The sequence below is a fragment of the Marinobacter salsuginis genome, from assembly GCF_009617755.1.
GTDB lineage: Bacteria > Pseudomonadota > Gammaproteobacteria > Pseudomonadales > Oleiphilaceae > Marinobacter > Marinobacter salsuginis.
Genome location: NZ_BGZH01000001.1, coordinates 1,711,323 through 1,826,665, shown reverse-complemented (window position 1 = coordinate 1,826,665; position 115,343 = coordinate 1,711,323). Strand labels below are relative to the sequence as shown.

The window sequence follows — 115,343 nt, the reverse complement described above, 5'->3', positions numbered from 1 at the left end:
CTGTACTCAGATCATTATAAGTGCTGCTCACTTCGACCTCGCCCTCGGGATGTCTTAGTGATTGCTCAGGCCGCCCCCCAAAATTGACGGAAATCTGAGCAATCGGGTCAATTCAGGCGCGCTATTATGCCAGAGACGCCGGTAAAAAACGACTGCCCTGAACCCCTTGCTATCAGCGGTTTCCCGGCCAATCGAACGTGCTTCTAGTGTAGCGTATGACCGGTGAAAAGATGATCAATATCATTTCTATCGAAGCGATAGTGAGCGTGGCAAAACTGGCAGTCCATCTCGATGGATCCCTGTTCTTCCAGAATGCTGTAGCATTCTTCGCGGCCAATGGCCTCCAGGGCGCCGAGGGTGCGCTCCCTTGAGCAGCTGCAGCGGAAGGCGACCGGTTCGGCGTCGAACAATCGAACGGTTTCCTCGTGAAACAGTCGATGGAGCAGGGTTTCACTATCCAGTTCCAGCAACTCGGCGGCTTCCACGGTCCGCGCCAGGTGGTTAACCCGATCCCAGAGATCTTCGTCTTCCTCGGAGGCGCCCGGCAGGCGCTGGAGCATCAGGCCAGCGGCGCCGTTTTCATCGGCAAAAAGGAACAGGCTGGTGGGAATCTGTTCCGAGCGTTCGAAGTATTCCTCCAGGCAGCCGCCAAGTGTCTCTTGATCCCGGGGCACGACGCCCTGGTAGCGATTACCCCGGTTCGGCGTAATGGTAATGGCCATCCGGCCTTCACCGAGCAGATTATGAAAACTGTCTTCGCTGACGGCGTGCTCGTCAAAACGGGCCAGACCACGGATGTGCCGGTCGTGGCTGCATTCTGCCATCAGAGTGCGTAACGGGCCTTCTCCCTGCGCCTGAACGGACAGCGTGCCCTCAAATTTCAGGGTGCTGCTCATTAGGATGCTCGCCACCAGGGCTTCGCCGAGGAGCTCGCGGACCGTGTCCGGATAGGGCGCCTGGCTGCCGATTTCCTGGTAGCTGTCGGCCAGCCGCACCCAGGCTCCCCGCACCTGGCTGTGTTCAAAAATAAAGCGCTGGAACTGGTCGCGGGATGCCATGTTGTCTCTCCTGAATGCTGAATGCCGGTCGTTGCAAGTTGACTGAGGGCGGGGGTGTTAAAAAGTGTTCAGAGGCCGTTCTGTTCGCGGAAGCGCTGGATATCCCTTCGGTCTTTCTTTGAAGGGCGTCTGGCCGGAGGGAGTTGCGCTGCCTGCATAGTTTTTCGTTGCCAGGCCATTTCTTCGCGTTTCTTGGCGCTCTCTTCCGTCTCGTGGTAGAGCTTCTGGGCTTCGGGCGCGCCACGGCGGCGGTCGCTGATGTCATCGACAATAACAACCTTCTCCTGCCAACCCAGACGCAGCGTGAGTTTCGCGCCGGCTTCCACCAGCTTGCCGGGTTTGCAGCGCTGGCTGTTGTAGTGGACCTTGCCTCCTTCGATCGCTTCCTTGGCCAGGGAGCGGGTTTTGTAGAAGCGGGCAGCCCAGAGCCATTTATCCAGTCTTACCCTTTGTTCGTCAGCAGTTGATGCCGTCATGTCTCCTCACCTGATGGGCTTATACGCCAATTATAACCCTGTCATCGGCCGGATGGCAGGGGTGACCGCTGGCGAAGGGCCGGGAGAACTTCGTCGAAGTGATGGATGCAGGGGATTTCCGGGTGCCGTTGGCGGGCCTCCTGCTGACTGTCCGGCGCCAGTACCGCAAGGCACTGGGCAATGCCGGCTGCCAGGGCACTTTCCAATACCGGGAAACTGTCGTCGACCATCAGGGTGCTGTCGGCCTCATAGGGCGTTACCTTCTGGAGATCCTGCCAGAATGATGGGTCTTCCTTGGGCTTGCCTAGCTGATGGCTGGAGACTATGGCATCCACCCGTGTGTCCAGGCCGGTTCGTTTCAGCTTCAGGGCCAGAGGGTCGGGGTGACAGTTGGTGACAATCACCGAGTGAAGCCCGGATTGACTCAGGGCATCGAGAAAATCCGTTACGTGAGGGCGGTATCCGATCCGGTCGCCCACCTCTGCTTTCAGCCCGGTAATGTCCAGGGACAGGCGCTCGCTCCAGTAATCGGTGCAATACCAGTTCAGTGAGCCGCGCTCGGCCATGATCATCGGGATCAGTCTGTCTTTCGCTTCCTGGGGATGAAGGTCATAGTGCTGGGCGTACCTGGCCGGCAGGTGCTCGAGCCAGAAGTGGTTATCGAAATGCAGATCCAGCAGCGTTCCGTCCATATCCAGGAACACGGTGTCGAGAGAGGACCAGTCAACCATAAAGCAAAACAGCCTGAAGAATTTACTTCAGGCTGCCGGAGTTCGCTTGTCGGGGCAAGCCGTGATAATACGGAGTCGCGCCCGTTGAAACAGGATCAGTTGCTGGTTTGAACGGTCTCGGACTTCTTGCCAGTACGGGTGCAGCCAAGACAGCGCACGAAGGTCGCCTTCGCGGGGCCCATCACCAGAACCTCACCCGCTTCATCGGCGTTGCCGCCCAGTAGGGAGAAGGGCAGGGATACGAGGTACACAGCACTACCCACAATGGTGGTTGCCAGCAGGGCCGGGCGAACAAAAATGGCATCGCCGGTCATGGCCAGTGCTGAAGGGGTTTCATCCACGGCCTGGGCATGTCCGATTGAAGAGAATGCCATCAGGCAGGCCGCCACAGTGGCCACCAGAGTGCGGGAAATCTTGCGGGTCATCGTACTGTCTCCTGAGCTTTTTGCCCCTAATAGGTACTGTCTTTCAACACGACAGCGCCGGAATCGCATCAAGTGAATACCGTCCCATTATAAACATCGGGCGTTAATCCTCTGTTAACTATGAATCATATTTGCGCATTTTCAAACGATTTTTCGTTGCTGAATGTGCCATCTCGTAAGCATTCAGCGCTGGCAGCGGGGGCAGTAAACCGTTGAGCGGTTGTTCATCCGGATTTCTTTCAGCGGAGTTCCGCATTCCTTGCAGGGCTGGCCGCCACGACCGTATACCAGCAGCGACTGGGCAAAGTAGCCTGGCTTGCCATCACTGTTCACAAAATCCCGCAGGGTGGTTCCGCCCATCAGGATAGCGGCACTGAGCGTTTCCCGGATAGCTTCGGCCAGCCTGTGATAGCGGTCGAGGCTGATTCTTCCTGCTTTTCTGCGGGGATGGATGCCGGATTTGAACAGGGCTTCATTGGCGTAGATGTTGCCTGCGCCAACCACGACCTGATTATCCATGATGAACGACTTGACTGGCGTGTTCTTGCCGCGGGAGAGGCGGAACAGGTGCGCACCATTGAATTCGGGAGCCAGGGGTTCGGGGCCGAGATGGCTTATCAGCGGGTGCTCTTCGGCAGAGTCGGCCCAGAGCCAGCAGCCAAACCTTCGGGGATCATTGAATCGCAGGATTACCCCGGATTGTAACGCCAGATCGATATGATCATGGGTCAGCGGTGGTGTGTTGTCGGTGATGATGCGCAGACTGCCGGACATGCCGAGGTGAACAATGACCGTGCCCTGCATCATATTAAGGAACAAATATTTGGCACGCCGATCAACATTCTCTATGCGCTGGCCTTCCAGGCGTTCTGCCAGATCGGCAGGAACAGGCCAACGCAGGCTGCCATTGCGCACGGTAACCCGGGTGATGGTCTCGCCCTCGCAATAGGGTGCAATGCCGCGACGGGTGGTTTCTACTTCTGGCAATTCTGGCACGGACGGGAATCTCCGGTGGAAAACGCATAAGTGTAATCAGTAACAATTTTGCATCCAAATGCTGTTGTTGTGGCTTACAGCTGTAAGCTAAAGTGGCTGAGTTGGCCATGGGCCAAAGATAATGATTTTGAGGATTAGCTATGTGGTTTAATGGTCTTCTTGACCTGTCGGTGATGCAGCTCATTCTGGTCACCCTCGGAATGACACACGTCACGATTGTCAGTGTAACGCTCTATCTGCATCGCCATTCGGCGCATAACTCGCTGGACCTGCACCCGGTATTGAAGCACTTCTTCCGGTTCTGGCTGTGGTTGACCACCGCCCAGAACACCAAGGAGTGGACGGCTATCCACCGCAAACACCACGCCAAATGCGAAACCGAAGAAGATCCCCATAGCCCGGTGGTGTTGGGTATTCGCAAGGTTCTGTTCCAGGGCGCCGAGCTCTACGCCGAATCCGCGACCCCGGAAACGCTCGAACGCTACGGCCAGCGCACCCCGGAAGACTGGGTGGAGCGGAACGTGTACAGCCGCCATAAAATGCTGGGCATCGCTTTGATGGCGGTCATCAACCTTGCGCTGTTCGGTGTACACGGCATCTGGATCTGGGCAGTACAGATGATGTGGATCCCGGTTTGGGCGGCCGGCGTTGTGAACGGAATTGGTCACTGGATGGGTTACCGGAACTACGAGTGCGCCGACAACGCCCGCAACATCAGTCCGCTGGGCCTGCTGATTGGCGGCGAAGAGCTGCACAACAACCACCACACCTACCCGAACTCTTCCAAGCTGTCCCGTCGCTGGTTCGAGGTGGATATTGGCTGGGGTTACATCCGTCTGTTCCAGTTGTTCGGCATGGCCAAGCCCAAGGGCTATCGTCCCATTGCTCATCATGTGCCGGGTAAACTCGAGGTTGACGTAGAAACCGTTCAGGCGATTGCCAACAACCGGTTCGACATCATGCGCCAGTACCGCAAGCGCGTCATGGAGCCGGTGTTGCGTCAGCAGAAGTCTCTGATGGACGACGAGATTCGGCCGCGGTATCGGAAGCTCAAGCAGTTGCTTTCTCGTGAGATTACGCTGATCCACCCCAAGGAAAAAGAAACCCTTGAATCGGTACTGGAGCGCAACGCGGTGCTGCGCCAGATCTACGAGAAGAGCCATGAACTGCAGGCGCTCTGGCGTCAGCGTGGGCTCAAGCCCCAGGACAAGCTCAACGCGTTGATGGAGTGGTGCCGGGAGGCGGAAGCCAGCGGTATCCGGTATCTTGAGGAGTTCGCCGAGCACCTTCGGGCCTACTCGCTGCGCCCTGCTGTCTGAGACAGTCAGGTCGCTGAACAAGGGGCTGGGTGAGCGCGTTCACCTGGCCCTTTTTTCTTTCAGGCCCCTTGCTATTCCGGGTCTATGGCTTTTCGGAAAAGGCAGTAGGTGACCTGCCCCGCGCTTTTTTGCCGATGCAGATGCCATGACCCAGGCACTGCCGGTGTTGGCAATTCGCTCTCGTGTTCCACGTAAACCCAGCCGCCGGATTTGATCCAGCCCTGCTCATCCAGTAATGGAAACAGTTTCTCCAGCCAGCCCTGTCGGAACGGTGGGTCCATGAAAACGATGTCGAACGGCGGCCGGTTTCTCTGACGCAGGTAGCTCTCGACATCTGCGCACACCACGTCTCCGGTGTCAGACTTCAATAACCTGAGGTTGTCCCTGAGTGCCTTGGCCAGGGCAGGCGTATGATCCACGAGGGTGGCACCTGCGGCACCTCTGGACAGTGCTTCCAGGCCAAGCGCGCCGGAGCCGGCGAACAGGTCGAGACAATCACTGCCTGCCAGGTGAAAGTTAAGCCAGTTGAACAGGGTTTCCCGGGTGCGGGCGGGGGTTGGTCGCACACCACCGGCATCCGGAAAACGCAGTTTCCGGCTGCGCCAGTCACCGCCGATAATGCGCAGTTCGCCGGTGCTGTTATTAGCGGGTGCGGCCCCGGTACCGCGACCGGTCGGGTTTCTTTTCGAAATGCTGTGGCTGGTGGATTTTCGGCGCGCCATCGTCGCAGCTCCGGGACTGTGCGGGGTTCTGGGTATCTGCGCGCATCTTACCGGAAACCGGGCCCCGCGCGATAATCCGGGTGGCCCTCACTTCATCGGGACAGTCTGCTAGAATGTCGGCTTTCTTTGTCCCGCCCATTCAGACTGATGGATTGACTTTTATGACGGCAGAGTGGATTTCAATCGGCCTTCTGGCCCTTCTTGTGCTTGTATTTGTTCTGGATATCGCCGGAAACCGCAGCCGGGCACCGCGCCCGAAGCCGGTGCCGCAGCGCAAGCCAGAGGTTGCCAGAGGGGCGGCACCGGAGCCGGAAAAAGCCGAGAGCGAAACGCCTGCCACTCCCGAGCCGCAACCAGAGTCGGTGGCTGAACCAGAGCCGGCCCTGGAGCCTCAGCCCGCAGAAGAGCCCCAGAAAGCACCGGAACCCGAGCCTCAGGTCAGCGTTTTCGAACGCATCAAAAAGGGATTGGGTAAGACCCGGGCGAGCCTGACCGGTGGTCTGTCAGACCTGTTCTCCCTGAGCAAGAAAATTGATGAGGACCTGCTCGAGGAAATCGAAACCACGCTGTTAATGGCGGATGTTGGCGTTACCGCCACTTCTGAGATCATTGAATCGCTCACCGAAAAGCTTGAGCGCAATCAGCTCAAGGACGGTGAGGCCCTGCGACAGGCGTTACGGGATGAATTGCACGGGCTGCTGAAGGATGTGACCAAGCCCCTGGAAATCGATTCCGGCAAGACCCCCTACGTCATCCTCATGGTGGGCGTGAACGGCGTGGGCAAGACCACCACCATCGGCAAGCTCACCAAGAAATTCCAGAACGAAGGCAAATCGGTCATGCTGGCCGCCGGCGATACCTTCCGTGCTGCGGCGGTCGAGCAGTTGCAGGTCTGGGGTGAGCGCAACAATGTGCCGGTGGTGGCACAACACACCGGTGCTGACAGCGCCTCGGTGATTTTCGATGCCATCCAGTCAGCCAAATCCCGTGGCGTTGATGTCGTGATCGCCGATACCGCCGGTCGTCTGCAGAACAAGGATAACCTGATGCAGGAGCTGGAGAAGGTGGTCCGTGTGATGAAGAAACTGGACGAATCTGCGCCCCACGAAGTCATGCTGGTGCTGGATGCGGGCACCGGCCAGAACGCCCTGAGCCAGGCGCAGGTGTTCCAGCAGGCTGTGGGTGTGAGTGGCATTACATTGACGAAACTGGACGGCACGGCCAAAGGCGGTATTGTGTTTGCCATTGCCCGTCAGTTGCAGTTGCCGATCAGGTTTATCGGTGTTGGTGAGCAGGTGGATGATCTGCGCAGCTTCGATGCCGAAACCTTTGTGCATGCCCTGTTTGACGAATAGCCCGGAATCCAGCCGCGCGGAAACCGCCCATGATTGAGTTTCGCCAGGTCACCAAGCGTTACGACAGTGATCATACCGCCCTGCGTCAGGTCAACTTTGGCCTGGAGCGCGGCGAGCTGGCGTTTCTGACCGGCCATTCCGGTGCGGGTAAGAGTACCCTGCTGAAACTGATCATGGTGATGGAGCGCCCCAGCGCCGGTGAGGTGGTGGTAGGTGGACAGGTTCTGAACCGCTTGCCCCGTCGCCAGATCCCCTACATTCGCCGCCACATTGGTGTGGTCTTCCAGAACCACCAGCTGCTCTTTGACCGTACCGTGTTCGACAACGTTGCCATGCCGTTGGAAGTCATGGGTGCCTCGCCGAGAGACACGGGCCGGCGTGTACGTGCTGCCCTGGACAAGGTGGGGCTTCTCCAGAAGGAAAAAATGAACCCGATGCAGCTCTCCGGCGGTGAGCAGCAGCGCGTCGGTATTGCCCGGGCGGTGGTCAACAAACCCCCGGTACTGCTGGCGGATGAGCCGACGGGTAACCTGGACCCGGCGCTGTCCGCCGACATCATGAATCTGTTCGGGCAGTTCAGCCAGGTGGGCGTTACCGTGTTGATCGCAACCCACGATATTGCCCTGATCAATGAGATGGGGCGGCGAACATTGAAGCTGGATCATGGTCGCCTGGTTGCTGGCGGCACCTCGGTTATTGGCGGAGGTGTCAGTGGCCGCTGATCCGCGTAAAAAGCCGCAACCTGCACGAGGCGCCAACAAGGCCCGGTCGCCCTGGCGTGAGCAGGCTGAGAGCTATTTCACCCATCATCGCAAGGTTGCCGAGGATAGTGCCCGCCGTCTCTGGCGCAATCCGGTGGCCAGTTTGATGACCTGGACCGTGATGGGCGTTGCCCTGGCCTTGCCGGTGGCGCTGCTGTTGCTGCTCACCAGTCTCCAGGGCGTAAGTGCGGGCTGGGAAAGCAGTGCCCGGGTGACCGCTTACATTGAGCTGACTGTGCCGCTTGAGCGGGCACGGGGGTTGAGCAGTGACATTGCCAGCGACGGCCGGGTGGCCGGTGTCGAGCTGGTTGATCGGGACCAGGCCCTGGAAGAATTTCGGGCCTCATCGGGCCTGGAAGATGCCCTGGATTATCTCGAAGACAACCCTCTGCCACATACCCTGCTGATTACCCCTGAGGAAGGCGCCCGTTCCACCGAGGGGGTGGAAGGCCTTGTTCGGTTTATTGAAGGCATGGAAGGCGTCGAGCGGGTTCAGGTGGACCTCGGCTGGTTGCAGCGTCTGAACGCCATGACGGATCTTCTGGCCCGTGCGGTCTGGGCACTGGCGATTCTGCTGGCTGCTGCGGTTGTGCTGGTGATCGGCAACACGGTCCGTCTTTCGATTGAGAGTCGCCGGGACGAAATTCTGGTTGCGAAACTGGTGGGCGGAACGGACAGCTTTGTCCGCAGGCCCTTTCTGTACACCGGCGCATGGTTTGGGCTCGGTGGCGGGATTGTGGCGCTGATTCTGTTGCAGTTGTCTCTGTGGTGGCTCAGCGGGCCCATAGAGCGGCTGGCAGGGCTGTATCGGAGTGATTTTTCCCTCGACGGTTTGCAGTTTGATGGGGCACTGGCGTTGATAATTGTTGCGATGCTGCTAGGCTGGCTGGGCGCCTGGGTCGCTGTGAAACGTCATCTGGATGACATGGAGCCGGGTGATATTGCCGGAGGCGGATGATCCGGATAGCGGGATAACCGTATTGAAGAAACAGCTTCTGCTGGCGTAATTTCGAAGCCAGCAAAGCCAAGGTGAAATTTTCAGGTAGTTGATTTAGAACGTTTTACTGGAGATTTCGGGAACTTTCAGAGTTCTTGGCGGTCTAAAAAGTAGTTGGTATATTTAAGGGCCGTCGGGTTCGGAGGTTAGAGCATGGGTACGAGTTTACAACTGGTTGACAGACTGGTTCCGGGTCAGAATCTCGAGTCTTACATTCAGGCTGCGAGCCGCATCCCGGTGCTCACAGTGGACGAAGAACGGGAGCTGGCTGAAAGGCTCCATTATGAGGGCGACGTAGAGGCCGCCCGTCAGCTGGTTATGTCTCACCTGCGCTTTGTGATTCACATTGCCCGGAGCTATTCGGGTTATGGTCTGGCTCAGGCGGATCTGATTCAGGAAGGTAACGTTGGCCTGATGAAGGCGGTCAAACGGTTCAATCCGGAATACGGTGTGCGCCTGGTGTCCTTTGCCGTTCACTGGATCAAGGCAGAGATTCACGAGTTTATTCTGCGCAACTGGCGGATTGTGAAAGTGGCCACTACAAAGGCCCAGCGCAAGTTGTTCTTCAATCTGCGCAGCCAGAAGAAGAAGCTTGCCTGGCTCAGCCATGATGAGCTGAACGCGGTTGCCGAAGATCTGGGTGTCGAGCCACGGGTGGTCCGTGAAATGGAAGGCCGACTGGCTTCCCAGGATACGGCGTTCGATGGTCCGCAGGACGACGATGACGATAACGCTTATCAGGCACCGGCGTATTATCTGGAAGATGCTCGCAGCAATCCGGCCACTCAACTGGAAAACGCCGATTGGTCCGACGATTCCAACGGCAGGCTGATGCAGGCTCTGGAGCAGCTGGATGAGCGCAGCCAGGATATTCTTCGGGAGCGCTGGTTGTCCGAAAGCAAGTCGACGTTGCATGAGTTGGCGGACAAATACGGCGTGTCGGCGGAGCGCATCCGGCAGCTTGAGAAGAATGCGATGAAGAAGATTCGCATGCAGATGGTTGAGGCGGCCTGACCAGGCGGCCCAATCCCGCGACTGAGTCGTTAAAACGCCACCACCGGTTCCGGTTGGTGGCGTTTTTGTTTGTATAATCGAAAACTTTACCTTGGGGGCAGAAGCGATTGGGTAGGCCTTTCCAAAACACGCTGTGAATACGTCCATGTACGCTCGGCTCCGCCATCCATGGCTCCGCACGGTTTTGGAAAGGCCCACCCAATCCCTTCTCAAACCTTTGTGCAAAGGCCTGAAATATGACTGATAAACACCTTCATATCGCATTTCTCGGTATCGGCCTCATGGGCGCGCCCATGACCCGTAACCTCCTGAACGCGGGTTTCCCGATGACCTTGTGGAACCGCACGTCTAGCAAGTGCGAGCCCTTTGCTTCTGAAGCAACCATTGCCAAATCTCCGGCGAAGGCGGTTGCCAATGCGGACGTGGTGATCACCATGTTGGAGAACAGCGATGTGGTGGAGCAGGTGCTGGTTAAGCAGGGGGCTCTTGAGGACCTGAAGCCGGGGGCGCTGGTGATTGATATGAGCTCGATCCAGCCTTCTGTGGCCCGGCGGCATGCTGAGCTGGCGGCGGAGCGGAGTGCTGGGTATGTCGATGCGCCGGTGTCCGGAGGAACGGTGGGTGCGGCGGAAGCTCGTCTGAGTATTATGGCGGGTGGTTCCGAAGCCGATGTCGATCGTGCTAGGCCGGTGTTTGAGGCGCTCGGCAAATGCACCCGTATCGGGCCTGTGGGCTCAGGGCAATTGGCGAAGTTGGCCAATCAGGCTATTGTTGGAATCACCATTGGTGCCGTGTCCGAGGCGCTGCTGCTTGCGGCGAAAGGCGGTGCGGATCCTGCGGCCGTGCGGGAGGCCTTGCTGGGCGGGTTCGCTGGTAGCCGGATTCTGGAGCTGCATGGGCAGCGCATGATTGACCGTGACTTTGCCCCCGGTGCGCCAGCACGGATTCAGCTCAAGGACATGCGGATGATCCTGGATGAGGCCCGGGCGGAAGGGCTGACCCTGCCCCTGGCCCAGCAGACTCACAACGAGTACCTGTCGCTGGTGGCGAATGGCCACAGTGATGTCGACCATAGCGGCCTGTTGCTGGAGCTGGAGCATCTGAACGGTGCGCTGCTTGGCTCCCTTGGCCGCGGCCCGAAGGAGTAACCACGCCATGCCCCGTTTTGCTGCCAACCTGTCGATGCTGTTCACGGAAGTGGATTTCCCCGAGCGCTTTGCCATGGCCCGGGCCGCCGGTTTTGAGGGGGTGGAGTATCTGTTCCCTTACGCCTACCCCAAAGACCTGCTCAGGGATCTTTTGAACGATAACAAACTGTCCCAGGTGCTGTTCAACCTGCCGCCCGGCGACTGGGATGCTGGGGAGAGGGGTATCGCCTGCTTGCCGGACCGGGTTGAGGAGTTCCAGGCCGGCGTGGATCAGGCGATCGACTATGCCAAAGCCCTGGGCTGTCGGCGGCTAAACTGCCTGGCGGGCCTGAAACCCGATCATGTCTCAGATGAGATTGCCTGGAACACGCTGGCGAACAATGTCGCCTGGGCAGCCCCCAGGCTTGCGGAGGAGGGTATCACCCTGTGTCTGGAAGCCATCAATTCGCGCGTGGACATGCCAGGCTTTGTTCTGGATACCTCCGGCAAGGTACTTGCGTTGATTGAGGAAGTGGATGCGGACAACGTGCGCCTGCAGTACGACCTTTACCACATGCAGATTATGGAAGGGGATCTGGTGCGCTCCATGGAGTGCCTGTTGCCCTGGATCGGCCACATTCAGTTTGCCGACAACCCCGGCCGACACGAGCCCGGTACCGGGGAGATTAACTTTTCGAATGTTTTTGCGGCCATCGATGCCATGGGGTATGACGGCTGGGTAAGCGCGGAATACCGGCCTACCGGGGCAACGGGCGACAGTCTTGGCTGGTTTTCAGGCAAGCTCTGACCGTCGCCATTGGCGACACCCTCTTACAAGATCGTAACTGGCCGGGTTGCCAACTTCTTCGTACCCTTGTCCTATCTGTAATCCGCTATCGGGAGGAGAACCGGTGAAAGCGCTGGTAATCGAAGACGATCAGGACGTTGCAAATTATCTTGTCAAAGGGCTGAAGGAATCCGACTTCGTGGTCGACCATGCGGCCGATGGCAAGGAAGGCATGATGATGGCGGCCAGCGAAGATTACGACATCATGATTGTAGATCGCATGCTTCCCGGCATGGACGGTCTCTCCATTATCAAGACCGTGCGGGCGACTGGAAACCAGGTGCCGGTTTTGATTCTCAGTGCCCTGGGTGATGTAGACGACCGTGTTGAAGGTTTGCGAGGCGGTGGCGATGATTACCTGACCAAGCCGTTTTCGTTCACCGAACTGCTGGCTCGGATCGAATCCCTGGTTCGTCGTAATCGCCAGTCCGCAGAGACCGAAACGGTATTGCGGGTGGCGGATCTGGAAATGGACCTGCTGGCGCGGACTGTAAAGCGGGCCGGGCAGAATATCGATGTCCAGCCCCGGGAATTCCGTTTGCTGGAGTACCTGATGCGTAATGCCGGTCAGGTGGTGACCCGGACCATGCTGTTGGAGAAGGTCTGGGATTATCATTTTGATCCCCAGACCAACGTGATTGACGTGCACATCAGCCGGCTGAGAGCCAAGATCGACAAGGAATTCGATACACCCTTACTGCAGACCATCCGGGGTGCAGGGTACATGTTACGTGAAACTGCTTAGCCAGCTCAGGACATCATCCTTCCAGCTAGCCCTGCTGTACATGGTGGTGTTTGCCACCTCGGTATTCCTGTTACTGGCCTTTATCTACTGGCGTACGGCGGGCTTCATGACCGCCCAGACCGACGAAACCATCGAGGCGGAGATCGCCGGTCTGGCGGAGCAGTATCGTGGCCGTGGTGTGAACGGCCTGATTACCATTATCCGTGAGCGTGTTGCCCGTGACCCCAACGCCAAATCCATCTACCTGCTGACGACCGACGATTTCCTCAAGCTGGCCGGCAATATTGAAACCTGGCCGGAAGGCAGTCGTTCCGAAAGTGGCTGGATCAATTTCACCCTGAACGAATCGGTGGGCTGGAACGGGCCCGAGCGTCTGGCCCGAGCCCGCATCTTCGAGGTGCAGGGTGGCATGCGCCTGCTTGTGGGGCGCGATGTCGACGAACTTACCAACCTGAAGCGGGTGATCGAAACCGCCATCAACTGGGGAATGGGAATCACCCTTGCCTTGGCGTTACTCGGTGGTTTCTTGATGAGCCGAAGTACGACCCGGCGCATCGAGGTTATCAACAACACCTCCCGCCGGATCATGAACGGCCATCTGTCCCTGAGAATTCCAACTCGTGGCACCGACGATGATTTTGACCAGCTGGCGGAAAACCTGAACCAGATGCTGGACCGGATTGTGTACCTGATGGAAGGCATCCGGCACGTCTCCGACAGCATTGCCCACGATTTGCGTACCCCCCTGACCCGACTGCGCAACCAGCTGGAAAACACACTGATGTCGGTGGATAACGATGAAGCAAGGGAGCAGGCGGGCCGCGCAGTGGCGGAAGCCGACCAGTTGCTGGCCACCTTCAACGCTCTGTTGCGCATCGCACGTTTGGAAACCCGCGGCAATACCGCAGACATGAAACCTGTGCCTCTGGACGAGCTGGTTGCGGATGCCTGCGAACTCTATGAAGCCCTGGCCGAGGACAAAGACCAATCGTTTGAACAGGATCTGCAAAGCGGTGTGAAGATCGAGGGTGACCGGGACCTCCTGTTCCAGATGGTCAGCAACCTGATTGATAATGCCATCAAATACACGCCTGAACACGGCGTTATCGGCGTCTCGGTTCGGCGGGAAGATTCAGAAGCTGTCTTCGAAGTTCGCGACAGTGGCATCGGTATTCCCGATGCGGAGAAAGACCAGGTTTTCCAGCGCTTTTATCGAGTGGGCAAGAGCCGTTCGTTACCGGGGAACGGGCTGGGCCTGAGCCTGGTGAGCGCTGTTGCGGAAATTCACCAGGGCCGGATCGTTTTGAGCGATACTCATCCGGGAGAAGAGTCGCCGGGGCTGACTGTGGCTGTAAAGATCCCTGCCTTTAGCGAGGCCCGCAAACGCATTCGAGCGACCCAGGCAGAGCAGTCGGCAGATTCGGCGGCCGGGGAAACCCAAGCCGCCTCTCAATCCACCGGCGTGAAGACTCACTGACTGGCGCGGAACCGGTTGATCTTCGAAAGTACCGGGCCAATCAGCGCATCTTTGCGGGATTCGATCTCGTGGGTAATTTTCTCAACCTGCGAGCGGCGACGATTTACCCGTACCTGAATGCTGTCCCATTCGCCTTCCAGATGCTTCTGTTCAGCCGCCAGGAAAGCCGCGATGTTGTGCCGGTTGACCTTGCCGGTGATTCCGTACTGATCCAGACGATAGCCAAGGGCATCCACGCCATTGAGAGCCATATTCAGCAGCGTTTCGGTATTCATGTTGATTTCTCCAAAAGTGGAATCTGCAAAAACGTATAACGCCAACGCTATGCTTCGTTCCTAGAGTCTGCAACCTAATTCCGGGTGCCAGCGTTCATCGATACCCTGACGAAAAGGTAATTCCTCGGCCACGATGGTGTAACCAACGGTGTGCATAATTGAAACTGTAGCTTTGGAAGCCTGCAGATTTGTTGCTTGCTTCTCCCTCCAGCACAGCGCTAGCCTTACCCCGTTTTTACGGGGTTTTTTTATGCCCTGATTTTCTGATTCTCAATTGCAGAGGACGTTGCGAGACCAATGAGTCAGGTTCCCGGTAATGGTGGCCCGCGCCCCAGATACATCACACCCGAGGGTGAACAGGCCCTGCGGGAAGAATTGCAGTATCTCTGGAAGGTGAAACGCCCGGAAGTCACCCAGGCCGTGCGTGAAGCTGCTGCCCTTGGTGACCGGTCCGAGAACGCGGAATACATCTACGGCAAGAAACAGTTGCGGGAAATCGATCGCCGGGTCCGTTTCCTGAGCAAACGCCTTGAAGAGCTGACCGTGGTTGATCGTCTGCCGGATGACCGGGAAAAAGTATTCTTTGGCGCCTGGGTGACGGTGGAAGACGAGGAGGGCGAAGAACAGACCTATCGTCTGGTCGGCGCGGATGAGTTCGATCTGACCAAAGGTTATCTCAGCATCAATTCTCCTCTGGCCCGGGCACTGATTGGCAAACGCCTGGACGACGAGGTGAGCGTTCGCACCCCCGAAGGCTGGAAGTCGGTGTTCGTGGTGGGTATTCGCTACCAGGCGCCTGAAGACGACAAGTGAATGATGTCACAAAATTGGCGAGTGCCCGGGCAGTTTGACGGATTTGTCGATAAACTGATCAAAATTTGTCACAACTGGTCGCAGACAGGATCGTCTGCCGGGGAAATGCCATGGGTAAGCGTGGAAAAGTCGGAATCGTTCAGCGCAGGATAAGCAGTCTGCTGGTGTTGGTGGGGCTTGTCGCGGCGTGGGCCGTTGCAGGTGGGGTGTTTGCCCAGAGCGACAATCAGGAAAACGCTTTCCAGTATGAAGAGCGCTCTACCATTCACACCATCCAGCTGAATTCCATGGAGGAGGAAACTCTGGCCAATACGGTCATTGAAGGTGGTCTGACAGCTCCGGCTGCGGGCGTACCGCTCAAACCAAGGGTCGAAGACGATTTTTACCTCGATCCGCTTGGTCTTCGCCCCGGTGACAGCCGCACGGACCTTGGCCGCTCACAGATCCCGGTGGAGTTCCGTTTCAGCAATCCAAAATCCATTCCCGGGCAGACTCACAGCAACAACTACGTGATCCGCCCACCCGAGAACCGCACCTACGACGCGCTGAACATCAATATGAACGAGCGTTGAGACAGGCGTTCAGGCTGCGGCGCAGCCGTTGTCCCCCGCGGGCGTCTTACCCAGGACATCTTCGTAGAAAAATGTCAGCGCCTGGCTGGCCTGATTGAAACGCGCCCGGGATACCCGCATGCGTTCGTTCAGGTAGTCCAAAAACTTCTGGCGGTCTTCATTGGCCAGTGCATCGGGATCTTTCATGTCGCTGAACAGCACGAATCGGGTGATCCAGTGCAGGTAGGTCTGCTCTGAGCGTTGATTGAGCTTGTGCTGATGAATGGCGTCCTTGACCCGTGCCACCAAGCCTGGCTGGGACTGTTCCAGCGCTTCTGTGATGTCCATAAATTACTCTTCCTGGTGAATTGGTATTGTTATTTTGCGCGCATCTTATGACAGCTCATTTACGAGCGCAAAGCTTTATTCAGGAAGATTGACTCTGGTCATTTTCTGACCAGAGTCTGGGCTGGAAGGCCGATTACTTCAGGGCTTCGAGCTTGTCGATGTACTTCTGCATGGCGTCATCGCTGGACATGCCTTTGAGTTTCTCCCAGGCATCGAACTTGGCGCGGCCCACGAAATCCATCATGCCCGGGCGCTTGCCGGATACATCGCCTTCAGTGGCCTGCTTGTACAGCGCATAGAATTCCAGTTTCATCTCGTTGGAGGGCTTGAAGTCGCCTTCGGCGGTCTGGATGTAGTTGACGGCTTCGTCGAAGCGGGTTTTCAGGTCACTCATGTTGATCTCCGTATGGTTCTACTTTGGTCCTGTTTGTTGGCCGAGTATAGCCACAGCCGCCGGCTCCGTCATTGACTGAATCTTTCCAGGGCATTGTCGGAAGGGGAAATGCCGGGGTTCTGGCAAAAGCTTGCCCGGGTGCACATTCCGGAATAATGCTGGCCAGTTTTTGCTTGAGAAAGACAAATGATCTGTGTACAGTTTTTGGCGTTGCGTGCCAGGAAGGTGCGTACAAGGGATTGAACAACTGCAAATGATTTGCACAGGGAGCAAGCGCATGTCTTCAAAAGACGGTTCCGTCGCGCCTAAAGAGCGCATCAATATCAAATATGTCCCCGCCACCGGAGATCAGCAGGCCGAAACCGAATTGCCGCTGAAAGTGTTCGTGGTTGGCGATTTCAAGGGACACGCCGAAGAAACCCCCATCGAAGATCGCAAGGCCATTTCCGTCGACAAGAACAATTTCCGTTCTGTCATGAAAGAAGCCGGTCTGACCCTTTCTACCACTGTGACCAACAAACTGGATGAGGAAGCCGACGAACTGCCGGTCAACCTGGAATTCCAGACCCTCGATGATTTCTCCCCCGATAGTGTCGCCCGTCAGGTGCCTGAGCTGAATAAGTTGATAGAGCTGCGGGAAGCCCTCGTGGCCCTGAAAGGCCCACTGGGTAACGTACCGTCGTTCCGTTCCAAGCTGCAGGAATTGCTGGACAACGACGACGCACGGGACAAGCTGCTGGCCGAACTGGAACTGGCTACCGACAGCGACGAGTAAGCGAACGCGCACTCATAACGTTCGATTGAATTCAAAACGTACTAAAGGGACGTGGTATGTCTGATACTGCTGTGCAGCACTCTGCTGCCTCCGAATCCGTTGCCGAAGGGTCCTTGCTAGACCAGGTCATGGCCAACAGCCGCATGGCGCCGGCGGATGAGGGTTACGATGTTGCCCGCAAGGGCGTGGCAACGTTTATTGCCAACCTGCTGAAAAGCGACGAAAAAGGCCAGCCGGTCAACAAGGCCCTGGTGGACCAGATGGTGGTCGAGCTGGATCGCAAGATCAGCGCCCAGATGGATGAGATCCTGCATGCGCCAAAGCTGCAGGAGCTGGAATCCTCCTGGCGCGGTCTGAAGCTGATGGTGGACCGAACCGATTTCCGCGAAAACATCAAGGTGGACATCCTTCACGCCACCAAGACCGAGCTGCTGGAAGATTTCGAGTTCGCGCCAGACGTTACCCAGACCGGATTCTACAAGCACATCTATTCCACGGAATATGGTCAGTTCGGGGGTGAGCCGGTGGGCGCCGTGGTGGGCAACTACGCGTTTACCCCGTCGACGCCGGACATGAAGCTGCTTCAGTACGTGTCCTCGGTTGGTGCCATGGCCCATGCGCCGTTTCTGTCTTCCGTGGCTCCGTCGTTCTTCGGCGTCGACAGCTACCAGGAACTGCCGGCCATCAAGGAACTGAAGGCCGTGTTCGAGGGCCCGAAATACGCCAAGTGGCGCTCCCTGCGTGAGTCCGAAGACGCCCGCTATCTGGGCCTCACTTCGCCGCGCTTCCTGTTGCGGGTGCCGTACGATCCTACGGAAAACCCGGTGCGCAGCTTCAACTACAAGGAAGACGTCTCGGGCGATCACGAGCACTACCTGTGGGGTAACACCGCGTATCTGCTGGCCACCCGCCTGACCGAGAGCTTTGCCAAGTACCGCTGGTGCCCGAACATCATCGGTCCACAAAGCGGTGGCGCCGTCGAGGACCTGCCGGTGCACCTGTTTGAGTCTTTCGGCCAGCTTGAGGCCAAGATCCCGACCGAAGTGCTGATCACCGACCGTCGCGAATACGAAATGGCCGACGAGGGTTTCATCGCCCTGACCATGCGCAAGGGCAGCGACAACGCAGCCTTCTTCTCGGCCAACTCGGTGCAGAAACCCAAGCAGTTCCCGAACACCAAAGAAGGCAAGGAGGCGGAGACCAACTACAAGCTGGGCACCCAGCTGCCGTACATGATGATCGTGAACCGCCTGGCCCACTACATCAAAGTGCTGCAGCGGGAGCAGATTGGCTCATGGAAAGAGCGCCAGGACCTGGAGCGGGAGTTGAACACATGGATTCGCCAGTACGTTGCCGACCAGGAAAATCCGCCCGCGGAAGTTCGCAGCCGCCGCCCCCTGCGCGCGGCACAGGTTACCGTCTCTGACGTGGAAGGCGATCCGGGTTGGTACCAGGTGTCCTTGGCCGTGCGTCCCCACTTCAAGTACATGGGTGCCAACTTCGAACTGTCACTGGTTGGCCGGCTGGACAAGGACTGATCCGTGTTCCGGCACCCGGCCAGCGACGGATCGCAGGCCGGCACCGGCAGCCTGTTCGAACGACTGGAACAGGCAGCCGAACCGGCCGGCCAGAGTATGGGAGACGTCACCCACGTTGTGGAATCCATCAAGCGCCACCTGGTTCGGCTGCTGAACGCCCACCCGGGCAACAGTGCCAGCGTACCGGACCTGGGCTTGCTGGACTTCAACGACGCCACGCTCGGCACCCACGATCTGAGCGTTCAGATCCGAGGCGCGATCCGACAGTGCATTGAGAAGTTCGAACCCAGGGTGAAGCGTGTGGATGTGGTCAATCTGCCCCAGGGGCCCGACCCGCTGCAGCTACGGTTTCAGGTGACGGTCTATCTCAACGTCGGTTCGAAAGACGACAAAACAACCATAGATTTGGTTCTGGATGACAAACGTTACTGCCAGGTGGTGTAACGGAAACGATCAGTAAACACCAAGGATGGCGAGAGTCGGTGGGGATGCTTTTCTGCAGGGAAAAAAGATGTCTGAGCGCAGCGAGTTGTTTTTTCCCGGAAGAAAAGTATACCGGCCGGCTCATACTCCCAAGGATTGGGTAGTTGAATGAAGTTGAATCGCTTTTATAGAGACGAATTAAGCTTTCTCAGGCTTCAGGGCCGGGAATTCGCGGACGCCCACCCGCAGCTCACCCGCTTTCTCTCCGAGCAGAGCACCGATCCGGATGTGGAACGACTGCTGGAGGGTTTTGCCTTCCTGACCGGCAAGCTGCGGGAAAAGGTGGAGGACGAATTCCCTGAGATTACCCACTCCCTGCTGAACATGCTGTGGCCGAACTATCTGCGGCCGGTACCCAGTTGTACGATTATGCGCTTTGATCCGCAGTTGCATGCAATCAGTGAACGCCAGAGGGTAGAGCGTTATACCGAGATCAAGAGCCGTCCGCTGGGCGATGCGAATCGTCAGACCCAGTGTCGGTTCCGCACTTGCCGGGCGGTGGATGTATTTCCTGTGAGCGTTGCCGCGGCCCATGCAGAGCACTCACGGGAAGTGTCCTCAGTGACCGTGGACCTGGCACTGCACACTGATCAGCCTCTGTCGTCACTGGGCATGGACAGCCTGCGCTTTTATCTGGGCGGCGAGAGTCATATCGCCGAAACCCTTTTTCTCTGGTTGAACCACTATCTGGAACGCATTGATCTGGTGGTGGGTGACGCTGTTTATCGCCTGCCTGCCTCACTGTTGCAGCCGGTAGGCTTCGGCAATGACGAAGCGTTGCTGCCGTACCCAAAGAACGCATACCCCGGCTACCGCATTTTGCAGGAATACCTCAGCTTCCCTGAGGCCTTCCGTTTCGTGGACATCCATGGCTTTTCCAAACGGCTTCCGGCAGTACAGGCGGACGAAATCAGCCTGCGTTTCCATTTCAGCCGGATATTGCCACCGGATGTGAAAGTGCGGGAGGAGAATTTCCAGCTCTACTGCACGCCGGCGGTCAACCTGTTTACCCACGAGGGCGAACCGGTGGATCTTAACGGCCGCCAGACGGAGTACCGCATCTCGCCGTCCAGCCGCTCCCCGGACCACTACGAGGTGTTCAGCATCGAGCAGGTCGAAGGCTGGCTGGAGGGCCGGTCCGGGCGCGGTGAACCGCGCATCTACACCGCATTCGAGAGCTTCCAGCACGAGGTGGAGCGGGATCGCGGCCGCAACGCCCTGTACTACCGGGTTCGGGCACGGGACAGTGTGCGCGGTGACGGCTTTGACCACTACATGGCGTTCGTTCGGGGCGACGAGTCCGAGTGTCTGAGCCGGCAGGAAGCGATCTCCCTGACGCTTACCTGCACCAACCGCCAGTTGCCCAGCCAGTTGGCTGTGGGCGAAATCTGCATGGCCACCGAGAGCACGCCTGCTTTCGCCACTTTCAGCAACATCACGAGGCCCACCGCGACGATGCGGCCAACCTTGGACGGCAGCCTGTTGTGGACGCTGATCTCGAACCTGTCCCTCAACTATCTGTCGATGCTGGATGTGGGCGCCCTGCGCACGGTGCTTAGAGTCTACGATTTCCGGGCTCTGGTGGACCGCCAGGCAGAACGGGTGTCCCAGAAACGACTGGCTGGCATTATCGGGATCGAGACAGCTCCAGTTGACCGGATGGTCAGGGGCCTGCCGGTGCGTGGCATTCGCTCTGTGCTGAAGCTGGATCAGCAGGCTTTTGCATCAGAGGGCGATCTCTATCTGTTCGGCACAGTTCTCAGCCAGTTCTTCGCCCTGTGCGCCAGCATCAACGCATTTCACCAACTGGAAGTGGTGAACACTGATAATCAGGAACGGTACACATGGACGTTACAGCAAGGTCAGCAGCCGCTGATGTAGCCGAGCTGCAACCCGTCCTGGGCAATGCGCGACGCTATAGTTTTTTTCAGCTGGTGGATCTGATTCACCGGCACCACGGGGACGATCTGGAGCGAAACAGCGAAGACCAACCCCGCCAGGAGCGGATTCGGTTTTCTGCCTCTGCGGGTCTGGGGTTTCCCGGCAGCGATGTGGTTTCGGCGCTTTCGCCGGAGCACGAGCACGCGCCGTATCAGATGGAAGTCAGCTTTCTGGGATTACACGGCTCACAGTCGCCGTTGCCGGGCTATTACCTTGAAGATCTGGCCTGGGAAGCGGGGCAGAATCTGGGCATCCGGCGGCATTTTCTTGATTTTTTCAATCATCGCCTGGTCACGCTGTTCCATCGGGCGTGGCGCAAATATCGCTACTACGTTCGGTTTCAACCGGGTGCCTCGGATGGCTTTTCAGAGCTGATCTTTGCCCTGATCGGGCTCGGCGACAGCCGGTTGCGGGAGGCGACACCGGTTAACTGGTCAAAGATGCTGGCCTATTCTGGCTTGATGGCCGGTCGCAGCCGGTCGCCGGAGGTGGTGAGCGGTATCGTCGCCCATTGCTTCGATCTGGACGATGTCAGTGTTGAGCAGTGGGTCCTGCGTAAGGTGGCCATCGCCGAGGATCAGCAGACCCGACTGGGGCAAGCCAACGGCTGTCTGGGCAGCGACACATTGGTGGGATCGGCCATCCGGGATCGCAGTGGCAAATTCGTGCTCCGGTTGAGGAATCTTAGCCGACAGCGCTTCGCGGATTTCCTGCCCAATGGACAGGACCACCAGCGCCTTGTCAAACTCGTGGAGTTCGCTACACGGGAGCAACTGGCCTACGACCTGGAGCTTCAGATGCGTCCAAAGGATGTTCGCCCCATGGAGCTGGGCGAGGATGTACGGCTGGGCTGGAATTCTTTCGTGACACCGGAGAAGGCCCGGCGCCGACCGGCAGTCCGGATTCAGATTCGCCGGTAATTCCGGCAGGGAAGGTATTCATGGATGAACCAAAGGCCGAGGGCCTGAAACTGACCGTCACCAATCCGACCGTTGCCGGCGGTGGGGTTACCGCAGAGCACTGTTTCAGTGTTCGAGGCGGCTCGATCGGCACCGCAGCCAGTGATACCTGGCGGTTATCTTCTCATCGAACGGGTGCGGTTCCCGGCCACGCGGAAATCCGGTTTCTGGATGGCGGTTTCTGCCTGATCGATCGCAGTGGCCGGACCTACATCAATAGCGCCAGTCAGCCTGTCGGCCGGGGCCGTCGGGCACGACTGAATCCTGGTGACACCGTCAGCATTGGCCGCTATCAACTTCGTGCGGAGATGGCCGAGGGTTTTGGTGAACCTTTGCTGGAGAAAGGTGAAGCAGAGCGGGCCGGGCAACTGGTTGATGTCGATGAAGGACCGTTGGTGCGGCCCGAGAGCTCAACCCGACCGAGCCCAAACCCGGAGCCGCTGCAGAATTTTGGCCGGGTGGCCGGGGAGGCAGTCAGTGATGACCCGTTGGCACCCTGGAACGATCAGCCGGACGAACAGACGTCGGATCCTGATGCACTGATGGCGAGTGAAACCTCCTGGCGCGCTGCTGAAAGGGAGGTTTCGGATGAGTACCGTGAAAACCGAGACGTAGCGATGGGCCTGCCCGTTCGCAAAGGAGAAAAAGACAGGATGTCTGAGATTGCAAAGAGCGCTGGTCGCCAGGAGCCTTCAGATCAGAGCAGTAAACACATCAGTGGTGCTCCCCTGTTGCGGGGTATGGAAGCCGGGCTGGACTTTGCCGACAGCAATGAGATGCGTCTGTTCCTGGAGGAAGCGGGGCAGACACTGAAGGCGACCGTGGAAGGGCTGTTGGCACTGCACCAGGGAGAAGACAGCCGGCATCAGGCGCTGCGAACCCGCCTGCAACCCATTGAGGATAATCCACTGCGGTTGGGTGAGGGTTATGAGGATACCGTGCAGACCCTGTTCGCCAGCCACCGCAGCCCGGTTCACCTGTCGGCGCCGGCAGCAGTCCGGGAGAGTCTGCAGAGCCTGAATCAGCACCAGCAGGCAACCCGTGACGCCATCAGCGAGGCGCTGGAGGCCATCCTGCACGCCTTTTCTCCCGAGGCTTTGCTGCGTCGTTTCCATGGTTACCGTCGGGGACTGCGCAAGAACGAGGACGAGGGACGCTGGGCCTGGGATATGTACCAGCACTATTACCGAGAGTTGAAATCCAGTCGTCAGCAGGGATTCGAGCGTTTGTTCCAGGAAGTGTTCGAACAGGCTTACGACCAGAACCTGCGCCAACTACAGAGGGAGAACCCGTTGTGAAGACCTGCAAATGGAGTTTGCTGGCCATCGTATTCGTGCTTGCCGGATGCAGCACCCCCTATAACGCGGTCACCAAAACCGCAAAAGTGCTCTGGGACCCGGATATCCCGGTTGGATACCCTGAGGATCTGCCCAGCCGGGTCGGTCTGACCATGGTGGCTGAACCGGATGTAAACCCGAATGAATCCCTGGCGCCCACGCCCATCGCGTTTCAGATCATCGAGATGCGCGACAGCTCACTGTTGATGGCCGGGGATTTCGACCAGCTATTGAGCGACCTGGAGTCGTCCCTGGGCCAGAACTATGTGGACCACAGCGATTATTCCCTGGTGCCGGGCCAGTTCAAGTTCATCGAACCCTTCGAAATTGGCGAGGACACCCGATTTATCGGCGTCATTGCCTTTTACGCCTACCCCAACCTGTCCCAGTGGAAAAAGGTGGTGAAGGTGGATCCGATCGGGGGCCGTTACAACCTACTGGTGAACCTGCGGGAGCGGGAAGTTCAACTCAAGCATTCGGATGATACCTGATGGCAGTAACCAATCGAGTCGTCTGGAGTGACGGCCTGTTTATCAAGCCCCAACACTTCCAGCAACAGCAGCGATACCTGGAACACCAGATCAATGAGCGGGCGCTCGCGGTCTCCGATTATCTGTACGGCTTCAGCGACCTGGAACTGAACTCGGAGTACCTCAGTTTCGGCCGGGTTGGCTTGGTTCGGGCATCCGGCCTGTTCCCGGATGGCACCCGCTTCAGCCTTCCCCAGGACGATGTGATGCCTGAGCCGATGGAAATCACCGATGCCTCAGTGGCCAATCAGGTCGTCTATCTGGCGCTGCCGCTGGGCAGTGAAAGCCTGGCGGAAGTGGAATGGCCGGACGCCCCCGTGGCCGGCCGGTTCCGTGCCGACTCCCGGGAAATCAGGGATCTGCACTCGATCGACGGCGATGCCCACACCATTGATGTGGGCCGAGTGGCGCCCCGCCTGATGCTGGAGCGGGAAGATTGTAGCGCCTATGCAGCCCTGGCGATCGGCCGGATTCTTGAAAAGCGCCCGGACGGAAGCCTGGTGATGGATCCGAACTTCCTCCCCACCATGCTGAGTGTGCGAGCCGCACCCAGGCTGCAGCGATTCGTCGGTGAAATGGCAGGCTTGATGCGGGAGCGGGCACGCAATATCGCCGAGCGTGTCGGTGCACCGGGGCAAGGCGGCGTTGCCGACGTGGCGGACTTTATGTTGCTGCAGATGCTGAACCGGGCTCATCCCAGGTTCATGCATCTGGCCCGCCTGCGCCAGTTGCATCCCGAGCGGCTCTTCGAAGCCCTGCTTGAGCTGTGTGGCGAATTGGTGACCTTCACCGATGAAGGACGCTTGCCGAGGGAACACCCGGCCTATGACCACGATCTGCCGGAGGATTGTTTTAGCCCGCTCATGCAGGTTCTGCGGCAGTCCCTGAGTACGGTGCTGGAACCGAGGGCTCTGGCTATCCAGCTCCAGCAGCGCCAGTACGGCCTGACCGTTGCCCCGGTTCAGGATGCCCAGCTGGTCCGGGATGCGGAATTCATTCTTGCGGTCAAAGCCGACATGCCGCTGGACGATCTGCGAAAGCAGTTCACCCAGCAGTGCAAGGTGGCCTCCGTGGAAAAAATCCGCGACCTCATCAGCCTGCAGCTGCCGGGGATTCCGCTCGCCGCGTTACCGGTTGCACCCCGGCAGTTGCCGTACCACGCCGGCTTCGTGTACTTCCGCCTGGACGACCAGAGCCAGGCCTGGCAAATGCTCGACAACGCCAGCGGCTTCGCGTTCCACGTGGCCGGCAGTTTCCCGGCCATGGAAATGCAGTTCTGGGCAATCAGGAGCTAAATCATGGCAGATGCACAGGTAATGGACTTACCCAATGGCAGCAGGAATTCCGGCAGCCGTGCGTTCAGTGATCTGATTTTTGCCGACAGCCAGAGAGGAGGTGAGGGCAGCAGGGAAGGGCAGGTCGACCAGCAGTTCCAGCTCAGAGGGTTGGAACATAACCGTCTGATTGACGCGGCCACACCACTGCTTGGCCTGGTCATCAGGATACGCAGGTTGGCAGAGTATCGCGCGGTGGAAACCCTCTACCAGCAGGTGGTGGATGAGATTGGCGCCATCGATCGGGAACTGGTGGAAGAGGGTTACGATCGGCCGGTTGTTGTCGCCTACCGGTATGTCCTCTGCGCCTTCATCGACGAGGCCGTGCTGGGAACTGACTGGGGCGCCCACAGCGTCTGGTCACAGCACTCCCTGCTGTCCCGCTTTCACAACGAGACCTGGGGTGGGGAAAAGGTGTTTGCCATTCTTGCCCGGATGGAGCAGGAACCGGCCCGTTATCGTGACATGCTGTCGTTCATCTACCTGTGTCTCTGTCTGGGTTTTGAAGGCCGGTACAAGGTGATGGAAAACGGTCGGGATGAATACGACCAGATTGTCCGGGGCCTGCACGAACAACTGAAAGCTTTACGGGAGGTGCAGGACCTGGAGCCTCTATTGGATGCCATGGCGAACGTGACACCAACCCGGAACCGGTTGCGCAGCGGCATGCCCGTCTGGGGCATTGCTGGTCTGTTTGTGGCGGCCATGGCCGGAATCTACTCCCTCTACAACATGGCACTGAACGAGCGCATCACGGACGTACTGCGCGTACTCGACCAACTACCGAAATAAGGATATCCACGTGATTCGGGTAGAACTGCCGGCGCTGATCGGGCGCCTCAACGACATTTCACGCCAGGCCCTGGAAGCCTCAGCCGCCCTGTGCATCAGCCGCCAGGGCGCCGAGATTACCCCGGCGCATTTGCTGTTCAAACTGCTGGAAACGCCGTTCTCCGACGTGCGCCAGATATTGGAGCATACCGGCATTGAGCATCAGCAACTGCAACCGCTGGTGGGCGACAGCCTGCACGGCGAGGCGCAAAGCGCTGAGCCCTATCCATCCTTCTCGCCGCTGTTAGTAGAGCTGATGCAGGATGCCTGGCTGCTGGCTTCCACCGAACTGGGCCACACCGAATTGCGTTCCGGCGCGGTATTCCTCGCCCTGCTGATGAATGCCGACCGATACCTGATGCCCCGGGTGGCAAAGGCACTGGTGGACATCAACCGAGAGCAGTTGCGCAAGCAATTTGACCGGCTGACGAGCGGATCCGTCGAACGCCCGCAGCTGGCGGAAAACGGCGCGGACAAGCCGACCCTGCAGGCCGATATGGACCCACTCACCCGCTACGCCACCGATTTCACCAGACTGGCCCGGGAGGTCAAGCTGGACCCCGTGGTTTGCCGTGACGCCGAGATCGACCAGATGGTCGACATCCTCTGCCGCCGCCGCAAGAACAATCCCATTGTGGTGGGCGACGCCGGCGTGGGCAAAAGTGCCGTGGTGGAAGGCCTCGCCCTACGCATTGTCAATGGCGATGTGCCCGACAGCCTGAAAAACGTTGAGCTCTGGACCCTGGACATGGGCGCCCTGCAGGCTGGTGCCTCGGTGAAAGGCGAGTTCGAGAAACGCCTGAAAGGCGTGATTGAAGCGGTCAAAGGCTCTGCCACGCCGATCATCCTGTTCATCGACGAAGCCCACACCCTGATCGGCGCTGGTAACAGCGAAGGTGGCTCAGACGCCGCCAACCTGCTGAAACCGGCTCTGGCCCGGGGCGAGCTGCGCACCATCGCTGCCACCACCTGGCGCGAGTACAAGAAATACTTCGAAAAAGACCCCGCCCTGAGCAGACGTTTCCAGCCCGTGGCCCTGGACGAGCCCACACCAGGCGAGGCCGTGCATATCCTCCGTGGCCTTCGCACGGTCTACGAAAAAGCCCATCAGGTATTGATCACCGACAGCGCCCTGAGAGCCGCCTCGGAGATGTCCGCCCGTTATCTTGCCGGCCGACAATTGCCGGACAAGGCCATCGATGTTCTCGATACCGCCTGCGCCCGGGTCAGCCTGAACCTGAGCATGCCGCCCCGGCGCCTGAGCCACGTGCGCAGCCAGCTGCACCAGTTGGCGATGGAGCAGAACCTGATGGACCGGGAGCATGCCCTCGGTCAGAGCGTGGATGACGAGCACGAGCGCGCACTGCAACAAAAGATGAACGATCTGAACGCCGAAGCCGAAGCCCTGGATCGGAGCTGGAACGACCAGCGGGAACTGGTCGCCCAACTGGTCGACATTCGTGAGCGCCTGCTAAAGGCAGACTCCGAGGTGAAAACGACTGAGGCCGCAGAGCTTGCCGAGGCCGACCACGAAGAACGCCCGGATCTGAAGAGCGAAGCCGCGGCGATCGAGCAGGAGCTGTTGGAACTCCAGGCCGACGAACCGCTGGTCCACGCTCGCGTCGACGCGCGCCAGGTAGCCGAAGTCATCGCCGACTGGACAGGCATCCCGGTCAACCGCATGACCACCGACGAGCTGGAAAAAATCACCCATTTGCCGGCGTATCTGCAGGAGCACATCAAAGGCCAGGACACCGCCATCGACTGCCTGCACCAGCACCTGCTCACCGCCCGCGCCGACCTGCGCCGGCCCGGTCGCCCCATGGGCGCGTTCCTGCTGGTTGGCCCGAGTGGCGTTGGCAAAACCGAAACCGTGGTGCAACTGGCAGAGCTGCTTTACGGCGGCCGCCAGTTCCTGACCACCATCAACATGTCCGAGTACCAGGAGAAACATACCGTCTCTCGGCTAATCGGTTCACCGCCGGGGTACGTTGGCTTCGGCGAAGGCGGCATCCTCACCGAAGCCATCCGACAGAAACCCTACTCCGTGGTCTTGCTCGACGAAGTCGAAAAAGCCCATCCGGAAGTCCTCAACCTGTTTTACCAAGCGTTCGACAAAGGCGAACTGGCCGACGGTGAAGGCCGATTGATCGACTGCAAAAACGTCGTCTTCTTCCTTACCTCCAACCTCGGCTACCAGACCATCGTCAACCACGCCGAGTCCCCGGCCAGTTTGGAAGAGGCCCTATACCCGGAATTGGCCAACTTCTTCAAGCCCGCTTTGTTGGCAAGGATGGAAGTGGTGCCTTATTTACCCCTGGGCGAGGAAACCCTCAACCGTATCGTTGGCGACAAACTCCAGCGCCTGGCGGACCAGATCAAGGCCCGTTACCACACCGACGTGGAACTGGAAGAAGGACTTATCGAGGCTATTCGAAACCGTGCGACAAGAAGTGAAAACGGCGCAAGGATGCTTGAGTCGATCATAGAGGGTGAATTGTTGCCGCCTGTTTCACTGGCGTTGCTGAAGAAACTGGCGGCGAGGGAGCCAGTTACAAAGGTCACGCTGGGTGTTGAAGACGCCAGATTTACAGGAATGGTGGTTTAGAGCTACTTCAAAGAATCGCACGGTGTGCGGTAGGCGAACACAAAAGCATAAAAATCTTAGGGAAGAGAACCATGGGACGGATGCAGATGGAACTGCACACCGGCATTGACCTGGCGGTAGCCCTGATCCAGCAGGACAACCTGCCGGACCTGCTGAAAACCGCCACAAAGCAGCTGGAAAACGCCTTCGGGCTGACCCGCTGCTGGGCGCTCGAACTCGACCTCAGTGGCCGAACCCTGCACTGCAGCGATTTGGAAGAACACGGCGAATTCGACTGCGGCGACTTCAGCCACCCCTTTGCCCACGTGCTGCAAACCGGCAAAGCCCGTGAACTTACCCGTGCCGCCAGTTACCGCCTGGACCACGTCGGCTTCCAGGCCCTGTTCGAGGCCAGCGATCGGCCGCGCTCCCTGTGGCTCGAGCCCCTCACCGGCAATGATGGCCGAACCCTGGGAATACTTGTTCTGTGTCGAGACGAACCCGACTGGGACGGTATTACCGGCCAACCTCTGTATGGAGGCTTGCGGCAACTGCTTGTTCATCAATGGATTACCCAACTTCAGAGCCGCGATCAGGTCTGGCAACGCCGTCTGCTCAAGCGGTCACTGGATCATCTGCACGACGCCGAAAGCGTTCGCACCCGCTGCGAACAACTGGCCCGAACCCTGGTCGGCAACTCACAGGCCATGACCAGCCTTCGGGCCCAGATCGTCCGGGCCGCCGGCAGTCAGCTATCCGTCCTGGTGCAGGGTGAAACCGGATGTGGCAAGGATGTGGTCGCCCGCGGTATCCATGAATTGTCCGACCGGGCCGAGGGCCCGATGGTGGTGGTCAACTGCGCCGCCATTCCGGATACCCTTCTGGAAAGCGAACTGTTCGGGCATACCCGAGGTGCGTTTTCAGGTGCCGACCAGGACAAACAGGGGCTTCTGGCGCAGGCCAACGGCGGCACCCTGTTCCTGGATGAGATCGGCGACATGCCCATGGCTCTGCAGTCGAAGCTGCTCCGGGTGTTGGAGGGCCGTCAGTTTCGCCCGCTCGGGGCCCGCAAGGAACAGCACTCGGATTTTCGCCTGGTAGCGGCCACTCACCAGCCGCTCCAGGCTGGTATCGAAGATGGCAGCTTCCGACGGGATCTGTTTTACCGCCTGAGCCAGTTTCCGCTGAGGGTGACGCCCTTGCGGGAACGCCCCGACGACCTCGAAGCCCTGAGCCGTCATTTCATTCGGCTGTATACCGAGCGTGAGGGTAGCGGGCCCATGGGCATTTCCAGCCACGCCCTGCACCTGCTGGCCGGATACGATTTTCCGGGCAATGTCCGTGAGCTGCGTAACATCATTGAACTGGCCTGTCTGCAGACCCCGGGCGGAGATGATATCCAGCCTGAAGTTCTGAGGATGAATGACCTGTTTGAAGAGTCATCAGATGGTTGGACCAGCGCACCATGGGATGTCGGAGACAGAAATCCCGTTGATCTGCCCGCAGTGGAAGACATCCGGGATCTTAAAGCCGCAGCACAGGCCTTTGAGGCGGCAATTATTCGTGAGCGTTTGCGCCAGTATGGTGGCAACCGGGCCCAGGCGGCGGAAAGCCTCGGTCTGCCAAAGCGGACCCTTGCCCATAAGTGTCTGAAGTATCAGGTGGCAGAGTCATGAGTCACCGCAACATGCGATTAACCGGTCGAGTTGTCGGGGCATGGGCTCTGGCTTTTCTGGTCTCCCATGCCTGCGCTGGCCAGCTTGAAGATGCCCGGGCCTGTACCAGTGAGCCCCAGCGACTTGAACGGTTAGCCTGCTTTGACGACGTCTTTGGCACTCCCCTGGCGGCAGCCGTCGTGGAATTCAACGCTCCGGATGCCCGCCGATCCGAGCGATGGCGGCAGGCTTACGCCAGCCTTGATGCCAAGAATGCCGGTGCTGGCGTGCTTTACCGGGATACCGGAAAAGCCGCTGGCCAGCTGGTGACGGTTCCGGCTTTGGGGGCTCAACCTCCCAGGCCGCTGCTGGCTCTTCAGTGCCACAACAACATCACGGAACTGACGCTGATGCTGCCCAAAGCAATGGACCAGGAGCGGGTTCAACTGGGGTTTGGCCGGGAACAGACTGTCTGGCGGGTGCGGGACAACGGTTTCGTACTCAGCGGCGGCCGGGGACTGCCAGCCATTCGTACCGTGAAAGCCATGATCAACGGCACAGAAGCCCGCATCGACTCGCCCAATAGCCGCATTGACGGCCTGCTGTTTGATCTCTCGGGATACCGCCGGGCGATCGAACCGCTACGAGAGGTCTGTGGTTGGTAGATCCCGGGTGAACACAGTGATTCAGGACAGCAACATGCAGATCATTGAGCAACATCCCTACGTTGAACAGGTCGTCTCACCATTGCCCGGCGATTCCCGTGTCGGCGAGGCACTCGGAGACGATGCAACGCTCGAGTTTCTGGAAAACGAGATCATGAAGGTGGGCTCGCTGGCCCATACCGATATCGATTGGAGCAAGGTGGAAAGCGATGCCCTGACAATTCTTTCAGACCGAAGCAAGGATCTGAAAGTTTTGGGTTTTTTGCTGATCGCCCTGCAACGTGGAGGCGACGGGGAACGGTTCGCCCTGTCTCTGTACCTGCTGCACCGCGTCCTGGACGAGTGGTGGGAACAGGCCTGGCCGTATCCTGGGGATAAGGGCAAGCGGGCCCGCAAGATGATGTTCACCCAGATGCTTCAGCGCGCCGGCAAGGGTGTAGAGGCCCTGGCGTTCGATGGCAGTGTTGGCGACGGTCGGGCGTTCTGCCTTGAACTCCTGTCCAGGCTGATGGACCAGGCCGCTGATCGGGAGTTGCCTGAGGAGTCACTGCAGGATCTGAAACGGGCAGTTGAAAAACTGCCCAGGGTGAACGACGCCACGTCAGCCCCCAGACCCCGTCCATCGGCAGGGCAGCAGGCCAACCAGGATTCCGGAACGGAAACGCCTGAGCAAAAACCCGCACAGCCAAAGCCTTCTCTGGGATTGCTCACCCTGGATCCCGGTGACGAAAGGGCAACCCGACAGAGTCTTCTGAAGGTCGCGGACATGCTTACCGAGGCAGAGCCGGATCAGCCTCTGGGATACCAGCTTCGCCGTTACGCTATCTGGCAGAACATCACTACGGTGCCACCGACACGGGACGGAAAGCGGACCGATCTTGCCGCCGTAAGTGCCGATCGTGTGGCCGATTATCGGGAAGCCCTGGAAAAATCAGCAGATCTGGCGTTGTGGCAGAAAATCGAGCAGAGTCTGTCGGTCAGTCCGTTCTGGCTCGACGGCCATTGGTTAAGTGCCCGGGTAGCGACGGCCCTGGGCCACCATGCCTGTGCTGAAGCCATCCGTGTGTCTACAAAGGAGTTTGTTGAGCGCCTTGCCCAGTTGCCGGAACTCACCTTCAACAATGGCACCCCGTTCCTTTCCCGGGAGGCGGAAGAGTGGCTCTGGTCCGTGCCAGCGACCGGTGGTTCCGCCTGCGGCGCCAACGCCTGGGAGCAGACTTATGAGAAGGCCCGGGAGCTGGTCGCGCAAAAGGGACTGGCTGCCGCGATGCAACTCCTGGAAGACGGGCTGGCGGAAGCGAGAGAGCCAAGAGACCGCTTTAACTGGCGCCTTGCCAGCGCCCGATTAATGAAAGACGCGGGCCTGAAATCACTGGCCACGCAGCAGGTTCAGGATCTGCAAACGCAGGTTCGCGGGCTGGCTCTCGAGGACTGGGAGCCCGCCCTGATCAGACAGCTTGAAAAGCTGGGCTGATCCCCGGAACACACCAAGGAATCATGCAGGAATGGACACCATGTGGAGAAAAGCTTTACTCATCGGTCGCTGGCTTCTGCCATACCTAAAAAACGCAGCCCCGGTCACCCTGACACTGGGCGTTATTGCCTTGCTGGTGGCCACCTGGTGGCTGGGGCCACGTTGGCAGTTGAATGGGGAGTTTCCATTGGCGGCCTGGCAGATGCGGGCCCTCGTTACCCTGGGCGTTGTCCTTGTGGTCGCGATGGTGTGGGGCATGGTGCTGGCGCGCCGTCTGCGCAAGGTGAATGTCAAACAGTCCGAGGCGCAGAAGGAACAGGAAGATCCGATACTGCCCATGGAGCGCAAGCAGCAGCGCCTGCTGGATCGACAACTGGCAGCCCTGAAGAGCAACCTTCCGGGCCGCAAAGGCATTTACCGGCTGCCCTGGTATCTGGTGATGGGGCTAGAAGATGCCGGCAAGACCAGCCTGATTCAACGCTCCGGACAGACCTACACGCTCACCAATGTCACCCGCAACAATCGGGGCGATCGCAATGCCTTCGGTTTTGACTGGTGGATCGGCGATGACGGCGTGCTTATTGATCCGGATGGTGAACTGCTGAGCCAGAGTCAGGGTGAGGGCGCTGGCGCTGAGATCCAGCAGCGTCTTTGGAATCATTTCATTGCCTGGCTTGAGCGAAATCGCCCGCAACGTCCCCTGAATGGTGTGGTGTTGACGATCGATCTGGCCAGATTGAGCGTGGCAGATCCTGACCAGAGGCGGGATCGGGCCATCCTGTTGCGCACGCGCCTGCGGGAACTGATGGAGCAGATCGGCTCGCGCCTGCCCGTGTATGTCACCTTCACCAAGATGGACCTGCTCTACGGTTTCGGTCCGCCGGTGCGGACCCTGAGCAAGCAGGAGAAGGACCAGGCCCTCGGCTTTACCTTCAGCCTCGAAAATCAGATGGACAGTGACGATTGGCTGAGCCAATTCGTTGATCGATACACAGCCCTGGTTGAGCGGCTTACTGATCGCCTGCCGGATGTTCTGGCCAATACCCGGGATGCCGAGGAACGGGCAGCGGCCTATTCCTTCACCCGCCAGCTTGCCGGCCTGAAGCCTGTTCTGGAGCAGTTCCTGACTGACCTGCTGTCGGCAGATGTGTTTTCGACGCCAGCGATGGTGCGTGGCACCTTCTTCACGTCGGTGTTGCAGGAAGGCGTGCCGGAGGATGCCTTTGTCTCAGCCGCCGCCGCCAACTATCAAATTGCCGAGCCCATTCAGCCGGCTCAACGGTCAGGGCAGTCCGCCAATCTGTTTACCCGTGAACTGTTTCCCAAGATCATCTACCCGGAGGCCGGCCTGGCCGGTGATAACCGGCGGGTGATTCAGTCCCGGCAACGCCGGCTGGCCGTGGCCGCCGTGGTGGCTATTTGCGCCGGTGCCGGTATGACTGCCGGCTGGCAGCATTTTTTTATCAGGAATGCAGAGGCCGCTGCCGCCGTGGAAGCTCGTGTTCAGGGCTTTATTGAAAACTGGCAGCCCGTGGGTTTCGAACCGGACAACACCGGCCGGAATCTGCTCGGCCCGCTGGATGAACTCCGTGAGGCGACTCTGGCTTTTGGCGACCATCGCCGGAACTGGCCGTTGCTCAGTGATATGGGCCTATACCGTGGCCATGAGGTTGGCCCGGAAGTGGAGGAATCCTACCTCGACATGCTCGCTTACCAGTACCTGCCAGCCCTGATGTTCGGTGTGATGGCCGAGATGGGCCGGGCGCCGGACGATAGCACCGAGCGCCTGGAGCACCTGCGGGTGTTGCGGATGCTGTATGACGCCAGTGGTCGTCGGAACGATATTGTGACCCGATACATGCAGAACTACTGGCAGCAGGCGTTCCCCGGCCAGAGCGACCTGCAGCAGAGGCTCATGGGTCATTTGGACTACGCCATGGCCCATACCGATCTGGCGCGTCTCACCCAAGAGGGAGATGCGGTTGCAGTTATGACCCTGGCGCCGTTCCGCAGCAGTGTCCAATGGGCGCAGCATGAACTTGGACGGGTTGCCACACCAGACCGGGTCTACCGGGATCTGGAAATAGAAGCAGAGCAGGAGTTCCGCACTCCGTTGGAGCTGGCACGTGCAGCCGGGCCAGCATTCAGCACGGTATTCAGCCGGGTAGATGGCTATGGCGAGCCGGTCGTATCTGACGGATCGGGGGAGGAAGATCCATTGACCATCCCCGCGTTGCTGACCCGGGAGGGGCTGGAAAAATGGTTCCTGCGTAAATCCGGCTCGGTTACGGAGCTGGCCCTTGTGGACGCCTGGGTTTTGGGTCGCAGGGACAACGTTGAATTCAGCAAGGCGGATGAAGCCAGACTGCTGGCCAGTTTGCAGACCCTCTATGCCGAGCACTACGCCGAGGCCTGGCGTACTGCCTTGAGCCGCATCGATATCCAGCGGTTTGAGGACCTGAACCACGGCGTACGTATTCTGGAGAGCCTGATCAGTGGCCACGAGCCCCTGGCAAGCCTGCTCGGGCAGGTTCGCCACAACACGCGTCTTGTGCCTTCCGGCCAAGGGGAGAGTGCCGCAGCCCGGGAGCTTCTGGAGCAGTCGCCCCATTTCCGCATGCTGCAGGATATTGAACGGCAGTTTGCGGAGCTCAACCAGCTGACCCGCGACAATGGCGATCAGCCAACCGGACTTGAACAGATCATGCTGGTGGTCGGGGAGCTTCACGAGTACATACGTAACATCCAGGAAGCGCCAGACAAGGGCAAGGCTGCATTGGTCGCTGCCCGGGCCCGTATGGGCCTGCAGGGTGCGGATCCGATCTTCACGCTGCAGCGTATGGCCGATAACCAGCCCGAGCCCCTCAATCGGCTTTTGACCCGGTTGGCCACGGAAAGCTGGCGAGTGGTTCTGGACCAGGCGGTGGCGCAACTCGAGCGTGAGTGGTATCGGGAAGTGTATCAGCCCTTCCAGCAGAATCTGGCCCGCCATTATCCGTTTAATCCTGACTCCGGGCGGGATGTTGCACTGCAGGACTTTGAACGGTTCTTTGCCCCGGGCGGCGTATTGGACGCCTTCTATCAGGACAACCTGAAACTGTTCCTTGAGGATCATCCCGAACAGGTGGGCGATGCCCGAAGAGCGGGACTGGTGCGCGGTGCGGTACTGACGTCATTGGAAAATGCCGACCGAATCAGAAGGGCCTACTTTACCCGGGGTGGCTCCCTGGATGTGGAGTTCGCGCTGGAACCGCTCAACCTCTCAGCCAACAAGCGCCGCAGCGTGGTTAACGTGGTCGGCCAGTTGGTGGAATTCAGCCACGGGCCGCGCCAAAGCATTCCCCTGGTCTGGCCCAATACCCTGCGAGACTCTGTTGAGAGCCGTATTACCCTGGTGCCTGTCCAGGTGAACCGTTCACCCCGAAGCCTGTCGGAAAACGGCCCCTGGGCTCTGTTCCGACTGCTCGATAAAGCCGACATTACCGGCGTGAGCAGCAGCGCGGTGGACGTGCGGTTCCGGGTTGATGACGGGGATATGCGTTATCGCCTGCATGCGGCCAGCAATACCAACCCGTTCACACAGCAACTACTGGCGGGGTACCGCATACCTCGTAGCTTGTATTAAACTCTCGCATTAAATCAGGACTGCCCTGATGAGATCAGGACGTTTTCATCAGGGCCGGGCCTTCGCACAGGATGGTGCGAAAGCCCGGACTTTTTTCTTCTTCAGGGACCGAAGACATGCCCCAGGCAAGCGGACTGCAATTCACCGCCACCATAGGCGAATTCCCCTCTGATCACTTTTCCGTTGTTGGCTTTGCGCTGACAGAACGACTGTCCGAGCTGTTCCAGGGACGTATTGACCTGGCCAGTACCGATCCATCTGTTGTCGCCTCGAATCTGCTGGAGCAACCGGTGGACCTGGTGGTCTGGCAGGATGGGGCACCACTGCGCCGTTTTACCGGTGTAGTCAGCGAATTCGCCCGTGGAGATTCCGGCCATCGACGTACCCGCTACGAACTGGTGTTTCGGCCACCGCCCTGGCGCCTGTCGCTGATGCACAACAGCCGTATTTTCCAGAACCGGGGCACGGATGAGATTGTGCGTACCCTGCTGGAGGAGCGTGGGATCGTCGATACCGTCTTCGACCTTAAACGCGGTCCTGAGGAGCGGGAATACTGCGTCCAGCACCGGGAAAGCGATCTGGCCTTTGTCGAACGCCTGGCTGCGGAGGAAGGCTGGCACTACCGCTACCAGCATGGCGGCCTGGATGGCCAGGAGCCACCTGCACTGATTTTTGCCGATCATCATCGCGATTCGCCCAGGCTTGAGGCTGCCCCATACAACGAAAAAGCAGGAGGGAGTGCCCGAACGCCCTGTGTGTTCCGGTTTGCGTACCGGGAGCGGGTGCGCCCCACTTCGGTCGTCATGAAGGATTACACCTTCAAAAACCCGGCTTACGCCCTGATGCATGAACAAGCTGGCGACCAGATCCTCCACCGGACGGACTACCAGCACTACGACTACCCTGGCCGCTTTAAACAGGACGCCAGTGGTCAGCCGTTCACTGAAACCAGGCTGCAGGCCCTGCGCAGTGACGCCAGCACAGCCTTTGGCGAAAGCAATCGCCCGGATTTCGCACCTGGTGCCAGGGTGGCACTGACCGACCACGACAACGAAACCCTGAATCGCGATTGGCTGCTCACGGCGCTCACCCACACTGGCTCTCAACCCCAGGCCCTGGAAGAAGAGGGTGGCAGCGAACCGACACTCTACGGTAACCACTTTACCGCCATCCCCGCAGACCGAAGCTGGCGGCCGCTGTGTGAGCATAAACCCCTGATGGACGGGCCCCAGATGGCCATGGTTACCGGCCCCGAAGGCGAAGAAATCCATTGTGACCAGTACGGTCGGGTGAAAGTGCGGTTTCCCTGGGATCGCTATGGGGCCAACGATGAACACAGCAGTGCCTGGCTTCGGGTCAGCCAGGAGTGGGCCGGCGGCCAGTATGGATTCACCGCATTGCCGAGGATCGGTCATGAAGTAATCGTCTCCTTCCTGGACGGAGACCCGGACCAGCCCATCATCACCGGCCGAACCTGGCACGCCACCAACACGCCGCCGTATGCGCTGCCGGAGCATAAAACCCGCACCACCCTGAAAACCAAAACCCACAAGGGCGAGGGCAGCAACGAGCTGCGGTTTGAAGACGAAGCCGGCGAAGAGCAGATCTACGTTCACGCCCAGAAAGACCTGGCTCTGTTCACGGAAAACAACCGCACTGCAGTCATCAGGAACGATTGCCACCTGACCGTGGCAAACGAACAGAAGGTCCACATCAAAGGCAATGAACACGCCAAGGTGGAGGGTGAGAAACGGGAAAAAACGGGCAAGGACCGCAGTTTGAACGTCACCGGCACCCTTCACCTCAAGGCCGGCACCGCCTGGCTCAGTGAAGCCGGCACCGAACTGCACATCAAAGCCGGGCAGAAAACCGTTATCGAGGCGGGTGCGGAAATCACCCTCAAAGCTGGTGGCAGCTTCGTCAAGATTGATCCCAGTGGTGTGGCGATGGGTGGGGCTGCGATCAAACTTAATGCTGGGGGTTCGCCGGGTAAGGGGAGCGGGCAGGAGGTTCAGATGCCGGAGATGCCCGCCCTGATGGAGGAGAATGGGGGGGCTGTTGCGCCGGTGACCCTCCCGGAGGCACCCCAAAGACCGATGGCCAAGTCCGACCAGATACGTGCCATCAAGAATGCCGCGAATCAGGGGAAGGGAATTTGCCAGGTCTGCTCATCAGAATCACAAGGTGCGATCTGATGGGGTATCTTGCTGGACTTCCCGGTAAGGGTAAGACGTTCATTCTTATGGATGGCGCCAAAGTAAATAATTTGCCCCAGGTTATTTTTCGTGAGATCGAAACACCTCATTGTGATGCGCTCTACAGGGAAACTGAGCTTGTCGACTTATTGGAAATTTCACCGTGGCTGGTTGAATCGGGAATAGATAGCTCCCTGGCACTGAAATGCTTCGACGATTGGAAGCATCAGGGTGTTGCCATTGTATTGCGGGCTGGCTGTCACTTCGAAGAGGTCATGCAGCACTTGCGTGGATTGCTTCTGGCGAGGCTGGTCACAGAAGATGAGGTTGTTTTCCGGTTTTATGATCCTGAAATCACGCGGCACCTGTTGAAGCTGGATGCATCAGGTGAAAATGTGAGGCGATTGATGGGGCCTTGTAGCCTGTTCGCCATTCAGGATCGCCGAACTGGTGAGTGGGACTATTTTCATAATGATCAGCCCAGTATCGAGCAGCAGGCTGAGAGGTTCAGCATCCTTGAGGAACACCAGGTTGCCATGGAAAGAGCGGCCGAAAAGACAGCCCTCAGAAAGCTAGAACTTCACGTTGCAGACTACTTTCCCCATTTGCTTCAGAAAACGGATACCGATGGGCAGGATTGGGGGACGGTCTCTGCTCTAGTCGACGCGGCGAAAGCGCGGGGGCTCTGCAGTACCCGAGATATTGCGCTGTTTATCAATACGATTGGCTGGCTTGGATACCAGGCATTCGACAACAGTGAAGTACAGAAACTATGGAAAGAGCATTCCGCAGCGCCTGGCAGAGCCATAGCGCGAATTGCAGAATTAGCCGAGAAAAAGTCAACGGAGGGACTGGTTCATGGGTAGTGCTAACAGCTCAGCGTTTTTACAGGGTGCTGATGACATCGACTCAGCGGCACAGATGTGCCCGCTTCCGCTCAAAACCGTTGCGTTGTATCCGGTACGTTGGGCAATCAGCCAGGAAGAAGTTGCTCTACCCTCCAATTTCCGTGCTCCAAATGTGTCGCTGGACAAAGCGTTCTATTGCTTGCGGACACTTAAGGCCGGTTGGTTGTACTTGTACTCCGAGTTATACGGGACACTTCATGAATACCGGGTTGGCAAAGATGGTGTCATCAGTGAAGTTCAGGCAGGTGTAAATTCTGTACTCCTTCCTGATGCGGATGCCGAGAGTGCCCTGCCGTGCATTCATCATCCGGAGGCGGGAAAGGTTTTCCTGAAGTTTGTACAGCATCGATGGACCGTACGTTTACAGGAGCTCGCTAGAACAGATGCGGAAGTTCGCAGCGAATATATGCAGGCTTTCAATCTGGATGGACTGTTTGCCAGGGGCTACGGTGAAAACATTGCCGAAACAGAAACCGTCAACCAGTTTGTCGAAGAGTATCGAGCGGAGCAGTCGGAGTTCGAATGGAGCTTAACAGATTTTACCGCCGGCCTTTCTGAACAGGATTTTCAGGGGCAGAGCAAAAAAGCAACCGAGTTTTCCTATTACGTCGCGTTAGATGATGAGATTGGAATTACGTCGGAGCTTGGGCAATTGCATGCCCTCTATGTCAATTTGATTACGAATCATGCTGAAGAGAATGTTTACCCCTACTCCACAGCAAAACTGGTCGATGCACTTATCGAGCTTGAGGCCAGCAAAAAGACTAATGCAGATGATCAGGAAGATGTCCGAAATGAGTTGAAGGAACGCATTCGTTATGGGGATAAAGAAGCGTTCGTTGCTCAGTATCACAAGAAGATCGAAGAGTACGATCGAGAGCGTGGCCGCGTTTTTGAGGACTGGAAACGCTGGATTGATTCAGATCTGCTGGCCAGGAAGCTCGAGTTTAATGACATTTGCATGGCTACAGGCTTTGAGGCCGTGGAAAAAGAGTTGGCGGATATTCTGGATGGCTACGTATCGGCGGAAAAGGGGAGAGAAGACGCCAACAAATGGATGGAGACTGAAGACGGTGAGGCCGGTATCGTCGGAGATACACTAAAAGCGGTTCTGTTCCTTGTTTCTTCCATCAACAAAGTTACCGAGAAGCTGAAGGATCTTCCGGGGTTTGACTATGGCCGTCTGAAGATCGTCGATAGCATGTATGATCTGCCTGCGTTTGTGAGTGTAACCACAGCTACAGATACCTTGTTGCTAGAATTTGCGACGCCTGCAGCGCAAATGGGAGAGTGGGCAAGAAACCGACAAACAAGGCCACAGTGGAAAAAGTGGATCAAGAACGTTAGCAGGCGGTATCAGATTCAGGTTCATGAACACAGTATGTCGCTGGATAGGGCAACCGATCTGCTCTTCAAGGCTCATCAAGATGCGCTGACGGCTTCCTCTGGCATCAGCCTTTCCGGCGCGACGCTATCGCCGGTCGCCGCAGGTATGATGGAAATCGATATCCGGAATCGACTTAAAAGAAGTTTTATCGACGCATTCCACTTAACACCGGATTTCAAGGATAACCCATTTGGTTGGCTGCATACGCGCCTTGACCCAGTGGTCGAATCAATTAAGGAGAATCGGGGAAATTTCATTGGAGCAGTGACCTTCTTCCACGCTGTGAACATGGTCGCGCTGATGTCCTCTTTGAAGGAAACCCAGAAGGACGTCATTTTGGGGGACCGGTCAGCCATTGATAAGTGGCTGCCATTTGTTGACAACCTTTGGAGCTTGGCGGAGGGGGTTGTCAACTTCAGCGGGTTGCTAATTCAGTCTGAGTACATCAAGATTTTGTCAGAGCGGTTCTCAGCAACAGGATCCCGAGTTTCGGTAGCTGTAAACGGTCTCCGTGGTTTAAAGGTATTGTCTGGCTTTGCAAGGTTTATAGCGAGAGGGGCTGTAAAATTACTTCCCTTTGTCGGAACAATGCTGGCGATAGGGCTTGAGGGTAGAACTGCTTGGCGCGCTTGGCATACCGGCCATAACACCGCACTGGGCTTAGCCGTCGTTCAGGTTGGGTTGACCGCCGGCATCGGGTATCTGACCTTTTTAGCATTGGCGGGCGCTTTTGCAGGGACAGGTATTGGGGCAGGGGTTGCAGTTGTTGGTGCGGTTCTGGTGGTCCTGACAGTTGCTATAACCGCGGTCCAAATGTACGTCACCCGCTCAAGGATCGAGGATTTCCTGTCGACGTCCTTCTGGGGTGATGCTCGGACGCTCCGTTACTGGGGCGATCAAATACGGCCATCGAACGACGAACTTTTGGATACGAGTAAGTCCATCGTTTTACCCGATAAGGGCCTTGAAGTTCGGCAGTATTTTGAAGTGGAGTTAGATGCCTTCTACTACCTACTGTTTTCTCCCATTGTTCGAATAACTGAGAATATGTCTAAGCATCCGGCAATAACTCAGCAGGGTGAGTACAAAGTCTTATCGGAATACACGAGTTTCGTTGTGTATTTCCCAGGGTTTGACCCATCGTCTTCTGCCGCTTCAGTTAGATTATTTGAGGCGGAAAGAAACATACTATTTAAAGATGATTTCGAAGAAATTACGGAGTTATTCAATCGGAGAAAAGAGGAAGACTTCTCCGGAAGTGGCGCTACTAATAAGTTTACTCATTACAATCACAATAACCGGGAACAGCTTGAGTTGCTTATCGAGTACGTTAAAGATGGTCGAAACGTGACAGGGGATGACGGTCTGCGCGTCATCTTGGATGGAGATAATGTAGAGGAGCTGGGAGTTGATGAGCGACTCACCTTTGAGCTGTGATTTCCCAGAGACGGACATTGAGCAACAGCTTGAAAAACGACGATACCGTACTTATGGTCAGCGTCTTGCCAGCCCACCGGCTTTGAAAGTGACGGGAGTGTCTGATTCTGCAGAAGATATGGGGCACGGTGTCGCCCATATCAGTGGGCGATTCATTGACATTCGAACAGCCTTTCTAACTCTTCGAATAGGACTCCTCCCCATCATAAATTTGTTCATGGTGTTTGTACTTTTTGTTGCGTGGATTATTGACCAGTTTTACACCGGAGTATTTGCAGCGTCTGCTGTACTATTTTTTCCGTTGTGGGCTGGATTTATTCTTTACGAAGCGTTTTTTCCATTTACTTTGCCAGTACGAATAGATCGGAAAGAGGGATTTGTATACGTTGGGCACAGGGGAACATTCTATCGTATACCGTGGAGCGAACTGGAAGTTACCTTTTCTTATAATTTACAGTATTTCGGTTCTGGGGTGATGTGGGACAGACAATATTATTCCCATATTTTTCTTAGAGATAAGCATTATTTTTGTGGGAAAACTCCGAAGAGTTCCCTGCAGCGAAAGAGAATATCTTCTTACTTTAAAGAAGATCACTTGTATAGGAAGTGGAACTTTATTGTTAGATACTATCACGAAGGGCCTTTGGAAGAGGATTTCGTGAACCTTGAAACGGGCAACTACGAGTCGTATGTGCAAGGTATGCACGGGAAGTCAGTGGCAGCATCAGCAGCCGATTATCTCAGTCTAGTGCTCTTCATGCCGACCATGGTTTGGGCGAGATTTTCTCCTTTTAAGTATAAATGGCCGAAGGAAATTGAAGCCATTTTCGGTAAAGCCAACTACTACTAGCCTTTGAAAAGGAATTCTCAGTGTCTGTAAAAATCGCTCTAACGCTCCTCTGCCTTCTCCCCCTCTCCGCAAACGCCGGCGTCTACAAATGGGTCGATGCCAACGGCCAGACCCATTTCGGCGACCGTCCACCGGCCAAGGCTGCATCAAGTGAAGTTACGGTGAAAGCCTCCCCGGCCAGCGTGGATGCGGGTGCCCGGGAGCGGCATCAGAAGATGACCGAGTTTCTGGAGCAGCAGCAGGAAGAGCGTGAGGCCCGGCAGGCCGCTGGTGCCAAGGCAGAAGAGAAAGCGGAGAAGCAGGCCGAGCTGTGTAGAAAACTCCGGGCGCGCCTCAAGCATTTGGCCAGCGTCTCCACCTTTTACAACATCAACGATCAGGGCGAGCGGGTCTATGTGAATGAGGCCGAGAACACCCGCATTCGTGAGGATTTCAGAAAGAAGGTGAGAAGCACTTGCGGAAACGAATAACGCGGCGCTGATGATCGGGGCCGGAAAGGAAAGTCTGGCCTCTGCGGAAAAGGTAACTGAGTGCAAAGGAATTGCCATGCTGTTTCGATTGTTCAGCGCCGCGCTGCCGGTGCTGATTTTTCTTCTGTTTTGCCCCATTGCGGTAGCGAAACCGCCCGAGCTGACACTCGCCAACGTGTATCAAAAAGGCATGTCGATGGACGGCTACTGGGTCAGCGAAAAGCTCGACGGGGTGCGCGCATACTGGACCGGCGAACGTTTTCTCTCCCGTGGCGGTCATGAGTACCGCGCGCCCACTTGGTTCACCGAAGGGTTTCCGGATCACCCTCTGGACGGCGAGCTCTGGATGGGGCGTGGCCGTTTTGCCGAGTTGTCGGGGGCGGTGCGTCAGGAAGTGCCAGATGACGACGATTGGCAGCGGATTCGGTTCATGGTGTTTGATCTTCCGGATAAGGAGGCAACCTTCGATCAACGCCTGACACGGCTACGTGTATTAATTGAGGAGGTTGGATCACCGTACATGGCGCTGGTCGATCAACAACGGGCAAGCACCCATGAGAAGCTGATGCAGCGGCTGGATGAGGCGGTCGACGGCGGAGCAGAGGGGTTAATGCTGAGGCTGGGGGGCAGTCGTTACCGCAGCGGGCGCTCGAACGATCTGCTGAAAGTGAAACAGTATCAGGATGCCGAAGCATTAGTGGTCCGTCACCTACCGGGCCAGGGCAAATTCGAGGGGCTGATGGGGTCACTGCTGGTGGAACTGGAAGATGGCAGGCAATTCCGGATCGGTTCGGGGTTTACCGATGGAGAGAGAGCCTCGCCTCCTGACCCCGGAACCACGATCACGTTCAAGTACTATGGCCTCACAGCCACCGGTTTGCCTCGCTTTGCCAGCTTTCTTCGTATACGGAACGATGAACCTGTGCGGTAATTGGGTGTGCAGGCGTTCGGCCGCTTGACGGGGATCAAGACCGACCACACCAGCGAGCCATACACTGGGATCAGTGAATTCAATCTCATCCCCCACAGTCATGGAGACTGCGCGAATGTCCCTGGAAAAGCACGATCTGATTCACGAACTGCCGGAATACAAAGAGGCCATCCACCTTCTGAAAACCAACAGCGCTCACTTCGCCAAGCTGTTTGATGAATATCATGAGCTGGATCATGAGGTGCATCGCATCGAAACGGGCGCTGAGAACACGTCCGACGACTATCTGGAAACGCTCAAGAAGAAACGGCTGAACCACAAGGATCAGTTGTTCGCAATGATACGTGAATACGAGGCCTCAACGGCCAGCTGAGTATCACGCCGACTTCACGGAAACGTCTTACCGTCGTAACCCTCCTTGTGAACACTGGTGATGCAGTATCATTCATTTCACAAGGAGCTGGTTATGAAGTTACGCACGATACTCGGGCTGTCGCTCTGCTCGGCCGCCCTCTCTGTGGCGCAGGCCGCGCCGGGTAAGTCCCATCCTGAATCCTGGGTGCCGCCCGGTCTGGACGACTGGAAAGATGTGCCTGCCCAATCCTGGCATAAGCGCGCGGCTGACAAGCAGCCGATCCACCAGGGGCCTCGGCCGTTCTGGCTGGTCGATAACATGGATGAGGGCCCCTTGAAGGAGCGCCTGCAGTCCTGCAATACCCGCCATCTCAAGCGCTCGGATTTTTCTATCGGCCACCGTGGCGCCCCTCTGCAGTTTCCCGAGCACACCAAGGAGTCTTACGTTGCCGCAGCGCAGATGGGCGCAGGCATTGTGGAGTGTGATGTGGCATTCACCAAGGACCGTGAACTGGTTTGCCGGCACGCCCAGAACGACCTGCACACCACAACGAACATCGTCGCGGTCCCGGAGTTGAACGCCAAGTGCACCCAGCCGTTTGTACCGGCCGATCCGGCATCGGGCACACCGGCCCGTGCCGAGTGCCGAACCAGTGATATTACCCTCGCAGAGTTCAAGTCCCTGAAGGGCAAGATGGACGCCTACAACCCCATGGCAACCACGCCGGAGGAGTATCTGGCTGGCACGGCTGACTGGCGTACAGACCTTTATGCCAGCCGTGGCACGTTGATGACCCATAAAGAGAGCATCGAGCTTTTCAAGGCACTGGGCGTCAAGTTCACCCCGGAGCTGAAAACCCCGGTGGTGGATATGCCGTTTGAGGGTGACTATAGCCAGCAGGACTATGCCCGCCAGATGATCCAGGATTACATCGATGCGGGCGTCAGGCCGAGGGATGTATGGCCCCAGTCATTCAATCTGGACGATGTGCTGTTCTGGGTAGACGAGACACCCCGCTTTGGCCGGCAGGCGGTGTTCCTCGATCAGTCGGCCCCTACGCCGGAAAACACCTCGCTAGCCTACATGGAAAGCCTGAAGGCACAAGGCGTGAATATCCTGGCTCCGGCCCTCTGGAAGATGCTGACGCTTGATAGCTATGGTGCGATTGTTCCGTCAGAGTACGCCGAAAATGCCCGTACCGCGGGTCTGGACCTGATCGCCTGGACGGTTGAGCGCAGCGGCCCACTGGAAAACGGCGGTGGCTGGTATTACCAGACAGTGACTGATGCCATTAACAACGACGGCGATATGCTGACCGTGATTGATGTTCTGGCCCGTGAGGTGGGGGTGATTGGTATTTTCTCGGACTGGCCAGCAACCACTACTTTCTATGCCACCTGCATGGGGCTGGACCAACGTCGCTGATCCGAACAGGTGCTCCCTTTGGGAGCGCCTGTCTTGAAGAATTAAGGGAATATGAATGAATCGTAGTTGGGTTTTAACCCAAATCTGAGGGAATCCTCTGTAGGGTGAGTTCAGGAAATTGGAAGGCAACTTTCGATTCCCATGGAATGAAAGGACATTTGAACTCATCAGGAGGAACGCCCTATGAATTCCGCAATCCGTTTTACCACTGCCGCACTGTTCACAGCGTCTTTCGCCGCCGCGCCCGCCGTTCTGGCTCAGGGCAGCGTGGAGCGGGACCGGTCGGGTCCTTATGTTAGTGGCAGCTACGGCGGCTACAAATCACACGGCGGCGAGTTCGAGGATGAAAACGATCTGCTTGGCGCCGCTGTTGGCTACCAGTTCAGTCCGTTTTTTGCCCTGGAGGCGGAGTACATCGATTTCGGCAACTTTGGCGAGGACGAGGTTGAAGGCAAGTTGAAAGGCTTTGGTCTGGGCGCTGTTGGCCGACTGCCCCTTACGGACAGCTTCGGCGTGTATGGCAAGGCGGGGGCGTTTGCGTCCGCTTTCGATGTTGATGCATTCAACGAAAGTGAGACCTACGATGAGGTATCGCCTTTCGTGGGTGCCGGTGTGGATTTCCGGGTGACACCTCATTTGACGGCATTCGCGGAATACAATCGCTACAACGTCGACATTGATAAAGAAGATTTCAACGGCCAGGTTACCAACAGCGGGCCGGAGTTTGATACCGGTCGGGTCGGTCTGAAGTATCAGTTCTGATGAGTGCAAGGCGCAGCAACATGCTGCGCCTTTTCACAACTATTGAACGTTTTCCAGTTCACCAAACCGGTCGGCGAACAGTGCCGAAGACAGGTAACGCTCCGCCGTATCCGGCAGCACCACCACAATATTCTTACCCTGGTACTCCGGCTGCTTGCTGATTCGAACTGCAGCCACCACCGCCGCGCCGCAGGAAATGCCGCAGAGAATGCCCTCTTCCTGCATCAGTCGATGGGCCATGTCCATGGCGTCTTCATTGGTGACAGTCTCCACCTGATCGACCATTTCCAGGTCCAGGTTCTTGGGTACGAAGCCAGCCCCGATGCCCTGAATCTTGTGAGGGGATGGTTTGGGGTCCTCACCGTTCATCACCTGCGTAATCACGGGCGAGTCGGCGGGTTCGACGGCAATGGTGGCAATTTTCTTGCCCTTGGTGCCTTTGATGTAGCGGGAAACACCGGTCAGTGTGCCGCCAGTGCCAACCCCGGCCACAAAGACATCGACCTCACCATCCGTGTCGTTCCAGATTTCCGGGCCGGTGGTGTCCTCGTGAATTCGGGGATTGGCCGGGTTCTGGAACTGCTGAGGCAGAAAATGATTGTCTGGATCGCTGGCAAAGATTTCTTCAGCCTTGGCGATGGCGCCCGGCATACCTTTGGCTGGTTCGGTCAGTACCAGCTCTGCACCGAGTGCTTTGAGCACCTTGCGACGCTCCAGGCTCATGGAAGCGGGCATGGTCAGGATCAGTTTATAGCCCCTGGCGGCTGCCACATAGGCCAGGGCGATGCCCGTGTTCCCACTGGTGGGCTCCACGATGGTCATACCGGGTTTCAGGGTGCCGCGTTTTTCGGCGTCCCAGATCATGGCTGAGCCAATCCGGCATTTGACCGAATAGGCCGGGTTGCGGCCCTCGATCTTGGCCCAGATGGTGGCGCCATCGTTGACGCGGTTCAGTCTGACCAACGGGGTGTTGCCGATGGACAGGGAGTTGTCCTCGTAAATGCGTGCCATGGTGTTCTCCTTGTAGCTTTGTTTTTATTCTAGTCTAGCACCACTCAGGAGCCCACCGAACGAGCTTCGAGGCGGTTGCGGCCATTCTGTTTGGCCTGATAGAGCGCCTGGTCAGCCTGCCGCAGAAATTCCGCTGGCGAGTCGTCGGGTCCGGGAATGCCCGTGGCGAGGCCAATGCTGATGGTCAGGTTGACTTCGTGTTCGCCGCACACCGAGCAGCTTTTCTGTACGGCCTTGCGGAAAGTCTCGAGGCGATTCCTGATCTCGTTCCTGTCTTCGTAGCTGGCAAAAATAACAAACTCTTCACCACCGAAGCGGGAGAGCCTGTCGGTTTCCCGGCGGAAGTGTTCACGCATCAGGCCAGCCAGTGTTTGCAGGCAGACATCCCCCGCCTCGTGGCCGTAATTATCGTTGATCATCTTGAAATGGTCGGCGTCCACCATCGCGACAGCAAAGCCCGAACCGTGGCGCTGGCACCATTGGAAACTCTTGCGGAATTCCTGGTCGAAATAGCTTCGGTTGCCCAGCTTGGTCAAGTCGTCGGTAACGCTCAGCCGGGCGAGGGTTTCGTTGGCGTGGGACAGATCCCTGTTTAGCCGACCGAGTTTTCGGTTCCAGAAGACAAGAAGGCCAGCTATGAGTATCGCGGCGATGGATAAACGCCAGATCAGCGTGTAGTCCACGGATTCCTCAATCTGAATATTGCGCCATTGCCGTTCGAGATTTTTCCGCTCTTCAGAAGTCAGGCTGGATACCAGCTTTTGCATGATGCCAAAAACCACGGGCTCCTCTTTGCGAGTAGCTACCGACAGTGACCAGTCTGCCGGAATACGGCCGATGACTTTCAAGTCGGCAAGCCCGAGTTCCTGCATGTAATAGCTGGCGGTTGCCAGTGTTGTAATGTACCCATCCAACTCGTTGCTCTGTAATTTACGCAGACCTGCCTGCTCGTTGGCGACTTCAACCAGGTTCATTGAGGGGTAGCGGCTTCGCAGAAGTTCTTCAAAGGCGTAACCCTCAACAATGCCGATTCGCTGGCCTCGCAGATCGCCAACACGTTCGATAAACGGAGCCTCAATCCGGCCAAGGACAACCGTGGGCACCTCAAGGTAGGGGTCGGTAAAGTTCAGGTAATCCAGCCGCTCTGGCGTTTGCATCGCCATCGTGAAGATATCGCACTCGCCCCTCTTCATGCTGAGAATGGATTCTGTCCAGGTGTCGGTGCGAACCAGTTCGAATTGAATGGGCGTCCGTTTTGAAAACAAGCGGACTACTTCCGCCGATAACCCGGCATGCTTACCCTCTGCATCAAGGCCTTCAAGTGGAAACCAATCCGGATCGATGCAGGTGTTGATCTGGTGGTTGTGGGACTCGAGCCAGGCCAGCTCTGCAGCATTCAGGGCCACTTCTCCCGTTGCCTGCACTTCCAGGTCGACACTGGCACCCAGCCAGCGGGTTTCAATGGCGTGCATCTCTTCCGGGGTGATTGCTGACAATGCCTGATTCAGGATGTCCACCAACGGTGCCAGACCAGGTCTGACACCGAACCTCAGATCCTCCCCGCTCTGGCCGTCGATGATTAGCTCCCCGGCGATTCTCACGCCTGTTATGCCCATCTCACGCACCCAGAAGTTGCCGTTGGGCAGGGCCGCGAGCACCACATCCACCTCATCTCTCGCAAGTGCCTGGAACATGGTGTCCTGGGTGGTAAAGATCCTCGCATTCTCACCGAGTGCATTGCGCACCGGTTCTTCGTAGTAGATGCCAGAGCCCAGAGCCACGCGCTGGCTCTTCAGGTCTTCAAGGCTGTTGATTCTCAGGGCAGGGTCCCGGGTAAACGCCACGTTGGGAATCGTATGGTAGGGCTGGGTAAATCGGGTAAATGCCTCGCGCTCGGGTCGGTATGACATGTTGGCCAATACATCGATTTCCCCGTCTCTGAACAGCGGGAGCAGTTCGATCCATTGGCCTTCCACAGGGATGATCTGCAACCCGGTCAGGTCTGATATTCGGCCGAGCACATCAACGCTCAACCCGTGAATCCGGGTTGCGCTCTCGAAGCTGTAGGGCGCGTAGTCCCGCATCAGGCCAACGCGAACGGGGCCGGTCTCGGCGATAAACTCGCGTTGCCTTGGCGTCAGGGTAAAGCTGACGCCGTTGGAAAGGTTATTACCGCCCAGTTCCTGCCAACGGTTGAGCAGCTCGTTGATGCGCTCGACTGGAATCTGCCCCAGGCCCTCAGTGATTCTCTGGTAAAGGCCCTCATTGGATTTGAGTACGCCAATGCGAAAATCCTCGGTTGCCAGATCTCCAAGGGGGGCGGTCCCAGCGATTTCAAGAAAACCAAAGCCGGCCTGGTTGGCATAATATTGAAGGGTCAGTCTTGGGCCGATAATGACATCAACCCAGCCAAACGCGAGGGCACGAATCATGCTGTGAACAGAATCGTAGCTGGTAATGGACAGCCCGTGTTCCTCAAGAGCGTCACGGTAATAGACATCGCGTACGACGCCTACACGCCTGTTTTCGAGGTCCGCCAGCGAGCTTATCTGCCCCATCGGCTCCTGGCTGTTATGCATCAGATAGGTCTGGCGCAGATGATAGGGCTCGGTGAACAGGATTTTTTCCGAGCGTTCGGCACTGAAAGAAATGCCATCAATAACATCCAGCTCACTGCGTAGAAACGCATCGTAGATTTCCGGCCAGCTGCCGGCCCGGAACCGGAAGTTCAGGCCCGACTGTCGGGCCACCTCCCTGAGAACATCCACAGAAAAGCCGGAGGCGCCGGGGCCATCATCGAACGAGTAGGGTTTGTTGTCGCCAACGATACCGACGGTAATGGTCTCGTCGGGCTGCTCGGAAAACGCCAATGGGGCTGTCAGCAAAAGATAAAAGCCCCAGAGAAATGCAGCGGCCACCCTCCAGCATCCGCTATTTTTGTGAGTCGCGCGAGTTTTCATCGGCAGGCCGGCGTTCCTTTACAGCTTCTTTTTTAGTGTAGCTGTAAGCGGCCCGATTGAACATTACTCAGGCGCTGACCGAGCGACCGGTGTAATCGGAGAAGTCGGGCTTTTTCGGCTGGTGCTGGTCGTCGGTCATGTAGGCTGAGGTCAGAATGAATTCGGCCGTTGCCCGGTTGCAGGCCACCGGGATGTTCCACAGCGCGGCAATCCGCAGCAGGGCCTTGATATCCGGGTCGTGGGGTTGGGGTTCGAGTGGATCCCAGAAGAACACCAGCAGGTCGATTTCGCCCTCGGCAATTTTTGCGCCGATTTGCTGGTCGCCGCCCAGGGGTCCACTGAGCAGGCAATGGATGTCATCCCGCTCCAGGTTGTCCCGTAGCAGCCGTCCGGTGGTGCCGGTGGCGTAGAGTTTTAGTGGGGCAAAGCGGGTGCGGTTTTCGGCAACCCAGTCCACCAGTTCCTTTTTCTTGTTGTCGTGTGCCACCAAAGCGACGGATTTTACGGCCATTTGGGGTAAAGTCTCCTGTTATCAAGGTTTTTTCAGGGTCAGTGTTTCACAGCCTGACCCGCGACGGAATAGGAAAGAGGTTTATGTCTGCGACTGCACCCTTTGACTGGCAATCCACTCCGGCGGCGGTCTGGCGTCGCCATCGTTCAGGGCTTCGTGCCATCCGCCGACTCGATCCGGTGCAATGGCAGGACCTGAAGGGTATCGACCGGCAACAACAAGCCCTGGCCCGCAATACCGAGCGCTTTCTTGCTGGTGAGCCCTCCAACAACGCCTTACTCTGGGGCTCCCGGGGCACGGGTAAGTCGTCCCTGATCAAGGCGTTGCTGAATCGCTACAAGGAGCGCGGGCTGCGCATGATTGAGGTGGACAAGGACGATCTGGTCAATCTGCCAGAGATTGTTGACGACATTTGCGATCTGCCGTTCCGGTTCGTGATCTTCTGTGATGACCTGTCGTTCGATGTCGGGGAATCCAGCTACAAGGCCCTGAAAAGTGTGCTGGAGGGTTCCCTGGAACTGCCGCCGGAGAACGTGCGGGTTTATGCCACCTCCAACCGCCGACACCTGATGCCGGAGTTCATGTCTGACAACCTCAAGAGCGAGATGCGGGACGGGGAGCTGCACCCGGCGGAGGCCATCGAAGAGCAGGTCTCGCTGGCGGACCGCTTCGGTCTGCAGCTATCATTCTATGCCTTCTCGCAGGACGTCTTCCTACAGGCCGTGGATGCACTTTTCCCGCAATTTGATGACCGTGAAGGCCTGCACCGGGAGGCCATTCGCTTCGCCACCGCCAAGGGCGTGCGCAACGGCCGAACGGCTCAACAGTTCTACCGGCAGTTTGCCGGCGAACGGGAGCTGGGCAAACTGAAGTAGCTACTGCCGTTTTGCCATCTTGATGAAGTGGTGGTGGACCACACGAACCCCGAGAAACACCAGGGTCATCACCACCGGAATGGCGATGCCGAGAACCAAGGTTTTGTTGAAGGCCACGCCAGCTTCATAAACCGAATCCAGCCCGAATTTGAGCAGGCCAATCAGGTAATAGGTGATGGCCACCACGGAGAAACCTTCCACCGTGTGCTGCATCATCAGCTGAATTTTGGAGCGCCGGTCCATGGAGCTGAGCAGTTGCTGGTTCTGGCTCTGGATGGCCAGTTCCACCCGGGTGCGCATCATGTCTGACGCCCGGTCGATCCGGCGTGACAGATCTTCCAGCCGCTCACTGACCGCCTCGCAGGTTTTCACCGCCGGTGTCAGCCGGCGGGTCATGAATTCGGTCAGGGTCAGGTGGCCTGAAAGTTCGTCTTCCCGCAGTTCCTCCAGGCGGGTCAGGACCAGTTGATGGTAAGCTCTGGTGGCGGAAAACCGGAACGTAGAGTGGGCCCGGAAGGCCTCGATACGGGCCGCGATGTTGGTCAGCTGGGCCAGGAGCTTTTCTTCATCCACCGTTTCGTTTTCGGCCAGTGATCGGGTAATCACTGCCAGTTTCTCGTCCATATCGTTCAGGGAGGGCGTGATTTCCCGGGCAACCGGTAGCGCCAGCAGTGACATCAGGCGGTAAGTTTCAATTTCCATCAGGCGCTGGGTCAGGCGTCCCAGCTGGCTGTCTGACATGTGGTGGTTCATCACCATAAAGCGGCCAAAACCGTCACTATGCAGCCGAAAGGTGCCCCACACGCGGGCGGCGCCTTCCTGGGGGCTGGAGCCGACCAGTCGCATGCCTTCGAAGTGCTTGCGGACATAATCCAGGTCGCCTTCGGTGCCATCAGCGGCGGGCCGGACTTCCAGATGGAAGGCAGCAATCACTGTGCCGGTCAGCTGTTCCAGCCAACCTGCCGGCAGCGACGTAATACCCGTCTCGGTAAATGGTGCTTCATCGCCCGCGTCCAGATTGATGAAGGTGTAAGACGCAAACTCCATGTGCATCTCGCGCCGAACCCGCAAAGAACCAAAGGTGTGCTCGAAGCAGCCCACTTCTTTTTCGGGCACCGGGTGCCCCATCAGCCGATGGAGCTCCTGCAGATGCCGGAATTGCTGTTCCCGCTGCTCGGGCGTGGTCAACACCGCCATCTGGGTGACCCGCGCCGGTGTCGGCAACACCTGGAACGGTCGTGAATGGAGCTCGTTGTAGAGATCGTTCCGAAGCGGGTGGATATCAAGGGAGTCCAGGCGTGCGCTCACGGCGGGCAGTTCCTGTTTTCAAGAATGGATGGCAGGGATAATAACCCGGAAGCTCACGCCGTCAATGCCACCTTGGGTGCGGTTGCGGGCTTCCACCCGGGCACCATGGTAGTCGGCAATCAGGCTGACGATCAGCAAACCCTGCCCCAGGTGGCCCTGTTCCTGGCCGTCCCGCATCGAGACAAACGGGCTGAAAATGTCCGTTGTGGTGTCTTCTGGCAGCGCCGAGCCCTGGTTGAAAACGGATAGGCACAGGCCTTCTGAACTTGAGTCCAGGGCTATCTCGATCAGGCCTTCCTGTGGTGTGAAATCACGGGCGTTGTCCACCAGTTTGTCGAGAAGCTGCACCATGAGCTCCGGAGAGCCGGTGATCATGCAGCCCGCATCGGGCCCCGAATAGCGAATCTGATGGCTGGGATCAAGTGCCTGGTAGGCGGCCGTGGCTTCGGCGGCCACTGCGGCCAGATCAAACTGTTCTTTATCCGCATGGTCCAGGCTCTGCTCAAGCCGCGCGGCTTCGCTCATGCCGTGGAGTATCTGCCGAAGGCGCTCGGTGGCTGAGGCGGCCCGTTCAATGTACTTCCTGCGTTCTTCTTCCGAGTCGCTGTGGTTCAGGTTTTCCAGCGAGGAACGAACCACCGCGACAGGGGTTTTCAGCTCATGGGACAGTCGCCTCGAGAAGCTCTCCAGGTAGCGGTTGTAGCCGTGGAGCCGGTCCACCATCAGGCTGAAGTGCCGCTGCAGTTGGCCCAGTTCATCGTTGCTTCGGGCATCCGGCACACGACCGGTAATCCGGCCATCTTCGTCAATGCTGGCGCTGACAGCGCGCTGCAGGCGAGTAATTCGCCATGACAGCCAGCTGGCGTAGCCGAGCAGAACCAGCGTTAGAGCAACAATGATCAGTGTGCTACGGGCGATGACCGAGCCCAGGGCAGAGCCGGAAAGAGTCAGGAGCTGGTCCAGTGACTGTTCAAGGATCAGCGTGCGACCACCGAAAACCTCCCGCGTGGTTAGCAGCCAGACGCTGTCATCCTCGTGTCGAACGAGGCCTTCCTCCGGGAGAGCCTCGATAGCCACACGGTTTGTGCCGGTTTCGATGGCGGTGGGCTCCGGCTGGTAGAGGCGCACCAGGCCCCGGAGTGCGTTGAGACTGATCTGCTCGACCACCTGCAACGGGCTCAGGCTGTCGAAATCCGGCGCTTGCGACGCAGTGTCCGAATGCTGCCGTGCGATCACCCAGCCTGCCGGTTCAACCAGGCGCACCCGCTGGCCCTGGTTCAACTGCGGTTCCAGTTGGCGCTCAAGGGCCAGATTGCGACCGACCAGAACCGGCAGCGGATCGACCGGCGTAGAAACGCCGGCTTCCTGGTCATTGCCCCACAATGCCGCAAAACCCAGGTGGCTGCGGTTTGCAGGCATGGGTAACTTCAGCTCCAGTTGCCAGCCGCTGCCGGTTTGTTGCATGAATCCGGAAATACGGTAGTCTGGCTGTTGGCTGGCTTCTTCCAGACCATACAGCTGACCCGGAGCCGGCGTGCGCAGCAGCCAGGATGTCCGTTGCGCACCGGGAGTCAGGTTGCCTGGAGCTGGCTCCAGCCACAGCCTGAGACGATCATGGGCCTGGTCTGGGCTGCCCGGGTTGAAGAACACCGGTTGTCGCTGGTTAACGCGGATCAGCAGGAACAGGTGCCGCCGGTCGGTCATGGCCTGCCATTGAAGAGAGTGCTCTCCGGTTTGGCTGCGGGTTTGGCCTTGCCAGTTTCTGTCCTGATTTTCTTCGTCAAAGCCCGGCCAGTCAGCACCATAACCATCCAGATTCAGGCTACCCGTTAGCGGCTCAACATAGATGGCTGGCTCCTCGGGTGTGATGACGGTTGCACCAATGATTTGATCGCCGGCGGTTTCCGCCAGCCTCCCGGCCTGGGCCTGCAATTGCAGCCGGGCCTGCTGTCGGAGCGCGTCGTCCAATTCCAGAACGAACTGCAGACCTGCCCAGGGGATCAGCAGCATCAGCAGGCTGGCGACGAACAGCTGTCGTTTGAGACTCAAGGTTCAGACCTCACGGGCATTCCAGCGATAACCCATGCCGTAGGCGGTCTGGATGCCATCGAAGGTCTCATCCAGTTGCAGGAACTTGCGGCGGATACGTTTGATGTGAGAGGTGACGGTATTGTCGTCCAGTACCGTGCTGGCGGCTTCCATCAACTGCTCGCGACTGCGGACATGGCCCGGGTGCTGCACCAGGGAGTGCAGCATCCAGAATTCGGTGACGGTCAAATCGATGGGCGTCTCATTCCAGGCGACGGTCATGCGATCCACGTTGAGCGTGAGTTTGCCTCGCTGGAGTACTTCATCCGGCTTCTGCAGGGCTTCGGCCCAGGCATCGGCACGTCTGAGAAGGGCGGTCACCCGTGCCAGCAGGTGGTCCAGGCTCATGTCTTTGGTGACATAGTCGTCGGCGCCAAGACGCAGGCCGTGGACAGAGTCGATGTCGCTGTCCCTGGCAGTGAGGAAGATGATGGGCAGGGTCTGGGACAGTGACCGCAGATCCTGGCACAGGGCGAACCCACCTTCCGGTTCATCGCCCAGACCGACGTCGATAATCGCCAGATCGGGCAATGACTGACGTAGAACCTGCCACGCAGACGATCGGTCGCCGTGGGCGCTTACACGGTAGCCACGGCGCTCGAACGCGGCGCGGTAGTTGTCGCGGATGGCGGGTTCGTCTTCGATCAGTACAACGTGTTTTTTCATGGTGGCGGCTGCTTCCCGTTGCCGATGTGTGCCTATTTAAACACGGCAGAGGGTGATAACAAGTTCGAAGGGCATTGTTGCCACAATTCATCATTTTTTGAGGGCGGTTTGTCGCAATCTGCCATGGGAGTTCCTTTCCGGATTGCTGGAATGGCGGTGTTTCGCACAGTCATGCAGTCACAAGGATTCTCTCATGATGCTCACTTATTTACGGCTTTACTCCCCTGTTTTAGACAGGAGTTCGACGCCCGGCAGCTCCGCGGTGGCCTCCAAAACACGCTGTGAATACGTCCCTTTACGCTCGGCTCCGCCATCCATGGCTCCGCACGGTTTTGGAAACCACCGCGGAGCTGCCTCGGATTTTGCTGGCTCTCGACGACTACGATTTAAGCGACTCGGTGAGGGCATTAGCCTCTGGCTGGCAGTTTTGCTGATGCTTTTTGTTCATCCACTGTATGCAGAGGCGAACGAGGCAGACAATGTCGGCGAGCTGCACTTTGTTGATGGTCAGGGGCAGTGGCAGGAACCGGCGCTGGTGCTGGACAATGAATTCGACATACAAGTTAGCGGGCTGATTGCCGACAGCCGGTTGCTTCGCAGTTTCCGCAATACCAGCAACCAGTGGCGGGAAGGCGTGTTCGTGTTCCCGTTGCCGGAGAAGGCCAGCGTCTACGGCCTGACCATGAAAGTGGGGGAGCGGACCATCGAGGGCAAGGTGCAGCCGAAGGAAACGGCGCGTAAGACCTATGAGAAGGCAAAACAGGCCGGGCAGCATGCGGCGAATGTGGAGCAGCAGCGTCCGAACCTGTTTACCGCCCGGGTAGCCAATATCCCGCCGGGGGAGACGGTATCGGTGGAGCTGAAATACCAGCAGCCGGTGCAGTATCAGGCTGGGGTGTTCGAACTCACGGTTCCCACCACGCTGACGCCCCGATACATGCCGGGACGGCCGGTCAGCAAGGCACCGGATCAGTGGCAAGGTGGGTGGGCGCTGCCCACGACCGAGGTGCCGGATGCCAGTGCGATCAGCCCGTTTACCGTTAACCCGACCGATGTGGCGACAGACAGCCATCGTGCCTCCATTGAACTGGTGATTGATTCCGGGCTGCCGCTGGAGAGCGTTTCCAGTCCGTCGCACCGTCTCGCTAGCCGCCAGGATGGCCAGACCTTCAGTGTTAGTCCCGAGGGTGGCGAAATCCTGATGAACCGCGATTTTGTGGTGCGGTGGCGCCCGGTTGCCGGGCTGGAACCCTCCGCAGCGGTCTTTCATCAGTCCTGGCAGGGGGAGGACTATTTGATGGCCATGCTGGTGCCGGGTGATAACGGTTCAATGGTGCTGCCGCGGGATCTGGTGTTTGTAATCGACACCTCCGGTTCCATGGCGGGGGAGTCGATCCGACAGGCCCGAAGTGCGCTTCAGGCGGGGCTGGACACACTGACACCACGGGACCGTTTCAACGTGATCCAGTTCAACAGCCAGACGCACTCCCTGTTCATGCAGCCGGAAGTGGCCACCGGCAATAATCTTGCCCGAGCCCGTCAGTACGTGGATCGCCTTCGGGCTGATGGCGGAACGGAAATGGCGTCGGCCCTGTCCAGGGCGTTGGACAGTGGGGTGGAGACTGAAGCGGGAGCGCGCGTGCGTCAGGTGATTTTCATCACCGATGGCGCAGTGGGCAATGAGGCTGCGCTGTTTCGGCAGATTCGCGAGCAGCTGGGCAGCCAGCGGTTGTTTACCGTGGCTATTGGCTCTGCGCCCAACCGGCATTTCATGCGTGAGGCAGCCCGCTGGGGCCGGGGGACCTATACGGCGATCCAGTCGCCTTCCGATGTAGACGGACCTCTGCAGGCCCTGTTTTCAGCCATGGAATCGCCGGTTCTGACGGATATCCGGGTCAATTGGCCCGGCCAGGAAACCGGCAGGGAGGCCTTCCCTGCACGCCCGGGGGATCTGTTCCAGGGCGAACCCCTGATTCATGTGGTCCGAGGCGTCCCGGCAATGGGGGAATTGAAGGTGTCGGGGCGCCTGCCAGGTGGCCAGGACTGGAACAGGACACTGGATCTGCAACAGGCTGCCTCCGCAACCGGGCTTCATCGGCATTGGGCCAGAGAGAAGATCGACAGTCTGGAGGATGAGGCGAAGGTGGCGGGCCGGGAGCCAGACAGGGCCGGTATTACCGGGCTGGCGGTCAAGCACGGACTGATGTCTGCCTACACCAGTTTTGTCGCCGTGGATTCCACGCCTGCCCGCAGCACAGAAACGCCGATGGTCTCGGATAATCTGCCCACCCTCCTGCCAGCAGGTAGCCAGGCCGGCATGCTGCGCTACCCGCAGACGGCAACGTCGGCGCCGTTACTGATCGCGCTTGGTGTGGTCGGTCTGATGTTTTCCCTGGCGCTCGTGCTGCTGCAGAGGAGGGCATTCGCATGACCAGGCTCCTGCTCCTGTTGTTGACCAGCTCTGCTACCTTGTTGGTATTCGGGTTATGGATTCCGCTCAAGGCGGTGATTGCCCAGGAATTGCTCGAGATGGCCTGGGCGGAAAGCCAGGCCCGCCAGACGGAATCGCGGCCCTGGCCCTGGGCAGACACCTGGCCGGTCGGTCGACTGGCTATTCCGGAGCTGAACGATTCCATGATTGTGCTGGCCGATACCCATGGCGAAAGCCTCGCCTTCGGGCCAGGTCGGTTGACCGGCGGAGACAATACCGGCGGAGCCGTGATCATTGCGGGGCACCGGGATACCCATTTTCGGAGTCTGAAAGCGCTGGAAACCGGCAATGAGGTCCGTCTGCAGGCCCGGGATGGTCGTTGGCAAAGCTACCTGGTGGAAGGGGCCCGGGTGGTCGACAGCCGTTCAGAGCTTATCGATACCCAAAGTTTGCCGGAGGGGACGCTTCTACTGGTGACCTGTTACCCGTTCGACAGTGTCGACGCCGGGGGGCCACTGCGGTACGTCGTCAAGGCCTCGGCAAGGGGTAAACAAACGGAACAAATTGACACTGTTGCCGGAATATAGAGTTGGCGTACACTTGTGCGCCAAAATTGTGCTGCAGAGTTTGGTTGCATGGGTATTATCAGAAAACTGCTGGCTTGGCTGAGCGTGCCGATCATCTGCCTGTTCGCGCTGGTGTTCTACGCGGCAAGGCCCTTCAATCCGGATAACAACCGTTATCTTGCGTGGGTTGTGGCTCGTTTCGGGCGTGCAGTCCTGGGTATGGAGCGGCCTTTGGAAGGCTGGGAAAATATGCCGCAGGATCGGCCCACCGTCGTCATTGCCAATCACCAGCACAATGACGATCTGTTTGTTTTGGGCGACCTGTTGCCGCCGCGCACCGTCACGGTTGGTAAATCGTCATTGGTTTGGGTGCCTTTCTTTGGCCAGGTGTTCTGGCTCGGCGGCAACGTTATCCTCAACCGCGGGCGTTCCCACAAGGCCATTGCGGTTATGAAGGCCACCAGCAGTGCCATTGCTCGGGATCGCAAAAGTCTTTGGGTGTTCCCCGAAGGCACTCGTAGCAGGGGGCGAGGATTGCAGAAATTCAAGAAAGGCGCATTTCATGCAGCGGTGGCATCGGGTGCGCCGATCACGATGGTCTGTGTTCAGGAATATGCCGATGAGGCCGTCGGTTGGACTGGCCGCCGTGAATCGGTGTCTATTCGGATCCTGCCGCCCATTGAAACCGAGGGCCTCACTGCTGAGGATATTCCGGAGCTGATCGAACGTTGCCACCGAAAAATGTCGGAAACGATTGCCACACTGTAATTGTCGGATCTGGAAGTGCTTGAAGCACCATGGGAAACAGGGCAGTCTTGCGGGACTGATCGTTTCCTTCAACGACCCTCAGGGAGAGGCAAGAGATGAATCTGATTCTGTTTCTGATTATTGGCGGTGTAGCCGGTTGGTTGGCTGGTCTGATCATGAAAGGCCGTGGCTTCGGCGTTCTGGCCAACATCGGTATTGGTATTGTTGGCTCGTTTGTCGGCGGTTTTGTTTTCCGTCTTCTGGGTCTGGCTGCCCAGGGTGCTGTCGGTGAGCTGGTAACGGCGACGGTCGGCGCAGTGTTACTTCTCGCTATTGTTAGTGCAATCAAGAAGGCCTGAGCATGATCGTACCCGTAACCGGAGTGTTTGCCGCCGTTATCGGCATTCTTTTGCTGGTGTTGTCGGCCCAGGTCGTCAGGTTTCGTCTGAAGTACAAGAAGGGCCTGGGTGTAACCGATGACCGGGATTTCGAGGCGGCGGTAAGGGCCCACGCCAATCTGGTGGAGTATGCGCCGATTGGTCTGATCATGCTCGCCATCGCAGAACTCAATGGCGTTGCCAGCGGACTGATTTACTGGACAGGCATGGCGCTTGTGGTTGGCCGTATTCTTCATGCCTTCGGTATGATCAACGGGCGGGGCGGCACCCATTGGGCCCGGATGATCGGCATACTGCTGACCTGGTTGTCGATTCTGGTGGCTGCTTTGTTACTGCTATGGAATGTCTGGCAGGTCTACGGTTAAAGCAGTAAAAGAGCGGGGCGGCCATTGGCCGCCCCGTTTTGCTTTCGGGAACCCTGCTTCAAGGACGTTCAGTCCTCAACCTGGCTCTCATCGTGAAGAATCAGTTCCACCTCTTCGGGATCCAGAACCTGAGCCTCGTATGTCAGTCCCTGCGCCTCGATGACCTTTACGAAGGCTTTGAGGTGGCTTTTGGAGCCATCCAGCAGGTTGGAATAGGCCAGAATAATGGCGCGTTCGTCAGTCTGGTTGATAGCGGCCAGAATATCTCTCATATCCTTCTCTTCGATCAGGCCACCCACGAACAGGCCATCAACGAAGGAATTTTTGCCCTTGGCAACCAGTTCGTCGTACAGGGCCTGAAGTTCTTCATTGGTGAAGACACCAATAGTGTCATTCACTACCGGATCCTCAACACCAAATTTGTTGAGCAGGTAATCCACGGTACTGGTATGGCTTTCTTCCGAAAGCGCGATTTGAGCGAAGACCTGCGTTCTGTCACCCCAGTACTGATCCATGGTGAGGTATACGTCACGGGCCAGCTTTTCCTCTTCCCGCATGAACTGGAGATCGCTGACTTCAATGGTGGTCAGGTCGTCCGAACTGGCGGTGTCTGCCGATCGACCGCCGCCGTAGCCGTTGCGGGGGCCGCCTGCAGCGAATGCAGTGCTGGCAAGAAGCATTGAACCAATGAGTGTGGCAGTGATGAAGGGTTTTGCGTTCATAGTGACCTCTCAAGTCAGGTAATGGTTAAACCCGGGATACATCACTAAGACGAAGAGTCGGCCAAAAGGTTCGTTAAATAAAGGTAAGTTTGCTCTCTTTTTTGTAATTTAAGTTGTTGAATATATTGAATAAAAATTCTTAAACTTTATGAGGATGTTCCGTTTAACGTTATATAAATCGCAACAATTAAAATTATGGAAGGAGCAGCGTCGGCTATGTAGGGTAAAACGTCCCTGACGCGCCGAAAGGATTTGGCCCCCGAAAAAAAGCAGGATCGGGGGCGAGTTCTGGGGTGGTGCTTTCGCTCAGAGCGCCCGGGCCACATCCATGGTCAGGTATTCGAGTTCCACGCGGCGATTGGCTGCCCGGTCCTCCGGCGTTGCCAGAGGTCGAGCTGAGCCCCAGTGACTCATGAAAATCCGGGATTCGGCCACACCTTCCTGCATCAGGAACCGGGCGACCGCATTGGCGCGCAGTCGTGAAAGAAACCGATTGTAGTCTTCCGAACCGAAGTTGTCGGAGTGGCCGTGAATTCTGACGGAGATGGCAGGATGGTTCCTGAGGTAGCTTGCGTGCTGTCGCAGGAAAGCAACGTCGTCGCTGCCCAGGGCGTGTTTGTTGAAGCCGTAATGGAACTTCATGCGGTGCGGGCGCCTGGTTCCGGCTTCGAAGTTGGCCGTGGTAAAGCCGGCAGCTATCGCGGCATTGGCTATCAGCTCCGGGTTATCCAATACGAGTACGGTCATCTGAAAAATCCTTGGTTCGGTGTCCGGTTTTTCTTGTTATTCCTGATCACTATTGGCTGGAGCAGGAACAACGGCAATTGGCGAAAGGTCGATATGTGGCCCGGTCCACTCTCTCGATGAAACCGATTGAATGTCATTTGTGTGACATCCGAATGACAGCCGGGCCAGTGTCGTGGGCTTTGCCGACTCTGTGGGGTGTGCCACATTTCCGGGATTGACCGGGTACGACCTTCGCGCTGGATTCCATTTGAGCGCGAAAAGAAGGCCGGGCTGTGGTAAAAAGCAGAGTTTCAGGGACAGATTGTGATGAATTGTGACCGCCCATGCTGATTATCCCCGCTGAAAACGCCATCAACTGGAAACGCCCGCCGTGGGTGACCCTTGGCCTGATCATGGCCTGCCTGCTGGTTTTCCTGTTCTATCAGGGCGGTGACAGCCGCAAACTCGAACAGGCCGTTGAACAATACCTGTCCGCCGATCTTCACGAGCTGGAGGCACCTGCGTACGAGGACTACCTGCAGCGGCAAATCCAGTTCCAGGGCGAGGAGAGCCGGGTCTACGAGCTCCAGCAGTTCCGGCAACTCCGGGAAGAGAACGAACATTTCTGGCTGGCCATCAACCTGATGATGGATCGGGAGTTCTACCAGTACCTGCTGCAGAATCGCGATGTCATCTGGGCGCCGGCGGAGCGGGCGCACTGGCAGGAACAACGCAGCATCATCGAGCAGGACTACCTCCAGAAACTCAGTGCCAACCAGCTTGGTCTGGTGCCGGCGGATCTGTCGCTGTACACCCTGATTACCTACCAGTTTCTGCACGGCGGCTGGGGCCATATCATTGGTAACCTGATCTTCCTGTTCCTGCTCGGGTTTACCGTCGAGAAGGCGCTGGGGCCCGGTCGGTACCTGATTGCCTATCTGGTGTGCGGCGCCCTCTCCGGTCTGATGTTTACTGCATTCTCGGCGGGCAGCTACGTGCCCTTGGTGGGCGCGTCCGGTTCGATCTCTGGCCTCATGGGTATGTATGTGGCCATCTACGGGCTGCAGAAAATCCGTTTCTTCTATTTTCTGGGTGTCTATTTCAACTACTTCCGGGCGCCCGCTATCGCCCTGCTGCCCGTGTGGGTGGGCAAGGAAATCTACGATTACTGGTACGCGGGTGCCACTGGCATTGCCTACATGGCACATGCCGGCGGCCTTATTGCTGGCGCAGGACTTGTCTGGCTGCTCGGCAAGAGCTGGCTGCAGGTGCGCGAAGAGTTCTTCGAGCCGGAAGAGGAAGAGCAGGACGCCCGGTTCACCAGTGGTTACGCCCAGGCCATGGCCAGCCTGGGCCGGATGGAGTTCGATCTGGCGAGACGGCAATTCGAGGCCCTGCGTGAGCATTACCCGGAACGCCATATTCTGCTGGAACACCTTTACCACTTGGCCAAGCTCCGGCCGGATCTGCCGGAATACCGCGATCGCACCAAAGAGCTGATGAACGATGCCCTCAGCCGCCGACAGCCAGAGCAGATGCTTGCTATCTGGCAGGAATACCTGGGCAAGGGCGAGCGCTATCAGCCGTTAGCGGCAGAGGACCATAACCGGGTGTTGTTCACCAGCCTGAAACAGCATGACTTGAAAGCTGCCGAGAAAGCCTACGAGCGGCTGAAAAGCACCGGCGATGATATGTTGACCACTGAGGCCTGTCGGTTGCTGGCGGAAGAGTTCGAAAAGCGGCAGATGGCGCCCAAAGCTCGTCATTATCGCCAACTTCTTCAGGCCGGCTAGCCTCGGGGGAGCAGGGTATGGGAGGGGCTTCCCAAAACACGCTGTGAATACGTCCCTGTACGCTCGGCTCCGCCATCCCTGGCTCCGCACGGTTTTGGGAAGCCCCTCCCATACCCTGCGTCAGTCCTGGACAGAAAACGTTGCTTTCGGTCCCTTCAATGGCTCTTGATTCTTAGCCTGCTCCAGATACACCGTAATCTGCTCATGCAGCGGATGGTTCACGCACTTCTTCTGGATAAACGTCAGGAAAGCCGTCGCCTTTTCCCACTGGGATAATCCGTTGGCCAGGGTCTGGGCCACCAGGAGGTAGGCGGGAGCCAGTTGTTCGCTGTCCGGGAATCGCTTGTGGAAATCCTGCAGTACCCGCAAGGCCAGCTTGAACTGGCCCCGGTGGTACAGGGCCCGGGCGCAGCGTACCGAGAGATCCGGATCCTCCAGTTTGAAGCCGGGTTCTGCTTGCTGAAGCGTGTTCAGCACACCGGCGATGCCTTCGCCATCATTGCGGTCGGCCAGCCAGCCCAGGATGCGTGGGTGGTACCGGTAGAGTTCGTCGGTGTCCTGGCGGGCCGTCAGGAGCTGGTACAACTGGCCGATTCTCAGTGCGTTGTCCCGATCCCGCTTCAGTGCTTCCTTCAGCATGCTCTGTACCCGATCGTAGTTGCCGTCTTTCAGGTTCATGTCGATATCGGCATCGAAGCGGGCACTGCGGTCGCGCTGGTGGGTGTCCTGCCCGGCGGTTTCATCCTGGATGTCCGAGGCAAATCCCAGCTCTTCCTGGTACTGGAACAACAGGTAGCCCAACATGTGGAACAGGATCAGGGTGAAGGTACTGTTCAGGAAACCGGCGAGGGGCTGGGCCACCCAGAATGGAAAATGATTCACGGCGAAGTCCTGGGCCGCGCCAGAGGCGAGGGTAAGCAGGATCAGATAGCCATAGAGCAGGAAATAGGGGGTGCCGATTCGCGAGATCAGCACCGCCAGATTCATTGGGTTTACCGCCGCGCCCACTGAGCGCTCCATGGCCAGCACCATGATGCTTGCCGGCAATGCCAGAATGACAAACGCCAGCGCCAACAGCATCAGGATCGGGCCGCCGAGCATGGCGGCAGCGCCGACCAGCCCGCCCATCAACACGAACACCAGTAGCTGCAGGATGACAATATCGAACCCGCTGCCGGTGAAGGCGACGGACACGGCGGGCGGTTTCAGGTGGCCTTCAGCGGTGTGGTTAATCACCGCATAGGTGTATTTGAAGAGCGCAAGCGCCAGCACCAGCCAGATCAGGATGCCAATCAGGTTGGCAGGCGCAACCACCGGCACCAGGGTACAGATGGCGATAACGATCAGCGGATCGGTATGGAACGGATAGCGGAAGAACGCGCCGAGTCGCTGCCAGAACGGGACCACTTCGGTGGCAGCGCCCAGGTATCGCATGGCCTTGCTGCAGTGCGGGCACAGCGCGCGGCGCTGGCGAGTGTCGGCGTCGGGCATGCAGCGGCTGCAGTAGTGGATCTGGCACTCGCCGCAGTGCCATTTTGCGGGGTCGCCGGGATGGTAGTGGCAATCGTGTTTCACAGGTGCTTGTGTCCTGGTCCATCAGAAAATCGTTGGCTCATGATGACAGATGTCGGTTTTAATCGCAGCAAACCAGTTAACAGGTAGACTATTGTCAGTTCCCGGGCGTATCCAACCGGGCAGATTTCATTTTCCGGAGGTTATTTGGAACACCCCCAAAGCAGCGTAACCGGTATCGACACCCGTGAAGCCCGACAGCCGTATACCTGGCGGGATATCTTCGGGCTTGCGCTCAAGCACAAGCCCAGACTGGTGCGCGCCAATCTGCTGGCGATCATGGCCACCGTCATGAGTGTGCCGGTGCCCCTGCTGCTTCCGGTTCTGGTGGATGAAGTGTTGCTGGACGAGCCTGGCCCGGTGTTACCGGTGATGGATTCGATACTGCCGGGCGGCTGGGAAACACCGGTGGTTTATATCGGGCTGATGGTTCTGGCCGCGTTTCTGCTCCGGGTGGCGGCACTGTCGTTCAATGTCTTGCAGTCCCGGGAGTTTTCCAAGGTCTCCAAGGATGTGGTGTTCCGTATCCGCTCCCGGTTGCTCGGGCGTTTGCAGCGCGTGGCCATGTCGGAGTACGAAACCCGTGGCTCCGGCGGGATCAGCAGCCACTTTATTACCGATCTGGATACCGTTGACCAGTTTCTGGGCACCACCATCAGCCGGTTTCTCGTGGCCAGTCTCACGGTATTCGGCACCGCCCTGGTACTGCTCTGGGTTCACTGGCAGTTGGCTCTTCTGATTCTGCTGTTCAATCCGCTAGTGATCTTCGCCACGATTCTGATCGGCAAGCGCGTCAAGGAACTGAAGCGCCGGGAGAACAGTGCTTACGAGGAGTTTCAGGGTGACCTCACTGAGACCCTGGACGCCATTCACCAGTTGCGGGCGGCCAACCGGGAAAAACATTACCTGCGCCAGCTGATTGATCGCGCCCGCAACGTACGTGACCACGCGATTCAGTTTGAGTGGCGCAGCGACGCCGCCAGCCGGGCCAGTTTTGCCCTGTTCCAGTTCGGTGTCGATGCCTTTCGGGCCGCGGCCATGATCACCGTGCTGTTCAGCGACCTGAGCATCGGCATGATGTTCGCTATTTTCGGCTATCTCTGGTTCATGCTGACGCCAGTTCAGGAGATGCTGAACATGCAGTATGCCTGGTTTGCCGCCAATGCGGCCCTGGCACGGATTAACCGATTGCTGGATCTGAAAGAAGAGCCACGCTATCCGGCGCTTGAGAACCCCTTCCGCGATCGTCACACAGTAGGACTGACCCTGCGCAATATCCACTTTGCCTACGGCGAGGAAGAGGTCCTGCGGGGCATTAATCTGGAGTTGGCACCGGGCGAAAAGGTGGCGCTGGTGGGAGCCAGTGGCGGCGGCAAATCGACCCTGATCCAGGTGATCCTCGGCATGTATACGCCCCAACAGGGTGAGGTGCTGATTGATGGCGTGCCGGTTCAGCGTATCGGCCTGCCGTGCCTGCGCGAGCATGTGGCGACGGTGCTCCAGCACCCGGCGCTGTTCAACGATACCGTTCGCCAGAATCTGACCCTGGGGCGGGAGAAGCCCGACTCCGAGCTGTGGGAAGCCCTGCGCATTGCCCAATTGGATGCCACGGTTGCGGCCATGCATGATCAGCTTGATACGGTGATCGGCCGCCAGGGGGTTCGCCTCTCTGGCGGCCAGCGTCAGCGTTTGGCCATTGCGCGGATGATCCTTTCGGAACCTTCGGTGGTCATACTGGATGAAGCCACCTCGGCACTGGATGCGGAAACCGAATTCCAGCTCCATCGCGATCTGGAAGCGTTCCTGAAGCAGCGCACTACGCTGATCATTGCCCATCGACTGAGCGCCGTTAAACAGGCAGATCGTGCCTGTGTTTTCGAGGACGGCCGTATCATCGAGGAAGGGCATCACGATGAGCTCATTGCCAGAGAAGGGCTGTATGCGCAGCTGTATGGCGAACGGCAAATGTAGGCTTACCCTCCAAACGTTACTCTCTCTTACAACAAAAATTGATCTGTCGCATTCGGCGACCGTATTGGTTAGCAACGCCAGGCTGTCTCTGCTAATAGTCTGAGTAATGCAACTAAATTCGGGGTAAAGGTTTCTAACGGAACCTGATCCGGTTTTCGACGAGCAATCTTTGTGCGCAAAAAAACCTCAACCATTCTGCTTTTCAGTGCGGCGTTTCTTTTGGTAGCGGCACTTCCTGTCATGCCGTCTTTGCTTGATAACAGTGGTTTTTATGGCATGGCGATCGATGAGTCCGGAACCGCCATTGGTGACTACCGGCCTCCCGAGGACGGGCTCGCCATCGTCTTTTTCGGCTACCGAAAGTGTGGAACCGTTTGCCCGGTTCAAAGCGTCAATCTAATGGAGCTTGGTGAGCGTCTGAAAGGCGAGAAAGTCGAGTTCCTGTTCGTCACTCTGGATCCCGAAACCGACACTGAGGATGCGTTGCGACACATGGTTAAAAGTATGGGGGAGGCGTTCAGGGCTTACCGGCCCGAGAGCTTCAACGCTGCCCAGAAACTGGCTTCAGCTTATAACGGCTTTGCTGCCAAGAGCCATGGTCTGGAAAACCCGATTACCCACAGTGCAGCCCTGCACGTGGTGACAGCCGATTTTCGCAGGAGACTGGTGTACACCACACCGGATCTGAATCTTGAACGGGTTGAACAGGACCTTCGCCGTTTGCTTAACAATAAAAGTGAGAGCTCGACATGACGACAGCGGCACGCAGTCAGTCCTATGAAACTGAAATCCGGGAACGCACCGACCTTCAGATGCTGGTTCTTCTTCTGGCACATATTCCTGTAGTGGGTCTGTTCGTGCCCATGGGCTACGGCACAACAACCTTTGCACTGGTGGCATCTCTGCTGGTCGGAGGGCTTGCAGCTACGGGCTACGGGACCATGCGGGGTACGCGGGCTTTGTCCTGCCTGTATGCGGTCTGCCTGATGTTGTTCTCCGCCATCATGATCCAGGCCCAGATGGGTCGAATCGAAATGCATTTCCATATTTTTGCTGCCCTTGCCCTGGTGATTATCTACAGGGACTGGCTCCCGGTGATTGTTGCAGCCGGTACCATCGCCGTTCACCACCTTTTGCTGACCGCGCTTCAGCTCGGCGGTGCCTCCCTCGGCGACATGGCATTGATGATCTTTAACTACGATTGCAGCTGGTCAATTGCGTTCCTTCACGCCGCCTTCGTGGTATTTGAGGCGTCGATCCTTGTGTTCTTTGCGATTCGGATGGGTGCGGAGCAAAAACAGTCGATACAGATCATCGAGATTGTCCGGGGATTTGACAGCAACCATGATCTGACGGCCCGACTCGATGAGGGGGACAAGAGTGTAACTGCCACGTCCTTCAACAACATGCTGGAGCGGTTTGTTGAGTTGATCGTCAAGCTCAGGGAGCTGTCTGGCCAACTCCGTTCAAACGCGGATGATCTGACCAGCGTGAGCGACACCACCACCACGATTGCCAGTGAGCAGCAGGTCCAGACTGACCAGGCGGCCACAGCGACCAACGAGATGTCGGCCAGTATCCAGGAAGTGGCCAGTAATGCGCAGCTGGCGTCCGACGCGGCCAGTAATGCGTCAGGGGCAGCCACCAGGGGCGGCGAGGCCATGGCCAATGCGTCGAAACTCACGGAGTCCACCGATGAGGCCCTCGAGAGCAGCGCAAACCGGGTGGATGAGCTGAGCGAGAAGATCGAGTCCATTTCCTCTGTCGTCGGCTCCATCAATGCGATCTCCGAGCAGACCAACCTGCTGGCGCTGAACGCCGCCATTGAGGCAGCGCGGGCCGGCGAGCATGGACGTGGTTTTTCCGTGGTGGCAGATGAGGTGAGGGCGCTGTCCCTCCGCACCCAGGAATTTACGGACCAGATTCGGGCAACCATCGGCGAGCTGAGCGACATCTCCGAAGCCACCAAGGCTTCCATGCAAATGGGGCGCACCCGTTCTGCAGAATCCACACGGGCCATGCGGGAAACCGGCGAGGCCATGCGCGAGGTGGAAGCTGCCATCAGCGAAGTGTCCCGAATGAATTACCAGATTGCCTCGGCCTCGGAAGAACAGGCGGCCACGTCACTCCAGATCAACGAGAGTATTCATTCCGTTGCCACCCGCAACAACGATGTGGTGTCCGAGGCTGAGCGGGTCAGGACCATGGCCACGGAGCTTGAGTCAGTCACCGAAAAACTCGATGAACTGGTCAAGCTTTATCGCATCTAACCTTCCCAAAGGCTGACGTTGGAGAGTCCCCGGGCTCTCCGACGTTGGTCTGATATTCACCGTAATGATGCCGAACATTCATTGGCTCGCGGTTGAACTCTCGTTAATTGCTGCAATAGTTAAAGGTGACTTCACGCTGTGGAGTCCTTTCATCAGGCTATGGACGGGTTCTTGATCGTTTTCCCGATCGATGCGTTGCTGAAAGGGCTTCGAAAGAGCCTTCCGGAATACGCGGATAACGACGAAAAAGGAGGCACCACATGTCGAACGAAAGTCTCAGCAAAGACAGCCTGAATACCCTTTCCAGCCTTGATGCTGGCGGTAAAACCTTTCATTACTACAGCCTGCCCAAGGCTGCAGACACCCTCGGGGACCTCAATCGTTTGCCGTTCTCGCTGAAAGTGTTAATGGAGAACCTGCTGCGCAATGAGGACGACTCCACTGTTGATCGAAGCCACATTGATGCCATGGTCCAGTGGCTGAAAGACCGCCGTTCCGACACCGAGATCCAGTTCCGTCCCGCCCGTGTGTTGATGCAGGATTTCACCGGTGTACCCGGGGTGGTTGATCTGGCCGCCATGCGAGAGGCGGTCAAGTCCGCCGGAAAGGATCCGGCCATGATCAATCCGCTGTCGCCCGTGGATCTGGTCATCGACCACTCGGTGATGGTAGACAAGTTTGGTGATCCATCAGCGTTCAAAGACAACGTCACCATCGAGATGGAGCGCAACCAGGAGCGCTACGAATTCCTGCGCTGGGGTCAGCAGGCGTTCGATAATTTCCGTGTGGTGCCGCCTGGCACCGGTATCTGCCACCAGGTGAACCTGGAGTATCTGGGCAAGACCGTCTGGCAGAAGGACCAGGACGGCAAGACCATCGCATACCCGGACACCCTCGTGGGCACAGACTCCCATACCACCATGATCAACGGCCTGGGCATTCTTGGCTGGGGCGTTGGCGGCATCGAAGCGGAAGCCGCTATGCTGGGCCAGCCGGTCTCCATGCTGATTCCGGAAGTGGTGGGCTTCAAGATCACCGGCAAGCTTCGGGAAGGCATTACCGCGACAGATCTGGTGCTTACCGTCACCGAAATGCTGCGCAAGAAAGGTGTGGTGGGCAAATTCGTGGAATTCTACGGTGACGGCCTGAAGGACATGCCCGTGGCAGACCGAGCCACCATCGCCAACATGGCGCCGGAATACGGTGCTACCTGTGGTTTCTTCCCGGTGGACGAGCAGACCATCAACTACATGCGCCTGACCGGCCGCGAGGAAGAGCAGCTGGAGCTGGTGGAAGCCTACGCCAAGGCTCAGGGACTCTGGCGTGAGCCTGGCCATGAGCCGGTATACACCGACAGCCTGGAACTCGATATGGGCGATGTCGAGGCCAGCCTTGCAGGGCCCAAGCGGCCGCAGGACAGGGTTGCCCTCCAGAACATGAAGTCGTCCTTTGAGCTGCTGATGGAAACTGCCGAAGGGCCGGCGGAAGTTCGTGAGAGCAAGCTCGAATCTGAGGGTGGCGGTACGGCTGTTGGCGCGCAGAGCGCCTACTTTGAGCATCCGTCCAGCCAACCGCTCAATATGAACGGCGAGAAGTCCCGGCTGGATCCTGGCGCGGTGGTGATTGCCGCAATTACATCTTGCACCAACACCTCCAACCCGAGCGTGATGATGGCCGCGGGCCTGATTGCCCAGAAAGCCGTCGAGAAGGGACTGAGCACCAAGCCCTGGGTCAAGACTTCCCTGGCGCCGGGCTCTAAGGTGGTCACCGATTATTTGCGGGTCGGTGGTTTCCAGGACGATCTCGACAAGCTTGGCTTCAATCTGGTGGGTTACGGCTGCACTACCTGCATCGGTAACTCGGGTCCGCTGCCCGAAGAGGTAGAGAAAGCCATCGCAGATGGTGATCTAACGGTGGCTTCTGTGCTTTCGGGTAACCGTAACTTTGAAGGCCGGGTGCATCCGCTGGTGAAAACCAACTGGCTGGCATCGCCGCCTCTGGTAGTTGCCTATGCGCTGGCAGGCAACGTGCGCCTGGATCTCTCAAAAGATCCGTTGGGCAACGACAAGGATGGCAACCCGGTGTACCTGAAGGACCTCTGGCCGAGCCAGCAGGAGATCGCTGAAGCGGTGGAGAAAGTGAAGACCGATATGTTCCGTAAGGAATACGCGGAAGTCTTCGACGGCGACGCCACCTGGAAGTCCATCAAGGTGCCGGAAAGCAAGGTGTACGAGTGGTCTGATAAATCCACCTACATCCAGCATCCGCCGTTCTTCGAAGGGCTCAAGGAAGAACCGGACGCGATCGACGATATCAAGGATGCCAACATACTGGCACTGCTGGGCGACTCGGTGACTACAGACCACATCTCACCGGCCGGTTCCTTCAAGGCGGACACCCCTGCCGGCAAATACCTGCAGGAGCACGGCGTTGAGCCGAAAGACTTCAACTCCTATGGGTCCCGCCGGGGTAACCATGAGGTGATGATGCGCGGCACTTTTGCCAACGTGCGTATCAGGAACGAAATGCTCGACGGCGTGGAAGGCGGCTTCACCAAGTTCGTGCCCACGGGTGAACAGATGGCCATCTACGATGCTGCCATGAAATACCAGGAGCAGGGCACGCCGCTGGTAGTCATTGCTGGCAAGGAATACGGAACCGGCTCCAGCCGGGACTGGGCGGCCAAGGGCACCCGTTTGCTGGGTGTGAAAGCCGTGGTTGCCGAATCCTACGAGCGTATCCACCGCTCCAACCTGATCGGCATGGGCGTGATGCCGCTGCAGTTCCCGGAAGGCACCGATCGCAAGAGCCTGAAGCTCACCGGTGAAGAGGCCATCAGCATCGAAGGCCTGTCTGGCGAGATCAAGCCGGGCCAGACGCTGACCATGACGGTGAAATACAAGGACGGTTCCACCGAGACCTGTGAGCTGAAATCACGGATTGATACGGCCAATGAGGCCGTTTACTTCAAGCACGGTGGCATTCTCCATTACGTGGTGCGGGAAATGCTGCGCACTGCCTGAATGGACAGGGCGAACATGGCATGGCGGGCTTCCGCCATGCCGAATTCAAGAAGTAAATGAGAGAAACGAGAGAGACCTTATGACCGATCAACCGTTTCTGACGGACGTCAAAACCCTTCGGGAAAGAGCCCGCAAACACATTGAAGAGGGGGCTCTGACGGAAGGCTATGGCGCCAACCGCGACAATGTCGTGAAGATTCTGAACGAGGCGCTGGCCACCGAGATTGTCTGCACCCTGCGTTACAAAAGCCACTACTTCCGTGCCGATGGCATCAACGCCAATGTTGCTGCCCAGGAATTCCTGGAGCACGCAGACCAGGAGCAGCAGCATGCCGACTGGCTGGCTGAACGCATCGTGCAGCTGGGTGGCAAGCCCAACTTTTCACCGGAAGGCCTGTTGACCCGATCGCACGCCGAGTTCGTTGAGGGCGAAACGCTCCGGGACATGGTGGTTGAGGATCTGGTTGCCGAGCGCATCGCAATCGACAGCTACCGGGAAATTGCCCGCTATCTGGGTGACCAAGACCCCACTTCCCGGAGGATTATCGAGGAAATCCTGGCCCAGGAAGAGGAGCATGCCGACGATATGGCCGGTCTGCTCGAAGGGCTGGATAGCTGATCAGAACCATCCAGTGAGGAATAAGGGCGCTGCCTGTCAGGTAGCGCCTTTTTCATCTGTGCTGGCGAGGGGCAGGCTAAGCCAGAAACAGGCTCCTTGGCCCGGTTCAGACTCAAAGGCGACATCGCCACCCATTGCGTGCATCAATTCCCGCGTTATGGCCAGCCCGAGTCCCGTGCCGCCTTTCGCGCGGCGATCAGAAGAATCCGCCTGAGAGAACTTCTGGAAGATCCTGCCCCTGAACTCATCAGGGATTCCCGGGCCCTGGTCGCACACCGAGATGCGTAGGGTTTGCTCCAATTGCTCACAAGAGACTGTCACCTCCGACTGCTCTGGTGAAAACTTGATAGCGTTGGACAGAAGGTTGTTGAGCGCCTGACAGAGACGTCCGCGATCGGCCCTCACAGAGACATCATCCATATGCCCCGTCTTCAGCGTTACCTGCCTGTCTGCTGCATAGCTCTCGATGCGTTCCAGACACTCCTGCACCATCTCTGCCACCGGGCACTCATCCATGTGGAAAGCCATTTTGCCGGCAACCAGTTTTTCGATATCAAGCAGGTCGTTGATCAACAGCGTCAGTTGCTGGGTGTTCCTGTAAGCGATGCCCGCCAGTCGCGATGCTTTTGGTGGAAGTTCACCGGCTGCGTTATTCGAGATAAGGCCCAAGGAACCGGCTATCGACGTTAAGGGCGTTCGCAGTTCATGGCTGACAATGGAAATGAACTCGCTTTTCGCCCGATCTGCCTTCTTTTGCTCTGAAATATCCTCGGCGATGAGCCAGATCACCGGGGCGCCGTTTTGCTCATCCAGGGCGAGGCCGTGCAGCAGAACCGGGTTCAGTTCATTGTGTGCGTCTGGAAAATAACCCTCCAATCCGCTGAACCGCATATCTCGTTTTAAAAGACCAGAGATGTCGGGCTTGTCCGGGACAATCCGGTTCGCGTGGTCATAAACATCATTGAAGAAACCCAGGGAATTGGCCCTGTTTCCAAAGAGCTTGGCAAAGCTGTTGTTGGCGCGCAGGAGTTTTCCGTTTTGGCTCTCGTATAGCCCGATGCCAAAGGGAGCCAGTTCGAACAGGCCCCAGAAACGTCGCTGCATCTGATAGTCCCGAAGCAGAAGGCTGGTGAGCCAGAAGGTGCCCGCAAATATCAGCGAACCCACCAGCAGTAAAAGTGATCGAAAGAACACTGGCGATTCCGGATGTTCTGGCCAGCCCTGGAGGGGTTGGGCGATGAGTGTCCAGTCGATGCCAGGCATGCTGAGTTCAGTGGAGACGGGGTCCTGCCAGTCCGTTGTGGCATCACCGAAAAATGGATCACCCTCCCGGGCCAGATCGGACGTTCGAAAAAGCGCCAGGTGACCGGGTTCTGAAAGCGTCATTTCCACAGCTTTATAAAGGCGATTGAGATCGAGTATCACGGAAATGACCCCCCAGAACTGACCGGATTCATTCTCGAAGATGGGAATCCGGGCCGCCATTCCCTGGCCGCCCTGGACAAGGTTGATCGGGCCGCTGAACAGCGCCCTTCGCGAGTCTTTGAGCTCCGCCACCTGGGTTGGGGAGAGACTTTGACTGGTTAAATCAAGACCCAGAGCTGCCCTATTGCCCTCCAGCGGATAGATATTGCGGATGGTAAGGTCCGGGGCCAGGCCGATGTTCCGCAGTTGCGGTGCCAAAGCAAATATTACTGCAGCGAGCTTCTGGAAATCGGCCTCGGAAATTGCTGGCTGAACAGAGACATTGGCAGCAAGCCCCCATACGGTCTGAACGTTCTGCAGAATAGTACTCTGCAGCTTCAGGCTCTTATCGTTGAGCCTGGCTTGCCATTCCTGACGAACATCGCTCCGATGATTCTGGGTTGCGGTACTGTCGAGTACCAGTGCCACCGCGATCAGAAGCGCGAGGACCGCGACTCGCGCCAACCAGACAAGGGCAAAAATGGCCCTGCTTCGAGTTTTGATCATCATTTATGCCTACGCCTGCTCAAGCTCCAGCCAGAACGTTGAGCCCTCGCCTTCGCGGGACTGGAATCCCACATTCCCACCCATTTGGGTCATGATCTCTTTGGTGATGGCGAGGCCCAGGCCCGTTCCCCGCTTGCCCCGGGTGTCGGAACTGTCTGCCTGTGCGAACTTCTGGAAAATCCGACCGCGAAACCCCTCGGGGATACCTGGCCCCTGGTCGATTACACGAATACGAACACGGCTGTCCTCAACCTTTATTTGCACCAGGACCTGTCCGTCAGGAGGGGAAAATTTGATGGCATTGGACAGCAGGTTGGTGAAGGCCTGACCCAGGCGCGAGCGATCGATTTTCGACACGATTTTTGGAGAGCTGCTTTGGACTCTGACAGTAACGCCACTCTCCAGGGCATAGGTTCCAAGGCGCTCCACTGCTTCCTCTATCACCGGACCAAGCTCGTGTAGCTGCAGGTTCATGGTCATTTTGCCGGAAACAAGTTTTTCCATATCCAGCAGGTCATTAACCAGTTCCTTCAGTTGCTCGGTATTACGGTGGGCGATCGACACCATGCGCTCTGCCTTTTCCGGGAGTGCGCCAAGCGTGCCGCTTTCGACCAGGCCAAGAGACCCTGATATGGAAGTGAGCGGTGTTCTGAGTTCGTGGCTGACGGTCGAGATGAACTCGCTTTTCATCCGATCAACTTTCTTTTGCTCAGAGATGTCTTCGATCAGCGTCCAGATCAGCGGTTGTCCCGAGGGACTGCTGATTCTCATGCCGCGCACGATGGCAGGATAGGTGGAAGCATCCGCCCGCATAATCTCGACCTCATGGGGCCCAAAATGCTTGTCCTGTTGCAGCTCGGCGATGATTTGTTGCTGCTGGTCTTCAAATTCCGGCGGAAGGAGTTGCCCATAACCCAGGCCCATGAGCTGGTCACGGCTGTACCCTGTTGGTCTTAGGAGCGCATCGTTAACATCGAGAAAGGCGCCGGTCAGGTAATCGTTCAAAGCGATGCCGATCGGTGACAGCTCATAAAACCCGCGGAGCTGGGCTTCGCTTTCCTGGAGAGCAAGCTCAGTTTGTTTTGCCTCATTAATATCAGCGATGTACCCGTGCCAGATAATGCTGCCGTCCGGCATCCGTTCGGGCGAGGATTTACCCTCCACCCAGCGCCAGCCGGATTGGCCATTGTCGACCCGATAATGGCAATGCCAGATCGAGAGTGTCTGAGCGGATTCGTCGATGCTGGCAGCCACTTTGGGCAGGTCGTCCGGGTGAATTCTCGTGAAGCATGCAGAAGCATCCTCCTGCACTTCCTCGGGGGTGACACCATAGATGTCTTTAATGCTCGGGCTGCTGTATGGAAACGCGCCACGGCCATCTGGCCAGAGCCGATACTGGTAGAGCATCCCTGGGGTCTGCTCTACCAGCTTGGTGATCATACGGACGCTGATCTGTCTTTCGATAAGGGCGCCGACCCAACGTGCCAGTAGCGTTACAAAGGTAACCTCGGTTTCTGTGAAGTCCTCTTCGCGTGGGTCGGGGGATGAAAAGTTGAGCGTTCCATACAAACGGTCCCGGATAAAAATAGGAGCCGCCAGGTAGCTTTCCAGACCAAACTTGTCATAGCAGCGATGGCCGCGATAGCTTGATTTGGCCATGTGGGCAATGGCGAGGCTCTCTCTGGACCCCAGAAGCATTGAACAATAGGTGTCTTTCAGCGGAAAGCTGGCTTTCTGTTCGAGGCCAGAGCCTTCCGGAGCGACAAACCACTGGATGGAATAGACGTTGCTGTGTATTTCACTGACGATTCCCAGAGGCAGATCCAGGTAGTCCGCTCCCAGACGAAGGGCCTTCTCAATGCGTCTGCCGTCGTTGGGTTCGGCATCCAGAGCCAGATCGCTGAGTATGCTCAGTGCCTCGTTCTGGTGCTTAATCTTGTTCAGGTTGTCCATCTCCTGGGTGATATCGGCGTGGGTGCCGTACATCATCAAAGGCTTGCCGTCCGGCGTCCATTCGAACACCTGGCCCCGGTCGTGAACCCAGACCCAATGGCCATCCCTGTGTTTCATGCGACATCGGTAGTCGTACTCCGGTAGTTCGCCAACGAAGTGAGCGTTAAGCAAACGTTCCGATTCCGGAAGATCATCCGGGTGCGCGAGACCCAGCCAGGTCTGGATGCTAACTGGCTCCAGCTCCTCAAGTGTGTAGCCGCAGATGTTGGCCCAACGCTCGTTAAAGACGGTTTCACCGGTCTGTACATTCCACTCCCAGGTACCGATCCTTGTGCCATCAATAATTGCCCTGGCCCTGCGCTCGCTGTGTTTCAGGTCCCTATAAAATTCCGCTGCGGCCTGAAGGTTAATCTCCCGTTCCACGCAGTCGGCGATTTCCCGCAGCAGGGATTCGTCTTCTTCACCAAACGTGCGCGGTACCCTGTCAATCAGGCAGAGGGTGCCTAATCTGAACCCTTCGCTGTTGTGTAGGGGCGCGCCTGCATAGAAGCGTATGTGTGGATCGCCGGTGACCAACGGGTTGTCTGAAAACCGTGGATCAAGCGACGCATCTTCGATCACCAAAAGGCTGGAGTTGAGAATGGCGTGACCACAGAAGGATATACCGCGAGATGTTTCGGAGGCCGACAGTCCCTGACAGGACTTGAACCATTGCCGGTTTTCGTCCACCAGGCTGACCAGCGCAATGGGTACCCGAAATGCGTTGCAGGCCATCCGCGTGAAACGATCAAAACGCTCTTCGGGTTCGGTATCGAGCAGGCCTGTACGTTCAAGCGCCGCCTGGCGCTCAAGCTCCTCAGGAGGAAGGTCCGGCGCTTTCATCGATGGTGATGCCCTCGGTTTTGTAATTAGGTAGTTCTATCCAGAAGTTGGCGCCGTTGTCGTAAAAGTAGCCGACCCGACCCTTCATCAGTTGCGCCAACTCCCGGCAGATAGCCAGGCCCAGGCCGGTGCCTTTTATGGATTTTGATGTGCCAACCTCCGCCTGGGAGAAACGCTCGAAGAGTTCGTTTTCAAACTGCTCTGGTACGCCATCGCCCCGATCGCTGACGGTAATGCGGGTGAACCCCGGGGCAGCCGGTTGGACCGAGATGGTGATGGGTTGGTCTGGCGGCGAGAATTTGATGGCGTTGCTGATAAAGTTGTCGAGAACCTGCCGGAGGCGGTGCTCGTCCGCAAAAACCGTCTGTTCGCCCAGGCCTTCGGTGGACAGCGACAAGTTGTGCTCCGCTGCAAGCGCGGTATTGCCGGAGATGGCCGCCTTAATTACGGGCGCCAGCGGGAGAGCAGACAGCGTCACGTTCATCTGGCCGGCGGTCAGTTTGCTGAAGTCGAGAAGGTCTGAGATCAGCAGATGCAGGCGATTGCCGTTCCTCAGGGCGAGCTGGGCCATTTCTTCCGCTTTTTCTGGCAGTTGGCCGGCCGCCCCGGACGCCATCAGACGAAGTGCTCCGTTCAGTGATGTCAGCGGTGTTCTTAACTCATGGCTGACATTGGAGACAAAATTTTCCTTCATGGTACTGATGGCGTCCCGCTCGGCCATCAGTTGATTGAAGGCGGCGGCCAGTTTGCGGGTCTCACTGGCCCCTTTTCCATCCAGTCTCTGTCCACTGGAAGGACTCTGGGCCATTTGCTCTATGGTCTCGGTCATCCTGTCCAGTGGCCTGACGGCGGAACGGCTGGCAAAGAATCCCAGCAGGGCGATGACCAGGCTGATGGCAATACTGATCCACAGAAAATTGAGGAACGAGTCGTTTGCCGGCGCGGTGGCCCTTTCGTAGGGCACTGAACGGACGAACATCCAGCCGAGGTCTTCCAGGTGGCTGGCAGCGTAAATCAGTTGTTGCCCGCTGTTGTCCGTCACGGTTCCGAACGTGATGCCGGACAGGGCTGCGTCAACCAGAGGATCCTCTCCTGGCTCTGGTAGAGGTTGCACTCGCTTGCCGGGTGACGGGCCGCCCTCGATATAGAGAAAATTCTCGATATCGATCACTTTGAAGCGATCCTGATCATCCCGCAGTCGCTTGAGCATATCCTCCGGTATCAGACTGGTCTGGCCAATATTGACGGTGCCGCCCAGGAATCCCAGAAGATCGTTCTCATCGGATTGTATGGGGGACAGAAAAGACAACAGTGGGACGCCGGTTGTCCTACCAAGGATTGGTCGGCTGATGGTGGGTGCTCTGCTCCGGATGGCACGCCGGAAGTGGTTTCTGTCGGAGTAATTCGTTCCGACCCGACCGGGTACGTGAATATTTTCTGCAATTGCGGTTGCGCCTGCATCGAAGACAATAAGGCCATCTGGAAAGAGTGAGCGCAGAAGGCTTTGGCGGTTTAGCTGGTAGTTGAGCTCGGTCAGGGAATGGAGATTGTTGCCGTCTGTCATCATGGCAGCCGATTCGCTAAGCACATCGAGCTTCAGTTCGAGCCGCTGTTCTACCTCGGAGGCGATTCTTCGAGTCTCTACAAGCTGTTGCTCGGTGAGCAGCTCCTCAAAATCATCGACCAGGGCTTTGTAGGCAACAGCCAACACCGCCCCGACGGTGGTTATGGATCCGAGGATTACGATAATGGCCAGGCGGGTCCCGAGCGAAAGTGACGGCAAAACGATTTCCCCGGTGGTACTCTGAAAAAAATGATGTGAATATTTCAGCCGAAGTATGGCATAAATCGGGTGAAGTGCAGATCGGATTGAATGATGTATGTCTGATGAAAAGACGGCTGACGTTTTACGCAAGCTTGATGTCCTGAAAACGCGCTTCAGGGAAAAGGCGTCAGGGGATATTAATCTGATCGAATTGATGGCAATGGATGCCGCAGCTGGACGGGGCGGGCAGGAAGAGGTCAGGCGCGCCTACCAGGTTCTGCACCGACTTGCCGGCTCGGCCGGCACGTTTGGTTTTCGGGCGCTTGGAGAGGAAGCCAGGGCGTTGGAGCTCGTCCTCAAACCCTACCTGGAGAGTGAGACGGGTGCTCCCGGGGACCTGTCCGAGATTCACGAAATGCTTCTGAACGAGAACTTCATTGGCAGGGTTCGCGGCCTGGAGAGTCTGCTCGCCGTCGAAGAAAGCGAAGGGGAAGCCACAGAAACCCCCAAGGACAGCAACACCGACAGTGCCGGCCAGCCTGAGGTCTTGATAATCGAACCCGAACAAACATCCGGTGAATACCTGGCGAATCTGCTGGTACCCCATGGTTTTTCCGTCCAATGCGCGACCCCAAGAGAACTTTTTTCCAAGGATCTGTCCCGGATTTCCGTTGTGCTCATCCGTGATGATGTGTTGATTGCGCAGGAACAGATTCCATGGCCTTCACAAGACCGCCCCCCCATCATTTGCATTGGTTCCAGTGATGCGTTTGATGAACGATATCGGATTGCGGCGCTGGGCGTGGATGGGTTTGTCAGCGAGCCTGTCGATGTACCGGTGCTGGCGGATTATATGGAACGGCTCATCAATGAAAAAATGGAGTTCGGTTCCGGCCGGGTGATGGTAATTGATGATGACCCGGAGTTGTTGGAACGTTACAGCCTGATTCTGGAAGGGGGTGGTTTCGAGGTTCGACGGGTCAGCTCTCCCGCAACTGTCCTGAGCGCCCTGTCAGAGTTTCGGCCGGACATCATTCTGATGGATGTCCAGATGGGAAACTTTAACGGTACTACCCTGGCACGAATGCTCCGGTTTGATCCCGAGTGGGTGGGTCTGCACATCATTTTCCTGTCCTCCGAGGAGGATAGTGAATTCCAGTTTGATGCCCTGTCCCAGGGTGGCGATGATTTTCTCACCAAGCCCGTGTCTGACAGGATCCTGTTGCAGGCGGCCAGAGTCCGATGCTATCGGGCCAGGCAACTGGACAAGCTGGCTTCGCGGGACAGCCTGACCGGGTTACTGAAGCATTCGCTGGCCAAGTCGGAAGTCGGGAAAGAGCATGGCCGTTGCCAGAGACTCGACTATCCCTCCGTGGTGGCCATGCTTGATCTTGACCATTTCAAACAGGTGAATGACCGGCATGGACACAGAGTTGGTGATCTTGTGATCAAGGGCCTTGCAAACCTCCTTCGGCATCGCCTGAGAAAAACCGATGTGATCGGTCGCTACGGTGGCGAGGAGTTTATTGTCGCACTGCCGAACTGCACGCTTGAAAACGCGCGTAGATCGATGGAAGCGGTCTGCGAGCAGATGTCGAAGATCGAGTTTAGCGGTTCCGATGGAACGTTTTCCGTGACATTGAGTGTCGGTATGGCGCCTCTTGAGGACTATGAAAAGCCTGAAGACGCGATAGAGGCCGCTGATAGAGCGCTCTATGCTCGCAAAGCCGCCGGCAGGAACGGTGTTACCTCGATAAATGATCTGGATTGGGCCCAGAAGGAGTCTGAACCCGGATGAACGTAATTATCGTCGAAGATGACGACTTGATGGCGGATCTTCTGGAGACCGTGGTTGCGGGTCTTCATCCTGCATTGAGAGTATTCAAGGCGTTCACGGTCAGCGAAGCTCTGGATTTGTGGCGTAGCAGGGCACCAGGATTGTTCGTGATCGACTGGTCATTGCCAGATGGTACCGGTCTGGATGTTCTCAGGAAAATCCGCGCAGCTGACAAAAACATGCCAGTCGTAATGGTAACGGGCCGGGCAGATCGCGATTCCATTCTCAAAGCAGCCCATTACGGAATCAGCGGTTACATCAGCAAGCCGTTCAGTGTGGAAATGCTGCATGAGCGTCTTTCCGGCATGCTCAAGGCGGTTTTGCCCGAGGATACAAGCGTCGAAACACTGGCTGAGATGCTATCGCGGAAACTGGAATCCGGTTTGCAGATACCTACCCGTATGGATGTTTCCGGCATTCTTGGTTTGATGGAGCGGGCTCAGGACCTCTCTGGCGGCCAACTGGCCGAACGTTGGCAAAAAGAAGCGTCGTTGTGTGCCAGACTGCTGGAGGTGGCAAACCGGTCCTCGTTCCGGCGAACTGGAGAGCCCGTTGCGACTGTCCGTGATGCCATTTCGGTAATGGGAGTGCCCATGGCTTTGAGTCAGGCCCTGGCTTTGGCTCTGGATACGGGGTCCTCCTTCCGTTCTCCTGCTCTGGCGCAAAGCGCCAGACATCACCAGGCTCAGGCCGAAGCTGTAGGGTCGGAAGCCCAGAAGCTCGCCCTCGTATTGGGCAAAAAGGCGCTCGAATTTCAGACCGCTGGATTGCTGAGCCGAATGGGCGAGTTGGCCGTGCTGAATGTGATGGATCAGTTTGTTCAGCAAGGCGGTGAGCTGACTGAAGGGGATATTGAAAACGGGCTTCGCGAATGGGCAAAGCAGTATGGCAACACGCTGAAGGTACAGTGGCGGCTGCCGCTGGCCATCCGGCAGATGTCCGGTGCGGTACATTATCTCGCACGGGAGGATGTCAGGCAGAACCTGCTCATTATGCGGGTGGCTGGTCTGATTGCTGGAGGGCAGGCAGACAACCCGGAGTGTTCCAGGCTTCTCAGGCATCTCGGGCTGGAGGACTGGCTGGAGTCCAGGAAAAAAACATCGGATACGGGGAGTGGGTAGATGTCAGAGTCTGGAATGCCTTTAGAAAAAATCATGTTGGTCGAGGATGAAGAAGACATTCGGGCAGTGGCCGAGTTGGCGTTGGAAGCGGTCGGCGGGTTCACCCTGAAAGCCTGTCATTCGGGTGCCAACGCTCTTGAGAATCTTGATGGTTTCAGACCGCAGCTAATCCTTCTGGATGTAATGATGCCAACCATGGATGGGCCAAGTACACTGCGGGCTATCCGCGAAAAACCCGAGTTCGCCCAGACCCCCGCTGTTTTTATGACGGCCAAGGTGCAGCCAGATGAGGTCAAGGGCTATCTGGCCCTGGGAGCCGTGGACGTTATTCCGAAGCCCTTCGACCCGATGACACTCTCGGACCAGATTCGGGAAATCTGGGAAAAGCTCGATTGAACCATTGGCCAGGCCCTGAAATTTTGACGGCTGGTGGTTTTGCGGCGCTTGATTCGGTTAACCTGTAGCGGTCTTTTTCGGTATTTGAGGCCCCTTGATGTCGTCTTCCCCTTCCCGGGATGAGCTGAAAGCAAAGCTCAATCTGGAAACCTCCCGTATTCACTGGCACGAACTGCAGACCTACTTTGCACGAGGGCAGGTGGTTCGCGTGTCCCCGGATCTCGATCTGCTGGACGTGGCCGCGGAACTAGCTGCGGACAATAAACAACGGTTTGCCCAATGGATGGAGAAGGGGCAAGTTGGTGACGTAGCGCCCGAAACGGCCCAGGCCTGGTACGACCGCAATGCAGAGCTTTGGGCGGTTGTCGTCGCGCCCTGGGTGCTGGTACAGGACCGTTCTGGTCATGTGCTTCACTAAGCGCAGGGTTCTATGAAACTGCATTATTTTCACGGCCGGGGCCCACTGAAAGATCTCGTAATGCTTCGCGAGGATCAGCGTATCGAGCTCCACATCCGGCCAGTTGGCGATGGTCTTTGGGGTCTGGTGGCGCTCTCCGGCCCTGACCAGGGTCGCCCAGGTGGCCAATTCCTGCGTGGTCCCTGGCGGACCGTTGCCAGTGCCGAATCGGTATTGCGTAGTATCGCCGGGACTATGATGGGAAAGGGTTACGATCCGAAGCCAGGCGACTACGCGGTTTGGTCCGTGACTGCCCAGCGCCTTGCCCGCACCATTGGAGCCCCAGGGGCTGAACAGGCCAGCTCCGAGGCCGACCCCGACCAGTTCAAACCCCTGATCTGACAACCTCCCTTATCTTTGAGGACACCATGCTGACCGGAGCCCTGCTCATTCTTGCGCCCCTGTTCCTGGGTTTTGCCATCGCCCTGGAGAGTCGCAGGGCCATGACCATCATTCACTACACCGTGGAAGGCCTGGTTTATTTCATATTGCTGCTGCTTGGCCTGGGGCTTGGCCAGATGGAGGGGCTCGCGGCGCAACTGGGCGGTATGGCTGCCCAGGTCATGGCGCTGGTACTGGTGCTTTTCGTCGCTAACATGATGGGGCTGTGGCTGTTCCACCGCTGGCAGCCAATGTCGGTTGAGCGTGTTGAAGGCAACGTCAGCCCGGGTTACCGCAGACTGTTCCTGGCCGGCCTGAAACCCTTGGTAGCGGTTATTGCCGGGCTGCTCGCCGGATACTACCTGCTGCCTGACATGCCGATGGCTGAACAGCTGGCTACCTGGGCCCTGATGTTCCTCCTGTTCCTGATTGGCCTCCAGTTGCGCAATGCCGGTCTGTCGTTGCGCAAGCTGCTGATGAACCGCCAGGGCTTGGGTATCGCGCTGGCTCTGACGGTCAGTTCCCTCGCTGCGGGTGCCGTTCTGATTCCGTGGCTGGGGCTGCCCTGGCACGACGCCCTGGCGGTCGCCTCCGGGTTTGGATGGTACTCGCTGTCCGGCATTGTGATTGGCGAAGCCCTCGGGCCCGCCTGGGGCGGCGTAGCCTTCCTCAATGATGTGCTCAGGGAGATTGTTGCGCTGGCCATTATTCCATTGTTGATTGCCAGCCGGCCGGCCATGGCCATCGGTTACGGAGGAGCGACCGCCATGGACTTCACGCTGCCGGTGATCCGCAGCAGTGGCGGGTTGCCCTGCGTGCCGGTAGCCATCGCCTCCGGCTTTCTGCTTTCTTTTCTCTCCCCTGTGCTGATGGGGGTATTCCTGTCTTTGGGATAAATTGACACGGTGCAATGCATATTGCGGTTTTACGGGTAGCATGTGACACAGTAAACTAGTGTTTATTGACAATTGTTAATGTCCTAGCCTGGTCCGGATCCCGATGCAACGCCGTGAATTTATTGCTTTATCGATTGCAGCCGGACTGTCCGCGGCGGGATTGCCGGGTTGCAGCGATTCTGGACCGCTGAGATTCGGTATTCACCCCTGGGTTGGCTATGAACCGCTTTACCTCGCCGATGATTTCAACTGGCTGCCTGATACGGTTGCGCTGGTGCAGGGTACCTCGGCAAAAGACTCTATGGATGGACTCCTTTCGGGTGCACTTGATGGAGCAGCCCTGACTCTGGATGAAACGATACGGCTCTCGTCCAAGGGGCTGGAGCTGGTCGTCGTGGCTGTTACTGATGTTTCCGCCGGCGCTGATGTACTTATGGTAAGACCGTCGATTACCGAACTTTCTGCGTTGAAGAAGCAGCGTATTGCTGTGGAGTTGAACGGCGTTTCGGGCATTATGCTGTTCAAGATTCTTGAGGTGGCGGGACTTGCTCCGGACGACGTAATAAAAGTGGATTTGCCGGTGAGCCAGCATGCACAAGCCTGGTCCCGGGGTGAAGTGGATGCCTGCGTATGCTATGAGCCAACAGCGTCGCTGATCGAAAACGCTGGTGGCGTCAGGCTTTTTGATAGCAGTCACGTCCCGGAAACCATATTCGATGTGCTGGTGGTGACCCGTAAAGCGGCTGACAGGAACTCCCGCGCGGTTCGCGATTTGGTCTCAGGGCATTTCACAGGTCTGCAGCATCTGGTGAGGAGCATGCACGACTCGGTATACCGTATTGCGACCCGTCAGGGGATTAGCCCAGATGAGGTCCGGGCAGCGCTGGCCAGTGTCATGCTACCGGATCTGGCGGCAAACCAACGTTACCTCAGGGTGGCTGGCGCTATCGAAAACATGGCCGAGTCCCTGTCTCTCCTTATGTTGGCAGAAGGGATGATTGACCAAAAACCGGGAATCCAGCGTTTATCAGACCCTTCGTTCCTGCCAGCGAGGATTCTTTGAGTATTCTCCGGTTAACTACCCTTTTATTCGTGCTGACGGTCGCGGAGCTGACCGCGATTGCACCAGCCCATGCCGATGAAACATTGACCCTGGGCGTTTTCGCTTATCGGCCAGATAGCGTTTTGCAGGATCGCTACCAGCCTCTGACCGACTATCTTTCCCGGGAAACGGGCATTCAGATAGAGCTGGAGATTCTCAACCAGGAGAATATGAGTCGGGCAATTGCTGCCAACCGTCTGGATTTTTTTCTCACGAATCCCAGCCATTTTCTGCTCATCCGCAGCGAACGCAGCTTGACCGGAGTTCTTGCTACCTTGGTCAGGCGCTCGGGCGAGTCTTCCACAACGAGTCTTGGTGGCGTGATCTTTGCCAAGGCCGAGCGCGACGATATCCAAGATCTTGCCGATATACGCAACAAGACGATCGCCTCGCCGGGTGTTCATTTTCTCGGTGGCTATCAGACCCAGGTTCTGGAACTTCTGGACGCTGGCATTGATATCCGAAGAGTGAATCTGATCCGCTTTCTCGGCACTCACGACCGGGTCGTCCGTTCGGTTCTGACAGGTGATGCAGACGTGGGTTTCATCCGCACCAGCATTCTGGAGCAAATGGCGCAGGCCGACCCCGACCTGTTTACCCGGGTAAAGGTTCTGAATGGTCAGCGGCTCTCAGGATTCCCCTTCGTCGTTTCAACCCGACTTTATCCAGAGTGGCCTCTGGTAGCCCTGCCCCATGTTAACGAAAGGTCTGTACGCAAGATTGCTTCGGCACTTTTTGCCATCGAACCGGAAGATGAGGTTGCGCTGGCCGTTGGCATTGCCGGCTTTTCGCCGCCCGCGGATTACCAGTCCGTTGAATACCTGGCGCGGATGCTGCGTGTCCCGCCCTATGATCAGGTGCCCCAGCTGACCTGGGTTGATGCGTTACAGCAGTATCGGCTCTGGGTGTTTACGATCCTGATTCTGGTCATTCTGCTTATCACTTCGTCCTTGTGGCTGGCCCGCAGTAAACGTCAGCTTGCCTCCGAACAGCGTCGCCTTCGTCAACTCATCCGAGGTTGGCCCCAGCCAGCTCTGATCATTCGAGACGGGAGGTTTGTTGACACCAACCCGGCTTCCGTCGATCTGCTTCGCTACGCCTCCAGAGAGTCGCTCATTGGTAAGGATCTATCGGTTTTTTCACCCGAGTACCAACCAGACGGACTCATTTCCTGGCAGAAACTCGCGCACATGATGGCCCGCGTCGCGGGTGGTCAGGTGGAGCAATGTGAGTGGGTATTGAATCGCTCTGACGGCACAGAAGTCTGGGTGGAGCTAACCATGGCACCGGTCGATGCGGATGACGGAAGGGACGACTTTATTCTTTGTTCGCTCTATGACATTAACCGCCGGAAGCGAGCAGAGCAGCGTCAAAGACTGGCAGCAAGCGTGTTTGAGTACGCACGCGAAGCCATTTTCATTACCGATAATCACGGAATGGTCCTGGACGTAAACGACGCCTATCTTACGATTACCGGCCGGACACGCAAAAAGGCGATCGGTCGCCTACCCCCTCTGCCAGTCGATGAGGGCAGCGGTATTTTTTCCAGTGCACGTTCTCAGGGTTTCTGGTCTGGTGAGTTCGCCAGCCGCAGAAACGATGGCGAGGGAATAACATTATCGGTGACCCTCAGCAGTGTGCGTGGTGATCATGGCGAAGTCTCCCATTTTGTAGGCATCTTCAGTGACGTCAGCCGACTCAAGGAGCAGGAACGAAGGCTCCGTATCATGGCGCATTACGATGCCCTGACGGGCATGCCAAACCGGGTCCTGTTTGCCGATCGCTTGCAACAGGCCATGGCGCTGACCAAACGACAGAGTGGGAAGTTGGCGGTAGTTTACATAGATCTCGATGAGTTCAAGCCGGTTAACGATGCTTTTGGCCATGAAGCTGGTGACCAGTTGCTGGTTGAGGTAGCCACACGTATGCGCGCCGAACTCCGTGAAGAGGATTCTCTGGCGCGAATCGGGGGCGACGAATTCGCGGCTATTATCATGAACGTGCAGGATGAAGCAGCTCTGGAGAGCCTGTTGGGGCGGCTACTACACCAGGTGGCTACTCCGGTTTGGGTAGCCGATCACAGCGTCGAGGTCTCCGCCAGCATTGGCTACACGCTGTTCCCTCAAGCCGAGGATCTGGATGGGGACCAGCTTCTACGGCAGGCGGACCATGCGATGTATCAGGCCAAGCGCTGCGGTAGAAATCGCTATGTGCGGTTCACTGAGCCCTCGGCCTGAGAATCTCCATTGAGCAGTTCTGTCGAGGGGCGCCAATCCAGGGATTTGGTCCATTGGTCACATAGCCGGCGAACTGAACTCAGATCATCCAGCGTTCGTTCCCCCACAACTGCTGGCAGCTCGCGTTTGACAATCATGGCTAGCATTCGCGATTTCAGAATATGGTAAATCTTCTCGGTTTCCCCGAAGATTTCCGGCAATCCCACTTCCGACGCCACCAACTCGCGCAATAAATTGGTATAGGCGTCCATCTCACCTTTCAGTGGTGCCGTTTGCACGAGTTTCCCTGACTGTCGGAGCCGCAGGAGCGCAGGAGCCAGCTCTGTTGCTTCCGCAAGGTATCGGCAGGTGCGAATGGACAGGGTCAGGGTATCGACCGTGGCAGGCAGCATCTTCTCGGCACGAAGGCGAGAGATGTACTCCGTTATCGCACTATTGAGACTCTGCGCAGCTTCCATGGTGGCCCTGATCTTTTCCGGAGCCAGATCCTCCCGGTCAAGACATGCTCTCAGCAGCCCCCGAGTCAGGCCAATCAGTCGCTTCATTTCCTGATCAACGGCGCCTACCGCAAGTTCCGGCGTGTTGATCAGGGTGTCATCCAGAAATCGGGGTTCTGCGTTGTCCTCCTCCTTGCTTCGGAACATTCGCCCGAGGATACGTGCGAATGGTTTCAGCAGCGGCAGCATGATGGCTGCGCCAAGCAGGTTGAACAGTGTATGGAATATGGCGAGCGACAGGGCAGCATTGGTATCCAGGTCCAGCCAGTCGGTTAACGAGGTAATGAGCCAGAGCATCAAAGGCAGGATCAGAATGGCGATGGCGCCCGTGACAAGGTTGAACATGACATGACCAAGGGCGAGGCGTCTGGCATTCGCGGTGGCCCTGAGTACGGCAATGGCAGCGGTGGAGGTGGTGCCCAGGTTGGCGCCGATGACTGCTGCTGCGGCATCTTCAAGGGAGAGTAGACTGCTGGCGGCGGCGCTGAGGATGATCGCCAGGGCCGCGCTGGATGATTGAGTCAGCACCGTTGCCAGAAACCCGAATAGAACGAAAAGGGGTAATGCGATGGCCTGGCCGAGAAATTCAGAACTATCAAGGCCGACGGTCAGTTGCCCAAGGGAGTCCTTGAGAACCGAGAGCCCGAGGAAAAACAGAGCAAACCCGGCAAGGGCCTCACCAAGTGACTGGTTCCGCTGGCTCCGGGCCAGCAGCTTCAGGGCCACACCGGCTGCCAGCAGAGGCATGGCGAACGCCTCGATCTTGAATCCGAAGCCGACAAAACTGACCAGCCAGCCGGTCATGGTGGTGCCTACGTTCGCGCCGAAAACCACCCCGAGTGAATGACTGAGGCTGAGCAGGCCCGCATTCACAAAGCCGATGGTGGCGACGGTGACCGCGCTTGAAGACTGGACGATGCCGGTGATCAATAAACCGGCCCCAAATCCCCTTAGAGGGCTGCGGGTCCAGTGTCCGAGCATATGGCGTAATTGATGCCCTGCAGCGCTTTTCAGGCCATTGGTCATCATCTCCATGGCGAGCAGGAACAGGGCAAGGCCACCGAGAATCTGAAAGACAGTTGCAGTCATGTCGGAACTTGTTACTCGAAGCTGGGTTGCTTTCAGATTAGCAGAGCCCGGGGTGGACGAGGCGAATACTCAGGCGAGGAATTTCCGGACATCGATCTTGTAGGTTTCCGGATCCACGGCCCGGAGGATCCGGTCCTGGGTGCCCGGCTTCGAGAGATCAATGGTGTCCATCGTGATCGGCATACGGAATTTGGTGTGATACATAACGCGCACAGTCGGCAGTCTCTGATCGCTCTCGTTGGCTTCGACCACCACGCCGAGACGACCGCTTTCCAGCAGCACCAGCGAGCCCACCGGATAAAGCCCAAGGCAGCGGATAAACTGTTTGACCAGAACTGGATCCAGATGACTGCCGCTCCATTCCAGGAGCTTCTTCAGGCCCTGGGTTGGTGTCATGCCCTTGTGATAGACCCGGTCTGCCGTGATGGCATCGTAAACATCGCTGATCGCGACCATGCGACCATACTCCGAAATCTCGTCGCCCTTCAGGCCTTCCGGATAACCGGTACCGTCCAGGCGCTCGTGGTGCTGGGCTGCTGTGATGACGGTGAGCTCTCCGATGCCCTCGGTGGTAGCCAGAATGTCTCGTGAATGGCGAGCATGAAGCTTCATTACTTCAAACTCTTCCGGCGTCAGACGGCCGGGCTTGTGGAGTATCTCGTCGGGAGTGAGGATCTTACCCAGATCGTGCAGCAGCGCGCCCACGATCGTCTGGTGCAGCACATCCGCAGACAGACCCCGATAATTGCCGAACAGGGACATCAACACACTGAGATTGACCGAGTGTTCCAGCAGGTAGTTGTCTTTCTCGCGGATTCGTCCCAGGCAGCTGAGAGCATTGGCATTCCGGAGTACGGAATGCTGGAGCTCATCCGCCAGCTCGTGGATGGGCGCTACATCAATGGCGCCACCCACTTTGGCGTGGCTCATAAAGTCGCCAACCAGGTTCTGGGCCTGGCTGTGGATCTGCTGGGCGATGACGATTTCTTCGGCAAGCGGAACATGGGGCCGCAGCCCCGGGGTCAATTCACCCGCCTTTTGAAGGGCCGACTCGTTCCGGCGATCCACTTCGGCGGCCGTCTCTGAATCTTGGGTGTCGAGTCCCTTAGAGGCGTCGATATAGACGAACTCCACCCCCATACGGCGGATTTTCTCGATGGTTTCCTCTTTTTTGATCACACCGCGCTTACGCTGGGTGTTATGGGGAATCCAGTCGTTGTTCAGGTCGGTTATGTACATGCCGACCTTGAGTGCGGAGATGGGGACGCGTTTTATCATTCGCCGGGGAAAAACGTCCTCAGGCTGTTCTGATAAGTCTTACCAATCACCTCGTCCAGGGGCAGCTCTTTCACCTCGGCGATTTTCTCGGCGACGAAGGGCAGGTAAAACGGTGCATTTTCCTTGCCGCGGTAGGGTACCGGGGTAAGGAAGGGTGAATCGGTTTCCAGCAGGATCTGGTCGATCGGCGCCATGCGCACGATGTCCCTGACGTTCTCCGCCTTGTTGAACGTGGTGATGCCGTTGAAGCCGAGGCACCAGCCCTGATCCAGGGCATACCGCGCAAGCCCGGGGCCGGAGGTGAAACTATGGATGACACCGCGGCGCTTCAGGGTGGCCTCAAACTCGCCAAGGATCTCGATGGTATCGTCGTCTGCTTCCCGGCTGTGGATAACGACAGGCCGGTCCGTGTCACAGGCAATCTGCAACTGACGCCGGAACACCTCGCGCTGTACGTCCCGATCGGCGTTGTCGTAGAAGTAGTCCAGCCCAATCTCGCCCACGGCAACGATCTTTTCGTCCCGGGCATGGGCGCGGATTTCCGCTTCCACGTCGTCGGAATAACTTTCGGCATCGTGGGGGTGGATTCCCTGGGTACCGTAAACCCAAGGTGCCACCTGGCTGAGTTCGCGTACCCTTGCAAGGTTGTCCGGGGACACCGCAATGGTGATCACCTTCTCGATATTGACCCCCTGTGCCTGTTCCAGTGTTTCCTCAAGCGGGCGGTCCTTGAGGTAATCCAGGTGACAGTGGGTCTCGATGATCGGGTGATCGAATACGGGAATCTCGCGACGTTTCTTACTCATTGCCGGGTACTACACTCCATCGCAACCTGCGTCCAGGCTGCTATTCTGTGAATTCAGTCTCACAAGTTTACCAGCTTGTTCGATTGTTGACCTGTATTACATCCATAGGGAGTTGCACGGAGCACTTTGATGAAGCTGTCGGCGTTTGCCAGCTCTTTTCTTTTCGACCCCGGAAAACCCAGATTCCGGGACTACCAGACATTGCTGGACAGCGATGAAACGGAGCTGCCCGGCCTTGAGGCCAACCTGGAACAGATTGGTGAATACCAGCGCCGACTCTGGGCAAATCAGGCAAGGGCGGTGCTGCTGGTCACACACGGACCGGATACCAGTGGTAAGGACAGCCTGATCCGCACACTGGCAACCTTTGCAGACCCCGCGGGCTTTCACGCCTGGTCATTCAGCCGGCCCAAGGGTGCCGAAACCCGCCATGACTTTCTATGGCGGGTCACGCCCTTCTTGCCCGGCTTTGGCGAGATGGTGGCCTTCAATCGCAGCCATCACGAAGCTGTGATCGCCGAGCGGGTATGGCCGGTCCATGAGCCCGACAGCTACAACTGGCAGAACCGTTACTGCTCCATCCGGAACTTCGAGACCCACCTGGTGGAAGAGGGCACCACAATCATCAAGATCTGGCTCAACCTGTCTGAAGACGAGCATCGACAGCGCCTGTTGAAGCGCCTCGACAAACCGCGCAAGCGCTGGAAATTCGACAAGTCGGATATCGACGGGTGGGAGAAACGTCGCCAGTACGAAGCCTTCGCCGAAGAGGCCCTGGCCGAGACCCATACGGAGCAGTCCCCCTGGTTCATTGTGCCGGGTGACCGGAAACCCCAGGCCCGTGCCATTGTTGCGGCGATACTGGCAGAGCAACTGCAAAGGCTGGCGCCGGATTATCCGAAAGAAGATGAGACTGTCCTGAAAGAATACCGACGCCTGTTGGCAAAAAATGGCGTGAAATAAACACAGCGGAGGAATGCATGCACATTGTTGTAGTCGGTGGCGGCGTGGTGGGAATGACCACGGCCTACGAACTGAATCGCCGGGGCCACCAGGTGACTGTGCTGGAGCGTCACGCAATTGCCGGCAACGAAACCAGCAAGGCCAACGCGGCCCAGCGCTCCTACGGCGTGGTCTACCCCTGGGCGGATCCCTCAATTGTGTTCAAGGCCATCCCCTGGATCCTCAAGCAGGACGGCCCCCTGAAGCTGCGCTTTCCGCCGTCGGTGGAAACCCTGAAATTCATGTTCGCTACCCTCCGTTACGCCTGGTCGCCGGGGCTGTTCGGTCTGAACCGCCGCGCCATGTTGCGCCTCGGTATCCACAGTCGGAAACGGTTTCAGGTTTTGGAAAAGGAACTGGACCTTGCCTTTGACGGCGACCATCAGGGCCTGTTGCACCTGGCCAGCACCCCGGAGGCGCTGGAAGGCTACCGGACAACCCATGAACTCCTGAACGAACTCGGTATTCCTTCCCGTTTGCTCACCCCCGAACAGGTGCGCGAGGCCGAACCCGGCATGGTCGGCAACGGCCCGCTCTATGGTGCCCTCAGCTACGACAGCGATGGCACCGGTGACTGTCACAAGTTCTCCCGGGAACTGGCAAAAGCCTGCGAGGAAAAGGGGGTTGTCGTTCGTTACAACGTGGAAGCGGAAAAACTCATTGCCGATGAGCAGAAGGTCAGTGCAATTTCACTCAGAACCGGCGAAGGGGTGATGGAAACCCTGGAGGCGGATGCCTTCGTTATCAGCGCCGGGTGCTGGTCCAATCATCTGGTTCAGCCTCTCGGGCTGGAACTGCCCATCTATCCGGTAAAAGGCTACAGCCTGACGGTTCCGATGAAAGACCCGGAGCGCGGTCCGGCATCCACCATTCACGACGACAACTACAAAGTCGTCTCCACCCGTCTGGGCAACCGTTTACGGGCCACCGGCTTCGTCGAACTGGCCGATTTTAATCGGGAGATTCCTGAAGCCCGACTGGCAACTATCAAGAAGTCGGTCGAATCCCGGTTCCCCGGCTGTGCCGACCTCGATGCCGCTGAAACCTGGACAGGTTTTCGCCCCATGACCCCCGACGGCCCGGCGATTATTGGCCGCGGTCCCAGAGAAAATCTCTATTTGAATACCGGCCACGGCACCTTCGGCTGGACCCTGTCAGCCGGCAGTGCCGATGTCATCGCCCAGATAATCGAAGGCGAGGAGCCAGCCATATCTTTGGATGCCTTCCGACCCGGAAGATTCCAGGAATAGTCTCAACAAACCGGTGCGCGCAAAAGGCTTGGGAGGAGGACGGATAGCCCTTCCCGGGATCGTCGAAAACATGGATGTTTTCGTCGAGCGTACATGGACGTATTCACAGCGTATCCCGGGAAGGGCTATCCGTCCTGTGACTACTCGGAATCGGAGCGCGACTGAGGGCCAAGTTTACGCTCAATATTCGAACACAGCGTATGAACAAACCCGATATCCCGATCAGAAAGTAGTGGCAGCCGCTCGAAAACCCACTGGGACAGCTTCCCTTCAGGCGGCGTATCGAGTTCGGGTAGCAGGGTTTCGAGCCGGTTGCGGAGGGCGCCAAGCCGATTTTCATCGGCAGGCTCAGGTTCGTCATCCATAGAATCTGAAAGCCCGGACATTTCCCAGGCATAGAGCATCACCGACTGGGCCAGATTCAGGGAGGGGTAGGCGACCTTCATGGGAATGCCGGTCAGCAGATCGCAGAGTGCCAGTTCGTCATTGGAAAGCCCACGATCTTCCCGGCCAAACACCAGCGCTGCGGTTGCGACGGACGCCCCCTTCGTAGCCAGAAGCTTCCGCAGATCAGAGGGGCCGTGCCAATCCTGGCGCTGATGCCGGGTCTTGGCGGAGGTGCCCATTAGCAGGTCTACGGAGTTTCTTACCGCTGCCAGATCGGGGAAAATGCGCGCATTGTCCAGGATGTGGTCGCTGCCGTGGGCCAGCCAGTGGGCTTCGGGGCGGGTGTGCAGGTCCGAGTTGACCAGCCAGAGCTCGCCGAAGCCCATGGTGCACAGGGCACGGGCGGCCGCACCGACATTTTCGGGAACCTTGGGCTCAACAAGTACAAAGGCCAGTTTCATGACGTTACCTCCGGCGGCGAGTTTACACCACGGCGCGGAATCTTTTTACCAGCGATGGCAGCAGCTGAACGACTGGCTGGTGCAGCACCAGGCGTTCTGGCAGCCGGCGCCGTTCATGACACCGCAGCCGGCCTGGACAAAAGCTTATCCGGAACTGGCAGCGATGCTGGCAGAGCTTAGCGATGCAGAATGCCAGTACCTGGATGACAGGCCCGTTGAATTGGCGGCTCGGGCAGCACGGTGGCTGCCGTCCCTGGAAGGGTATGCGGACATCGTGCAACTGCCGGCGCTTTTGCCCTCGGACGATGAGGCATCAAAGGCGACCCTGCCGGAAATCCGGGCTACGGATATGCCCGGCCGAAAGCGTCTGCAGTCGGGTGCCTTTGCCGCCGCACTGGCACCGCTGGACCACCCCGCCCTGGACTGGTGCTGCGGCAAGGGCCATCTTGCGCGGACGCTGGCGCCGTTGTGCCCCGGTGAGATCCTGGGTTTCGAGTGGAACCTGGAGCTGGTTCATGATGGAAACCGTCTGGCCGAGCACTTTGGGGATCGGGTGTCGATCGGCTGCCAGGACGTGATGGCCCCGGGACTGAAGCTTCCAGACGATTACCATGGCGTTGCACTCCATGCCTGCGGCGATCTGCACCGGCAGCTGCTCAAACGCGGCAGCGAGACTGGATTGCCCCGGCTGAGTATTTCACCCTGCTGCTACCACCTGACCGACCGGGACATTTACCGCCCCCTTTCCCGGCGGGCGTCGGGCTATCAGGGGGTGCTGCAACCGGGCCGAAATGATCTCCGGCTGGCGGTCCAGGAAACGGTGACGGCGCCTGCCAGGGTTCGGGAACAGACGCGTTTGATCAGCCAGTGGCGCCTGGCGTTCGATGGCCTGCAACGGTTCTTGCGGGGGCAGGACGAATACCTTCCTGTACCTTCCCATCCGGCGCGACTGCTGAGGAAAGGCTTTCCAGCTTTTTGTCGATGGGCCGCAGCGAAAAAGCACCTTGAGTTACCCGACAGGGTCGAGTTTGATCACTGGTTGGCGTTTGGCGAGCGTCGACTGGCAGAGGTTCGCCGTCATGAGCTGGTCAGGCACCTGTTCCGGCGTCCGCTCGAGCTCTGGATGGTGTTGGATTATGCCGTATTCCTGGAGGAGCATGGCTACGAGGTACGGCTCGGGCAATTCTGCGACCGGTCTCTGACGCCCCGAAATCTGCTGCTCGATGCGGTCAGGGCTTCCGGTACTCCTCGCGCTCAACACAGCCGTCCCTGAAAGACACGTAGGTCAGCTCATAAAGCGCCCCGTAATAGCGGGTCTGTAAACCCGGACTGAGAAGCGGCGTGAGTTCCCCACTTGTTTCCAGAAACAGAAAAGGCGCCCGGAGGCGCCTTTTCAATTCACTCAGCTAACGCCCGTAACTTAACGGCGAACCTGAATGCGAGCTTCGACCCGGCGGTTCTCTGCGCGGCCAGCTGCTGTCTCGTTAGAGGCAATTGGCTGCTCCTCACCATAACCTACGGCTTCCACCCGCGCCGGATCAACGCCCAGAGGACCTGTCAGACGGCCTGCAACTGCTTCGGCACGGCGCTGGGACAGGAACTGATTGTAGTCGGCGGCACCGGCGCTGTCGGTGTGACCGGCAATCTCCACGATGGTTTCCGGGTTTTCCTGCATGAAATCAGCCACGCGACGGATTTCTTCATCGTAGGCGTTGCCGATCACGGAGCTGTTGGTCGGGAACTTCACTTCGATGGTGAAGGTCTGGATGGTTTCGGTGACACCCTCACAGCCGGTGTCATCCACTTCTGCGCCGGCGGTTGTGTTCGGGCACAGATCCTGGCTGTTGACCACGCCGTCGTTATCGCTGTCCAGTTCGCAGCCACGGCTGTTTACTTCCGCACCGCGCGGGGTGTCGGGACACTGGTCTCGGCTGTCAGCAACGCCGTCGCGATCCGAATCCGGTTCGCAGCCATTGCCGTCAACGGTTGCGCCTGCCGGCGTGCCGGGGCACTGGTCACGTGAGTCCGGGACGCCATCGCCATCAGCATCTGCAGGACGTGCAGGCTCTGCGGCTGCCTGGGCCACAGTGCGGGTAAAGGCAAAACTGATGCCCAGAGAGACCTGGGTGTCGAAGGTGCTCTCATCAATGCCATGGAATTCACGGAGATCGCCGCGCAGCGATACGGAATCACTGATGTTATAGCGGAAGCCGGTGCCGACGTTCACTCGCGTCTCATCGTGGTTGCTGCCGGCGGTACGGACACCGCTGTTGTCAGAACCGAAGTCTGCATGGCCGGCACCCAGGGAAACATACGGGTTCCAGGCTTCGTCCGGGCCGGCAAAGTAGTAGGTGCCATCGACCCTGACTTCGTCGAACTCGGACTCACCGGGCACGTATTTCCGATCTGCATCGGCACGTGAATACAGGGCTTCTACCGACCAGTGCGGGCGGAAGCGGTATTCCACACCAACACCGAAGGTGCCGGTTTCGCTCAGATCGCGTTTGTCGTCAAACAGCTGGAAACCCGCAAACGGGTTGATATAGATGGTTTCCTGACGGTCGGCGATGGCCGGAGTTGCAAGGGTGGCGGCGAGAACAGCCGCGGAAATCGGACGCATGACGTTCATGCAGAACCTCCTGTTCATTGTCGTTGTGGTACCGCACTTCTATATGAAAAGTGCTTGTATACCCGGAATTTAGGCTAGTAGGCCAAAAAAGACAAAAAAATGATACGGATTGTTACGTCCGCAATTGTACCCAGTTGACCATTACGAGCCGGAAGTCGTTTCAGGCCAGAGCAGTGAAGTACAGATGCGCGCTCTTTTTGCTGAAGTTGAGGATTTCGCCGTTATCGAAGTGCACTTCGAAGGAGCTTTCATCCTCGGTAACCACCGAGCCCGGGCCAAAAATCGCGTGGCTAAGACGTTTCTGATGCCAGAGTGGTTCCATCGAGTTGGCAGACATTGCCGCATTGCCTTCGATGGCGACATTTTCCCGGTTGGCATAGCGTTGGCTAACCGGCGTGAGAGGGGCGGTCAGCCGGATGGTTGAGGACTGGGCTGGACTTCGTTCATCCAGCCAGCGTCCGAACTCCTCGGCCAGTTCAAAGCAGAATTCTTCCACAAAACGGCTCGGGCCCTGATCGCCGTCCAGATGCGGCTGGTTGCTGGCAGGGAGGGTAATCAGATGGAGCTGCTGGCGGGTCCTGGTCATGGCCACATAGAGCAGCCGCCGCTCACTCTCCAGAAATCCTCGGGCATTGTCCTGGGGACGCGGGCTGTAAGGCAGGTATTTCTCCTGCAGGCCGGGAATGATCACCGTCGGCCATTCCAGCCCCTTGGTGCGATGAATGGTCGAGAGCAGAACGCCACCTTGCTGATTCTCACCTGCCTGTTGCTTCAGGGCCTTCAGATGCTCCAGGGCGCCTTCGGCGGTGACATCCAGGCTTTTCAGGTATTGCCGGAATCCCTGCACGGTATCAATCCGCTCTTCAGCGCTTTCATGGGTCAGGGCCAGGCTCCGGATGCCTTCATAGAGGTCTGTATGCTCGGCATAGACACTGATCAGTCCTGCAACCGGCCCCCCATAACTGCGAAGCTGGGCAAGCACCTCGCCAAGCTTTCGCAGCTTACGGGCCGCCATCGGTGCCAGAGCGTCAAAATCCATGGCCAGCAACCGCTCGTGCCAGCCGCCGGAAAACCCGGCCAGGAACCGTGCCAGTTGCTCCAGTTCGGGCTCTTTCAAGCCAACGTGGGGGAAACGCAACAACTGCCGTGCCAGCTCAAGCCGATCCTCGTCCGGCAGGTTTTCCAGCTTGCCGGTCACCACCATCAGCAGGGCGGTGATGGCCTGCACTTCCCGGCTGAACAGCGCGCCCTTGCCGGCATCAATCCGGTAGGGAATCTGCCGGGCCAGCAGCTTCAGCTCAATAGGGACACTCTGACTCCAGACCCGGAACAGAATCGCCGTTCCTGCCAGAGCCGGTTCCGACTGACCCTGCAGAATCTGCAAAACGGTATCGGCATCGCTCTCCGCCCGATGCAGGGTGATCTCCGTGCCGGGCGTGGAAGGGTGGGAGTGGCAAAGCACATCCTTGCGCCCCGTGTTGTGGCAGATCAGATGGTTTGCCAGCAGTGCCACCCGGTGGCCGTACCGGAAGGTGTAGCTGAGAGTCTGCTCCAGCGGGCTTTCGAACTCATCGCTGAACCGTTTGAGGATAAACTCCGGCTTCGCGCCCCGGAACTCGTAGATCGTCTGATCCGGGTCACCAACAACCGTCACCCGGGCCCGGTCCCCGGCCACGTAGCGCAACAGCAGATGCTGGATCTCATTGGTGTCCTGGTACTCATCCACCAGAATCAGATCCATCTTGTTGCCAACCAACCTCTGCAACGGAGGATTCTGGTGAATGGCCATCACCGGCTCATACAGCATGTCGGCATAACTGATCCGACCCTGGCTCTTGCGCCACTGTTCGAAACTGTGGAACAGATCAACAAGGTATTTGTGCTTGTCCGAGTACCCCAACTCCTCAAACACGATCTCCGCCGGCGACAGGGTGGTCTTCACAAGATCAATAAACCCCGTCGCCGTCTCGACGAAATCCTTCTTGTTGCGCCTGATCTCATCCGCCAGGTCCTCCGGCGCCAGCCGACGCGTCAACTGCCAGGCCTGGAAACTGATCTCCTGCTCGGTCAGAATCTTCTCCGAAAACCCCGGCAGATAGCCCTCCCGCACAAACCGTTTGTACAGCCGAAGGCCCATGGCGTGATAGGTCCGAATCTCCGGCAGCGCCAGCCGGCGCTGGGCGCAAACCTCCTGCAGCTTGCGCTCGAAATCCACCCGGGCACTGCGATTAAACATCAGCACCAGCATCCGATCCGGATCATGCCCCTGTTCCAGCAGATACCGAATCCGCCACGCCAGCGTCGACGTCTTACCACTGCCGGCCACGGCAGTAATCACCGCATGTTCATAGCCGGCAGTAATAATCGCCCGCTGTTCATCGGTGAGGTAATCCGGCAGGTTGGTGGTATCAGAAATTTGGGGTTCGGTCGGCATGGCCGGTATTGTAACGGCCCGCTGGTAGAGCGGATACCGCTGCCGCATAATTGGTCATCCTGAGAGGGGCTCAAACAATGACCATAACTCCCAACTTGGCTGCGGGGTTTGGATAGACTTTCAAAAACTGTGCGGAGCCAGGGATGGCGGAGCCCAAGCGTCACATGGATGTGCCGCAAGGAGCGTGTTTTTGAAAGTCTATCCAAACCCCGCTAACTCCAATGTCAGAAGGTTTATGCAAGATGGAAATAGCAGAATCGATCAACGTACTCGGCGAGAAACTGGAAACCTGCGGCAAAGACCCGATGACCGGCTTCTACCGCGATGGCTGCTGCAACGTCGGCCCGGATGACTTTGGCCTGCATGCCGTCTGCGCCGTAGTCACCGACGACTTCTTGGAATTCTCCAAAGCCCAGGGTAACGACCTCAGCACCCCCAGACCCGAGTTTGGCTTCGAAGGCCTGAAAGCAGGCGACAGCTGGTGCCTGTGCGCCGGCCGCTGGCAGGAAGCCTTTGAGGCTGGTTGCGCACCGAGAGTGCGCCTGCGCGCCACCCACCAGGCCGCTCTGGAAAAATGCGCCCTGGACGACCTCAAAGCTCTCGGTGCCGACCTCAGCTGATGAGCCACCCTGAACCCGATACCGCGCCAGATCATGCAATCTGGCGTGCCCTGCAAGCCAGTCTTGCCGCCAGAGGCGAACGCCGTCTGGTCCTGCTGGAGGGCAATCGGGAAAACAACCTCAGGTGGCTTTCTGGCCTGCTACCTGAGCTCGACATTCAAACCGGCGTCTGGACCGGCCCGGCAGACCAGAGCCCTGATTCTCGTCTGACGGGGATTATTCCAACTGAGGCCAGGAAATGGCTCGGCCGTGAGGTTTCCGTGATTGTCTGGGATGGCTGGCAGGGAAACCCTCCAGATGCCTTCGCGGCGCTCTCCGGGGCATTGACCGCCGGCGGAATACTGTTCTGGCTGATGCCACCGCTGGATGAATGGCGCTGGTTTGCCGACCCGGATTACCCGAGAACCGGCCTGGACCATGGTGGCGAGCATCCTTTCGCCCCCCGCATGGCCGACATTCTTGCCGACCATGAGGCTGTGATCCGCATATCCCCAGGCCGTGCCGAAACGCCCTCGCTGACCATTCCGCAGATACCGGAGCAAAGCTTCCGGATTGAAACAACTCCGGACCAGGAACAATTGATCCAGCGCCTGGTTCGGTTTGGCCAGGGCCGAAGACGCCGGCCACTGGTTGTCACGGCAGACCGGGGGCGAGGCAAGTCCGCCGCTCTGGGTATGGCGGCCGCGGAATTGCTGAAGAAAGGCAGGCAGGAAATTGTTGTTACTGCGCCGTCAAAACAGAATGTGGACACCCTGTTCCGTCACGCCCGTGATGCCCTTTCGGATCAACTGGATCAGGCCAGCGCTGGTACGCTGACAACCCGGTCGGGCGCGCGCCTGAGGTATGTTCCGGTTCAGGAACTCCTGGCCTCGCGGCCGGAGGCCGAGGTGATTCTGGTGGATGAGGCAGCGGCTCTTCCCGCGCCTCTGTTGAAATCGATCCTTCTGGGCTGGCCCAGGGTAGCGTTTGCCACCACGGTGCATGGTTACGAGGGCGCCGGCCGTGGCTTTGCCATACGCTTTCGACAGGTCCTTGAGCAATCAACGCCTCACTGGCAGGCGGCAACGCTTACTGAACCGGTGCGCTGGGCTCGCGGGGATCCACTGGAGACCCTGATCACCCAGCTCTTCCTGCTGGCGGCAGATGGCAGTGGTTCAGCCGTGGAAACCGAAAACAGCGCCGGGGAACTGGTGATCGAGCCCTGGCAGCCGGCAACCGCCAGTGACGAGGCGTTGTCGAACGCCTTTGGTTTGCTGGTGGATGCCCATTACCGGACCAGTCCTGCTGATCTGCGGCAATGGCTGGATGATATGGCCGCCCGAAGCTGGCGGGCGAGAATTGGTGAACGCACGGTTGGAATACTCTGGTGTGCCCTCGAAGGTGGCCTTTCGGCCGGGCTGGCGGAGCAGGTCAGTCTGGGGACCCGTCGAATTCGCGGCCATCTACTGCCGCAGTCACTGGCCAGCCACAGCGGCTATCCAGAAGCCGCTGCCCTGAAAGCGCTCCGGGTGGTCCGGATTGCAGTGTCAGACGACGCCAGGCGGTCGGGTATTGGCCGAAGCCTGGTGGAGGCCGCACGAGCCTACAGCACCGAGCAGGGCGTTGATTACCTGGGAACCAGTTTTGGTGGCAGCGCCGACCTGCTGGCGTTCTGGCAAAACTGTGGTCTTCGTGTGGTGAGAGTGGGGCTGCAACAGGAGGCGTCCAGTGGTGAGTACCCGCTGCAGATGATCCAGGGTATCTCGCGGCCAGGCCGGGAACTGGAGGGGCGTATCCGCAAGCGGCTCGCTGGCCATTGGCTAACCCTGGTGCCGGACAACTGGCCGGGGCTGGGCACGGATATGCTGGCGGAGATAACCGCAGAACTGCCACCCGGGTTGGCGTTGGATTCCGATGATTTGAGGGAGCTTCGGAATTTCGCCAACGGCCACCGGGGGTTTCAGATAACGGTTCCGGTGCTGCGGAAGCTGAGTCAGACGCCCGGTGCCATGGCAGGGTTGCGTGGCCATGCAGACCGCGCCCTGTGGTGCCGCTGTGTACTTCAGGGTGCGCCATGGTCTTCGCTTCAGGCCGAGAAGCTGTGCCTGGGGCAGAGAGACGGCGAAGACCGTTTGCGGCAGCTGGTTCGCGATCTTCTCAAGGACGGTCCGGGTTTGTGACTCGCTCGATTTAATTTCCGATGGTGTCTGCCCAGAATAGGGCCTCGTATCCTTCTACAAAGCCCCACAGAGACTGTTTGCTATGGCCAAGGGAACCGGCGCCCCCCGTTTTTTGCTGATTTTGCTTCCGCTTCTTGCTTTCCTGTCTGCCTGCGCATCCCAGAGCCAGCCGGTTGCTCTCAGCCCCGAGGCCCTGGCCGAGGCCGACGCGCTGCTGATTACTGCAGCAGGCAATGGCGAGAAAAGACGCGTGCAGCTGTTGCTTTCCGCCGGTGCCGATGTGAACACCAGCGATCGCAACGGCTATACGCCTGTGATGCGCGCGGCCGAAAACGGCCATCTCTCGGTGGTCAAGGTGTTACTGGCGGCCGGTGCCAACGTCAATGTCAGCCAGGGTGGGGAATCCCTGCTCATGAAGATAGTGGCCAATGGCGACTTGCTGACTGCGGAAAGGCTGGTGGCTGCCGGGGCGGACGTGAATTACCGGGCCAGCGACGGCCAGACCGCGCTGGACATCGCCCGGGCCACCAATAACCGGGATCTGGAAATGCTACTGGTGCAGGCGGGCGCGCAGCTGTAGTTCCCGGACGCTATTCCAGCCCCATCGGATCGGTTTCGTCATCCCACTCCGGGGTGAAATGGGCCGCAACCACCTCTTCCGGTACATCAGCAACGCTCAGATAACTCCACTTCGGCTGCCGATCCTTATCGATGGCCAGGGCTCGAATGCCCTCGGCCAGGTCCGGCCGGCGGATGCATTCCGAGACCATCGCCAGCTCCATCCGGAAGGCGTCCTTCAGGGACATCTGCTGGGCCTTTTGCAACTGGGTCCAGACCAGCCAGGCCGACACCGGGCATCCCATTCTCAGCGTGTTCATGCAGGCATGCCACCAGTCGCAGTCCACCTCCGCCGTGAGCAACTGATCGACGATTTCCGGCAGTTCATCGCCCGCGCTCAGCCGGGCAATCCGCTGTTCGTGTTTTGCCAAATGGCTGGGCGGCAGCGACCGGTAATCCGGTGTCTGGATCTGATTGAGCAGGCGGAAAAGTCGGTTGTCGTCCGCGGCGGTCTGCCCGGTCCACCGTTCAGAGGCCAGGCGATCGAGCAAACGGTCCCGGTCTTCCGGCAGAATGGCCATGTCCGCAAGGCCGACCCGAAGTGCATCGCTCACGTTCAGGCGAACACCGGTCAGGCCCATAAACAGGCCCAGCCGGCCGGGTAGCCTTTTCAGAAACCAGCTGGCACCAACATCCGGAAACAGGCCGATGGTGATCTCGGGCATCGCGAGCGTGACATCCGGGGTTACCAGCCGGTACCGGCAGCCGGAAAACACACCAAGACCACCGCCCATCACCACGCCGTGGGCGATACCCAAAACCGGCTTGGGAAAACGGTGAATGTTGTAGTCCATCCGATATTCCCGGGTGAAAAAGCGCACCGGTTTCTCCGGCTCTTCCGGATTCTGAATGGCGTCATAGAGTTCGCGGATGTCTCCACCGGCGCAGAAGGCTCTCTCGCCCGCGCCCCGGATAACCACGACACAGATCCGGTCGTCCTCGGCCCACCGATCAAGAACTTCCTGGGTTTGCTGGATCATGTGCTCGGAAAGCGCATTGAGCGTGCCTGGGGAGTTGAGCGTCAGAACACCGATGTGGCCTTCGCGACAGGCAAGTTCCTGGGCCTCTACAGACATTGACGTTATCTCCGGAGAATTAAATCGATCTTGGATTCGGAATTGAACGTACTTTCACCCTAATAGCCCGGCCAGGAAAGAGGACGAACGTCGAAAAGCCGTCCTTGACCTATCGCATTTGAGGTTCCCCGGCTCTGTGCTATAAGTGCTAGTCAGGTTACCGTCCGGCGTCCGAACCGGCCTGAAAATCTTTAAAACGATGATGAGAGGGTAATGACAATGAATCTGAAACACTACGCTGTTGCGGGAATTTTTGCGCTTGGCGCTGCTGTGCCTGCAGTAGTTTCTGCCGGCGACGCGGAAGCTGGTAAGGCCAAGGCGGCCGTCTGCGCTGCGTGTCATGGTCAGAATGGTCTTGCGCAGATCCCGACCTATCCGAACCTGGCGGGCCAGAATGAGCAGTACCTGGTATCGGCCCTGAAGGCGTACAAAAACAAGCAGCGCTCCGGCGGCCAGGCGGCCATCATGCAGGGTCAGGCTGCTGCCTTGAGTGATACAGATATCGCAAATCTGGCAGCCTATTACGCCAGCCTGCCGGCAGACGGCGGTAAGTAAACGCGTGAAGGTCAGCGAGGCGGCTCAGGCCGCTCCGCTGACGATACGGTAGCTGGGTTTGTAGGCCGAGGAACCCGGCAGTTTCATCCGATTCTGGGCTACAAACTGTTCAAGCATGGCCTCAAGCGGTTTGATCAGGCTGGGATCACCGGCAATTTCAAATGGCCCCTTCTCCTGAACCTGTCGAATACCACCTTCCTTGACGTTCCCGGCCACAATGCCACTGAATGCCTTGCGCAGATTCGCGGCGATCAGGTGCACGGGCTGGTCCCGGTGAAGCTCCAGGGCTCGCATATTGTCGTGATTGGGCTCGAACGGTAGCTGAAACACCGGGTCGATCTTCAGCATCCAGTTGAAGTAGTAGGCATCCTGCATGGCGCGCCGGAAAGTCTCCACCTCCTTCATGCCCTTTTTCATGGTCTGCGCCACGCGCACTGGATCATCGATGATGATCTCGTACTTGCTCGCGGCTTCGTCCCCAAGGGCGTTCCGAATGAACTTGTCGATCATTTCGAAGTATTCCGCATTCTCCTGCTGACCGGTGAACACCACCGGGAAAGGCAGATCAGCATTGTCCGGATGCAGCAGGATGCCCAACAGGTACAGAATCTCCTCGGCGGTGCCGACCCCGCCAGGGAATACAATGACGCCGTGACCACAGCGGACGAAGGCCTCCAGACGTTTCTCGATGTCCGGCATGATCACCAGTTCATTGACGATGGGGTTGGGGGCCTCCGCACCAATGATGCCCGGCTCGGTGATGCCAATGTAGCGGCCGTCTTTAACCCGTTGCTTGGCGTGACCGATGGTGGCGCCTTTCATGGGCCCCTTCATGGCGCCCGGCCCACATCCGGTGCATATACTCAGGGCTCTCAACCCCAGTTGATGGCCCACATCCTTGCTGTACTGGTATTCGTCATGTCCGATCGAGTGGCCTCCCCAGCAGACCACCAGATCTGGCTGCCGCCCGGCCTGCAGCACCCGGGCATTGCGGAGGATGTGAAAAACGTAGTTGGTCAGGTCTTCCGGGTCGTCCCGCCGGAAACCGGCGGCAGACTGGGGAATCGAATGGGAGTAGATGATATCCCTCAGCACCGAGAACAGGTGCTCACGGATTGCCCTAAGCATCTGTCCATCAACGAACGCATGCGCAGGCGCATTGATCAGTTCCAGTTTCAGCCCCCGGGGCTGAGGTACCAGGCGGACATCGAAGTCGGCATGAGATTCCATCAATGCCTGACAGTCGTCGGTTTCCACCCCGGTATTCAGGACCGCCAGGGCGCACTGGCGAAATAGCCGGTACAGGCCCCCTTCGCTGCGGTCCTTGAGGCGGTTGACCTCGTGGTTGGAGAGAATCTCTAGACTGCCCTCGGGTGACACCAGAGCATTGATGGTCGATTCCTGCATTAACGGTGAAACTCCTGAATGTTGCGGAAATGCCCGATTTTGAGGCATCGGGTCAAAAGGGTAGACTAAGGCCTTTCCATACAATACGCCACCCGACAAAATTCCGATTTATGAAACTGCTTATTCGTCCCGCTCCGGAAGTTGCGATCAAGAGTAAACCCGTCCGTCGTCAGCAGATGCGTCACCTGCGGCAGAACATCCGAAAACTGCTGGCACGGCTGGATCCCGAGATTCGGGTGGACGGTAGCTGGGACCGGGTGGATGTGGAAGTGCCTGATGGCCGCGGACTCTCCGGCCCTGTCCTGGAGGCGCTTTTGCGCATACCGGGTATTTCCACGATTCAGGAAATCGGGGCATTTCCGTTTGTCAGCCTTGACGATGTGGCCGATAAAGCCGTTGAAGCGTTTGCTGACCGGTTGAAAGGCAAAACCTTTGCCGTCAGGGCCCGGCGCCATGGCGAGCACAACTTCCGCTCCATCGATCTGGAGCGGACGGTCGGCGGCGCCCTGATGCAGGCATCGGAGGCCAGAGGTGTAGATCTGAAATCGCCGCAGGTTGAAGTGCGAATTGAAGTGCATGACGACCAGTTCCACATCGCCCACCGCAAACATCGCGGATTAGGCGGCTATCCGCTGGGCAGTGTCGAAAATGTCCTGACTCTGATTTCCGGGGGGTACGATTCTTCGGTAGCCGCCTATCTGATGATGCGCCGCGGCCTGCGCAACCATTTCCTGTTTTTCAATCTGGGGGGCGCCGCCCATGAGGTGGGTGTACGCCAGGTGGTGCATTACCTGTGGGACCGCTACGGCGCCTCCCACAGCGCCAAATTTATCTCCGTGCCCTTCGAGGGCGTGGTTGCCGAAATCATGCGTTCGGTCAGTCACCGTCACTGGGGTGTGGTGCTGAAGCGCCAGATGCTGATGGCGGCTGCCGAGATTGCCAAAAACAACAACGCCTCCGGGGTGGTGACCGGCGACGCGGTAGCCCAGGTGTCGAGTCAGACTCTGAGCAACCTTAACGTGGTGGATCGCGCCAGTGACGAAGTGGTCCTTCGCCCGTTGGTGTCCATGGACAAGGAATCCATTATCCGTATCGCCCGTGAAATTGGCACTGAAGTCTATGCCCGCAACATGCCCGAGTATTGCGGTGTCATCTCCCAGAAGCCGGCTACCAGAGCCAAGCTGCACCGGGTGGAGGAAGACGAGGCCCAGATGGACGCCTCGGTGCTCGCCAATGCGATTGAGGCCCGTGAGGAAACACCCGTGAACCGGTTGTTGGAGACGACCCTGACACCTGAAGAAGTGGAACTGGTGCAGACACCATCGGTGGATGATGTGATCATCGACGTGCGCCACCCTTCGGAGGGCGAACAGTCACCGCTCAAGCTCACCAATAACGAGATTCTTCAGATCCCGTTTTACGAGCTGAACCAGCAGTTGCCGGAGTTGCCGGCCAACCGGCAATACCTGCTGTACTGCGATCGGGGTACCATGAGCCGGATGCACGCGGGCCGCCTCAAGGCCGAAGGGCACGCGAACGTGAAAGTCTACGTGCCCGCCGCCTGAAGCTTCAGCCCGCCAGGCCTTTGAAGAACTGCTGGACGTTCTCGCTCAGGGCGTCCAGATCGTACCCGCCTTCCTGAACCACCAGTGTTGGTAGCCCCAATTGACGCACGTGGGTGCTGAGCCTGCAGAAGCCTTCGGAAGAGACTGATACCTTGGCCTGTGGATCGTTCTTGTAGATATCGAAACCGAGGGCGAGGATCAGGGCATCCGGCTGGAAAAGTTTTATGGCCGACAGGGCGTCGTCCAGTTTTGCAAAGAAATCGTCTTCCGTTGAACCGTGGGGCATCGGCATGTTGATGTTGTAGCCAAAGCCTTCCCCTTCGCCACGCTCGTTCTCGAAGCCGGTGACCACCGGGTAGAAGTTGGTGGGATCGCCGTGGATTGAGATATAGAGCACGTCGCTGCGGTCGTAGAAGATCTCCTGAATGCCCTGGCCATGGTGCATGTCGGTATCGAGGATCACGATCCGGGGGAACCGGGCTTTCATGTGCTCGGCGGCGATCGCGGCATTGTTCAGGTAGCAGAACCCGCCGGCCGCATCCCGGCGGGCATGGTGTCCCGGCGGGCGGCACACAGCGTAGGAGGTGCGATCGCCAGCAATCAGCGCATCGGCAGCACCGAGCGCGCTCTGGGCCGACCAGTAGGCCGCGTGCCAGGTGTTCTCGCCGATCGGGCAACTGCCGTCGGCCTGGTAGCGGGCTGCTTCGGCCAGGATGCCTGTCAGGTGGTTGGGGGAACGGACAAAGATATTGGAGATGACTTCATCACCCCAGTCATCCATCTGTTTCCAGCGCCGATGGGCGGATTCCAGAAAACGCAGGTAACCCAGATCGTGAACCTTCGAGATGGGCCCCGCACCCTGGTCCGCTGGCTGCAGCACGGAAATGCCCATTTCCTTCAGTCCGCCCAACATTTCACCGGTACGAGCAGGTATCTCCTGGGGCTGGCGCATCTGTCCACGGGTAAAGTACGTCTGTGGAATATGCTCATCCTGTGCGTGATGGAAAAATGCCTTCATTGTCCGGTCTCCTGAGTGTCTAATTCCCCGAGTATAGGCACACTCAGGGGATGATCAAAAGCCTGCCCTTGACTTTACAGGTCGGGATACAACATCCACTATGGAAGACATAAAACACTGACGCAACCAGATTACCTATACTGCGCTCCACACGGGGGCGGAGCCAATCACAGAAGAGGAGCCGAGATGATCGAGTCACCCCTGCTGGAAAAGCTGACCGGCTATATCGGTGGTCGCTGGACTGACAATGCGCATGGCAACACCTTCGATGTTTATAACCCGGCAACGGGCAAGGTGATCGCCCAGGTCGCATCCATGTCGGAAGAGGAAGTGAACGCTGCCATCGCATCCGGCAAGTCGGCGCTTCGGCTTACAAGTCCTTACAGCATCGAGACCCGCCGCAAGTGGCTGGAAGACATACGGGACGCGCTCAAGGCCAACAAGGAAGAAGTCGGTCGGATTTTGTGCATGGAACATGGCAAACCGCTGCAAGAGGCCCAGGGCGAGGTAGATTATGCCGCCGGGTTCTTCGATTACTGCTCCAAGCACATCCAGGCCCTGGACGCGCACACCATTCCCGAGAAACCGAAAGACTGCACCTGGACGGTTCACTACCGGCCCATCGGTGTCGCCGGCCTGATCACGCCCTGGAACTTCCCCATTGGCATGATTGCCAAGAAGCTGTCGGCGGCTCTGGCCGCTGGCTGTCCGTCCGTGATCAAGCCGGCCAGTGAAACCCCGCTGACCATGATTGCCCTGTTCAGCCTGATGGACAAGCACACGGACATGCCCGACGGCATGGTGAACCTGGTGATGGGCAAGGCCAGTGTCATCGGGAAGGTACTCTGCGAAAGCCCGGATGTACCCATGCTCAGCTTTACGGGCTCCACAGAAGTGGGCCGCAAGCTGATCGTAGACACCGCCGAGCAGGTCAAGAAACTGGCCCTGGAACTGGGTGGCAACGCGCCGTTCATCGTCTTCGACGACGCCGATCTGGACGCCGCGGCGGACAACCTTATCGCCAACAAATTCCGTGGTGGCGGCCAGACCTGTGTCTGTGCCAACCGGATCTTCGTGCATGAGAAAGTGGCCGATGCCTTTGGTGAAAAACTTGCCGAGCGGGTCAACAAAATGACCGTCGGTGACGGGATCAACGGCGACGTGGATATTGGCCCGCTGATCAACCAGGCTGGCTACGACAAGGTTAAACGCCACGTGCAGGACGCCCTTGAGAAAGGCGCGACCCTGGTCGCCGGCAAGAAGCCGGAGGAGCTGGGCAACGATCTGTTCTTCCCGCCCACGGTGGTACACGGGGTAAACCGCGATATGTGCTGCTACCAGGAGGAAACCTTCGGCCCGCTGGTGCCCATGGCGCTGTTCCGCACCGAAGAGGAAGTGATCGAAGCCGGTAACGACACCGAGTTCGGCTTGGCTTCCTACGTGTTCACCAACGATGCCGAGCGCGCCCAGCGCGTGGCTGCCGGCCTGCGCTTCGGCCATTGTGGCTGGAACACCGGCACCGGCCCGACGCCGGAGGCGCCGTTTGGTGGCATGAAGGCCTCGGGTATTGGCCGTGAAGGTGGCCTGGAAGGTCTGTTCGAGTTCGTGGAAGCTCAGACGGTGCCGAGAGGCTTCTAACTTCTGAAATAACAGCCCTCATCCCTGGGGGTGTCGCACGGGGGAGGTTCCCCTTCAGGACACGCTACGAGCACATCCATGTGCCCTTGGCTGTGGCCATCCTTGGCCACAGACAGTCCTGAAGGGGAACCTCCCCCGCGCTCTCTCTGACATGGGGAGAGGGCTTTTCGAATCATTAGATTCGGCATTACGTAGGTCGGATTAGCAACGCGTAATCCGACGCGCAACCAGTAAAAACTCCCACCCGGAAATCCTGCTTTTCTCCTGTTATACTCCTTAACCTGTTTATTTAACCAGTAGCGAACCGATACTTTATGGACGTCTCCCACATCATCGATCCTTTGAACGATGCCCAGCGTGAAGCTGTTACCGCACAGAACGATCATCTTCTGGTTCTGGCCGGTGCAGGCAGCGGCAAAACCCGTGTTCTGGTGCACCGGATCGCCTGGTTGATGACTGTGGATCGGGTTCCGCCCACTGGCATCCTGGCGGTAACGTTTACCAACAAGGCCGCCAAGGAGATGCGTTATCGCATCGAGCAGATGATGCAGATTCCGGCCCGTGGACTCTGGTTCGGCACGTTTCATGGCATCGCTCACCGCCTACTGCGTTCGCACTGGAAAGACGCCGGACTGCCCGAGAACTTCCAGGTGCTGGACAGCGACGACCAGTTGCGGCTGATCAAGCGGGTGATGCGCGAAAACCAGATCGACGAGAGCAAGTGGCCGCCGAAGCAGGCCCAGTGGTTTATCAACAGCCAGAAGGACGAGGGGCTGCGGGCGGATCATATCCAGGAGAATCCGGGCGATCAGTTTCTGACGATCATGCTGAAGATTTACCGCCAGTACGAGAAGCTTTGCCAGCAGGGTGGTCTGGTGGATTTTGGCGAGTTGCTGCTGCGCTCCCACGAGCTCTGGCTGCACCGGCCAGAGCTGCTGGCCCACTACCAGGGTCGGTTCCAGCACATTCTGGTGGACGAGTTCCAGGACACCAATACCATTCAATACGCCTGGCTGCAGGTGCTGGCCAGCAACCGTGTGCCGCTGACGGTGGTGGGAGACGACGATCAGTCCATCTACGGCTGGCGGGGCGCCAAGATCGAGAACATCCAGCAATACCAGCGGGATTTTCCCAATTCTCGGCTGGTGCGCCTGGAGCAAAACTATCGTTCCACCCAGATGATTCTGAAGGCGGCGAACGCCGTGATCGCCAATAACCAGGGTCGGCTTGGCAAAGAGCTCTGGACCGACGGCCCGGAAGGCGAGCCGATCAGTCTGTACGCGGCGTTCAACGAACAGGATGAAGCGAACTACATCGCCGACAGCATTTCCGCCTGGGTTCAGGATGGCAACCTACGCAGTGAGTGCGCGATTCTATACCGCTCCAACGCCCAGTCCCGGGTGCTGGAGGAGGCGCTGATGCGTCAGGGCATTCCTTATCGGGTCTATGGCGGCCTGCGCTTCTACGATCGCCAGGAAATCCGCAACGCTCTGGCGTACCTGCGGCTGGTCCAGTACCGCCGCGACGATGCGGCGTTTGAGCGGGTGGTGAACGTGCCGCCCCGTGGCATTGGCGCCAAGAGCCTGGCGGAGCTGCGGGAATACGCCACCGAGCAAAGCATCTCTTTGTGGGAATCTGCCGAGCGCCTGCTGGAGGCCGGGCAGGTGAAGGGCCGCGCCAAAACCGGGCTGCAGTCGTTTATAGCGATTATTGAAAAGCTGTCCGGCATGGTGGGGGATGCGACCCTGCATGGGTTGATGAAGCAGACCATCGAGGACAGCGGGCTGAAGGATTATCACGCCAGCGAAAAGGGAGAGAAAGGTCAGGCGCGGGTGGAGAACCTGGAGGAACTGGTTAACGCCCTGTCTGACTATGAGGTGGAAGACGGCGTGGACCCGCTGGCGGAATTTATTGCCCAGGCCGCGCTGGACGCCGGCGAATCCCAGGCCGAAGCCCATGAGGACAGCGTCCAGCTGATGACCCTGCATTCTGCCAAGGGTCTGGAGTTCCCCATGGTGTTCCTGGCCGGCGTGGAGGAAGGTCTGTTCCCTCACGGCATGTCCCTGGAGGAGCCGGGTCGTATGGAAGAGGAACGTCGTCTGGCCTACGTGGGCATTACGCGGGCGATGAAAAAGCTGGTGCTTACTTACGCCGAATCCCGTCGGTTGTACGGGCAGGAGAAGTTTAACGCCCTGTCCCGGTTTGTGCGGGAAATTCCGGGCGATTGTCTGCAGGAGGTGCGGCTGCGAAATACCGTGACTCGGCCGGCGATGGTTGAGCGTCCCAACGAAAGCCTGTTTGCCCAGGATTCGGCCCAGCAGTCCGGCTTCAGCCTGGGACAGAGGGTTCGCCATCCCAAGTTTGGTGAAGGCATCGTGATGAATTCAGAGGGTACCGGGCACCATACTCGGGTGCAGGTAAACTTTGATGAGGGCGCGAAGTGGCTGGTTCTGGCTTATGCGCCTTTAGAAGCCTGCTAGCTTGAGTGCGTGCGCAGGGTTGAGGTGGCCTTTCCAAAACACGCTCCTTGCGGCACATCCATGTGACGCTTGGGCTCCGCCATCCATGGCTCCGCACAGTTTTGGAAAGGCCGCCCCAACCCTGCGCTTCAGACTCTTTGCTGGGCGCCGCGCTCACATAAGAACTGCGTAAATCACACCCGCCAGAATAATCCGGTAGATAACGTACGGCCACATGCCTACCTTGTTGAGCCACTTCAGAAAGAAGTGGATCGCGGTAATGGCCATCAGGAACGAAGTTACCCCGCCAATCAGGAAACCATTCCAGTCGACGATCACGTCCGAGGTTGCCACTTCCAGCAGTTTTACCGCAGATGCCAGCACGATAATGGGGATTGCCAGCAGAAACGAGAACCGGGAGGCGGTTTCCCGGGTCATGCCGAGGAACAGGCCGGCGGTGATGGTGACGCCGGAGCGGGAGGTGCCGGGTACCAGGGCCATGGCCTGGGCGATGCCGACGAGGACGGCGTCTTTCCAGTTAAGTGTGTCGAGGGTGCGCTGGCGTTTTGGCAGCCAGTCGGCAACGCCCAGTAGCAGGCCGAAGAACAGGGTGGTGAAGAAGATGACTTCCACGGCCCGCAATTCGTTGTCGATCATGTCCAGCAAGGCCAGGCCGGCCAGGCCCGCCGGGATGGTGCCGATCACCAGGTACCAGGCCAGGGCACCCTGGCCGACGATTTTGCGCTGGCCAATCGAGATCAGTCCGTCCCGGGCGATGCCAAAGACGTCCCGCCGGAAATAGAGCACAACCGCCAGCAAGGTCCCGACGTGCACGGACAGATCAAAACCTACGCCCTGATCGGTCCAGCCGAACAATGCAGGGGTCAGGATCAGGTGGGCGGAGCTGGAGATCGGGAGGAATTCGGTCAGTCCCTGGAGAAGGCCAAGGAAAAGGGCCTGGAAAACGTCCATTGCGTGGATTCCGTCAGGTTCGGTGCGTCAGAAATGTCGGCGCGATATTAGCAGGGTGGGCGTGAGCTGAACAGGTAGCGGGGTAAGGTCAGCACCGTGACTGAAAGCCCGGTGCTGACCACCGGGATTCAGGCGGGAAACCGGTCCCGGGTGCGATTGGCTATTTTTACCAGCATCAGCATGAGCGGTACTTCCACGAGCACACCAACCACAGTAGCCAGCGCGGCTCCGGATTGCAGACCGAACAGGGCGATGGCCGCGGCCACGGCCAGTTCGAAGAAGTTGCTGGCACCAATCATGGCGCCCGGCGCCGCGATGCAGTGGCGTACTTTCCAGAGCCTTGCCCAGCCATAGGCCAGGAAGAAAATCAGGAACGTCTGAACGATCAATGGCACGGCGATCAGCACGATATGCAGCGGGTTGTTCAGGATTACTTCTCCCTGGAAGGCAAACAGCAGCACCAGGGTAACTATCAGTGCCGCCGGGGTGACGGGGCCGAGCCGCTTCATGAAAGCATCGTCGTACCACTGCTGACCGTGGCGCGAGATCAGGGTGCGGCGGGTCAGGTAGCCGGCCGTCAGCGGAATCACGATGTACAGGACGACGGACAACAGCACGGTATCCCAGGGCACCTGGATATCTGAAATGCCCAGCAGGAACACAACAATCGGGGCGAAAGCGAACAGCATGATGATGTCGTTCAGGGATACCTGCACCAGGGTATAGGCGGCATCGCCTTTGGTCAGGAAACTCCACACGAACACCATGGCGGTGCAGGGCGCCGCACCCAACAGGATCGCTCCGGCCAGGTACTCGCTGGCCAGTCCCGGCGCGATCCATGGTTCGAACACCACCATCAGAAAGAACCAGGCAATGGCAAACATGGTGAAGGGCTTGATCAGCCAGTTCACGATGGTA

General features: G+C 58.1%; 96 protein-coding genes and 1 pseudogene (2 of these 97 cut by a window edge). 64 read left to right on the top strand and 33 right to left on the bottom strand.

Translation table 11 applies throughout. The annotated features are described in order from the left end of the window. The 6 genes from GJU83_RS08380 to mutM all read right to left on the bottom strand — a co-directional run. Nucleotides 1-31, bottom strand: partial view of a phosphoenolpyruvate carboxykinase gene (locus GJU83_RS08380; RefSeq protein WP_069182268.1) — the 5' end (the start) only. Its footprint begins 1,505 nt before the window's first position; 31 of the gene's 1,536 nt are visible here — the first part of the coding sequence; the start codon lies at nt 29-31; its stop codon lies beyond the left edge, outside the window. A gap of 172 nt (nt 32-203) precedes the next feature. Further along, nucleotides 204-1,058 (bottom strand): Hsp33 family molecular chaperone HslO, encoded by an 855-nt coding sequence (gene hslO / locus GJU83_RS08375; RefSeq protein WP_069182267.1) that lies wholly within the window; start codon nt 1,056-1,058, stop codon nt 204-206. A 68-nt stretch (nt 1,059-1,126) separates the two neighbouring features. Next, nucleotides 1,127-1,534 (bottom strand): ribosome-associated heat shock protein Hsp15, encoded by a 408-nt coding sequence (hslR, locus tag GJU83_RS08370; protein WP_069182266.1) that lies wholly within the window; start codon nt 1,532-1,534, stop codon nt 1,127-1,129. Between the two features lie 41 nt (nt 1,535-1,575). Next, nucleotides 1,576-2,265, bottom strand: a complete 690-nt coding sequence (gene yrfG / locus GJU83_RS08365) for a GMP/IMP nucleotidase (protein WP_153634081.1) — start codon at nt 2,263-2,265, stop codon at nt 1,576-1,578. Nucleotides 2,266-2,360: 95 nt separating this feature from the next. Further along, complete coding sequence (locus GJU83_RS08360) at nt 2,361-2,690, bottom strand: hypothetical protein (RefSeq protein WP_153634080.1); 330 nt, start codon at nt 2,688-2,690, stop codon at nt 2,361-2,363. A gap of 183 nt (nt 2,691-2,873) precedes the next feature. Then, on the bottom strand, nt 2,874-3,686 hold the full coding sequence (gene mutM / locus GJU83_RS08355; RefSeq protein WP_153634079.1) for a bifunctional DNA-formamidopyrimidine glycosylase/DNA-(apurinic or apyrimidinic site) lyase: 813 nt from the start codon (nt 3,684-3,686) through the stop codon (nt 2,874-2,876). A 140-nt stretch (nt 3,687-3,826) separates the two neighbouring features. Here mutM and GJU83_RS08350 point away from each other — a divergent pair, with 140 nt between their 5' ends. Continuing rightward, entirely contained in the window at nt 3,827-5,005 is a 1,179-nt protein-coding gene (locus GJU83_RS08350) for a DesA family fatty acid desaturase (RefSeq protein WP_069182262.1), read from the top strand. A 71-nt stretch (nt 5,006-5,076) separates the two neighbouring features. On the opposite strand, the gene rsmD is transcribed toward GJU83_RS08350, so the two are convergent. Next, nucleotides 5,077-5,727, bottom strand: a complete 651-nt coding sequence (rsmD, locus tag GJU83_RS08345; protein WP_141697176.1) for a 16S rRNA (guanine(966)-N(2))-methyltransferase RsmD — start codon at nt 5,725-5,727, stop codon at nt 5,077-5,079. Nucleotides 5,728-5,888: 161 nt separating this feature from the next. On the opposite strand from rsmD, the gene ftsY reads away from it, so the two are divergent. From ftsY to GJU83_RS08305, 8 genes are all read left to right on the top strand, one after another. After that, nucleotides 5,889-7,082: a signal recognition particle-docking protein FtsY gene (ftsY, locus tag GJU83_RS08340; protein WP_153634078.1), complete on the top strand. Its 1,194-nt coding sequence runs from the start codon at nt 5,889-5,891 to the stop codon at nt 7,080-7,082. A gap of 29 nt (nt 7,083-7,111) precedes the next feature. Then, nucleotides 7,112-7,804 carry a cell division ATP-binding protein FtsE gene (gene ftsE, locus GJU83_RS08335; protein WP_136630885.1) on the top strand — a complete coding sequence of 231 codons (693 nt, stop codon included), beginning with the start codon at nt 7,112-7,114 and terminating at the stop codon, nt 7,802-7,804. Next, the gene (ftsX, locus tag GJU83_RS08330) at nt 7,794-8,801 is read left to right on the top strand and encodes a permease-like cell division protein FtsX (RefSeq protein ID WP_153634077.1); all 1,008 of its coding nucleotides are present in this window, start codon (nt 7,794-7,796) and stop codon (nt 8,799-8,801) included. Before ftsE ends, ftsX begins: the two co-directional genes overlap by 11 nt. Nucleotides 8,802-8,993: 192 nt before the next feature. Beyond that, entirely contained in the window at nt 8,994-9,854 is an 861-nt protein-coding gene (gene rpoH / locus GJU83_RS08325; RefSeq protein ID WP_069182258.1) for an RNA polymerase sigma factor RpoH, read from the top strand. Between the two features lie 236 nt (nt 9,855-10,090). Then, complete coding sequence (locus GJU83_RS08320; protein ID WP_153634076.1) at nt 10,091-11,002, top strand: NAD(P)-dependent oxidoreductase; 912 nt, start codon at nt 10,091-10,093, stop codon at nt 11,000-11,002. 7 nt (nt 11,003-11,009) lie between these two features. Further along, complete coding sequence (hyi, locus tag GJU83_RS08315) at nt 11,010-11,789, top strand: hydroxypyruvate isomerase (protein WP_153634075.1); 780 nt, start codon at nt 11,010-11,012, stop codon at nt 11,787-11,789. A gap of 103 nt (nt 11,790-11,892) precedes the next feature. Continuing rightward, on the top strand, nt 11,893-12,573 hold the full coding sequence (locus GJU83_RS08310; protein WP_008175694.1) for a winged helix-turn-helix domain-containing protein: 681 nt from the start codon (nt 11,893-11,895) through the stop codon (nt 12,571-12,573). Next, nucleotides 12,560-14,050, top strand: coding sequence for a HAMP domain-containing sensor histidine kinase (locus GJU83_RS08305; protein ID WP_153634074.1), 1,491 nt, complete (start codon nt 12,560-12,562; stop codon nt 14,048-14,050). Before GJU83_RS08310 ends, GJU83_RS08305 begins: the two co-directional genes overlap by 14 nt. On the opposite strand, the gene GJU83_RS08300 is transcribed toward GJU83_RS08305, so the two are convergent. Continuing rightward, complete coding sequence (locus GJU83_RS08300; RefSeq protein WP_153634073.1) at nt 14,044-14,325, bottom strand: hypothetical protein; 282 nt, start codon at nt 14,323-14,325, stop codon at nt 14,044-14,046. The genes GJU83_RS08305 and GJU83_RS08300 overlap by 7 nt on opposite strands. Before the next feature lie 297 nt (nt 14,326-14,622). Between GJU83_RS08300 and greB the strand changes: the two genes are divergently transcribed. Further along, nucleotides 14,623-15,138 (top strand): transcription elongation factor GreB, encoded by a 516-nt coding sequence (greB, locus tag GJU83_RS08295; RefSeq protein ID WP_153634072.1) that lies wholly within the window; start codon nt 14,623-14,625, stop codon nt 15,136-15,138. A gap of 110 nt (nt 15,139-15,248) precedes the next feature. Further along, nucleotides 15,249-15,710, top strand: coding sequence for a hypothetical protein (locus GJU83_RS08290; RefSeq protein WP_153634071.1), 462 nt, complete (start codon nt 15,249-15,251; stop codon nt 15,708-15,710). 9 nt (nt 15,711-15,719) lie between these two features. Here GJU83_RS08290 and GJU83_RS08285 read toward each other — a convergent pair whose 3' ends face one another. Beyond that, nucleotides 15,720-16,037: a site-specific integrase gene (locus GJU83_RS08285; protein WP_153634070.1), complete on the bottom strand. Its 318-nt coding sequence runs from the start codon at nt 16,035-16,037 to the stop codon at nt 15,720-15,722. A gap of 133 nt (nt 16,038-16,170) precedes the next feature. Then, the gene (locus tag GJU83_RS08280) at nt 16,171-16,431 is read right to left on the bottom strand and encodes an acyl-CoA-binding protein (protein ID WP_069182250.1); all 261 of its coding nucleotides are present in this window, start codon (nt 16,429-16,431) and stop codon (nt 16,171-16,173) included. Between the two features lie 277 nt (nt 16,432-16,708). On the opposite strand from GJU83_RS08280, the gene tssB reads away from it, so the two are divergent. The 23 genes and pseudogenes from tssB to GJU83_RS08165 all read left to right on the top strand — a co-directional run bounded on the left by tssB (nt 16,709) and on the right by GJU83_RS08165 (nt 46,885). After that, the gene (gene tssB, locus GJU83_RS08275; protein ID WP_153634069.1) at nt 16,709-17,206 is read left to right on the top strand and encodes a type VI secretion system contractile sheath small subunit; all 498 of its coding nucleotides are present in this window, start codon (nt 16,709-16,711) and stop codon (nt 17,204-17,206) included. Between the two features lie 56 nt (nt 17,207-17,262). Then, complete coding sequence (gene tssC, locus GJU83_RS08270; RefSeq protein WP_153634068.1) at nt 17,263-18,744, top strand: type VI secretion system contractile sheath large subunit; 1,482 nt, start codon at nt 17,263-17,265, stop codon at nt 18,742-18,744. 3 nt (nt 18,745-18,747) lie between these two features. After that, a complete protein-coding gene (gene tssE / locus GJU83_RS08265) occupies nt 18,748-19,188 on the top strand; it encodes a type VI secretion system baseplate subunit TssE (protein ID WP_153634067.1) in 441 nt (146 codons plus the stop codon). A gap of 147 nt (nt 19,189-19,335) precedes the next feature. After that, nucleotides 19,336-21,108 (top strand): type VI secretion system baseplate subunit TssF, encoded by a 1,773-nt coding sequence (gene tssF, locus GJU83_RS08260; RefSeq protein ID WP_153634066.1) that lies wholly within the window; start codon nt 19,336-19,338, stop codon nt 21,106-21,108. After that, entirely contained in the window at nt 21,072-22,088 is a 1,017-nt protein-coding gene (gene tssG, locus GJU83_RS08255) for a type VI secretion system baseplate subunit TssG (protein ID WP_153634065.1), read from the top strand. The genes tssF and tssG overlap by 37 nt, the downstream gene beginning before the upstream one ends. Before the next feature lie 20 nt (nt 22,089-22,108). Further along, entirely contained in the window at nt 22,109-23,425 is a 1,317-nt protein-coding gene (gene tagH / locus GJU83_RS08250) for a type VI secretion system-associated FHA domain protein TagH (RefSeq protein ID WP_153634064.1), read from the top strand. Further along, nucleotides 23,422-23,955 (top strand): type VI secretion system lipoprotein TssJ, encoded by a 534-nt coding sequence (tssJ, locus tag GJU83_RS08245; RefSeq protein ID WP_153634063.1) that lies wholly within the window; start codon nt 23,422-23,424, stop codon nt 23,953-23,955. Before tagH ends, tssJ begins: the two co-directional genes overlap by 4 nt. Further along, the gene (gene tssK, locus GJU83_RS08240) at nt 23,955-25,289 is read left to right on the top strand and encodes a type VI secretion system baseplate subunit TssK (protein ID WP_153634062.1); all 1,335 of its coding nucleotides are present in this window, start codon (nt 23,955-23,957) and stop codon (nt 25,287-25,289) included. Before tssJ ends, tssK begins: the two co-directional genes overlap by 1 nt. A 3-nt stretch (nt 25,290-25,292) precedes the next feature. Then, the gene (gene icmH, locus GJU83_RS08235) at nt 25,293-26,120 is read left to right on the top strand and encodes a type IVB secretion system protein IcmH/DotU (RefSeq protein ID WP_153634061.1); all 828 of its coding nucleotides are present in this window, start codon (nt 25,293-25,295) and stop codon (nt 26,118-26,120) included. A gap of 10 nt (nt 26,121-26,130) precedes the next feature. Next, nucleotides 26,131-28,767, top strand: coding sequence for a type VI secretion system ATPase TssH (gene tssH, locus GJU83_RS08230; RefSeq protein ID WP_153634060.1), 2,637 nt, complete (start codon nt 26,131-26,133; stop codon nt 28,765-28,767). A gap of 80 nt (nt 28,768-28,847) precedes the next feature. Further along, nucleotides 28,848-30,422 carry a sigma-54-dependent Fis family transcriptional regulator gene (locus GJU83_RS08225; protein WP_153634423.1) on the top strand — a complete coding sequence of 525 codons (1,575 nt, stop codon included), beginning with the start codon at nt 28,848-28,850 and terminating at the stop codon, nt 30,420-30,422. Next, on the top strand, nt 30,419-31,066 hold the full coding sequence (gene vasI / locus GJU83_RS08220) for a type VI secretion system-associated protein VasI (protein WP_228715159.1): 648 nt from the start codon (nt 30,419-30,421) through the stop codon (nt 31,064-31,066). The genes GJU83_RS08225 and vasI overlap by 4 nt, the downstream gene beginning before the upstream one ends. A 34-nt stretch (nt 31,067-31,100) precedes the next feature. Beyond that, nucleotides 31,101-32,540, top strand: coding sequence for a type VI secretion system protein TssA (gene tssA / locus GJU83_RS08215; RefSeq protein WP_153634059.1), 1,440 nt, complete (start codon nt 31,101-31,103; stop codon nt 32,538-32,540). Nucleotides 32,541-32,571: 31 nt separating this feature from the next. Continuing rightward, on the top strand, nt 32,572-36,165 hold the full coding sequence (tssM, locus tag GJU83_RS08210; protein ID WP_153634058.1) for a type VI secretion system membrane subunit TssM: 3,594 nt from the start codon (nt 32,572-32,574) through the stop codon (nt 36,163-36,165). A 116-nt stretch (nt 36,166-36,281) separates the two neighbouring features. Further along, nucleotides 36,282-38,360 (top strand): type VI secretion system Vgr family protein, encoded by a 2,079-nt coding sequence (locus tag GJU83_RS08205; RefSeq protein WP_153634057.1) that lies wholly within the window; start codon nt 36,282-36,284, stop codon nt 38,358-38,360. Further along, nucleotides 38,360-39,226 carry a DUF4123 domain-containing protein gene (locus GJU83_RS08200; RefSeq protein ID WP_153634056.1) on the top strand — a complete coding sequence of 289 codons (867 nt, stop codon included), beginning with the start codon at nt 38,360-38,362 and terminating at the stop codon, nt 39,224-39,226. Before GJU83_RS08205 ends, GJU83_RS08200 begins: the two co-directional genes overlap by 1 nt. Beyond that, a pseudogene (locus GJU83_RS19200) lies at nt 39,219-39,686 on the top strand (toxin VasX); the annotation flags it as partial. The gene GJU83_RS08200 and the pseudogene GJU83_RS19200, both read left to right, overlap by 8 nt. Nucleotides 39,687-42,066: 2,380 nt before the next feature. Then, entirely contained in the window at nt 42,067-42,942 is an 876-nt protein-coding gene (locus GJU83_RS08190) for a hypothetical protein (protein WP_153634054.1), read from the top strand. Between the two features lie 20 nt (nt 42,943-42,962). Beyond that, nucleotides 42,963-43,412 (top strand): DUF4124 domain-containing protein, encoded by a 450-nt coding sequence (locus GJU83_RS08185; RefSeq protein WP_174805019.1) that lies wholly within the window; start codon nt 42,963-42,965, stop codon nt 43,410-43,412. A gap of 76 nt (nt 43,413-43,488) precedes the next feature. After that, nucleotides 43,489-44,343 carry a DNA ligase gene (locus GJU83_RS08180; protein WP_153634053.1) on the top strand — a complete coding sequence of 285 codons (855 nt, stop codon included), beginning with the start codon at nt 43,489-43,491 and terminating at the stop codon, nt 44,341-44,343. Nucleotides 44,344-44,458: 115 nt separating this feature from the next. Further along, the gene (locus tag GJU83_RS08175) at nt 44,459-44,716 is read left to right on the top strand and encodes an HP1242/YdcH family protein (protein ID WP_069182247.1); all 258 of its coding nucleotides are present in this window, start codon (nt 44,459-44,461) and stop codon (nt 44,714-44,716) included. A 93-nt stretch (nt 44,717-44,809) separates the two neighbouring features. Next, entirely contained in the window at nt 44,810-46,123 is a 1,314-nt protein-coding gene (locus GJU83_RS08170; RefSeq protein ID WP_153634052.1) for a glycerophosphodiester phosphodiesterase family protein, read from the top strand. Nucleotides 46,124-46,306: 183 nt separating this feature from the next. Beyond that, nucleotides 46,307-46,885 (top strand): porin family protein, encoded by a 579-nt coding sequence (locus GJU83_RS08165; RefSeq protein ID WP_153634051.1) that lies wholly within the window; start codon nt 46,307-46,309, stop codon nt 46,883-46,885. A 39-nt stretch (nt 46,886-46,924) separates the two neighbouring features. Here the strand turns inward: GJU83_RS08165 and cysK are convergent, their stop codons facing one another. From cysK to GJU83_RS08150, 3 genes are all read right to left on the bottom strand, one after another. After that, nucleotides 46,925-47,896 (bottom strand): cysteine synthase A, encoded by a 972-nt coding sequence (cysK, locus tag GJU83_RS08160; protein ID WP_069182244.1) that lies wholly within the window; start codon nt 47,894-47,896, stop codon nt 46,925-46,927. A 44-nt stretch (nt 47,897-47,940) separates the two neighbouring features. Then, nucleotides 47,941-50,814 (bottom strand): transporter substrate-binding domain-containing diguanylate cyclase, encoded by a 2,874-nt coding sequence (locus GJU83_RS08155; protein WP_227549539.1) that lies wholly within the window; start codon nt 50,812-50,814, stop codon nt 47,941-47,943. 109 nt (nt 50,815-50,923) lie between these two features. Further along, nucleotides 50,924-51,367 (bottom strand): methylglyoxal synthase, encoded by a 444-nt coding sequence (locus GJU83_RS08150; protein ID WP_104321209.1) that lies wholly within the window; start codon nt 51,365-51,367, stop codon nt 50,924-50,926. Between the two features lie 83 nt (nt 51,368-51,450). Between GJU83_RS08150 and GJU83_RS08145 the strand changes: the two genes are divergently transcribed. Beyond that, complete coding sequence (locus GJU83_RS08145; RefSeq protein WP_153634050.1) at nt 51,451-52,242, top strand: ATP-binding protein; 792 nt, start codon at nt 51,451-51,453, stop codon at nt 52,240-52,242. Here GJU83_RS08145 and GJU83_RS08140 read toward each other — a convergent pair whose 3' ends face one another. The 3 genes from GJU83_RS08140 to pdsR are packed head-to-tail and all read right to left on the bottom strand — an operon-like array spanning nt 52,243 to nt 56,304. Next, nucleotides 52,243-53,550 carry a DUF3422 family protein gene (locus GJU83_RS08140; protein WP_136631194.1) on the bottom strand — a complete coding sequence of 436 codons (1,308 nt, stop codon included), beginning with the start codon at nt 53,548-53,550 and terminating at the stop codon, nt 52,243-52,245. Between the two features lie 18 nt (nt 53,551-53,568). Next, nucleotides 53,569-55,599, bottom strand: a complete 2,031-nt coding sequence (locus tag GJU83_RS08135; protein WP_153634049.1) for an ATP-binding protein — start codon at nt 55,597-55,599, stop codon at nt 53,569-53,571. Between the two features lie 3 nt (nt 55,600-55,602). Continuing rightward, nucleotides 55,603-56,304, bottom strand: coding sequence for a proteobacterial dedicated sortase system response regulator (pdsR, locus tag GJU83_RS08130; RefSeq protein ID WP_069182239.1), 702 nt, complete (start codon nt 56,302-56,304; stop codon nt 55,603-55,605). Nucleotides 56,305-56,737: 433 nt separating this feature from the next. On the opposite strand from pdsR, the gene GJU83_RS08125 reads away from it, so the two are divergent. The 5 genes from GJU83_RS08125 to GJU83_RS08105 all read left to right on the top strand — a co-directional run bounded on the left by GJU83_RS08125 (nt 56,738) and on the right by GJU83_RS08105 (nt 60,811). Next, nucleotides 56,738-58,735: a marine proteobacterial sortase target protein gene (locus tag GJU83_RS08125; RefSeq protein WP_228715158.1), complete on the top strand. Its 1,998-nt coding sequence runs from the start codon at nt 56,738-56,740 to the stop codon at nt 58,733-58,735. Beyond that, nucleotides 58,732-59,322 (top strand): class GN sortase, encoded by a 591-nt coding sequence (locus tag GJU83_RS08120; RefSeq protein ID WP_153634047.1) that lies wholly within the window; start codon nt 58,732-58,734, stop codon nt 59,320-59,322. The genes GJU83_RS08125 and GJU83_RS08120 overlap by 4 nt, the downstream gene beginning before the upstream one ends. A 48-nt stretch (nt 59,323-59,370) precedes the next feature. Beyond that, nucleotides 59,371-60,069 (top strand): lysophospholipid acyltransferase family protein, encoded by a 699-nt coding sequence (locus tag GJU83_RS08115; protein ID WP_069182236.1) that lies wholly within the window; start codon nt 59,371-59,373, stop codon nt 60,067-60,069. Between the two features lie 95 nt (nt 60,070-60,164). After that, a complete protein-coding gene (locus GJU83_RS08110; RefSeq protein WP_069182235.1) occupies nt 60,165-60,407 on the top strand; it encodes a GlsB/YeaQ/YmgE family stress response membrane protein in 243 nt (80 codons plus the stop codon). A 2-nt stretch (nt 60,408-60,409) separates the two neighbouring features. Continuing rightward, the gene (locus GJU83_RS08105) at nt 60,410-60,811 is read left to right on the top strand and encodes an MAPEG family protein (protein ID WP_069182234.1); all 402 of its coding nucleotides are present in this window, start codon (nt 60,410-60,412) and stop codon (nt 60,809-60,811) included. A 68-nt stretch (nt 60,812-60,879) separates the two neighbouring features. On the opposite strand, the gene GJU83_RS08100 is transcribed toward GJU83_RS08105, so the two are convergent. After that, a complete protein-coding gene (locus GJU83_RS08100) occupies nt 60,880-61,533 on the bottom strand; it encodes a DUF2202 domain-containing protein (RefSeq protein WP_153634046.1) in 654 nt (217 codons plus the stop codon). A 306-nt stretch (nt 61,534-61,839) separates the two neighbouring features. Continuing rightward, nucleotides 61,840-62,280: an OmpA family protein gene (locus GJU83_RS08095; RefSeq protein WP_136631189.1), complete on the bottom strand. Its 441-nt coding sequence runs from the start codon at nt 62,278-62,280 to the stop codon at nt 61,840-61,842. Between the two features lie 323 nt (nt 62,281-62,603). Between GJU83_RS08095 and GJU83_RS08090 the strand changes: the two genes are divergently transcribed. Further along, complete coding sequence (locus GJU83_RS08090; RefSeq protein WP_153634045.1) at nt 62,604-64,052, top strand: rhomboid family intramembrane serine protease; 1,449 nt, start codon at nt 62,604-62,606, stop codon at nt 64,050-64,052. Nucleotides 64,053-64,172: 120 nt separating this feature from the next. Here GJU83_RS08090 and GJU83_RS08085 read toward each other — a convergent pair whose 3' ends face one another. Further along, nucleotides 64,173-65,627, bottom strand: coding sequence for a hypothetical protein (locus GJU83_RS08085; protein ID WP_153634044.1), 1,455 nt, complete (start codon nt 65,625-65,627; stop codon nt 64,173-64,175). A gap of 144 nt (nt 65,628-65,771) precedes the next feature. Here GJU83_RS08085 and GJU83_RS08080 point away from each other — a divergent pair, with 144 nt between their 5' ends. The 5 genes from GJU83_RS08080 to GJU83_RS08060 all read left to right on the top strand — a co-directional run bounded on the left by GJU83_RS08080 (nt 65,772) and on the right by GJU83_RS08060 (nt 73,507). Continuing rightward, complete coding sequence (locus GJU83_RS08080) at nt 65,772-67,595, top strand: ABC transporter ATP-binding protein (RefSeq protein ID WP_153634043.1); 1,824 nt, start codon at nt 65,772-65,774, stop codon at nt 67,593-67,595. Nucleotides 67,596-67,766: 171 nt separating this feature from the next. Next, nucleotides 67,767-68,348 carry an SCO family protein gene (locus GJU83_RS08075; protein WP_069182229.1) on the top strand — a complete coding sequence of 194 codons (582 nt, stop codon included), beginning with the start codon at nt 67,767-67,769 and terminating at the stop codon, nt 68,346-68,348. Beyond that, nucleotides 68,345-69,865, top strand: coding sequence for a methyl-accepting chemotaxis protein (locus tag GJU83_RS08070; protein ID WP_153634042.1), 1,521 nt, complete (start codon nt 68,345-68,347; stop codon nt 69,863-69,865). The genes GJU83_RS08075 and GJU83_RS08070 overlap by 4 nt, the downstream gene beginning before the upstream one ends. A 260-nt stretch (nt 69,866-70,125) precedes the next feature. Continuing rightward, the gene (acnA, locus tag GJU83_RS08065) at nt 70,126-72,888 is read left to right on the top strand and encodes an aconitate hydratase AcnA (protein WP_153634041.1); all 2,763 of its coding nucleotides are present in this window, start codon (nt 70,126-70,128) and stop codon (nt 72,886-72,888) included. Nucleotides 72,889-72,967: 79 nt separating this feature from the next. Then, the gene (locus GJU83_RS08060) at nt 72,968-73,507 is read left to right on the top strand and encodes a ferritin-like domain-containing protein (protein WP_069182226.1); all 540 of its coding nucleotides are present in this window, start codon (nt 72,968-72,970) and stop codon (nt 73,505-73,507) included. Nucleotides 73,508-73,543: 36 nt separating this feature from the next. Here GJU83_RS08060 and GJU83_RS08055 read toward each other — a convergent pair whose 3' ends face one another. From GJU83_RS08055 to GJU83_RS08045, 3 genes are read right to left on the bottom strand one after another with little or no spacing between them, the layout of a single operon-like run. Next, nucleotides 73,544-75,481, bottom strand: a complete 1,938-nt coding sequence (locus GJU83_RS08055) for an ATP-binding protein (protein WP_136631182.1) — start codon at nt 75,479-75,481, stop codon at nt 73,544-73,546. Between the two features lie 6 nt (nt 75,482-75,487). Next, on the bottom strand, nt 75,488-78,313 hold the full coding sequence (locus GJU83_RS08050; protein WP_153634040.1) for a PAS domain-containing protein: 2,826 nt from the start codon (nt 78,311-78,313) through the stop codon (nt 75,488-75,490). Further along, a complete protein-coding gene (locus GJU83_RS08045) occupies nt 78,288-80,096 on the bottom strand; it encodes a sensor histidine kinase (protein WP_153634039.1) in 1,809 nt (602 codons plus the stop codon). Before GJU83_RS08045 ends, GJU83_RS08050 begins: the two co-directional genes overlap by 26 nt. Nucleotides 80,097-80,193: 97 nt before the next feature. Between GJU83_RS08045 and GJU83_RS08040 the strand changes: the two genes are divergently transcribed. From GJU83_RS08040 to GJU83_RS08005, 8 genes are all read left to right on the top strand, one after another. Further along, nucleotides 80,194-81,876, top strand: a complete 1,683-nt coding sequence (locus GJU83_RS08040) for a diguanylate cyclase (RefSeq protein ID WP_153634038.1) — start codon at nt 80,194-80,196, stop codon at nt 81,874-81,876. Beyond that, nucleotides 81,873-83,036 (top strand): response regulator, encoded by a 1,164-nt coding sequence (locus GJU83_RS08035; protein WP_153634037.1) that lies wholly within the window; start codon nt 81,873-81,875, stop codon nt 83,034-83,036. Before GJU83_RS08040 ends, GJU83_RS08035 begins: the two co-directional genes overlap by 4 nt. Continuing rightward, on the top strand, nt 83,037-83,432 hold the full coding sequence (locus GJU83_RS08030) for a response regulator (protein ID WP_069182221.1): 396 nt from the start codon (nt 83,037-83,039) through the stop codon (nt 83,430-83,432). A gap of 97 nt (nt 83,433-83,529) precedes the next feature. After that, nucleotides 83,530-83,850, top strand: a complete 321-nt coding sequence (locus tag GJU83_RS08025; RefSeq protein ID WP_069182220.1) for a DUF2288 domain-containing protein — start codon at nt 83,530-83,532, stop codon at nt 83,848-83,850. Nucleotides 83,851-83,862: 12 nt separating this feature from the next. Further along, the gene (locus GJU83_RS08020) at nt 83,863-84,231 is read left to right on the top strand and encodes a PA4575 family protein (protein WP_069182219.1); all 369 of its coding nucleotides are present in this window, start codon (nt 83,863-83,865) and stop codon (nt 84,229-84,231) included. Between the two features lie 26 nt (nt 84,232-84,257). Continuing rightward, nucleotides 84,258-85,166: a LysO family transporter gene (locus GJU83_RS08015; RefSeq protein WP_153634036.1), complete on the top strand. Its 909-nt coding sequence runs from the start codon at nt 84,258-84,260 to the stop codon at nt 85,164-85,166. Between the two features lie 103 nt (nt 85,167-85,269). Next, nucleotides 85,270-86,229: an ABC transporter substrate-binding protein gene (locus GJU83_RS08010; RefSeq protein ID WP_153634035.1), complete on the top strand. Its 960-nt coding sequence runs from the start codon at nt 85,270-85,272 to the stop codon at nt 86,227-86,229. Next, nucleotides 86,226-88,505: a PhnD/SsuA/transferrin family substrate-binding protein gene (locus GJU83_RS08005; RefSeq protein WP_153634034.1), complete on the top strand. Its 2,280-nt coding sequence runs from the start codon at nt 86,226-86,228 to the stop codon at nt 88,503-88,505. Before GJU83_RS08010 ends, GJU83_RS08005 begins: the two co-directional genes overlap by 4 nt. Here the strand turns inward: GJU83_RS08005 and GJU83_RS08000 are convergent. The 3 genes from GJU83_RS08000 to GJU83_RS07990 all read right to left on the bottom strand — a co-directional run bounded on the left by GJU83_RS08000 (nt 88,475) and on the right by GJU83_RS07990 (nt 92,175). After that, nucleotides 88,475-90,091, bottom strand: a complete 1,617-nt coding sequence (locus GJU83_RS08000) for a Na/Pi cotransporter family protein (protein WP_153634033.1) — start codon at nt 90,089-90,091, stop codon at nt 88,475-88,477. The two genes, GJU83_RS08005 and GJU83_RS08000, sit on opposite strands and share 31 nt — an antisense overlap. Before the next feature lie 69 nt (nt 90,092-90,160). Further along, entirely contained in the window at nt 90,161-91,369 is a 1,209-nt protein-coding gene (locus tag GJU83_RS07995) for a cyclic di-GMP phosphodiesterase (RefSeq protein ID WP_153634032.1), read from the bottom strand. Beyond that, nucleotides 91,366-92,175 carry a TatD family hydrolase gene (locus tag GJU83_RS07990; RefSeq protein WP_136631173.1) on the bottom strand — a complete coding sequence of 270 codons (810 nt, stop codon included), beginning with the start codon at nt 92,173-92,175 and terminating at the stop codon, nt 91,366-91,368. Before GJU83_RS07990 ends, GJU83_RS07995 begins: the two co-directional genes overlap by 4 nt. 129 nt (nt 92,176-92,304) lie before the next feature. Between GJU83_RS07990 and GJU83_RS07985 the strand changes: the two genes are divergently transcribed. Both GJU83_RS07985 and GJU83_RS07980 read left to right on the top strand, forming a co-directional pair. Next, a complete protein-coding gene (locus GJU83_RS07985) occupies nt 92,305-93,138 on the top strand; it encodes a polyphosphate kinase 2 family protein (RefSeq protein WP_153634031.1) in 834 nt (277 codons plus the stop codon). A 17-nt stretch (nt 93,139-93,155) separates the two neighbouring features. Then, nucleotides 93,156-94,427, top strand: coding sequence for a D-amino acid dehydrogenase (locus GJU83_RS07980; protein ID WP_153634030.1), 1,272 nt, complete (start codon nt 93,156-93,158; stop codon nt 94,425-94,427). 140 nt (nt 94,428-94,567) lie between these two features. On the opposite strand, the gene GJU83_RS07975 is transcribed toward GJU83_RS07980, so the two are convergent. Then, nucleotides 94,568-95,275: a tRNA/rRNA methyltransferase gene (locus GJU83_RS07975; RefSeq protein WP_153634029.1), complete on the bottom strand. Its 708-nt coding sequence runs from the start codon at nt 95,273-95,275 to the stop codon at nt 94,568-94,570. Here GJU83_RS07975 and GJU83_RS07970 point away from each other — a divergent pair. After that, nucleotides 95,274-96,548 (top strand): methyltransferase, encoded by a 1,275-nt coding sequence (locus GJU83_RS07970; protein WP_153634028.1) that lies wholly within the window; start codon nt 95,274-95,276, stop codon nt 96,546-96,548. The genes GJU83_RS07975 and GJU83_RS07970 overlap by 2 nt on opposite strands. Before the next feature lie 147 nt (nt 96,549-96,695). On the opposite strand, the gene GJU83_RS07965 is transcribed toward GJU83_RS07970, so the two are convergent. Beyond that, entirely contained in the window at nt 96,696-97,904 is a 1,209-nt protein-coding gene (locus GJU83_RS07965; RefSeq protein ID WP_153634027.1) for an OmpA family protein, read from the bottom strand. 160 nt (nt 97,905-98,064) lie between these two features. Next, nucleotides 98,065-100,386, bottom strand: a complete 2,322-nt coding sequence (locus tag GJU83_RS07960) for an ATP-dependent helicase (protein WP_153634026.1) — start codon at nt 100,384-100,386, stop codon at nt 98,065-98,067. 194 nt (nt 100,387-100,580) lie between these two features. Between GJU83_RS07960 and GJU83_RS07955 the strand changes: the two genes are divergently transcribed. The 3 genes from GJU83_RS07955 (at nt 100,581) to GJU83_RS07945 (ending at nt 103,697) form a co-directional block, all read left to right on the top strand. After that, entirely contained in the window at nt 100,581-100,958 is a 378-nt protein-coding gene (locus GJU83_RS07955) for a DUF2237 family protein (protein WP_153634025.1), read from the top strand. After that, nucleotides 100,958-103,117 (top strand): tRNA(Met) cytidine acetyltransferase TmcA, encoded by a 2,160-nt coding sequence (locus GJU83_RS07950; RefSeq protein WP_153634024.1) that lies wholly within the window; start codon nt 100,958-100,960, stop codon nt 103,115-103,117. The genes GJU83_RS07955 and GJU83_RS07950 overlap by 1 nt, the downstream gene beginning before the upstream one ends. 82 nt (nt 103,118-103,199) lie before the next feature. After that, the gene (locus GJU83_RS07945; protein WP_153634023.1) at nt 103,200-103,697 is read left to right on the top strand and encodes an ankyrin repeat domain-containing protein; all 498 of its coding nucleotides are present in this window, start codon (nt 103,200-103,202) and stop codon (nt 103,695-103,697) included. A 10-nt stretch (nt 103,698-103,707) separates the two neighbouring features. On the opposite strand, the gene GJU83_RS07940 is transcribed toward GJU83_RS07945, so the two are convergent. Further along, nucleotides 103,708-104,811, bottom strand: a complete 1,104-nt coding sequence (locus tag GJU83_RS07940; protein ID WP_153634022.1) for an enoyl-CoA hydratase/isomerase family protein — start codon at nt 104,809-104,811, stop codon at nt 103,708-103,710. Between the two features lie 219 nt (nt 104,812-105,030). Between GJU83_RS07940 and GJU83_RS07935 the strand changes: the two genes are divergently transcribed. After that, a complete protein-coding gene (locus tag GJU83_RS07935) occupies nt 105,031-105,366 on the top strand; it encodes a c-type cytochrome (RefSeq protein WP_153634420.1) in 336 nt (111 codons plus the stop codon). A gap of 24 nt (nt 105,367-105,390) precedes the next feature. Here the strand turns inward: GJU83_RS07935 and ppnN are convergent, their stop codons facing one another. Further along, the gene (gene ppnN / locus GJU83_RS07930) at nt 105,391-106,773 is read right to left on the bottom strand and encodes a nucleotide 5'-monophosphate nucleosidase PpnN (protein WP_069182201.1); all 1,383 of its coding nucleotides are present in this window, start codon (nt 106,771-106,773) and stop codon (nt 105,391-105,393) included. A 110-nt stretch (nt 106,774-106,883) separates the two neighbouring features. On the opposite strand from ppnN, the gene thiI reads away from it, so the two are divergent. Continuing rightward, complete coding sequence (gene thiI, locus GJU83_RS07925) at nt 106,884-108,338, top strand: tRNA uracil 4-sulfurtransferase ThiI (RefSeq protein WP_153634021.1); 1,455 nt, start codon at nt 106,884-106,886, stop codon at nt 108,336-108,338. Between the two features lie 4 nt (nt 108,339-108,342). On the opposite strand, the gene GJU83_RS07920 is transcribed toward thiI, so the two are convergent. Beyond that, on the bottom strand, nt 108,343-109,356 hold the full coding sequence (locus tag GJU83_RS07920) for a histone deacetylase family protein (protein ID WP_153634020.1): 1,014 nt from the start codon (nt 109,354-109,356) through the stop codon (nt 108,343-108,345). Between the two features lie 186 nt (nt 109,357-109,542). Here GJU83_RS07920 and GJU83_RS07915 point away from each other — a divergent pair, with 186 nt between their 5' ends. Together GJU83_RS07915 and uvrD are read left to right on the top strand one after the other, a co-directional pair. Beyond that, nucleotides 109,543-110,994 carry an NAD-dependent succinate-semialdehyde dehydrogenase gene (locus tag GJU83_RS07915; protein WP_153634019.1) on the top strand — a complete coding sequence of 484 codons (1,452 nt, stop codon included), beginning with the start codon at nt 109,543-109,545 and terminating at the stop codon, nt 110,992-110,994. A 314-nt stretch (nt 110,995-111,308) separates the two neighbouring features. After that, entirely contained in the window at nt 111,309-113,474 is a 2,166-nt protein-coding gene (gene uvrD, locus GJU83_RS07910) for a DNA helicase II (protein ID WP_153634018.1), read from the top strand. A gap of 153 nt (nt 113,475-113,627) precedes the next feature. On the opposite strand, the gene GJU83_RS07905 is transcribed toward uvrD, so the two are convergent. Both GJU83_RS07905 and arsB read right to left on the bottom strand, forming a co-directional pair. Further along, nucleotides 113,628-114,425, bottom strand: a complete 798-nt coding sequence (locus GJU83_RS07905; protein ID WP_069182196.1) for an undecaprenyl-diphosphate phosphatase — start codon at nt 114,423-114,425, stop codon at nt 113,628-113,630. 128 nt (nt 114,426-114,553) lie between these two features. Continuing rightward, a protein-coding gene (arsB, locus tag GJU83_RS07900) for an ACR3 family arsenite efflux transporter (protein WP_069182195.1) crosses the window boundary here: on the bottom strand, nt 114,554-115,343 show its 3' portion. The gene runs 281 nt beyond the window's last position; only the last 790 of its 1,071 coding nucleotides appear in the window; its start codon lies off the right edge, out of view — the gene reads right to left on this strand; it ends in the stop codon at nt 114,554-114,556.

Bases quoted from the DNA above. Each gene is read 5' to 3' on its own strand.
- hslO (WP_069182267.1), bottom strand. From the start codon at position 1,058: ATGGCATCCCGCGACCAGTTCCAGCGCTTTATTTTTGAACACAGCCAG.
- hslR (WP_069182266.1), bottom strand. From the start codon at position 1,534: ATGACGGCATCAACTGCTGACGAACAAAGGGTAAGACTGGATAAATGG.
- yrfG (WP_153634081.1), bottom strand. From the start codon at position 2,265: ATGGTTGACTGGTCCTCTCTCGACACCGTGTTCCTGGATATGGACGGA.
- GJU83_RS08360 (WP_153634080.1), bottom strand. From the start codon at position 2,690: ATGACCCGCAAGATTTCCCGCACTCTGGTGGCCACTGTGGCGGCCTGC.
- GJU83_RS08350 (WP_069182262.1), top strand. From the start codon at position 3,827: ATGTGGTTTAATGGTCTTCTTGACCTGTCGGTGATGCAGCTCATTCTG.
- rsmD (WP_141697176.1), bottom strand. From the start codon at position 5,727: ATGGCGCGCCGAAAATCCACCAGCCACAGCATTTCGAAAAGAAACCCG.
- ftsY (WP_153634078.1), top strand. From the start codon at position 5,889: ATGACGGCAGAGTGGATTTCAATCGGCCTTCTGGCCCTTCTTGTGCTT.
- ftsE (WP_136630885.1), top strand. From the start codon at position 7,112: ATGATTGAGTTTCGCCAGGTCACCAAGCGTTACGACAGTGATCATACC.
- rpoH (WP_069182258.1), top strand. From the start codon at position 8,994: ATGGGTACGAGTTTACAACTGGTTGACAGACTGGTTCCGGGTCAGAAT.
- GJU83_RS08320 (WP_153634076.1), top strand. From the start codon at position 10,091: ATGACTGATAAACACCTTCATATCGCATTTCTCGGTATCGGCCTCATG.
- hyi (WP_153634075.1), top strand. From the start codon at position 11,010: ATGCCCCGTTTTGCTGCCAACCTGTCGATGCTGTTCACGGAAGTGGAT.
- GJU83_RS08300 (WP_153634073.1), bottom strand. From the start codon at position 14,325: ATGAATACCGAAACGCTGCTGAATATGGCTCTCAATGGCGTGGATGCC.
- greB (WP_153634072.1), top strand. From the start codon at position 14,623: ATGAGTCAGGTTCCCGGTAATGGTGGCCCGCGCCCCAGATACATCACA.
- GJU83_RS08290 (WP_153634071.1), top strand. From the start codon at position 15,249: ATGGGTAAGCGTGGAAAAGTCGGAATCGTTCAGCGCAGGATAAGCAGT.
- GJU83_RS08285 (WP_153634070.1), bottom strand. From the start codon at position 16,037: ATGGACATCACAGAAGCGCTGGAACAGTCCCAGCCAGGCTTGGTGGCA.
- GJU83_RS08280 (WP_069182250.1), bottom strand. From the start codon at position 16,431: ATGAGTGACCTGAAAACCCGCTTCGACGAAGCCGTCAACTACATCCAG.
- tssB (WP_153634069.1), top strand. From the start codon at position 16,709: ATGTCTTCAAAAGACGGTTCCGTCGCGCCTAAAGAGCGCATCAATATC.
- tssC (WP_153634068.1), top strand. From the start codon at position 17,263: ATGTCTGATACTGCTGTGCAGCACTCTGCTGCCTCCGAATCCGTTGCC.
- tssF (WP_153634066.1), top strand. From the start codon at position 19,336: ATGAAGTTGAATCGCTTTTATAGAGACGAATTAAGCTTTCTCAGGCTT.
- tssG (WP_153634065.1), top strand. From the start codon at position 21,072: ATGGACGTTACAGCAAGGTCAGCAGCCGCTGATGTAGCCGAGCTGCAA.
- tagH (WP_153634064.1), top strand. From the start codon at position 22,109: ATGGATGAACCAAAGGCCGAGGGCCTGAAACTGACCGTCACCAATCCG.
- tssK (WP_153634062.1), top strand. From the start codon at position 23,955: ATGGCAGTAACCAATCGAGTCGTCTGGAGTGACGGCCTGTTTATCAAG.
- icmH (WP_153634061.1), top strand. From the start codon at position 25,293: ATGGCAGATGCACAGGTAATGGACTTACCCAATGGCAGCAGGAATTCC.
- GJU83_RS08225 (WP_153634423.1), top strand. From the start codon at position 28,848: ATGCAGATGGAACTGCACACCGGCATTGACCTGGCGGTAGCCCTGATC.
- vasI (WP_228715159.1), top strand. From the start codon at position 30,419: ATGAGTCACCGCAACATGCGATTAACCGGTCGAGTTGTCGGGGCATGG.
- tssA (WP_153634059.1), top strand. From the start codon at position 31,101: ATGCAGATCATTGAGCAACATCCCTACGTTGAACAGGTCGTCTCACCA.
- tssM (WP_153634058.1), top strand. From the start codon at position 32,572: ATGGACACCATGTGGAGAAAAGCTTTACTCATCGGTCGCTGGCTTCTG.
- GJU83_RS08205 (WP_153634057.1), top strand. From the start codon at position 36,282: ATGCCCCAGGCAAGCGGACTGCAATTCACCGCCACCATAGGCGAATTC.
- GJU83_RS08200 (WP_153634056.1), top strand. From the start codon at position 38,360: ATGGGGTATCTTGCTGGACTTCCCGGTAAGGGTAAGACGTTCATTCTT.
- GJU83_RS08190 (WP_153634054.1), top strand. From the start codon at position 42,067: ATGAGCGACTCACCTTTGAGCTGTGATTTCCCAGAGACGGACATTGAG.
- GJU83_RS08180 (WP_153634053.1), top strand. From the start codon at position 43,489: ATGCTGTTTCGATTGTTCAGCGCCGCGCTGCCGGTGCTGATTTTTCTT.
- GJU83_RS08175 (WP_069182247.1), top strand. From the start codon at position 44,459: ATGTCCCTGGAAAAGCACGATCTGATTCACGAACTGCCGGAATACAAA.
- GJU83_RS08170 (WP_153634052.1), top strand. From the start codon at position 44,810: ATGAAGTTACGCACGATACTCGGGCTGTCGCTCTGCTCGGCCGCCCTC.
- GJU83_RS08165 (WP_153634051.1), top strand. From the start codon at position 46,307: ATGAATTCCGCAATCCGTTTTACCACTGCCGCACTGTTCACAGCGTCT.
- cysK (WP_069182244.1), bottom strand. From the start codon at position 47,896: ATGGCACGCATTTACGAGGACAACTCCCTGTCCATCGGCAACACCCCG.
- GJU83_RS08150 (WP_104321209.1), bottom strand. From the start codon at position 51,367: ATGGCCGTAAAATCCGTCGCTTTGGTGGCACACGACAACAAGAAAAAG.
- GJU83_RS08145 (WP_153634050.1), top strand. From the start codon at position 51,451: ATGTCTGCGACTGCACCCTTTGACTGGCAATCCACTCCGGCGGCGGTC.
- pdsR (WP_069182239.1), bottom strand. From the start codon at position 56,304: ATGAAAAAACACGTTGTACTGATCGAAGACGAACCCGCCATCCGCGAC.
- GJU83_RS08125 (WP_228715158.1), top strand. From the start codon at position 56,738: ATGCTTTTTGTTCATCCACTGTATGCAGAGGCGAACGAGGCAGACAAT.
- GJU83_RS08120 (WP_153634047.1), top strand. From the start codon at position 58,732: ATGACCAGGCTCCTGCTCCTGTTGTTGACCAGCTCTGCTACCTTGTTG.
- GJU83_RS08115 (WP_069182236.1), top strand. From the start codon at position 59,371: ATGGGTATTATCAGAAAACTGCTGGCTTGGCTGAGCGTGCCGATCATC.
- GJU83_RS08110 (WP_069182235.1), top strand. From the start codon at position 60,165: ATGAATCTGATTCTGTTTCTGATTATTGGCGGTGTAGCCGGTTGGTTG.
- GJU83_RS08105 (WP_069182234.1), top strand. From the start codon at position 60,410: ATGATCGTACCCGTAACCGGAGTGTTTGCCGCCGTTATCGGCATTCTT.
- GJU83_RS08100 (WP_153634046.1), bottom strand. From the start codon at position 61,533: ATGAACGCAAAACCCTTCATCACTGCCACACTCATTGGTTCAATGCTT.
- GJU83_RS08095 (WP_136631189.1), bottom strand. From the start codon at position 62,280: ATGACCGTACTCGTATTGGATAACCCGGAGCTGATAGCCAATGCCGCG.
- GJU83_RS08090 (WP_153634045.1), top strand. From the start codon at position 62,604: ATGCTGATTATCCCCGCTGAAAACGCCATCAACTGGAAACGCCCGCCG.
- GJU83_RS08070 (WP_153634042.1), top strand. From the start codon at position 68,345: ATGACGACAGCGGCACGCAGTCAGTCCTATGAAACTGAAATCCGGGAA.
- acnA (WP_153634041.1), top strand. From the start codon at position 70,126: ATGTCGAACGAAAGTCTCAGCAAAGACAGCCTGAATACCCTTTCCAGC.
- GJU83_RS08060 (WP_069182226.1), top strand. From the start codon at position 72,968: ATGACCGATCAACCGTTTCTGACGGACGTCAAAACCCTTCGGGAAAGA.
- GJU83_RS08055 (WP_136631182.1), bottom strand. From the start codon at position 75,481: ATGATGATCAAAACTCGAAGCAGGGCCATTTTTGCCCTTGTCTGGTTG.
- GJU83_RS08050 (WP_153634040.1), bottom strand. From the start codon at position 78,313: ATGAAAGCGCCGGACCTTCCTCCTGAGGAGCTTGAGCGCCAGGCGGCG.
- GJU83_RS08040 (WP_153634038.1), top strand. From the start codon at position 80,194: ATGTCTGATGAAAAGACGGCTGACGTTTTACGCAAGCTTGATGTCCTG.
- GJU83_RS08035 (WP_153634037.1), top strand. From the start codon at position 81,873: ATGAACGTAATTATCGTCGAAGATGACGACTTGATGGCGGATCTTCTG.
- GJU83_RS08030 (WP_069182221.1), top strand. From the start codon at position 83,037: ATGTCAGAGTCTGGAATGCCTTTAGAAAAAATCATGTTGGTCGAGGAT.
- GJU83_RS08025 (WP_069182220.1), top strand. From the start codon at position 83,530: ATGTCGTCTTCCCCTTCCCGGGATGAGCTGAAAGCAAAGCTCAATCTG.
- GJU83_RS08020 (WP_069182219.1), top strand. From the start codon at position 83,863: ATGAAACTGCATTATTTTCACGGCCGGGGCCCACTGAAAGATCTCGTA.
- GJU83_RS08015 (WP_153634036.1), top strand. From the start codon at position 84,258: ATGCTGACCGGAGCCCTGCTCATTCTTGCGCCCCTGTTCCTGGGTTTT.
- GJU83_RS08010 (WP_153634035.1), top strand. From the start codon at position 85,270: ATGCAACGCCGTGAATTTATTGCTTTATCGATTGCAGCCGGACTGTCC.
- GJU83_RS08000 (WP_153634033.1), bottom strand. From the start codon at position 90,091: ATGACTGCAACTGTCTTTCAGATTCTCGGTGGCCTTGCCCTGTTCCTG.
- GJU83_RS07995 (WP_153634032.1), bottom strand. From the start codon at position 91,369: ATGATAAAACGCGTCCCCATCTCCGCACTCAAGGTCGGCATGTACATA.
- GJU83_RS07990 (WP_136631173.1), bottom strand. From the start codon at position 92,175: ATGAGTAAGAAACGTCGCGAGATTCCCGTATTCGATCACCCGATCATC.
- GJU83_RS07985 (WP_153634031.1), top strand. From the start codon at position 92,305: ATGAAGCTGTCGGCGTTTGCCAGCTCTTTTCTTTTCGACCCCGGAAAA.
- GJU83_RS07980 (WP_153634030.1), top strand. From the start codon at position 93,156: ATGCACATTGTTGTAGTCGGTGGCGGCGTGGTGGGAATGACCACGGCC.
- GJU83_RS07970 (WP_153634028.1), top strand. From the start codon at position 95,274: ATGACGTTACCTCCGGCGGCGAGTTTACACCACGGCGCGGAATCTTTT.
- GJU83_RS07975 (WP_153634029.1), bottom strand. From the start codon at position 95,275: ATGAAACTGGCCTTTGTACTTGTTGAGCCCAAGGTTCCCGAAAATGTC.
- GJU83_RS07965 (WP_153634027.1), bottom strand. From the start codon at position 97,904: ATGAACGTCATGCGTCCGATTTCCGCGGCTGTTCTCGCCGCCACCCTT.
- GJU83_RS07960 (WP_153634026.1), bottom strand. From the start codon at position 100,386: ATGCGGCAGCGGTATCCGCTCTACCAGCGGGCCGTTACAATACCGGCC.
- GJU83_RS07955 (WP_153634025.1), top strand. From the start codon at position 100,581: ATGGAAATAGCAGAATCGATCAACGTACTCGGCGAGAAACTGGAAACC.
- GJU83_RS07950 (WP_153634024.1), top strand. From the start codon at position 100,958: ATGAGCCACCCTGAACCCGATACCGCGCCAGATCATGCAATCTGGCGT.
- GJU83_RS07945 (WP_153634023.1), top strand. From the start codon at position 103,200: ATGGCCAAGGGAACCGGCGCCCCCCGTTTTTTGCTGATTTTGCTTCCG.
- GJU83_RS07940 (WP_153634022.1), bottom strand. From the start codon at position 104,811: ATGTCTGTAGAGGCCCAGGAACTTGCCTGTCGCGAAGGCCACATCGGT.
- GJU83_RS07935 (WP_153634420.1), top strand. From the start codon at position 105,031: ATGAATCTGAAACACTACGCTGTTGCGGGAATTTTTGCGCTTGGCGCT.
- ppnN (WP_069182201.1), bottom strand. From the start codon at position 106,773: ATGCAGGAATCGACCATCAATGCTCTGGTGTCACCCGAGGGCAGTCTA.
- thiI (WP_153634021.1), top strand. From the start codon at position 106,884: ATGAAACTGCTTATTCGTCCCGCTCCGGAAGTTGCGATCAAGAGTAAA.
- GJU83_RS07920 (WP_153634020.1), bottom strand. From the start codon at position 109,356: ATGAAGGCATTTTTCCATCACGCACAGGATGAGCATATTCCACAGACG.
- GJU83_RS07915 (WP_153634019.1), top strand. From the start codon at position 109,543: ATGATCGAGTCACCCCTGCTGGAAAAGCTGACCGGCTATATCGGTGGT.
- uvrD (WP_153634018.1), top strand. From the start codon at position 111,309: ATGGACGTCTCCCACATCATCGATCCTTTGAACGATGCCCAGCGTGAA.
- GJU83_RS07905 (WP_069182196.1), bottom strand. From the start codon at position 114,425: ATGGACGTTTTCCAGGCCCTTTTCCTTGGCCTTCTCCAGGGACTGACC.